The following is a 114,023-nucleotide window of genomic DNA, read 5'->3' as shown; positions in this document are numbered from 1 at the left end:
CAGGCAGCGTAACAGCAGGGATCTCCAGCAGCGGCTGGTCTGGCAGGGAAACAAGACAGGACTCTGCACCTCGTTTAATGACCACCTCGCTGACGCCTGCGGCGTGAGTGCGGGCAATTACCTCTTCAACCGGAGATTCTCCCCACAGCAGCGTTTCATCATCCAGCGTCAGGAAAGCGATATCGGTAGAAGCCAGCATCAGCCGGTATGCAGCCCTGGTCACTTCAACAGATGGCCATAAGCGTGGGCGATAGTTATTATCAAAAATAACTTTCCCGCCGTTCAGCCGACAGGTCGCGAGCAACGCCATCAGTTTTTCCCGGCTCTGTGGGCTGAGAATGGCCAGACTGATACCGCTGAGATAGAGATAATCATACTCCGCCAGCTGCTGGCAAATTGCCTCTGCCTGCTCACTTTCCAGCCAGAAACGTGCGGCGGCATCGTTACGCCAGTAGTAAAACGTACGTTCGCCCTGGGCATCGGTTTCAATCACATAGAGGCCGGGAAGCTTATTTTCCATTCGCTGAATAAGCGAGGTGCCAACCTTCTCCTGCTGCCATGCGGCGATCATCTCACTACTGAAGCTGTCTGTGCCGAGCGCGGTAACGTAATCCACGGCAAGCTGCGCCGGATCGACCTGACGGGCGATATATACCGCCGTGTTCAGGGTATCGCCCCCAAACCCCCGACTCAAATCATGCTCTTTTTGCGACAGTTCAATCATGCATTCGCCCAATACGGCGATTTTTTTCTGCGTCATAGGAGTCTGCTCCTCTCTCAAAGTTGACCCAGTTTCGCCGCCGTGACGGGTAGAGTCAATATTTTAAAACAGCGTTTTACTTTTAATGAGTTGCGGCAGCAGGCTGTTAACTCCCTCGACAGCGTTCTGTTTTTTTCGGAGGCAGAGAGAATAAACCGGTTGAGGCGGGCGATCCCCCGATAAAGTTATCAGAGCTGGTGCCGATATCTGTCAGGCGGGAGATCCGTTCTCTGGACGGTCTCATTATCAAAAGGATCAACTTAATGGTGCTGAACAAGATCAGCCACCGGCTTCCTCCTTCATATGTTGTTAAAAAACAACAGGAAGAGCGTCTGTATTGGCAGGAGTGCCAGCGCAGCTACAGGTTCCAGCCTATCTATCTGGTAACCGGAAGCCTGATGGCAATTGAGTTGCTTACTGCGGTGTTTCACCCTTCCGCCCCGGACCAGCCCTTATCGCCGGAGTGCTACTTTGCCGCGCTTGAGATCGACCACCGCCTGCAAATCCTGATCGAGCAGCTTGAGCTGCTGGCGCAATGGGAAGAGACATTTACCAAAACCGGAATAGTGGCCTCAGTCAATATTGACGGGCCGACAATGCTGGCTATCCAACACAAAGCTGCCATCCGGCATCTGATTGCCCGCTCTCCCTGGGTTCGCTTTGAACTGGTAGAGCATCATATTTTGCCGCAGGTAGAAATTGTTGCACAAATGCCAGAGCTTGGGCCGCTGTGGCTGGATGATTTCGGCTGCGGCATGGCTAACTTCTCTGCGCTGACCGAACTGAAATATGACTACATCAAAATGGCACGCGAGCTGTTTATCATGCTGAGAAAATCCGATGAAGGGCGCAATTTGTTTAACGTGCTGCTGGCGCTGATAAACCGTTATAGCAAAGGGGTCATTGTAGAGGGTGTGGAAACCCTGGAGGAGTGGAAGCAGGTACAGAATTCGACTGCTTTTGCCGCTCAGGGCTACTTTTTTGCCCGTCCCATGCCTTTTGACAGACTGGCGTCGTTGCCTCTGCAACTGAACTAATGTCCTATCCTGTTCTCTCGACTATCTTTACAGAAGGCCGAAGCGAGCAAGGAGAAAGGATATGTCGCGTGCGGGGAAAATAATTAGCTGGGTTGTCGGGATTTTTTTATTGCTGGTTATCGTAGTAGTGGTAATCATCGCTGCGTTTGACTGGAACCGCCTTAAACCTACCATTAATCAGAAAGTCTCGACGGAACTTAACCGTCCTTTCGCCATTCGTGGCGATTTAGGTATCTCCTGGGAACGCAATCGTGACGAATCAGGCTGGCGCAGTTGGGTGCCGTGGCCGCACGTACACGCGGAAGATATTCTGCTGGGCAATCCGCCTGATATTCCGGAAGTCACTATGGTTCATCTTCAGCGTGCGGATGCGACCCTGGCCCCGCTGGCGCTGATAAGCAAGGAAGTCTATATCCCGTGGATCAAGCTGACGCAGCCTGATGCCCGGTTGATTCAGACGGCGGATAAAAAGAACAACTGGACCTTCAATCTTGCCGGCAGCGACACGCCGGAGCAGAATCAGCCCCCTTCCGCCTGGACCTTCCGCCTCGACAACATCATGTTTGATCGGGCGCACATTGCTTATCGCGATGCGATAAACAAAGCTGATGTAAAGGTTACCGTGAATCCGCTGGGTAAACCGGTGCCCTATGTGCAGGTGGCAGGCAGCAAAGATGATAAAAACCAGCAGGGCGCCTCTGATTTTGTCTTTGGCTGGAAAGCGGCCGGGACTTATAACAATGAGAAGCTGACCGGTGACGGTAAAATCGGCGGTATGCTCTCGCTGCGCAGCAAAACTAATCCTTTCCCGCTGGAGGCGGACGTACGCAACGGCACCACGCGGGTACAGGTTGGCGGTACCTTGCAGGACCCGTTAAACCTTGGTGGGCTGAATATCCGCTTACGTTTCTCTGGCGATACGCTGGCCAACCTCTATGGTTTGACCGGCATTCTGCTGCCTGATACCCCTCCTTATGAAACGGATGGTTATCTGATTGCCCGTTTCCAGCAGAAAGGCGGCCCGGTATTCCGTTATCAGAACTTCAACGGCCATATCGGTGACAGTGATATTCACGGCTCCATGACTTATACCCAGAGCAAACCACGTCCTAAGCTTGAGGGTTCAGTAGAGTCAAAACAGTTGCGAATGGCCGACCTGGGGCCGTTGATTGGCGTGAAATCGGGTAAAGGAAGCGAAAAAACCGAGCAGGCGAAAAACCGGCGCGGTGAGGACGCCAGCCAGCCTGCTGACCGCGTGTTACCGCATGATAAGTTTGATACCAAAAGCTGGGACGTGATGGATGCTGACGTTAAATTCAGCGGCAAGCGTATCGAGCACAGTAACTCGCTCCCGCTTAGCGACCTTTACACTCATCTGGTACTGAAAAATGGCAATTTGCTGCTGGATCCGCTGCGTTTTGGCATTGCCGGAGGCAATCTGAACTCTACTATTCGCATGGAAGGAGATCGCACACCGATGCGCGCGCGCGCCGATCTGCATGCGCGTAATCTCAAGCTGAAGCAGCTCTTCCCGGATGTTGAAGCAATGCAAAGCAGCATGGGGCAGATGAACGGTGATGCCTCTTTGAGCGGGACAGGCAATTCGGTGGCGGACATTCTGGCGACCAGCAACGGCGACCTGAAAATGCTGATGAATGATGGCGTAATCAGCCGGAACCTGATGGAGATTGTCGGGCTGAACGTCGGTAACTACGTGGTAGGCAAGCTGTTTGGCGACGATCAGGTACGCATCAACTGTGCGGCGGCAGATCTTCAGGTCAACAATGGCCTGGCCTCAACCAAACTCTTTGTTTTCGACACGGAGAATGCGGTTATCAACATCAGCGGCACCACCAATTTCGCCAACGAACGCATGGATCTGTCGATTGATCCGGAGAGTAAGGGCATCCGCATCGTCACGCTGCGCTCGCCGCTCTATGTGCGTGGCACCTTCAAGAACCCGGATGCAGGCGTGAAGGCAGGCCCGCTGATTGCTCGTGGTGCGGCGGCGGTAGCGTTGGGCGCGGTAGTCGGCCCGGCGGCAGCGCTTCTGGCACTGATTTCCCCGAGCGATAACGAAGATAATCAGTGTACGAACGTGCTACAGCAGATGAAGAAAAAATAACCTGTGAGGGAACGGAATGGTTCCCTCGCCAAAACGGCGACCTTGTCGGGCCAAATCAGGATGGCAGAACGAAAAAAAACCGGCCGGAGCCGGTTTTTCTGCTTAACGAGGGTTAGTCGAAAAGGGATTCGTGACGGGTTTCCTTGCTGAGAAGCAGGGCAATCAGCGTCAGGCATGCCATCGCTGCCAGATAAACACCCACATAGAACAGACCATAGGTATGCGCTAACCAGGTAGCGATATAGGGAGCGACAGAAGCGCCCAGTATCGACGACAGGTTATAGGAGAACGAGGCGCCGGTGTAACGCACTTCCGTCGGGAACAGTTCCGGCAGCAGCGCACCCATCGGGCCAAACGTCAGTCCCATAATGCTCAGGCCGCACAGCAGGAACGCCATCACCAGCAGCTGATTGCCAGACCCTAACATGCTCGGGAAAATCAGCGAGAAGGCGATAATCATCAGCGTAATCACAATCATCGTCTTACGGCGACCAAAACGGTCCGCCAGCATACCGGCAATCGGCACCATCACGCCAAAACCAATCACCGCCAGCATCAGCATCCACAGCATGGTATTGCGTGGGAAGCCCAGCCCGCCAGGCGCTGGCGAAGTGCCGTATGACATGGAGTAAACGGTCATGATGTAGAACAGGGTATAGGTAGCCAGCATGATAAAGGTGCCGAGGATCGTCGCCTTCATATGCTTAGAGAGCAGCGTCCCGATTGGCATTTTGACCTGTTTCTTCTCTTTCTTCACTTTGGCAAAGACCGGGGATTCGTGCAGCGACACGCGAACATAAAGCCCAACCAGCACCAGTACGGCAGAAAGAATAAAGGGTACGCGCCAGCCCCACGCCATAAACTGCTGGTCTGTCAGCAGCCAGGAGAGCAGCAGAAAAGTGCCGTTAGCAAAGAAGAAGCCAATCGGCGCACCTAACTGGGGAAAGGAGCCGTAAAGCGCACGTTTTTTAGCCGGTGCGTTCTCCGTTGCCAGCAGCGCCGCGCCGCCCCACTCGCCACCCAGACCCAAACCCTGACCAAAGCGCGCCAGCGCCAGCAGCAGAGGCGCAAAGACGCCGATGGTTTCATAGCCCGGCAGCAGGCCGATCACCACCGTGGAGATACCCATAGTGAGTAATGAAGCGACCAGCGTGGCTTTACGTCCGACACGGTCACCAAAGTGGCCGAAGAGGGCAGAACCAATGGGGCGTGCAATAAAAGCAATGGCAAAGGTCGCCAGCGACTGTAGCGTGGCGACCGTGGCATCACCCTGTGGAAAGAAAATATGCGGGAAGACGATAACCGCAGCGGTAGCATAAATATAGAAATCGAAAAATTCGATAGCTGTACCAACCAACGAGGCAACCACCACTTTACTGCGTGAGTTAACGGGCGTGGCATCGTTTTCGGCGTCGGGAGATGGTGCGATGGAGGCTTGCATAGCAGTTTCTTATTTGTAAAACGTGAAAAAGAATCTTACGCACTGCTGTGACGGCATTCAATGGCGAAAACCGCGCTGGCGCGGGCCTGCGGCGAGGAAAAGAGGATCGTGCGTGACAGCGGATATTTGCTGGGGGATGGCAGGGTGAAACGTCACTTTTATGGCAATAACCACTAAGAAACGGGCAATAAAAAGTAGGGCCTCAGCGATAAATGCTGTCTTTTGCGTAAAATTTGCGCAGTAAACCAGATTTATGACTGAGTTTGCCGTCTGTGACCGCCGCCTTATCCCCAGACCTCGCCTGTTACAAAACGTGTCAGGTGACATACTGGCGGCTTATTTCAGGGTGGCATTAACGCGTTCAAGCATCCAGGGAAAGAAAGGGTTGGAGGACTGCCGCATCAGCGTATCCAGCGTGACCATCAGCACCGCACGTTCTCCGCGTGGCGTTAGCGAGCCGAAGCTTACCCCGAATTCACCTGGCTGCGTTGGCGTCCTGCCATAAAGAGAGTCGGTGAGCGGGAAGGGCAGCGCCACATGAGAGAGCGAATAGACGTCCGGAGGATAATTCAGCCCCAGCGGAGTGCTGCTGGTCTCGGTGCTGCCTGCGGGCGTACTGTTAGCGACTTCAATATTGCTCTTTGCCGGGGCATTAGTGACCAGCGTAGTGGCATAGCGGCGAGGCGGAGGCGGCAGCAGGTGTTCTGCCGCATGTCTGGCGCTGCTGCGCATTAACGGAGAGAGCTGCACCGACTGATTGATATCAAACAGCACCAGCTCGCTGCCGTTGTCAGGCAGCAGATTATATAATCCTCTGACTACGGCTGGCGTGCTGACCGTGGCATCCGCTACCGACTGAAAGGTCAGTACCGGCGGGAGTTTATCCAGCAGATGGCTGGCCCGATCGCGGTGCAGCTGGGTTTGCAAAGCGCTGGTCAGCAGCCAGGACTGACGAGCCGCTTTCACCGGGAAAGAGTTGTACTTGAAGGGGTTAAACTCCGGCAGGATGCTTAGCCATGCGGAACGCGCAAAGGCGGGGAAAACAGAGGGCAGGCCAGCCAGCCCGGCATAGCGGGCGTAGCTGCTGACGCCAATCATGGGTGAAATCAGGATTAACCGGCTGGGCGCCGCTAAGGTAGGCTCCTGGAGCGCGTCCAGGGCATATTTCATCGCCAGTGCGCCGCCGTTAGAGAACCCTACGATCTGCAACGGCGTGCCGTCAGGGGCACGTTTTCGGGCTTCCCGCACCGCCAGCCGGGTAGCCGCCATCCAATCTTCCCACTCCACGCTGGTGAGTGCAGCGGGCACGGTTCCATGCCCCGGCAGGCGTATGGCAACCGCCACGTAGCCATGCTGCCGGTAATCTTCCGCAAAATGGCGCAAACTGTAGGGTGAGTCGGTAAGACCATGCAGCAGCACCACCGCGCCGCGCGGTTTACCCTGCGGCATCATGATGTAAGAGCGGTTCCAGTCCGTGGCAAAATGGCCCGGATAGACGGGGCTGTGCTCTGCATAACGGTTATAAGTTTCTGGATCGGACTGCTGAAGCTTATCGCTGACGTTAAGCTTCATCTCCGCAAAGATTTTTTGCTCATTTTGCAGGTAGCCCGCCCAGTCGGTGCGATCCAGCTTGCTCTCACTCAGCTCTTCCGGCACCCAGGTGTGCCACAGCGCTAAATCCGGCCCGCGCTCGGTCAGCACCACGCGCAGCCCCAACAGCACCACCAGCGCCATTATTGCCACGAAAAGCGTGCGTTTCAGCCAGATTCTGGTTCGCTGTAGCATCCCTATCCTCTTCTTTATCGTTTTACCAGGGTTAACCTTACGAAATCAAACACAGCGTTCAGGTCTCAGACTTTTACAAAGCGCAGATAAATGAAACGGATAATAAAATATTCAACGGCGCCCAGCAGCAGGAACCACAGACAAAAGACCAGCGTATAGAGCTGGCCGATATCGCTGAGATGGAATATCGCCATCAGCCGGTAAGTGAGGCTGAGGCCAAACCAGGGCGCAGGCAGTAACAAGGCGGAGAGCATGCCCAGCATCAGGGTGCTCATCGGCATTAAAAAGGTCAGAAACGGGTTTTTCATCATTATTCCATTCTGGTCAGAAGCGGCCATTTTCCGGCAATCGGGCTTCAGGTTCAATCTGAAGTACCGGACCTGGCGTTTTTCAAAGCCATTGATGCGCTGAATAAGCATCCCTGATAAATATTTTTTCTGTCTCAGCTTAGATAAAACCCCCTCTTTTTGCCTGGAATTCCCCCAGTCCCGTCAGGGATGTCCCCTTTAACGTAGTAATTCTTTTAGGCTTTTTGGCGTTTTTTTTCGTACAGAATTAGCATTCGTTAAAAAGTATAGCCAAGGCTATACTCAAACCCCTGATTTTGTTGTCTTTTTTTTATGGGAAACGCGTGGTAGGATGCGTCACACTTTCACCCGCTGCCGCTTATTTTTACAGCGGGATCTGTTTTTATGATGCGTTGAGGGCCTTCGGGGGCCTCAAGCCGGTATAACCACAATGAACATGTACGCCACTCTTATTCTGGCCTTTGGCATGTCGATGGACGCGTTTGCGGCGGCTATTGGCAAAGGCGCCTGTCTGCACCGACCCACGGTGAAAGAGGCGCTGCGGACGGGATTAATCTTTGGTGTTATTGAGGCGCTTACTCCGCTGATTGGCTGGGGTGTCGGCATAGCCGCCAGCCGTTACGTGATGGCCTGGGATCACTGGGTTGCCTTTATTTTGCTGTTTGTGCTGGGCGCCCGCATGATCCGGGAAGGCTTCCGTAAAAAAGAGAACCTTGACGAAGCACCGCAAAGCCACAGCTTTATGCTGCTGGCCGCCACGGCGGTGGCAACCAGTCTGGATGCGATGGCAGTGGGTGTCGGTCTGGCTTTCTTGCAGGTCAATATTGTCGCTACCGCGCTGGCGATTGGCGCGTCAACCATGATTATGGCCACTACCGGTATATTACTGGGGCGCTTCCTTGGCCCGGTAATGGGCAAATGGGCCGAGATTTTCGGCGGCGTAGTGCTGATTACTATTGGCAGCAGCATCCTTATCGAGCATCTGGATCTTTTTGCCTGATTTTGCAGGAATTTCCTGATGCCTCCGGCGGGCAGCAGCCCGCCTCTTTGCCCTCTGTTTCACTTTTTCTTCTGCTGATAAAACTCATTTATGTGATCTGGTTCAAATTTATTTGCCTGGAAAAGGTGCGTATTGTATAATTTTTTTGCACTTTACTAATAAAATTTGAAGCAGAGAGATCGAAATGAAAAAATTACTTAAACGCGTGTTGCACAGCTATGTTGAAACCTTTAAACACGTGCCGCCGGGTGCCATGTATTAATGGTGCGGGCCAGAAACCCTCGATAGCCGCGGTCAGGGAAAGACCGGCGGTTATCACCTGCCACACCCAGCCTTAACACTTCCTGCTTTACCCGTCCTGAACCGGTCAACGGTGCTCCTCACTGTTCCGCGTACTGAAAGTTTTCTCTATTCCAGTTAAATCTCCTGACCCGCTGTGACAGCTGGCAATTTTGCAGATAAAGCATCGAAACCGGAATCGGTGAGGCGGCATCTCAGGAAGGATGATTTTCAGTTTGTTCTCTGCCAGTTCCTGCTTTATCCGGTAATGCGGCACCTGAATGATCCCCAGACCAGCCAGCTCCGCCATCAGCTTAAAGATGCCTGACTACGCGATTTATCACGGTACTAAAGCCGCCGTGGAAGCCGTTTCCCCTACCTTTGCCAGAGAGTTGCGCGGGCGTCAGATAACCGTCAATGCCGTTGCGTCGGGGCCGATCGCTACCGAGCTGTTTATGACAGGTAAAGCGAAGCGCTGATCCAGAATCTGGCCAACCTGAACCCGATGCAGCGCCTGGGTCAGCCGGATGATAATGCCGCCGTGGGGCTTTCCTGGCGGTAACCAGAGCGGCTGGATCAACGGTCAGGTTATCCGTGCCAACGGCAGGATGGTCTGATTTTTTCTTCACGTTGCTGCATTACGCCTTACACTCACTGTGTACACCGATTAAGGCCCTGTTCACGGGCCTGAATTTTCGATGGATTGAGCCTGGCTTACCGCCCACAACGTGCTGAAAAGAAGGTGTAATCAGATGGAATTTAAAGACTATTATGCGCTGCTGGAGGTTGAACCTACAGCCGATTTAAAAACGATTAAAACGGCTTACCGACGGCTGGCGCGAAAATATCATCCGGACGTCAGTACCGAGGCGGATGCCGAGCGCAAGTTTAAACAGATGGCGGAAGCTTACGAGGTGCTGAAAGACAGCGACCGTCGGGCCGAGTATGACCTGCTCCGCCAGCATCGCGACGATCCCCGTTTTTCCGGGCCGCCGCCCGGCGCTGGCGACGGCCACTGGCAGCATGAGCAGGGCAGCGCGAGCGACTATTCTGACTTCTTTGAGTCTGTCTTTGGCCGCCATGCCAGCGGGTTTCAGGGGCAAACGCGACGACATCCACCCAGACGCGGTCAGGATCTGGAGATGGAAGTGCCGCTGTTCCTTGAAGAGACGCTGGCAGGCGAAAGCCGCACCGTCTCCTTCACCGTACCGGTTCTGGATGCATCTGGCCGACAGATCGATGAAGTGAAAAAAACGCTGAAGGTAAAAATACCGGCAGGGGTCACAGATGGCGAGCGTATCCGCCTGAAAGGCCAGGGCGTGGCGGGCAGCCAGGGCGCAGCTAACGGCGATCTCTACCTGGTTATCCGGCTGGCGCCCCATCCGTTGTTCGAGGTTGACGGGCAAAACCTGCAAATTGTGGTGCCGGTGGCACCGTGGGAAGCCGCTCTGGGCGCAACCGTTCAGGTTCCTACCCTTACCGGAAAAATATCGCTGACCATCCCGCCCGGCAGCCAGAACGGGCAGCGGCTTCGCGTCAGGGGCAAGGGATTGTCCGGTAAAACCAGCAGCGGCGATCTCTATGCCATTCTTAAAGTGGTCATGCCCGCTAAAGCCGATGAACAGAGTGCCGCGCTGTGGCGTGAGCTGGCGGAAAAAGCCGCGTTTGATCCGCGCGCAGCATGGGAGTCCGCATCATGACTGAACACGTAAGGTATACCGTTATTGAGATCTGCCGGTCGGTAGATATTTCCCCGGAGGAGTTAACGGAAGTGGTGGGGTTGGGCGTTATCACGCCGACTGAGAGCGAGCCGCAGTGGGTTTTTGACTATTACGCTGTGCACCAGTTGCGGCGCGCAAGAAGGTTGCAGATTGAACTGGATCTGGAGTGGTCAGGCATCGCCCTGGCACTGACGCTGCTGGATAAAGTCGACAGGCTGGAAAAGGAAAACCTTCTGCTCAGGCGGCAGCTGGAGCGGCTGCTGCACAGCGGCTGAAAGCTTTCAAACGCTGAATTAACAGGCCGGTTGCTCACCGGCCTGAGAGGGGATGCTAACGCGCGTTACCGCGTTACTCATGGCCTGACAGCGAGCAGGTTTGCCCCAGTCCGGCAGGGCCGAATAAGCCCCTGCCGGGATGTTTATACCCTGCACAGGCTTATTAGTCCTGACTCTGATACTGATCCAGCGTGGCGTTCTGACACGCCTCAGGACTCTGGCGGGCCTGCGCTTTCTGCTGGTCATTCAGGTTCATCCAGGCCGCGACAACGGTTCTGGCTTCATCTTCATCGAACTCCGGTTTTTGCTGAGCGGAAGGCGACTGGCCCCGCGCGTTCAGCGCTTTGAGCTTAGTGATATAGCTCTCTGCTGAGTCGTTCGTTTTATCCTGCGTCACCACTGTACAGAGATTGGCGATATAGCCCACTGCGGGATCTTCAGCGTCATCTGCGGCCTGCGCGGCACCGGTTGCTGCCAGAATGGCGAGCAGCATCACTACTTTTTTCATACCTGCTCCTTATAAAAGGCAAAGTGACTTTTATCTTCCATCAGCCCGTTTCCATTTACAAATGCTTTCACTGGTAAGATCGTTGCGGTCGCGGTTTCCCCCAGCCTGGGCTAGTGCGCTTTGGGAATGCCAAACTGCGTCAGAGTGGGATCGACGTTATGGTCGAAGGTCTTCTGATCTTTATGCTTGTTCACCGCATCAATGATCGCCTTGATGCCAAAGCCTATTGCCAGCACGGCATCAATGGCCCAGCCCACAGGCCCGGCAGCGGCACCTAATGCGCCAGCGGCGGCCAGGCCAGCGGCTTCCCCTGCGACCATTCCCACCACGCGGCCCGCCACGGCACCCGCCATTCTGCCCAGGCCTGCGGAGGCGTCTTTCGCCAGTGCGTTAGCTACAGCATTATAACCAAGTTTGCCCAGCTCTGACGCGCCTTTCACGCCGTCGTAAATCGTTTTCGCTGCTGCTGCCTTGTCGCCAGATTTCAGCTGGTCTGAGAGTGAAATCATACCCGCCACGCCCAGCGCGCCCCCGCCCGCAACAACACTTTTCCCGCTGGTACTTAGCCCCGCGGCGCTGGTCTGCTTTTCCACGTTATCGCGCAGCTGTGAAAGCATCTCTTTACCGGTCATTTTTTGCAGATCGCTCTCTTTTGGCAGCGTCCCGGCCTCTTTCAAATCTTTGAGCACGCTCATGCCTTTGCCGGTCGTGGTCAGCGCTTTCAGCGTGGCTTCAGCGTAGCCATCCTGAGCGGCGGTAGTAACGCTTTCCGGAATAGCCGCTTCATAGGCGGCCTTCTGCCGGTCGACATCGCTTAGCACCTCTGTGGCATCGGTTTTTTTATTGTTCTTCAGCCCGCTTTCCACCGCCTTGCCCTGGGTAAAGCTCTCGTTATAAGAACGCTCGATCTCCTGCTTCAGCTCGGGTTGACTGTTCACTACCTCCTGCGTTGTGGGGACTTTTACCGCTTCCCCCTTCAGGTCGCCCTGCATCTTCAGCTCGGCATCCAGGTTACCAATAGCGCTGCTGTAATCGACAGGCTGCTTCTCTTCCTCTTTCTTACCTTTATTCGCCTTATCCGCTTTATCCCTGGCGGCCTGCATATCCTCTCCGAGCGCCTTACCGGACTTCAGATCTTCATAACGCTGGCTGACCGCCTGAGCAAGCGCGGGGTCGCTGTTGATGATGTTCTTTTCCTGCGCGGGCACGGCCTTGTTCAGGTAATCCTTTACACCCTGGTCTTGCTGTAACTGACCAATCTTCTCTTCCAGTGCCGCCGAGGTTTTATCTACTTTACGCAGCGAGCTGCCGCCGTTGACCTGCTCCAGCGTCTGTTGCAGCTTAACCATTACTGCTGCTTTCTGTGCGCCGCTGTAGTTTTGCGGATTATTGAACACATCCTCATTGAGCTGGCTGATATCGACACTGGCGACCGCATTTCGCGTGGCGGCATCGCTCATCATGCTGGAAAATTCCCCGCCGTTGGTGGGGGCCTGCTTTTTAATCCAGTCGTCGATGTTGCGCGTGCTGATTTTCTGATCGGGGTTGTGCAGTGCCAGGCTTTTGCCTTCAAACCCTCCCTGATCCAGCATTGTCATCAGACCCGGCTGAGAGAACGTTTTTGCCGACTGTGTGAGGGAAGAGGCCAGGCCAGGATTGTTTTCCTGTAACCCTTTCAGCGCGTCGGCGGTGATATATTTATCGACCTTGCCGTCCTGATTCAATGCTCCGGCCTTTGCCAGCGGTTCACTGGCCCGCAGCGAGGCCGCCGACATCACCATTTGCAGCGACTGGGGATCGGCGTTGGGATTTTCTTTTTTATAACTATCGACATCTTTGCTCGCCGCATCGCGGGCCTTTTCCATGTTTTTGGCAAAGGATTTGTAGTCGCCGTTGGTGGTTTTGCCGTCCGGCTTGCCGCCATGTTTGCCAACATCAATGGCCGTTTTCAGCGCCGGGTTAGCGTCAATAAACGCTCTGGCCTGTTCGCCCTCTGCGCCTCCTGCGGCGGCCATTTTCGCGGCTGCTATCGGCCGGTTCATCTCTTTCGCTGCCTGTTCCCGCTGCTCTGGCGGCAGGTTTGATACCAGCGAATCATATTTCTTCAGCTCTTCCGGAGAGGAGTAAGTGGAGTTATCCAGGAAGGCGGCATCACTGCCAGGTGAAACGGGCGTTGCCTCGCTCCCGCTGGCCTGAGTTTGTCCCGTATCCGCTACAGGTGAGGTTGCAGAAGTTTGCCCGACGTGACCACTCTCTGCGCTTTGCGGGACTTCTCCTGTTTCCGCCGCGCCCTGTATCTCAGCCGCTTTTTTCATCAGCCCGGCAAGCATCGAAGCCAGCTCCTTCAGCGCATCGTTCCTGGCGCCGGTGCAGGCTTTTTCTGCCTCTGCCAGGCTGGTCGCCTGTCCAAACTGGATAGTTCCTGCACCCTTTTTTAGCACCGGATTGGATTGGTTTTCCTGAGCTGGCGGGGCAGAAGGGGCTGGGCCGGTGGAATCAGCCAGACCGGTTCGTGAATGGAGAACGCGCATGATAACTCACCTGAAAGCGATTGCTGGGAACAGGTGAGTGGTCGGGAAGAGGGATTGGGTTCCTTTTTTTCTTACGGCCAGCCTCTGAACCACGCATTCAGCCGCATGAAACCTGGCTGCAATTTCGTCAGGCGGAGTCAATGCAGAAACATTTATCTCTGCTCCCCGGAAAAAGCGATCCTTAAATGCGGGGAAATAGTACCAATTTTAATAAGAGCACTGGGGGGATATAGCAAAAATGCAGGCTGGCAGAGGCAGAAGGGGAACTTAACGGCGAAAAGATCCTTTTTATGGCAGCGATCAATTAACGCAAAAGCTGAAAAAAGATCCGCGACCGGCGGTGCCGATCGCGGAAAGTTTAAGGGTACTTTTACTGGATCAAGCGTTTAACCCAGGCGATGATCTCCTGATCCTTACCCTGTTCAAACAGACACTGCCGGAAGCGCTCCCCGCCGACAGCTGTTTTCACCAGTTCAGGATCGAGGGCGCTCAATGTATCCAGGTAGTTCTCTTTTATCACCGCGCTTTTCACCTGATTCAGAATGCCCGCGTTACGAACCTGCGGCTCTTTGCGTTCGGCTGGATAGCCTTCACCTTTGCGCCCGGTGAACGCCTTTTCAAAGATATAGCGCACGTTAAGCTCTGCACCCCAGCCGAACCCTTTAGCAAAAGGCAGAGCGAGCGCGTTACCGTTATTGATTTGCGCAAACAGGAAGGCATCGGCCGGATCGACACAGTAGCCGCATACCACCCCAGGATGGATATTCAGTGAGAGTAATGCGCCCTGACCCGTGCCGCAGCCCGTTACCACAAAATCCACGGCTTTCGCATTCAGCAGCAGGCTCGCCATAATGCCCAGGTGAATATAGGTCAGGTGATGATCCCCTTCATCCTGCATTCCCACGTTAAAAACGGTATCTTTGTTTTCGGCTGCGACAGCCTTCAACTGGGCTAAAACCACGGCATTTTTTGCCGCCTGGCTGTTTTCCATCATCAGTGCAATATTCATATTTTCTCCGGTTTGCAGGCTTGTTGGTTAATAAAGGCGAAGGGCTAGCGCGCGAGCCAGCCACCATCCACCGCAAGGGTGTAGCCATTGACGTAATCAGAGGCGCTGGAGGCGAGAAACACCACCGGCCCCATCAGATCCTGCGGTTCTCCCCATCGCCCGGCAGGAATACGGGCAAGAATTTCATTACTGCGGCTCTGGTCGTCGCGCAGCTGTTGCGTATTGTTGGTAGCGATATAGCCGGGTGCCAGCGCATTAACGTTGATGCCATATCTGGCCCACTCATTGGCCAGTTCGCGGGTTAGCCCCATTACGGCGCTTTTCGACGCGGTGTAAGAGGGCACCCGCACGCCGCCCTGGAAAGAGAGCAGGGAGGCAATATTGATGATTTTGCCGCCGCGCCCCTGCTTAATGAACTGCTGCGCGACCAGCTGGGACAAAAAGAACAGCGTCTTGATGTTCACATTCATCACGTCGTCCCAGTCCTGCTCGCTGAAGTCCAGCGCCTCGTTGCGGCGGATAATGCCGGCATTGTTGACCAGAATATCTATCTGGCCCATCTCGCTCACTGCCTGCGCCAGCAGCGCGGGCAGCCGATCCTGTTGACCGAGATCCGCTTGTAAACTCAGAAAACGCCGTCCCAGGGCGTTGACCTCATTCGCGGTTTCTGTGGGTTCACTGCGGTTAATGGCCACAATGTCGCAGCCTGCCTGCGCCAGGCCTACGGCCATACTTTTCCCAAGTCCGGTATTGCAGCCGGTGACGATGGCCACCTTTCCGTGCAGAGAAAAATGATTCAGGATCATGCTGTTTTCCTTGTATTACAGATAGACATGCAGGTACTCCACCAGGCATAAAATCGCCATCGCCTGCCCGTAAGGCATCGACGTCAGCGGGATCTGGCGGTAATAGTTGAGGTCTTTACCCATGGCCGTCCCAAAAGAGACCTGGGTCAGTTCGCCGTCGGGATTAATCTGGGAGATCAGCCCCTTCAGCGCTTTTTCAGCTACGGCGACGTAGCGCTGATCGGCATAATGACAGCGCGCGGCTTTAAGCATGCCGAACGCGAAGCCCGCAGTAGCAGAGGCTTCAAGGTAAGAGTCAGGATCGTCCAGCAGCGTATGCCATAAGCCGCTTTCATGCTGGCATCGTTCCAGCGCCTCCAGCTGGCTGGCGAGTACCTGCTGGAGAAAACGGCGGGTGGCGTCCTTTTCCGGCAGGTTCAGCAGACTGAGGAACTCCGGGATCACGATGGTGAGCCAGCTGTTGCCGCGCGCCCAGCGGGCGTTAGCAAAGTTATGCCTGCCGTCAAACGTCCAGCCGTGGAACCATAATCCCGTCTGCCGATCCATTAAATGCTGCGTATGCACCAGGAACTGATATTTCGCCTCTTCAATATAGTCCGGGCGGTTCAGCAACTGGCCGATTTTTGCCAGCGGCAGCACGGTCATCATCAGCGTATCGTCCCACAGCTGCTGATGGTTCTCTTCTGCCAGCGTGATGTGCTGCATACCGCCGCACTCGGTGCGGGGCATTTTGTGCATAATCCAGTCGGCCCAGCTTTCAAGATAAGGCAGCCAGCGAGGGTCGCGGGTCTCTTCATAGCGATAAGCGAGCGTCAGAAACGGACAGACGGTATTCACGTTGCGGGTGGGGGAGCCTTCGCTGAACCGGTCGCTAAACCAGTTATCCACAATTGCCCGGAGCCGGTCATCGCCGGTATGGCGATAGTATTGATGAATACCATACAGACCGATGCCGTGCGTCCATTCCCACCCCGCCCATCCTTTGGTATCAATGACCCGACCATCATCCAGCCTCAGCAGAAATTCACCCGTGTCATCAGTAATGTTCACCAGGTTATCCACCAGCTTGTTGATCAGCTGATGTAGCTCCTTGCAGGAGATGAACCGCTCCGGCTGGCGTAGCAGGGCGCTCTGTTTTACGGGATAAACCAACATAAATATTCCTCTCAGATCATGGACGGGTTAACTGGCTGGTGACAGGGGATACCGCCGGGCTTGCCGGTAAAGGCTGCACGGCTGGCTTATTGCGATTGAGATAGCCAATGTTGTTGTTTCCCCACAGCGCTTCATAAGGCAGGCCGGCCAGCAGTTCCACGGTTGATCTGGCCTGAGGCGTGATATTTTCCGGAACAACATTGCCTGCCGCGCGCATCTTCTCAATCTCTTCCCGTAATGTCCGATGGGTGGCGAGGTTGAGCCTGAAGCGCAGGGAGATGAAAAAGCCGATGCAGAGCATTAACAGCGTGCCGCCGCAAAGTATGGTGAGAATGGCATGACTGACCGCCGGGTCTTGCGTACTGCTTCCGGTGACAAAGCCGGAGAGCTGCATCAGGATACCCACCAGCATCACCGCTCCCGCCTGCGAAGCTTTGCGGGTCAGCGTCATAATCCCGGCAAAAATACCCTCGCGGCGCTGCCCGGTGATTGCCTCATCCACATCGGAGATGTAGGTATAGATATTCCAGGGCACATAGTTGATGCCGCCGCGCCCCAGTCCGGCAAAAGCAGAGACCAGCAGCAGCAGAGAAAATATATCGCTTAATCCGCTGTAGAAGAGCAGGCCATAAGAGATTGTGCTGAGGCCAAACAGCACCACCACGATGCGATAAGAGGGGGCGGGACCAAACCGGATACAGAGCGGGATCATGCCGATCACCGCCACAAACTGCATGATCGCCATCGTACCCATCAGATTTGAGGCCAGGCTGGCGCTCTGCATCAGTACAAAGACCACGTAATAGGTGAAAACCGCGTTAAAAATATCCTGGGCGATATAGCCGCCGAGATACATGCCAAGATGTTGGCGAAATATCCGCACCCGTAATGTAGAGGTCAGTTCTATTTTCAGGCGGTTCAGGCTCTGTCTGAGCGTCAGCTTTTGCTGCTCTGCCTGAAGTGCGGCACTGGACTTCTTCTCTGGCGGACGTTCCCAGGTGTAGAACCACACCATCGTCAGCACGATGGCGCAAATCACCGAGAAAACCAGACTGGCATAGAAGAAGGAGATTGCATTGTCCTTGCCGAAATAGCTCAGCAGTATGCCCGGCAGAAAGGCGGCAAGGATCGCCGAGAGCTGAGCCAGAGCAATACGCGCGCCGGAGAATTTGGTTTTCTCTTTAAAATCGTCGGTCATTTCCGGTACCAGCGTTTCGTAGGGCACCAGAATAGAGGTATAGACCACCTCAAAGAGCAGGTAGGTCATCAGATAGTAAACGTAGGTCATATCGCCAACCCACATCAGACTGTAGGTAAAGACCAGCGGGATACCGGTGAGGATAAAGAACTTGCGGCGGCCGAAGCGTTTGCCCAGCCAGGTTGAACCGAAGCTATCGGTCAGGTAGCCCATCAGTGGGCTGACGACGGCGTCCAGCACGCGCGCCAGCGCAAAGATTGAGGTTGCTTTAATCGGACTCAGTCCGCAGAAGGTGGTATAGAAATAGAGCAGCCATGCAGAGGTCAGCGCCATGGTGCCAGCGCCGAGGAAATCACCTGACCCATAGGCTAAATAATTTAGCGTTCCTGGTTTACGTGTCATCATCGCATCCTTCCTGATTTACCTGTTTAGCGCCCGGCGATTGTCGGGGATGAGCTAAGGTAGAGCCAGGCAGAGGCAAAAACCTTTGCGATTTTGCCAACAGAGAGGAAGGAGTGTCACGTAAGTAAAGAAAGCCGGGACCGATCTCACCAATTTAATAAAATGGCGTTTCATTATTATTAAATTGGCTTCTCGTTTATCTTGTCCGACGCGACTGGTAGAGGGAAAAGTTACCTGCTTTAAAAACGTTTCTCAGGCTTGCATATAAAAACTGGAGCGGGCGGGGGCTTGCGGTTCGAGCAAACAGCACAGGCTGTGCCATAACAGCGAAATCCACCAAAAACTCAGGCTTGTCATACTTCTCTCCTGTGACACGATGCCCGAAAAGATAAATGTAATCTGGATAAGCAATTCCGCCAGCTTAAAGGGGATAAAGCGCTTTTTTTGTTAAAGTATGCGTCGCTACCCCATTTTGTCGTTTCTGCCTGCACCGCCCGGCTTTGCGCTTCTTTACCCACCCGGTTTACTGACACTCCTATTTATCCGCTATGGTTAAGCGTTGTTTACTTTGACTTTCCATCACGCTCTTGAGGATAACGTTTGTGCCAAAATTCATCTCTTGTCTGGTGTTCTCAGGCCTGGTCACGGTTTTTAACGCTTTTGCCGCTGACAGTACGCCAAAGTATGGCCCGCAGTTGCAGGGTTTTGATTTCCCCTATCCCATACAAAAGTTTGACTTCACCTCCCAACAGCAGCCGCTCACTATGGGTTACATCGATGTGAAACCCAGCGGCAGTGCCAATGGTCGTACGGTGGTGCTGATGCATGGAAAAAACTTCTGCGGTGTCACCTGGCAGGGGTCAATAGATGCCCTGAGCCACGCGGGCTACCGGGTGATTGCGCCGGATCAGATTGGATTTTGCACCTCCAGCAAACCTGAACATTATCAGTACAGTTTCCAGCAGTTAGCGCTCAACACTCAGAATCTGCTCAAGAAATTGCATATAGATAAAGTAACGCTGGTGGGCCATTCCACGGGAGGGATGCTGGCCACCCGCTTTGCACTGATGTACCCGCAAGAGGTGCAAAAACTGGTGTTGGTCAATCCTATCGGCCTGGAAGACTGGAAAGCCAAAGGGGTACCGTGGCGGAGCGTGGATGAGTGGTATCAGCGTGAGCTGAAGACATCCGCTGCCAGCATCAAAAAATATGAGCTGAATACCTACTATGTCGGCCGGTGGAAACCGGAATACGACCGCTGGGTCACCATGCTGGCTGGCCTGAACAACGGCCCCGGCCATAAGATCGTCGCCTGGAACTCTGCTTTGCTGTACGACATGATCTTTACTCAGCCGGTTTATTACGAGTTCAAAAACCTTCAGATGCCTGCCACGCTGATGATTGGCACGTCAGACACCACGGCCATCGGCAGCGATATCGCGCCGCCAGATGTTAAGGCGAAAATCGGGCATTACAACGAGCTGGGTAAACAGGTTGCCGCGCTGATCCCGCAGGCAACCCTGATTGAATTTCCGGGAATGGGCCATGCGCCACAGATGGAAGAACCGCAGAAGTTTAATCAGGCGCTGATTAAGGATCTCAGGCAGCCCTGATTAGCGGCACTGTGAGGTGCAGGCCTGTAGGCAGGCCTGCATCTTCGCGCCACAGCCGCTGTTGTCGTTGCGGTCGCACTGGCTGTTCTGCACATAGCACTGTTGCTGACAAAGGCTGACATCACATTTCGCTGCTATCGGCGTGGCGATGATATCCTGCTTAGGCGGCGCCAGAGGGAGCTGAGAAAGCTGGGAGCAGGCGGTTCCCGAAAACAGCAGAATTGTTAAGGCCAGGAGAGTGCTCTTTTTCATAAAAATGTCCCCAGAATAAATAGCGCCCTTTCGGCGGCTTTAGTCCGTTCTTCTCCATAATTGTAGTCTGTGGCTTTCAGACGTTTTAGCGTGGTGATCAGCGATTCAAGGGTAAAGGCCTGCTTCTCGCCCAGGATGGTCAGTATCGCACCCCCTATCTCATTACAGATCGCTTTTGCTTCCGCCATATCTTTATCGGTGGTGACGCTCTCTTCACGCATACTGCCTCCCACACGTTGGCCTGTTTATAAAATCATAGATACCCCCTCTGAAAAAGCGAACTCCCGTCTCATTAAGTGTGCGCCGGAAGCCACTCTCTCTGCATAGCGTGGCTATACTGAACCTGCCGGCGAAAGGGCATCCGGCAGATTCCTTACATCCATAATAACGCTTAGTTATCGTAAAGAGGGCACCATGACCGGGGACGAACAGAGCAGGATCACAACGTTAGCGCAGCTGGAACAGCTTTATGGCGACGTGGCACCTCCCTCGCTGATGAAAGTAGCTGACCATATTCACCCCGCCTACCGTCCTTTTATTGAATCCTCGCCGTTTGTGGCGCTGGCGACCTCCGGCGATGCCGATCTGGATGTTTCTCCGCGCGGCGACCCGGCTGGTTTTATTCAGATAGAAGACGAGAAAACCCTGCTGCTGCCCGACAGGCGTGGCAATAACCGTATCGACAGCCTGAAAAATATTCTAAGCGATCCCAGAGTGGCGCTGCTTTTTCTGATCCCTGGCATTGGTGAAACGCTACGGGTGAATGGCGAGGCAGAAATAAGCGTGGACCCTGCACTATTGGCGCGTTTCGCCGTAGAGGGAAACCAGCCCCGCACGGTGTTGCGGATCCACGTCCACAGCGTTTTCTTCCAGTGCAGCCGTGCCATTATCCGCTCCCGTCTCTGGGAGGCTGACGCGCAGCTTCAGCGTTCACAGCTGCCCAGCACCGGCAGCATTCTGAAGGCTGTTTCCCACTCTGCCGTCGATGGCGAAGCTTACGATCGGGCGCTGCCGGAACGCATTAAGAAGACCCTTTACTGACTCTGCTGAAGTTTCTGTTTTATACCCTGCTGTGATTCCACTTCCTTGCTGTGGTGGTTATTGATGGGTATAATGGTTGCTTGTTAACCAGCCAGGGAGGAGGCGTTGTCCAGCAGGGAACTGATGAAACTATTGCAGCAGAATGGATGGGTTTTAGACAGAGTGAAAGGAAGCCATCACATTTTTATTAAAGAGGGAAAGGATTACCATATCACTGTTCCCCATCCAGAAAAGAATGTTGCAAAGGGCACACTGCATGACATTCTCAAAAATATGTAATAAAAGTGGCGCGTTCTGCGCGCCCTTTCAGATATCAGAAATGAAGGTGAAATAAATGAAATTTCCGATCTATCTCCACAGAGCAGAAGGCGGCAGTTTCTCTGGCTTTGTACCGGATATCAAAGGCTGCTATTTTGCTGGTGACACAATTGACGAAGCGATTGCGGACGCCTTTAACGCCATTGATGCGCATCTGGAATTTCAGGCAGAAAAAGGCAGAGACCTGCCTGAAGCGCAGGATATTTCCGCACATCTGCAAAATAGTGCATGTGAGGGGGGTTATTGGGCTTACGTTGAGGTCGATTTATTGAAATATGAGGGTAAAGCGGTAAAGTTAAACATCACCCTGCCGCAAAATCTTTTACACAGAATAGATAGCTATGTTGAGCTGAACAGGGAATATGGTTCGCGGAGCGGTTTTATTGCAGCACTGGCGCGACGTGAGTTAGTGAAATCTGCCTGAAAACTGCCGTTCACTCTTTAATTATTGTAAAGCTCGCGTACTGCGAGTTTTACAACAACTTGCTTATCAAACCGATTATAACAATTTTAAATCAGCATTTTTGGGGAGAAAGAATGGCAAAGTTAACCAGAATAAATTATCCACAGCTTGGTGAAGTAAAAGCACCCTATGTTCACGCTGTTAAACATAATGATACGTTGTACGTTTCAGGCCTGACTGCATTTGGCACTGCGGCACAAAAACAGGGCATTGTTGAACAGGCCGAAGCGATTTTTTCGCAATTCAGGCTGATAGCGGCTGCCGAATCTCTATCGCTGGCTTCACTTATCAAGGTAACCATTTTTGTCACCTCACTTGATGAAGTCAATGCGCTGAGAACCGTGCTGTTTCAACACTTTGGCGATCGCTTACCTGCCAGCTCTCTGGTCCAGGTCAGCCAACTTTTTTCGCCCGACCTTATGATTGAGATTGAGGCAATCTTCGCGCTTAATGAGTGATGTCACTCCACTCTCTTTTAAAATCCTGCCAAAGCGGGTAACTGCTGTAAAAAGTCCGCAAAAATTATCACTTCGTTATTTAATCCCTTCCAGAGAACAAGACGCACAGCTAAGTTCAGAGCAACCTACTTAAGTCGGGATAATATGAAAAGCATGCCGATGAAGAGTGTGTAATGGAGATCTTACTGTCTCGCCCCTCACCCCTATAGCCTCAGGCTATACCCTGGCAACAAACAAGCATTATCCCGCGTCCGACAACGGTGAAATAGTCTTATCAGGCAAACCCTGCAACCCGATAAGAGATGACCTCATGCTGATCCCGCAACCCTATTTGTTATTCCTTGGCGATGTGACCGACCCGCTGGCCGCGAAAACCGCGCGGGGTATTCAGGTCTGGCGACCAGAGCAGTGCGTAGGGCAGATCCGTCTGCCAGGCTGTAGCGTTTCGCTGGGGCTGGAGGAGTTGACTATAGAGGCGGCCGTGGCGGCTGGCGCGAAAACGCTGGTACTTGGCACGGCTAACGCTGGCGGCTATCTGCCGGAGCACTGGCTGGATACCGTGCGCGGCGCGATTAAAGCGGGCATGAACGTTGCCAGCGGCCTGCATTATCGTCTGGTGGATAACCAAGAGCTGATGACGCTGGCGAAAGAGCAGGGCGTGGAGCTGTTCGACATCCGCCACATGCGCCCGAAACTGGAGGTGGGCAGCGGCAAAAAACGCAGCGGTAAGCGCGTGTTGACGGTCGGCACCGACTGCTCGGTGGGCAAAATGTACACCTCGCTGGCGCTGGAATCCGCCATGCGTGAAATCGGCCTGAAGGCTGACTTCCGTGCGACAGGCCAGACCGGGATTCTGGTAGCCGGTGAAGGCATTGCCATTGATGCCGTTATCGCTGACTTTATCGCCGGGGCAGCAGAAGCGCTCTCTCCGGCCGGTGAGGCCGATCACTGGGACATCGTGGAAGGCCAGGGTTCCCTGTTCCATCCCTCTTATGCTGGAGTCAGTATGGGGCTGATCCACGGCGCGCAGCCGCACTGGCTGGTGATGTGCCACGAAATGCATCGCCCGCATATGCGTCACCTGCCGCATCAGCCGATGGTCAGCCTGGCAGACTGCGTAGAGGCCAATCTGCGCGCCGCGCACGTCACCAGCGACAGCGTGCAGCTGGCTGGCTTTGCCATCAATACTTCCAACTTCCCCGAGCAGGAAGCCCGTGACTACTGCCAGCAGGTCAGCGAAGAATTTGGCGTACCGGCGACCGATCCGGTGCGTTTTGGCATTGCAGAGATCGCCGCGCTGCTGAAGGAGCGTGGCTGATTATGCGCCGCATGCAGGTTGAGGTAGTGGAGCTGCCGCTGGCCCGTCCGTTCGCCATTGCTCGCGGTACCCGCACGGCGGTGACCGTAGTACGGGTCACGCTGGAACAGCAGGGTTTTATCGGGCGTGGTGAATGCACGCCGACGGCGCACTATCACGAAAGCGCTGAAAGCGTGACCGCGCAGCTGGCGGCCGTACAGGAAGAAGTAGAGAACGGTTTAACGCTGTCGGCACTGCAAACCCGCCTGCTGCCGGGATCTGCCCGCAACGCGCTGGACTGCGCGCTGTGGCGGCTTGAGGCGGCGCTGAACAGGCAAACCTTGTGGCAACGGCTAAATGTTCAGCCGCCCGCCACGGTGATCACTGCGGAAACGCTGAGTCTGGAGAGCAGCGAAAGGATGGCTGCCGCAGCGGCAGATGCGGTTTCCCGCGGGGCTATCCTGCTGAAAATCAAGCTGAACCGCGAGCTGATTCTGGAAAAAGTGGCGGCGATCCGTGCCGCTGCGCCTGGCGTCACGCTGATTATTGATGCCAATGAAGCCTGGGGCGGGCTGGATCTCGGCAGCCTTTTTGCGGCGCTGACGCACTACAACATCGCGATGATCGAGCAGCCTTTGCCGGCGGGTAATGATGCTGATTTGCAGCGCTTTGACCATCTCATCCCGGTCTGTGCGGATGAGAGCTGCCACCACTCGGGGGATATCGCCGGACTGCGCAATCGCTATGAAATGATCAACATCAAGCTTGATAAATGCGGTGGCCTGACCGAAGCGCTGGCGATGGTGGAAGAGGCAAAGCGGCAGAAGCTGCGGCTGATGGTGGGCTGTATGCTCGGCTCATCGCTGGCAATGGAGGCCGCGCTGCCGGTGGCCATTGCTGCGGAACATGTTGATCTCGACGGGCCAATCTGGCTCGCGGCAGACAGCTCTCCCTATCTCTCTTACCACCAGGGCCGCATCTGGCTCTGAGCCAGGGCCACCGGAGTCACGATGACGGAACCCATGCAATCAGACCTTACCGCCACCGGATCCGGCACGCCTTCCCCTGTGCTGCGGGTGGAGGATCTCAGCGTCAGCTTTAGCGGGCGCTCCGGGAAAAATCTTGCCCTGAAAGGCGTCTCGTTCACCCTCAATAAGGGCGAAATCGTTGCGGTGGTGGGTGAAAGCGGCTCCGGTAAATCCGTCACCTCGCTGGCGGTAATGGGGCTGCTGGCACCCTCGGCTACCATTGAACGCGGTGCCATTCATTTCACTCCGCGCAGTGGGGCCAGCCATCCTCTGCTGACCATGAGCGTGGAGGAGCGCCGCAAGCTGCGCGGCCGCGATATGGCGATGATTTTTCAGGAGCCGATGACCTCCCTTAATCCGGTATTAAAGGTGGGCGATCAGCTCACGGAAGCGCTTAAGGATCATCAGCTGTGCGACAGCAAAACCGCAGATGTAAAAGCCCGCGAGCTGCTGCGCAAAGTACGCATTGCCGATGTCGATCGGGTGATGAAAAGCTATCCGCATTCGCTCTCCGGCGGGATGCGCCAGCGCGTGATGATAGCCCAGGCGCTGGCCTGCGATCCGCAACTGCTGATTGCCGACGAACCTACCACCGCCCTGGACGTCACCGTACAGGCGCGCATTCTGCAAATTCTCCGTGACCTGCAACAGCAAAGCGACATGGCCGTGCTGTTTATCACCCACGACATGGGGGTGGTGGCGGAAATTGCCGATCGCGTGGTGGTGATGTACCGCGGTGAAGTGGTGGAGCAGGGCAGCGTGGAGCAGATATTTGCTGCGCCAGAACACAGCTACACCAAAGCGCTGCTGGCAGCTGTGCCGCGGCTGGGCGATATGCAAGCGAGCCGCTGGCCGCAGCGCTTCCCGCTGCTGGGCGAGGAGCAGGATGAAGACCAGGGCGTGCAGATCACCGCACGCTACGAAGAGAAACCCCTGCTGGATGTGCGTGGGCTGAAGGTTTATTACCCGGTACGCAGCGGCCTGTTTTCAGCGCTCACCCACCGGGTGCATGCGGTAGAGCAGATCGATTTCAGCCTCTGGCCTGGCGAAACACTGGCAATAGTGGGCGAAAGCGGCTGTGGTAAATCCACTACCGGACGGGCGCTGCTGCGGCTGATCTCCAGCGAATCAGAAAGCATCCATTTTCGCGGCGAGGAGGTGAGCGCACTAAAGGAGGCGGCGTTTCATGCGCTGCGTCGGGAAATTCAGATGGTGTTTCAGGACCCCTACGCCTCGCTGAATCCCCGCCTTACGGTGGGTTTTACCATCGCAGAGCCGCTGCTGCTGCATGGCCTGGTGAAGTCGCTGGAGGAGGCCACGCCGCAGGTGCAGGCCTTGCTGAAAAGCGTCGGCCTGCTGCCGGAACATGCCCGTCGCTATCCGCATGAGTTCTCCGGCGGGCAGCGTCAGCGTATCGCTATCGCCCGCGCGATGGCGCTCCAGCCAAAAGTGATTATTGCCGATGAGGCCGTCTCCGCGCTGGATGTCTCGATTCAGGCTCAGGTGGTTAACCTGATGATGGATCTGCAAAAAGAGACCGGCGTGGCCTGGATATTTATCTCGCATGACATGGCGGTGGTGGAGCGCATTGCTAACCGCGTGGCGGTGATGTACCTGGGGCAGATTGTGGAAATCGGCCCGCGTCATGCGCTCTTTACTAACCCTCAACACCCCTATACCCGCCGTCTGCTGGCATCTGTGCCGGTAGCCGATCCTGCCCGCCGCAGCGTGCATGAGCTGGATGAGAGTGAAATCCCCTCACCGCTGCGTAAGGTTGGGGAAGAAGTAACAAAACTCCGTTACCGCCAGGTTGCCCCGCATCACTGGGTAGCCGAAGGGGAGATGCACCGTTAGCGAATATTTCAATTCCTCATCTGGAGAGAGATCATGAAGCCGTTTTTACGTCGTTCTGCCATCGCCCTTGGGCTGTCATTGTGCCTGGCGGGTATTGCTCAGGCTCAGGACCTGCGCATTTCCGCCTATGTTGATATCACGGGCCTGGATCCGCACGATACCTCCGACAACGCCAGTTATTCGGTGCAGGCGGGCATCTTTGAGCGCCTGTTTCAGTTCGACAGCAAAATGAAGCTGGTACCCTGGCTGGCTACGGATTACAGCAGCAATGAGGATGCCACTGAATTCACCCTGAATCTGCGTCAGGGCGTGACCTTCCAGGACGGTACGCCGTTTAATGCGGAAGCGGTAAAAGCTAACCTCGACAGGCTGGCAGATCAGACCAAAGGCCTGAAGCGTAACAGCCTCTATAAAATGATTAAAACGGTGACCGTGGTCTCGCCAACGCAGGTGAAAGTTGTGCTGAACCAGTCGTTTGGCGCCTTTATCAATACCCTGGCGCACCCTTCCGCCGTGATGTGGAGCCCCACTATTCTCAGGCAGTATCCGCAAGAGGCGCAGCTGCGTCTGCATCCGGTCGGCACCGGCCCGTTCAGATTTGTCAGCTGGCAGCCGGGCAAAGAGGTCAAACTCAGCAAGTTTGACGGCTACTGGCAAAAAGGCTGGCCGAAAGTAGATAACGTCTATATCTCGCCAGGCCCGGAAGACTCTACCCGCGTGGCGGCGCTGAAATCGGGTCAGGTAGATGCCATCTATCCTCTGCCTTCTGACCTGATCAACACCGTGCAGAGCGACAGCAAGCTGGCGGTAAAGCGCGATGAGAGTATCTATCTCTACTACATGGCGATTAACACTCAGCATAAATCGCTGGCCGACGTGCGTGTGCGCCAGGCAATTAACTACGCCATCAACCGCGATATCTGGCTGAAAGTGGCCTATGCGGGCATGGGGAAACCGGCCACCTCCGCTATCCCACCTGCGGTGCAGTTCTATGCCAGACAGAGCGATCCGGACTACAGCTATAACCCGGAGAAAGCCAAAGCGCTGCTGAAAGAGGCGGGTTTTGCCAACGGCCTGGACCTCAAGCTGTGGGTAACCAACGCCACTGCCAGCGTACGTGCAGCACAGTTCCTCAAGCAGCAGTTGGGCGCGGTGGGTATTCGCGTGACGGTCACGCCAATGGATTCCGGCGCGCGTAACGCCAAACTGTGGGGCGTGAAGGATCCAAAGCAGGCCGAATTCGATCTCTATTACGGCGGCTGGTCCACGTCAACCGGAGATGCTGACTGGGCGTTGCGCCCGCTGTTCGCTACCGAGTCCTGGGTGCCGACCTCCTATAACGTCTCCTACTACAGCAACCCGGAAGCGGATAAAGCTATCGCCGCCGCGCTGCAAACGGCCGATCCCGCTAAGCGCGCGGCGGCTTATGCGCAAGCGCAGAAAATCATCTGGAAAGATGCCCCCATTGCCTTCCTGGGTTCGCCGGATAACCTGGTCGGCAGGAAAAAGAACCTGACCGGCGTGTCGATGCTGGCAGATGGTTCGTTCCTGTTCAATCAGGCTGAGTTTAAATAATCCCCTGTGGCGGGAGCGCTCCCGCCTTTGCTGCCAGGCACCCGAATAAACCAGGAAATCGCCTATGTTTACTTATCTTGTCCGACGTTTGCTGGAAATGATCCCGGTGTTGCTGGTGGTCTCTCTGTTGGTGTTCGGTTTTATCAAATTACTGCCGGGCGACCCGGCACGCATTTACGCTGGCCCCGATGCGCCGGTTGAAGCGGTCGAGGCGGCAAGGCAGCACCTGGGGCTGAATGACCCGCTGCCGCAGCAGTATCTTCACTGGCTGGGTGGCGTGATGCAGGGCGATTTGGGCGTGACTTACCGTACCCAACAGCCGGTGACTGAAGCGATTGCCCAGGGCTTTATGCCAACGATGTGGCTGGCGCTGGCAGGCTTTGCCTGGTCGGTGCTGCTGGGGCTGATAATCGGTGTGGTTTCCGCCCTGAAACGGGGGAAGTGGCAGGACTGGACGCTGATGAGCCTGGCGGTGGGGGGCATCTCCATGCCGCCTTTCTGGCTGGGGCTGCTGCTGATCCAGTTTGTGGCGATGCCGTTTGGCCTGTTTTCAGTCAGCGGGTTCAGTCAGCCCAGCGATATCATTCTGCCCGCCCTGACGCTGGGGTCTTCCGTCGCGGCGGTGATGGCACGTTTTACCCGCTCGGCGTTTCTGGAAGTGGCTCAGGAAGATTATGTCCGCACCGCTAAGGCCAAAGGCCTGCGTAACCGTCTGGTGACGTGGAAGCATGTGATGCGCAACGCGCTGATCCCGGTGATCACTATGCTGGGGCTGCAATTCGGTTTCCTGCTGGGCGGATCGATCGTGGTGGAGAGCGTCTTTAGCTGGCCAGGGTTGGGCTGGCTGCTGATCGAGTCGATCAAATCTCAGGACCAGCCGGTGATCCAGGCGCTGGTGATGCTGTTCGTGTTTGAATTTATTGTTATTAACCTGCTGGTGGATCTGCTCTATGCGGTGGTTAACCCGGCTATTCGCCTGCGTCAGGAGCCTGCATGAAGCCTACGACTGAAGCGGCCATTGCCAGGAGCGTGCTGGAGAACAGCACGCTTCGCTCGCCGTGGCATGATTTTATCCAAAACCTGATGCGCAACCCGCTGGCGCTGGTCTCCGGCGGCTTTATTCTGCTGCTGGTCATTGTGGCGATCTTTGCCCCCTGGCTGGCACCCTGGGATCCGATGACACCTGACTGGATGGCGCTCTCCGCGCCGCCTTCTGCCGCACACTGGATGGGCACCGACGACCTTGGGCGTGATGTGCTGAGCCGCATAATCTATGGCGCCCGTATTTCGCTCTACGTCGGCGTGCTTTCTGTTACCGCGGGCATGGTGGTGGGCATCGTGCTTGGGCTGCTGGCGGGCTACTATGGCCGCTGGGTCGATATGCTGATTATGCGCGGTTCCGACGTTTTGTTTGCCTTCCCCGGCATGCTGCTGGCGATTGCGGTGGTTGCGATATTAGGGCCAGGGTTAAATAATGTCATTATCGCCGTGGCGGTGTTCAGCGTGCCGGTTTTTGCCCGTATTGTGCGCGCCTCCACGCTCTCGCTTAAACAGGCTGCCTATGTGGAAGCGGTACGCTGCGCCGGGGCGCCGGACCGGATCATTTTGATCCGCCATATCCTGCCGGGCACCCTCTCTAACGTCATCGTCTATTTCACCATGCGTATCGGCACCAGCATTCTTACCGCTGCCGGTCTGAGCTTTATCGGCCTGGGGCCGGAGCCGGACGTGCCGGAGTGGGGCAATATTCTGGCGATGAGCCGCAGTATGATGATGGCCGGAGAGTGGCACGTCAGCGTCTTTCCCGGCCTGGCCATTTTTGTCACGGTGCTGGCGTTTAACCTGCTGGGTGACGCGCTGCGCGATACCTTAGATCCCAAACTGAAAGGGTAAGAAGATGGATTATCGTCAGGCGGCGCTTGAGCTGTTACTGCAACGCTGGCGCGAGACGCGCCAGTTGGGCAATCCGCGCGGTAGCTGTGGCGCCACCGACAGCCTGAGCGACGTGCCGGGCGTGCGGGTCGGGCACTTCACGCTGGATGAGGGGGAACGCCAGACCGGCGTCACCGCTATTGTGCCGCCGGGCGATAACCTGTTTATGCAGCCGCTGCCCTGCGGCGCGGCAGTGCTGAACGGCTTTGCCAAACCGGTGGGGCTGGTGCAGCTGGAGGAGCTTGGCGTACTGCAAACGCCGATCCTGCTCAGCAATACGCTGGCTGTGGGGACGCTTTTCACCGCGCTGGTGCGTGAGGCGATTGCGCAGAATCCTGAACTGGGCCGTTCTTTGCCTACGGTTAATCCTCTGGTGCTGGAGTGCAACGACGGCTGGCTGAATGATATTCAGGCGCTGGCCGTCTCTGACCACATGGCGCAGCAGGCGCTGGCGACAGCCACAGCAGATTTTGCCCGCGGCAGCGTGGGCGCAGGGCGGGGTATGAGCTGTTTCAGTATGAAAGGAGGCATTGGCACCGCCTCACGGATCGTTCCGGCACTGAACGCCACGCTGGGGGTGTTGGTGCTGGCTAATTTTGGCGCGCTCACTGCCCTGACGCTGGATGGCGTGCGCGTAGGGGAGGCGATAGAGCCGCTGCTGCCGGAGCTGACGCCGCAGCGTGATGCAGGCTCCATCATCATCATTATGGCGACCGACGCGCCGCTGGATGCCCGACAGCTGAAACGCATTGCCAAACGTGCCGGTGCCGGGCTGGGCAGGCTGGGAAGCTACTGGGGCCATGGCTCTGGCGATATTGCCGTGGCTTTTTCCACCACCGCCGTCCCGCAGCCGCCAGAGGATGCGGCCCTCGAACCGCTGCTGATGGCCGCTGCCGATGCCACTGAGCATGCGGTGCTGGATGCGCTGCTCAGCGCGGAGGCGGTAACTGGTTTTCGCGGGCATCACCGTCCTGCTCTGAGCGAGCTTCTGGACCAGCTGGCGTCAGAAACGGGGCGTTTTCAGTAATACCGGCTGGCCCTGCCAGGCGGCCAAAAAACGCAATCCGCTCCTCCGTTTTCAGCGCTGTTCAGGCAGAGCTGGAAGGGAAGGCAACCTTGTTATCCTGTAGGGAATGCTGTGATGAAAATCTTTATTTCGGCTGATATTGAAGGCATCGCGGGCGTAATGCGTCCTGAACAGTGCAGCCCCGGCCATGCGGAATATCAGCTGGCGCGCGGCCTGATGGAGCAGGAGGTGAACGCCGCCATCGAGGGGGCATTTGCTGGCGGCGCAACAGAAGTGGTGGTGGCAGACAGCCACGCGCAGATGACTAACTTGCGGGCGGAGAATATCGACCCGCGGGCGCGCCTGGTCCAGGGAAAACCGCGCGGCCTGTCGATGGTGGAAGGGCTACAGCAGCAGGCTTATGACGGCATGATGTTTGTGGGCTACCACAGCGCCGCAGGCGAGTTTGGCGTACTGGCGCATACCATCAATGGCCGGGCGTTTTACCGGGTAAAGATCAACGGTGAAGTGATGGGCGAAAGTGATATTTACGCCGCCGCCGGCGCAGAACAGGATTCTCCGCTGTGGCTGGTAACCGGCGATGACGCGCTACAGCAGTGGATTGGCAACTATTATCCCTCGGTGGACTATGTGTGCGTGAAGCGCGCCATTTCACAAACCTGCGCCGAATCCCTCAGCCCGCAAGCCGCCCGTGAAGCTATCCGCCAGTCGGCAGAAAATGCGGTGAAACGCGCACGCAAAGTCACCACCACCCGCCTCCAGGCCCCTTACGCGCTGGAGCTGATGGTGGCAAAACCGGTGTTGGGCGATCTCTTCTGCCTGATCCCCGGCGTACAGCGGCAGGACGCGATAACGGTAAGCTACACCGCGCCCACCATGGCAACTCTGGTCAGCCTGTTAAGCGCCTTTTCTTATCTCGCTTCGACGCAGAACTGAGGATGACTAAACGCGGGTCTTAAGAAGGCTGTTCCAGGTAGCTTTCAGGCCTTCGTTTAACGCCGGTACTTCACCACCCGGCTGCGATTAAGCAGTAACTTCAGGCTGTCGCCCTCAACCTGTACCCCAAAGCGTTTCTGCCAGGGGCCATCCTGCGCGGTGGCTAACAGGCGGTCTTTGCCGAGTGAGACCAGCGTGGCGGTGATGGCAGCCGGGCCGATGCCCATGACCATATTTGCCCCGTCAATCACCAGTTCGCTGCGCATCTCCGCAACCGTCCAGCGCCCCTGAATGGCGGCCAGCGTGGCGCTTTCCGGCTCCACCCGAACAAATTTTCTGGGGGCCAGGCCAATTTCGCCGTGGATGGTGCCGCCTTGCTGTTGCAGCCGAACCGGGAAAGTACTGGAAAGAGAGATGGCCTCACCAGGTTGTTCGCCGCGAAAGAGGTTTTCAGTCGCGCCCAGCCAGGTGATGCTGCTGGCGCTGACCTCCAGCCAGTCGCTGCCCGCTTCAGCAACATACAGCCCCGGCGTCAGCGCGTGGCCGCGTTCCGGCAGAGCCTGATCCTGTAAGGCGGCCATCACTGCCAGCGCCATATCGAAACTCGCCACGTCCTCGCGGTTTGCCACTAAAGCCAGCCCCACTTTTTGCTGTGGGTCGAGCAGGAAATAGCTTTTATAGCCAGCATGCGAGCCGCCGTGGCCCACCAGCTTCACGCCGCCCACTGACGAATGCGCAATGCCCAGCCCATAGCCGGCCGGCCGGCCATCGGTGAGATAGCGGGTCGCTATCAGCCGGTTTAAAATCGTCTCTTCACCCAGCAGATATTGCAGCCATTTACAGAGGTCGGTCACGCTGCCGGTAACAGAGCCGGAAGCGGAAAGGTGCAGCCCGGCGCTGGCCAGCAGCCACTGGTTGTTCTGCTGCCAGTAACCGGGCACCAGCCCTGGCACCACATCAAACCAGGTCTCCGGCGCGGTAAAATGGGTTCCCAGAGGCTGATTGATCTGCTCGTCAAGCAGGTCTGCCAGCAGCACACCTTTGGCTTTCAGCGCCTCTTCCACCAGCCGGTAGCCGGTATTGGAATAGGAGACCTCGCTGCCTGGCGGATAGTTGAGATCGCCCATCTCCGCCAGCAAAGCCAGCAAGGCAGCGGCGCTGGTGGCGTTATACAGGGAAAGCCCAAGCAGAGAGAGCGTTTCACGCACGTCCGGCAGGCCGGAAGTCATATCCAGCGCGCGGCCTACGGTGACCTGGCCATTTTCGCCGGTCAGCTGTGGCAGATGCTCAACCAGCCGATCTTCCAGCCCGAGATGCTGGCTGGCTGCGCCCGTAACCAGCGAGGCGAAGATATGTTTGGTTACCGAGGCATAACGCACCACGGTATCGCCATCAAATGCGCGCTTCTGGGCCAGATCCGCCAGCCCGCCTGCGCTGATGCTGCGCAGGTTCTCAGCATCAAACAGCGCAATGGCTCCGCCTGGCGCGCCAGGTTTCCCCCAGCCTGCGGCAATGTCGTCGGCGACTTTTTGCGCCTGCTGCCAGTTCAGCGTCATGCCGGTTCCTCCAGCGTCATGCTTAAATCAAAGAGTTCCGCAGTGTGCGGATGTTGAATGCGACGGGCGCGAAGATCCTCAGCGCTAAGCTGCTCGACCATTTCGCCCTGCTGCATGACGCCAATCTGCGCGCAGAGGTGGGTGACCACGGCCAGGTTATGCGTCACCATAATGTAGGTGAGCTTGCGCTCCTCCCGCAAATCACTGAGCAAATTCAGGATCTCTGCCTGCACCGAGACATCCAGCGCGGAGGTGGGTTCATCCAGCAGCAGCACTTCCGGCTCCGCTATCAGCGCGCGGGCAATGGCCACGCGCTGGCGCTGGCCGCCTGAAAGCTGATGAGGAAAACGGAAGCGAACCCCCGCAGGCAGGCCCACCTCGGCCAGCGCCTGAGCAATGCGCTGCTCTGCACGGTCGAAGCGGTGGATCAGCAGCGGCTCATGCAAAATGCGGTCGATGGTCTGCCGCGGATGCAGCGAACCGTAAGGATCCTGAAACACCATCTGTACCTGGCGGAAGAAGCTGCGCCCACGGTGCGCAGAGAGCGCCATCCCGCCAAACTTTATCTCACCGCTCCAGGCACTATTCAGGCCCGCCAGCGCGCGAAGAATGGTGGACTTGCCGGAGCCGCTCTCTCCCACGATGCCAAAACTGGCGCCGTTAGCCACAGTAAAAGAGACGCCTTTCACCACTTGCTGGGTGCCAAAGGCGATGTGTAAATCAGCTACTTCAATCACAATGAAACCTCGCAGGGCGCTGCATTTCGCCGTAAAGCTGGTGGCCCGAGAGGCGTGAGCGTGCCGGTTGGGTTGGAAATATAGCCACTCATTCCTCTCTCCATGATGCTTCCCGCTGCATCACCGGCAGACGGTCACGCGGATGGCGAAGGGAAGGCAGGCAGGCCAGCAGGCCCTGGGTATAAGGGTGCTGTGCCTGCTGCAAGTCTCCGGCTTGCAGCATCTCGACAATACGTCCGCCATACATCACTGCCACGCGATCGCAGAAATGGGAAACCAGCGGCAGATCGTGGCTGATCAGGATCAGCCCCATGCCACGCTGCGAAACCAGATCGTCAATCAGGCGCAGGATCTCTGCCTGCACGGTGGCATCCAGCGCGCTGGTGGGTTCATCGGCTATCAGCAGTTCCGGATCAGGTGCCAGCATCATGGCGATCATCACGCGCTGCCCCATGCCGCCAGAAACTTCATGCGGATAGCGTTTTGCCACCAGTTCGGGGTCACGAATTTTAACCTGTGCCAGCAGTTCGATAGCCGCTTTCATCGCTTCACGCCTGCTGTCGCCCTTGTGCTCGCGCCAGGCTTCAGCAATCTGCTGACCAATAGTCATCACCGGGTTAAGTGAGTATTTCGGGTCTTGCAGAATAAAACCAACGCGCTTGCCGCGCACCTGACGCAGCTTCTTCTCGCTGGCGCCGCGCAGGTCAATCCCGTCAAAGCTCAGCCTGTCGGCGGTGACCTTCGCGCTGCCAGGCAGCAGCTGCATCAGGCTGCGGGCGGTCAGGGATTTCCCCGATCCGCTTTCGCCCACAATAGCGAACTTCTCTTTGCCCACGCTGAATGAAACGCCGCGTACCGCTTCAAAGGTCTCTGCACCGCTGGTGAAGCTGATGCGTAAATTCTCTATCTCTACCAGCATCTACTTCTCCTTAGGGTCCAGTACGTCGCGCAGACCGTCGCCGAGGAAGTTAAACGCCAGCGAGGTGAGAAAAATGGCGAGGCAGGGCATCAGCGGCACCCACCATTCGCTGAACAGAAAGCGGCGCGCCGTGGCGATCATGGTTCCCCATTCCGGCGATGGCGGCTGGGCGCCCATGCCAAGAAAGCCCAGGCTGGCGGCGGTAATAATGATGGAACTCATATCCAGCGTAACCCGCACAATCAGGCTCGGCACGCACAGCGGCATCACGTGACGCAGGATCACGCGCAGCGGTGAAGCGCCGCTCAGACGGCTGGCCGCAATGAAATCGCTGTGGCGAAACTGGAGCGTTTCGGCGCGCGCCAGACGGGCGTAGGGGGGCCAGGCGGTCAGCGCAATCGCCAGAATGGCGCTCTCCACGCCAGGCTTCAGCGCGGCCACAAAGGCCAGTGCCAGGATCAGCCGGGGAAAGGCCAGGAAGATATCGGTGAGGCGCATCAGCGCTTTATCCAGCAGACCGCCAGCATAACCTGCGATACAGCCAGTCAGCAGGCCAATCGGCGCGGTGATCAGCACCACGGCAATCACCATGCCCAGCGTGGTTCTGCCGCCGAAAAGAATACGCGTCCAGATATCGCGGCCCAGCTCATCGGTGCCCAGCCAGTGCTGAGCCGAAGGGCGGGCGAGGCGGTTAGCCAGGTCCTGAAAACCGGGATCGTAAGGGGTGAGCAGCGGGGCAGCGAGCGACAGCAGCAGCATCACCAGTACCACCACCAGCCCGCTCATTGCCAGCGGATGGCGCTTCAGCCCCAGCCAGAGACGATAGCGGCGTCCCCACACTGCCTGACGGCGGGTGGAGGGTGTCTCGTCGAGCAGCCAGGCTCTTGTCAGATTGGTCATTTTACGCGTGGGTCCCAAAGTCGGTAGAGAATATCGGCGCAGAGATTCAGCAGCACATAGACCGTGCCCACCAGCAGGGTGGCGCCCACCACCGGGTTCATATCCGCATTCATCAGTGAAGTGGTCAGATACTGCCCAAGGCCTGGCCAGGAGAAGACATTCTCCGTCACCACAGCCCCTTCCAGCAGCCCGGCGTAGGTCAGCGCCAGCACGGTCACTAACTGCACCGCAACGGTAGGAAAAGCGTGACGCCAGATAACCCTGCGTGAAGAGAGTCCTTTAGCTCGGGCAGTAATAACAAACTCCCCGCTCAGCGCATTCAGCATAAACGTGCGGGTCATGCGGGTGATGTAAGCCATGCTGAACCAGGCAAGGATTAACACGGGCTGCGCCATATGCGCCAGCGCATCCCATAAGGCGTCGTAATCTCCCGCCAGCAGAGAATCCACCGTCAGCAGCCCGGTTACCTGCGGCACCATATCCTGATAGATAATGTCCTGCCGACCGGGCCCCGGCGCGATGCCCAGCACGGCGTAGAACAGCAGCAGGCTCAGCAGCGCCAGCACAAAGACCGGCAAAGAGTGCCCCGCCAGACAGAGCACGCGGATGATCTGATCAATCCATTTCCCCTGGCGCACCGCGGCCCAGACACCGAGCGGAATGCCGACGATCGCCGCAATAATAATCGCTGCGGTAGCCAGCTCCAGCGTGGCAGGAAAAAAGCGGGCGATATCCTGGCTGACCGGGTTAGAGGTTAAAACAGAGCGGCCAAAGTCGCCGTGAACAATCTGCGTGAGATAGTGCCAGAACTGAATGTATAGGGGCTGATCCAGCCCCATCTCCTGACGGACGCGCTCTACCACGGCCTGGGGAGCATTGTCCCCCACCGCCGCCAGTACCGGGTCGGTCGGCATCACCCGACCGATAAAGAACGTTAACACCGACAGGCCAAACAGCGTCAGCAGCAGGCTTCCCAGCGTACTGACAATACGTTTTAACCACGACATCAGGCTTTTTTCACCTGTTCGTAGGGGTTGTCATTCAGCACGCTAATCCGCATACCCGTGACATTTTTAGTGCTGGCATAGGTCGTAACGGACTGGAACATCATAATAAAGGGGCTTTTTTCGCGGTGCTCTTGCTGAATATTTTCATACAGAGCAATGCGTTTTGCCGCATCCGTTTCATGCAGCGCGGCAACGGTCATTTTGTTAAACGCTTCATCAGACCAGCCGCAACGCCATGCCAGCGTGCGGTTACGGGCATTGGTACTGTTATCGGTGTTAACGCAGAACGCTTCGGTATTGGAGTTGGGATCAAAATAATCCGCCCCCCAGGAGGTCACAGCCAGCTGATGCTGTCGCGCACGCATTTTAGTCAGAACCTGACGGTTTTCAGAGGCGATCAGCGATGCCCTGATACCCACTTCGGCCAGCTGGGTCTGAAGAGCCTGAGCGATATCCGGGAAAGGCTGGGCAGAGTAGTGATCGAGCGTAATGTCGAATCCGTCGGCGTAACCCGCTTCCGCCAGCAACGCTTTTGCTTTCGCTACATCTTTTTTAAAGGGATTGTCATTCAGCGCTGCCGGGAAACCGGCTGGCAGGAAACTCTGATGCACTTTATGCGTCAGGGGAATGATATTTTTCTGGATGCTGTCGTAATCAATCGCCCACTTCAGCGCCTGCCAGACCTGCGGTTTGGCCAGATGTTCGTTGGTGGTATTACAGGACATCAGCGTCAGCGTGCCCACTTCCTGACCCACAACATGGAAATTGTTATCGCCCTGCAACGGTTTCAGCTGCTCTGTAGTCAGGTTACGGGCAATATCCACGTCGCCCTTTTGCAGCATCAGCAGCTGCGCCGACGGGTCGATAATATGTTTGGCAATCACGCGTTTAATGAGGGATTGAGATGGGTGATTCTCGTTTTTCTCCAGGATCACGCTTTCGCTGGCTTTCCAGGCGCGCAGCGTAAATGGCCCGCTGCCGGCGCTGTGCTGTTTGATCCAGGCGTTCCCCTGGTCGTCCCCTGCCTGATTTGCCAGTGCGGTTTTCTTCTGCACTATGCTGCCAACCGGGGCAGAGAGGCAGTAAAGCAGGAAAGTTTCGGCGGCGGGTTCGCTCAGGTTGAGTACCAGCGTATGGGCATCTTTCGCCACAATCTTCTGTTCGACATTCTCTTTGGTAAAACCGAACTGGTTGATGATAAAGGCCGGGCTTTTATCCAACTTCACTACGCGCTGTAAGGAGAACGCCGCATCTTCTGCCGTTAGCGGGCTGCCGTCAGAAAACTTCACGGAGGGGTCCAGATGGAAAGTGAAGATTTTGCTGTCGCTGCTGACTTCCCAGCTTTTTGCCAGCTCGCCCTTTACTTCATCAGGCTTCGCCGGGTTGGGCATCACCAGACGCTGGTAAAGGTTACCGCAGATTTCAGAACCGATAGCCTCAAAGCTTTCGGCGGGGTCGAGACTGGTCATGTTATCAAGCTGCATCGCCATCACCAGCATAGAGGGCGGCGTAGCGGCGAAGGCGCTGTTCAGTGAGAGGTAAGAAAGAAAAGGAACCGCACTGCATCCTGCAAGAAAACGTCTTCTGGTAACCATGATGTCTCCAAGATATTGAAATAAAAGAATAAACTAGCGATTTATTGTCTGTTTTGCCTTGACAGTAACCCAAAATGTCAGGTAGTACTGAAAGCCGAAGCTTGTCTGCTGCGCAAGCGGCCTGCCCTCTGCTGGTGCGCTCTGCGTCAGTATGAAGCAGCGGCATAATCCTGAACTTAGAGCGGAAATCCTCATGCAATCACTGCGTCCTGATGCTGTTTCCCTGCCCGTCTTCGACGGCCATAACGATCTCCTGATGCGCCTGTGGCTCTCCCACCAGGATGACCCGGCATCCGCTTTTCTGAACGGCCCTGCGGCAGGGCAGATGGATTTGCCAAGAGTGCGTCAGGGTGGCTTTGCCGGAGGACTGTTCGCGGCTTATGTGCCTTCGGCTGGATTTGCTGCAAGAAACGCGCCAGCTGTGAAAAAAAACCGCGGCGTGCTGGGCTGTAACGAAATTGAACCCACCCCTGGCAGGAAAGAGGCGCTGGAGATAACCCTGTCGATGATCGCCACGCTGCTGCGTATTGAACAGCAGTCCGCTGGCGCGGCGCGGATTTGCCGGACGGCGGCGGATATCCGCCACTGCATGCAGCAGGGTGCAATAGCGATGGTCATGCACATTGAAGGCGCAGAAGCGCTGGATGAAGATCTGGCGCTGCTGGAAGTGCTCTACGCGGCCGGTTTACGCACGCTTGGCCCGCTGTGGAGCCGGCCAAATATTTTCGGCGATGGTGTGCCTTTCCGCTTTCCCTCTTCCCCGGATATCGGCAACGGCCTGACGGAGGCTGGTTTGCGTCTGGTGCGCGCCTGTAATGCGAAGCGCATCATGGTCGATCTCTCACATATGGATGAGAAAGGCTTCTGGCAGACGGCAGAAATCAGCAACGCGCCGCTGGTGGCGAGCCATTCCAATGCCCATGCGTTATGTCCGCAGTCGCGCAACCTTACTGACCGTCAGCTTGCCGCTATCCGCGAAACCCACGGCTTTGTGGGCGTGAATTTTGGTACCAGCTTCCTGCGCAGCGATGGCAAAAAAGCGGCGGACGCCACGGTGCTGGATATCGTGCGCCATGTGGATTATCTCATTGAAAAAGTTGGCGAAGATAATGTCGGCTTTGGATCGGACTTTGACGGCACCACGCTGCCGCCCGATATGAAAGATGTGGCGGGTTTACCCCTGCTGGTTTCCGCGCTACGCGAGCGGGGCTACAGCCAGCCTCTGCTGGAAAAAGTGTGCTACGGCAACTGGATACGCGTACTGGAAGCCACCTGGGGTGAATAATCATGCGGCTGCGGCATATTGAAGTTTTTCAGGCGATTATCGATACCGGCAGCATCAGCGGGGCAGCCAGGCAACTCAACGTTTCCCAGCCCAACGTCAGCCGGGTGTTGGGTCATGCCGAGCAGCAGCTGGGCTTTACGCTGTTTGAGCGCCGCAGCCAGGGAATGATCCCGACGCTTGAGGCCCAGCGGCTGATACCGGAAATCCGCGAGCTTTACAGTCGGTTGCAGGCTATCAGCACCCTGACCGAGAGGCTGCGACGGGGAGAAGGGCAAAGAGTGCGGGTGGGTGCGGCTCACGCCTTCGGCCAGATGATTCTGGCACCGGCCATGGTGGAGTACCGGCGGCAGAATGGCCTGGTGAACGTCGATCTGGTGACGGAACACTTCAGCACGCTGTGCCAGAATTTACTGGAGGATCGGCTCGATTTCGCCCTGGTATTTGGTCAGCAGATACCGGCAGAGCTGGTGGCGGAGCCACTGTTTCACTCTTCAATGGTGGCGCTGTTGCCGCTGGGAATGGAGGCGAGTTCGCCCGTCACGCTGGAGTGGCTATGCCAGAATAATTTGCTGATGATGCAGAAAGAGGACCCGCTGGGCCATGTGCTGCACCGCGCCCTGCGTGACAAGGGGTTGCAGCCCGCCAGTTCGCTCTCGATTAAAACCTATTCGGTTATCGCGGATATGGTACTGGCGGGCGGCGGCGTAGGAATTGTCGATCTCTTCACCGGCAGGCGCTACGCCGGGCAGGTCAGAGTGGTTCCTGTAGCGCAGCCGTTGCCGTTTGAAGTGATGCTGATTGGCCGACGCGATCGGCCTCAGTCGCACTCCACGCTGCAACTGAAGCAGGTAATCCGCACCAGGCTCTGGGAGCTGGCGCGGCAATCCCATTACCTTCAGGAACAGCTGCCGCCAGACCTTTTGTAAATACAGCAGGCCTCTGGCGGCAAAGCATCTTAAAAATAGAGCGTGGCGTTGCTGATGCCGCAGGCTTTCGCGTAGCGGGCCAGCGTTTCCAGACTGGCAGAGGTGATATTTTTCTCCATACGGGAGATCGTCGGCGGTTTAATCCCCATCCGTTCAGCGACCTGCGCGCTGGTCAGGCCTGCATGAGCTTTCCACTCAACCAGCAGTTTCTGCAACCGCTCTTTTCTTTCTTCCGCTTCCCATGCCGCACGGTACTCGGGATCTTCCATTAATTCGTTATGAATCTGAGAAAGTGGTTTTGCTTTCATATTAAAAATCCTCCAGTCGCTTCCAGGCTAACGCTATTTCACTCAATGGGGTTCTGGCTGTCTTCTTGATAAAAATGCGTAAGACATAAATTTTACTGCCAGTGTGGTAAACCCACAATCCACGGGCAACATCATTACCCATTGTCCGAATTTCATACATTCCTTTGCCCAGCGGCTTTGAATGCGGCTCCCTGAGTGAACGCGGATTAGCTTCTAACCTCTGCAAGAGCCTGACCATTTTGGCTCTGATGTGGGCAGGCAATTGATGTAATTCCCCTTCGGCTTCTTCATGAAACTCAACCTCAAACATATTCTCCTCCTCCCTGGAAAAGTAAATGTTAGCCTTAACGCTAATATCGGTCAACTATTAACCGGTTTGTTGCGCCTCTTTCTGTAAGTTCTGTGGCAGTTAACAGTTTCGCTTGCCGTTGCTTTGCAACCCCTGTCACCGGTGGTTAAATCGGCTGTCGCTTATCAACATGCAGGAGGAGCTGTGCTGCCATCGCAAACCGTTGCCCGGACGATCCCTCGTAACTGGGTGGACCTTTACGAGACAATCTGGAAACCTGACTACTTCCCGAAATGGGCTTCCGGCCTCAGTCAATCTTCGCTGGTGCAGGAAAGTACCCACTGGAAAGCGAGCGGGCCGGATGGGGTGGTGAAAATCCGCTTTACCGCCCACAACCCCTTTGGCGTTATGGATCACTATGTGGATAGCGGTTATGGCAAAGAGGTGTATGTCCCGATGCGGGTGATGGCGAACCAGGAAGGGGCGCAGGTGCTGATTACCGTGTTTCGTCAGCCGCTGATGTCGGATGAAAAGTTCGCTAAAGATGTGGCGTGGGTGACGCGGGATCTGGAGACGCTGTACACACTTTTAACAAGCTGATTAAAGCTCTTTTGCCCGCATTGAAGCGGAAAGAGCGCTCTGCTCACTCATCGCCTTGTCTGAGGAAAGAGTGAGCAGTCTGGTTATTCAGGGGTTCCTGCCCGTTAAAAATGGATCACGCCTTTGATCAACTCACGGTTATTGATCACTTCAGACTCAAAACGATCTGCCAGATCCGCAAACGCAAACCGTTGATTCAGCATCATACCGGCCCTGATTTTTCCCGCCGCCATTAACTGCGCCACTTTCTCAAAATCCTGCTGGGTGGCGTTGCGGCTTCCCATCAGCGTGGTCTCTTTTTTATGGAACTCCGTATCGGGGATCTGAATGTCGCCTTTATGTAAGCCAACAAACACAATGCTGCCGCCGTGGGCGATAAGCGACACGGTGTTGTTCATCGCCGTTGGGTTGCCGGTGGCATCAATCACTTTACCCGGCAGACGACCCGAAAACTGCGCCCGCAGCTGCTGCTCAAAATCGCTGGCAGCGGCATCCAGTGCGGGCAATGCCAGGTTCTGCACGACATGCTCGCGCCGAAATGCGCTGGTATCGGCAACCACCACCCGCGCGCCTGCTGCGTCAGCAATAGCCGCCACGCCCAGCCCGATGGGGCCTGCGCCCACCACCAGCACGCTTTCGTCCGGCTCCAGGGCTGCGCGACGAACGGCATGGGCGCTGATAGCGAAGGGTTCAATCAGGGCGGCAGCTTCCGCATCGACGCCGGTAACGTCCAGCAGGTTACTTACCGGCACGCTCAGATAGTCGCAAAAACCCCCATCCTGATGCACGCCAATGACCGAGATTTTTTCACAGCAGTTAGTTTTACCGCTTTCGCACGCAGCACAGGCGCCGCAGGAGAGATAAGGGATTACCGAGACGCTCTGGCCCACGCGGAAGCGCTCCGCACCGGCACCCAGCGCAACCACTTCACCGCACAGCTCGTGACCGAGAACGCGGGGGTAGCTGAAAAAGGGCTGGTTGCCTGCCCAGGCGTGGATATCGGTGCCGCAAATACCGGCGGTCACAATTTTCAACAGGGCTTCACCGGCGGCAGGCTCTGGTTTGGCGCGCTGCTGATAAGCCATCTCTTTCGGCTGCTGGCACACCAGCGTGGTCATCATGGTCATGAGTTTTCTCCATTGTCTGGCCTGAGTTATGGAATAAAACCCCCTGTCTTTGCAGCGCGGCGAGGTGAATTTGTGACTGAACGCGCCTTTGTCGGGCCTGAATTGGTTTTTAATAAATAAAAATCAGGAGAAGCCATGAGCCGCACGCAAAATCTTCGCCATAACGTGGTGAACCAGATGCTGGAAGGCATCACCAGTAAACATATCCGCTCGCCGCTGCCGCCACAGGCCGCGCTGGCGGAGATGTTCAATGTCAGTCGCACCACCGTGCGTCACACGCTGGCGCATCTGCATGAGCGCGGCGTACTGGATAAGGTGGATGAACACTATGTGATTGTCCGTACACCGGGTCAGGAGGATGGTTTCGACGCCGTAAGCACCTCTCTGGATGAGCAGGCCCGCGAGTTTGAACAGGCTTTTTTTCAGATGATCAACCAGAAGACGCTGTGCGCCGGAGAGAGCTTTTCCGAGCTGCAACTGGCGCAACAGGTTGGCGTCAGCCCGGTAGTGGTGCGGGAATTTCTGCTGCGCTTCAGCCGCTACAATTTGATTGAGAGCGTGCGTCGCGGCCACTGGCTGATGAAAAAGTTCGATCGTCGCTATGCGGAAAAGCTTTTTGAACTGCGCGAGATGCTGGAAACGCACGCCCTGAACCGGTTTCTTAACCTGCCAGCCAGCGATGAACGCTGGATTAAAGCCCGTGATCTGCTCAGCCGCCATCGTGAGATGCGCGACACCATCGCCAGCAACTACCGGATGTTTGCGCAGCTGGATCGCGAAATGCATCAGCTGATCCTCTCTGCCGCAGATAATCCCTTTATCGACCAGTCGCTGGAGATTATCTCTGTGATTTTTCACTCGCATTATCAATGGGATGAAAGCGATTTAAAACAGCGGAATATCGTCGCGCTTGAGGAACATATGGCGATCCTCACCGCGATTATCAGCCGCAATGATGTGGAAGCCAGCTGTGAATTACATCGTCATCTCACCACCGCCAAGCAGTCGATGATCCGCTCTATCCGGCAATACAGTGACTGAGATCCCGCTTTTGCCGCCCCCTGGCGATAAAGAACCAATAAAAAACAGTAAAGCCTAATCTGAAGCACGGAACCGCAACATGATTGCCTTATGAAATTAACAAGGCATTTACTCTGAGCAGGATATCTTCACCGCCCAAAGCGGATTACAAGAACACCTGACCCTGGGGAATGCTTTATGGAAAACAGCCCGATTGTGACTGGCAGCGGCCGCGATATTGGCTCCGGCAAAGAGACTGTGGAGATTGTTCCGCAGCACGGCAAGCTGGTCCGCTCTGCCCGCATCAAGCGCGTGCAAACCACCGCGATGATCCTGCTGTTTCTGGCAGCCGTCATCAACTACCTTGACCGCAGTTCGCTCTCCGTCGCCAATATGACCATCCGCGGCGATATGGGGCTGAGCGCTACGGAGATTGGCCTGCTGCTGTCAGCCTTTTCTCTGGCTTACGGTATAGCGCAGCTGCCCTGCGGCACGCTGCTGGACCGTAAAGGCCCACGTATTATGCTGGGAATTGGTATGTTCGTCTGGTCATGCTTTCAGGCGCTCTCTGGGCTGGTGCATAACTTTACCCAGTTTATTCTGGTGCGCATTGGGCTGGGCATAGGCGAAGCGCCAATGAATCCGTGCGGCGTGAAGGTGATCAACGACTGGTTCAACATCAAAGAGCGTGGCATGCCGATGGGCTTCTTTAACGCCGCCTCGATGATTGGCCTGGCCATCAGCCCGCCGATTCTGGCTGCGATGATGCTCTCTCTGGGCTGGCGCGGCATGTTCGTTACCATCGGCTTGCTGGGCATTTTCCTCTCGGCAGGCTGGTATATGCTTTACCGCAACCGCGATAACAAGAGCCTGACGAAAGAAGAGATCAACTATCTGGAAGCGGGTAGCGTCAGCGCCCGCAAAGAGCCGATGACCATGAAAGAGTGGCGTGGTCTGTTTAAGAACCGCACCATGTGGGGAATGATGATCGGCTTCAGCGGCATTAACTATACCGCCTGGCTCTACCTGGCCTGGCTGCCGGGCTACTTGCAGACCACCTATCATCTGGATTTAAAGGCAACCGGCTGGCTGACAGCCATCCCGTTCCTGTTTGGTGCCGCAGGCATGCTGCTGAACGGCTATGTGGTGGATGCGCTGGTGCGTCGTGGAATGCAGCCGGTGAAAACCCGTAAAATCTGTATCGTGGCGGGTATGCTGTTCTCAGCTGCCTTTACTGCCGTGGTGGTACAGGCAACGACAACCTCTGTGGCGGTGCTGCTGATTGGCATGGCGCTGTTCTGTATTCACTTTGCGGGCACCTCCTGCTGGGGGCTGATCCATGTGAACGTCACCTCACGCATGACCGCCTCGGTGGGCAGTATCCAGAACTTCGCCAGCTTTGTCTTTGCCTCGTTTGCCCCGGTATTAACCGGCTTTATCCTCGATAAAACCGGCTCTTTCAGCCTGGCGCTGACGTTATGTGCCTGCGTCACCGTGCTTGGCGCGCTCTCCTATCTGTTTATCGTCCGCGATCCGATTGTGGATGCCGTGGAATAACAGCGGCGTCTCGGGCAGGCAGCCGATTGCTGCCTGCTTTACGCACAAAACGGAGCCAGCAACAGTTCTTTTTTCAGGTTGCCCAACAGCGCTATTCGCTGAGCTTTCCCTGTAAAAATGCCAGCAGAGCCTGAATAATTTCGCTTCGCTGACGGTGCTGTGGATAAACGGCGCTGAGCGGAAGGGAAGCAGGATGAAATGGCTCCAGCACGGTCACCAGTTCGCCACGCTCCAGCGCCCGACCCACAATAAAACGCGGCAGCAGAACCAGCCCCAGTCCCGCCTTCGCTGCATCCAGCAGCACCTCGCCGTTATTGCTCAGCATCGGCCCCTGTACGGCCATCACCTTGCCGCGACCCGCCACATTCAGCTCCCAGCCATATTGCCCCTCGCGGCCAAATCTCAGACAGGCGTGATGCAGTAAATCTTCCGGAAGCTGCGGGATGCCGACACGTTGCAGGTAGTCTGGGCTTGCGCAGATAACCCGGCTGAGATCGCCCAGATGACGCGCTATCAGCGTGGAGTCGGCCAGGCTACCGATGCGCATAGCCATATCAAACCCTTCACCAATCACATCCACATAGCGGTCGGCAAGCTCAACGTGAAAGCGGAGAGCCGGGTGCAGCGTCAAAAATTCAGCAATAAGCGGAGAGAGGGGATTCATGCCAAAGGACATCGGCAGACTCAGGCGAAAGGTGCCGTGCAGTTCAGGACGCTGTTCGGAAACGGCCTGCTCAGCTTCACGGATATCATCCATGATGCGCTGGGCATGCAGGGCAAAAACTTTGCCGGAATCAGTGACCGTGAGCTTACGCGTGTTGCGGATCAACAGCCGTGCCCCCAGGGAAGCCTCCAGGGCAGCCATTCTGCGGCTGACATATTGCTTGGAAAGCATCAGCAGATCGGCGGCGGCGGTGAAGCTTCCGGCGTGGATCACCGCCAGGTAAATTTTCAGGTCTTCGATCTGCATATTGTCCACCAAAACGTGACAGTCATTGCCTTTTCAGGCCATTGCTGGGCAATTGAGTTTACTTATATTCTCTCTCTACCGGAAGGGCAGACGCCCGCCGACCCCTTAAAAAACCTGGAAAGGAGAAATACCATGATTGAGCAAAGATTGTCAGAGCAACGCGGAGTGGGCGACCACGGCTGGTTACATTCTCACCATACTTTTTCGTTTGCCAATTACTGGGATCCTAAACAGGCCGGCTTCTCTGACCTGCTGGTGATAAATGACGACCGCGTTGCCAAATCCCGTGGTTTCGGCGCGCATCCGCACAGCAACATGGAAATTATCTCTTATGTGTTGCAGGGTGCACTGGCGCATAAAGATTCAATGGGTACCGGCTCTGTGATTGTACCGGGTGATGTGCAGCTGATGAGCGCAGGCAGCGGCGTCACGCACAGCGAGTTTAATAACTCCAGCACTGAAGGCGTGCATTTCCTGCAAATCTGGATTGTGCCTGCCGAAAAAAATACCCCGCCGGGCTATCAGCAGGTTTCCGTGCCGGAGAGTGAAAAGCGTGGCCAGTTCAGACTGATTGTGTCGCCAGAAGGTGAAGGTGAGGCGCTTAAAGTACGTCAGGACATGCGTATCTACGCGGGTCTCTTTGATGGCGATGAGCAGCAGACCGTTACGCTGGATGAAAATCGTTACGCCTATATTCACGTGGCTCGCGGTGCGGTAACGGTTAACGGCATAGCCTTCAAAGCCGGTGACGGCGCGCGGGTACGCAATGAGCAGGCGCTGACGTTCAGCAAGGGTGAAGAGGCGGAAGTGCTGCTGTTTGACCTGCGTCCGGTGGAAGTGAATCACCCTTCGCGTTAAGAGCGGGAAAAAGCGCTGATTGCTCAGCGCTTTTTGCTTTACTGGCGGGCCTGCAAAAATGCCAGCAAATCGGCATTCAGCGTTTCCTGATGGGTTACGGCAAAACCGTGAGGCGCATTATCATAAACTTTCAGTTCAGCACCCGCGATGCTGGCTGCGGCCAGCTTGCCGGTAGTTTCGAAAGGCACTATCTGGTCATTGCTGCCGTGGATCACCAGCGTAGGAACGTCAATTTTCGGCATATCAGCACGGAAATCCGTTTCTGAGAAAGCCGTAACGCAATCTAACGTGCCCTTTAGCGAAGCCAGCAGCGCAATATTCAACGTCTGCGTCAGCACGCCTTCAGAAATGCTCTGTCCCGCATTGATGCCATAGAACGGCGTATTAAATTCTTTAATAAACTGCGCGCGGTCGCTGCGCAAGCCCTGCCTGATACCCTCAAATACAGAGAGATCCACACCCTGTGGATAATCTTCGGCCTTGCCAAAAATAGGGGTCACAGCACCTAACAGCACCAGGCCCGCCACGCGGGAACTGCCATACTGGCTGATATAACGGGTCACATCGCCGCCGCCCATCGAGAAGCCGACCAGCGTGACCTCCTGCAAATCCAGGCTGGTGATCAGGTCGTTGATGTCGCTGGCGAAGGTGTCGTAATCATAGCCGGTCCACGGCTGCTCAGAGCGACCAAATCCCCGGCGGTCAAAGGCGATAGCCCGATAGCCACGCTCAGCAAGGAAGTTCATCTGGCTGTCCCACATATCGGCATCCAGTGGCCAGCCGTGGCTGAACAGCACCGGTTTGCCTGTGCCCCAGTCTTTATAATAGATCTGCGTACCGTCTGATGTTTTTAATGTGCTCATAATTTGACCTTGCCTTTAACAGTTAAAAAAAAGGAACCCATTTATAGCGGGGCGACCAGATAGCGTACTTCAGGCAGTGTTTCTCCCTGATGGAACTGATAAACCCGATTCTGAATTTTTTGATCGTTCATGGTGTAGCGGTCCTGCTGGCGTAAATGCTCCATCCAGGAACCAACGATAAAGGTTTCGACAAAGATACCGGGCTGCAAAATATCCTCATACACAGACCAGTTGATGGCACCTCCCCGCTTGCGCACTCGCCGCATATCCTGCATACAGAGGGTGAAGCCGTGGGCGTCATCCTCGCGAATAAGGTACTCACAGGTCACCATCACCGGCCCGCGATCGTGATGAATTTCCAGCGCGGGGACAGGCTGGTTACTGCTGCTGAGATCCAGGTTGAGGTCGGGATCGAGATCCAACCGCCAGCGGAACACGGTGGCACAGGCCAGCACCATTCCCAGCGCCGCCACGCCCAGCGAGACGGGAATGCCGTAATGAGAAGCAAGCTGCCCCCACACGGCGCTGCCAATGGTCATCGAACCAAAAAACACGGTCAGATAAACAGCCAGCGCGCGGGCTTTTACCCATTTTGCAGCGCTACGTTGCGCCCCCAGGTTCAGCGTGGAAAGCACCGCGATCCATGAGAAGCCGGTAAAGAACTCAAAGGCGTTCAGCAGCCAGAAGTGACGGACAAAAGCGAGTGCCAGCAGCGTGATGGCAAAAAGCAGGCTCGCCAGCACCATCAGCCTGTCGGGATTAAAGCGCTTGCGCAGACGGGGCAGCATAATGGCCCCGCAGATCGCTCCCACGCCAATACAGGCCAGCATAATGCCATAGCCGCCCGGCCCCAGGCCCAGCTCACGCCGGGCAACCAGCGGTAAAAGCGCCCAACCTGCGCTGCCAAACACAAAGAAGGCAACGGTACGCACCAGAACATTACGCAGCACCGGCGCCGCATGGACATAACGCAGCCCAGCCCGGACGGCAGAGAAAAAGTGCTCTGGCGGCAGGCGCTGTACTGCCGGTTCTGCTTTCCAGCGATAAAGCACCCAGGCAACGCCCAGCACTGAAACGGCATTCAGCAGGAAAACCAGCCAGGGGCCGGCAAAGATCATGATCAGCCCGCCCAGCGCCGGCCCGATGGCCCGACTGATATTAATACCCAGTGAATTCAGCGCGATAGCAGGCCCCAGCTCCGCCTTGCTGACCAGATCCGGCACTATCGCCTGAAAAGGCGGGGAGCTCATTGCCGCACCCGTGCTGAGCAGGAAAGCGGCAATCAGCAGAACCAGCGGCGTAACCTGCCCGGTAAAGGAGAGGAGGGCCAGGGCAGCAGCGGCGATAAATACCCAGATTTGTGAAAAAAGCAGGTACTTACGGCGGTCCACAATATCGGCCATCACCCCGGAGGGCAGAGCAAACAGAAACATCGGCAGGCTGCTGGCGGCCTGAACCATCGCCACCGAAAGCGGATCGGCGCTTAAGGTGAGCATGCTCCAGTTCACGCCAACATCGTTCATCCATGAACCGATGTTCGACACCACCGTCGCTATCCACAGCGTGCGGAAAACACGCTGTCGCAGCGGTTGCCAGGGCGAGGCTGCAACGTCCGGAATGGCCGCTTCTACCGCCACATCATGAAGATCGTTAACCTGCGCCAAAGCGAACCTCCCTGGTGCGATTCGCCCCGATACGCCATTTGCCAGGGCCGGTTATCGCCAGGGTGCCAAACAGGATCAGCAGCAGCCAGCCGAACTGGCCTTCGGCAATGCTCCAGTCAGGATGCACAAACAGCATCGCCACCAGCAGCACGCCGATGATCGGCAGACAGGCCAGGCGTGTGCCGAAGCCAGCGATAATAAAGAGTGGGCAGATAACTTCGGCAAAAATGGCCGGGACAAGGCTCATCCACGGGCCGAGGCCAAAGGGATCTTCGATATGCGTCAGTTCTTCGCTGAAATGAAACACCTTTGGCAGGCCGTGTACATAGAGCAACAGCAGGCTACCGGCCAGGCGCAGGAAGAACAGCCCCGCATCGATGCGGGGCGACTGAATCAGGTGATTTTTCATCATATCAGAACGCAAAGCAGCTACAGCCGAGCGCGCCCCAGAAGGCGTTATCTTCGGCAACCGGAACGTTAGCGCCACGGGCGATATCGTGCGAATGGCTGTGCACGCCACACGGCCCGCTGCAATGGTGAGCCTGCTGCATCATCCCCACGCGAGCGTTTGCCTGCGGCGGTGCGCTACGATAGTGTCCCGGCACCTTGACTACCGGCGACCAGTCGGGCAGCACTGGCAGCGATGGCGGAGCTTCGGCGCTAAAGGAGCCGGCGGCATAGACCACTTTGCCATCCACTACAGTCAGGACAGACTCAATTCCTTTGATCTCTTCTTCCGGCACGCTGAAGTAATCTTTGCTCAGCACCACCATATCTGCGAGCTGGCCCGCTTTAATCTGCCCTTTTTTGCCCTGTTCGCTGGAGAACCAGGCGCTTCCCTGGGTCCAGAGCATCAGCGCCGTTTCGCGATCGAGCCGTGCGTTAACGTCATACATCTGCATGCCGCCCACGGTCCGGCCAGAAACCAGCCAGTAAAGTGCGGTCCAGGGGTTATAGCTCGCGACTCGCGTGGCGTCAGTTCCCAGCCCTACCGGCACGCCGCTTTCCAGCATTTTCGCTACCGGTGGCGTATGCCGCGTGGCTTCAATACCGTAGCGCTCGGCAAAGTATTCACCCTGGAAGGCCATACGGTGCTGAACCGCAATGCCGCCGCCAAGCTCTTTGATGCGGTCAATATTGCGCTGCGTGACCGTTTCCGCATGGTCGAAGAACCAGTGCAGGCCGTTGAAGGGGATCTCACGGTTCACTTTTTCAAAGACATCCAGCATGCGGCTGATGGACTCATCGTAGGTGGCATGCAGGCGGAAAGGCCAGCGGTGCTCAACCAGATGGCGCACCACGCGCTCCAGCTCATCTTCCATACCGGGAGCCAGATCGGGACGGGGTTCCAGGAAATCTTCAAAGTCAGCAGCCGAGAAGACCAGCATCTCTCCGGCGCCGTTATGGCGGAAGTAATCGGTTCCCTGACCCGGCGAGAGCATATCCGTCCATTTTTCGAAATCTTCCAGTTCATGGCCGGGACGCTGGGTAAAGAGGTTATAGGCGATGCGTAAAGTCATCTGCTTCTTCTCATGCAGCTCCGCAATGACTTCATAATCTTCGGGGTAGTTCTGGAAGCCACCACCGGCGTCAATGGCGCTGGTCAGCCCCAGACGGTTCAGTTCGCGCATAAACTGGCGGGTGGAGTTGACCTGCAATTCCAGAGGCAGTTTCGGGCCTTTCGCCAGCGTGGAGTAGAGGATCATCGCATTCGGACGGGCAATCAGCATGCCGGTAGGGTTACCGTTACTGTCACGCTGGATCTCGCCACCCGGTGGGTTCGGCGTATCTTTGGTGTAGCCCACCACTCTGAGCGCGGCGCGGTTAAGCAGGGCGCGGTCATACAGATGCAGGATAAAGACCGGCGTATCTGGCGCGGCTTCGTTGATCTCGTCCAGCGTAGGCAAACGGCGCTCGGCAAACTGGAATTCGGTCCAGCCGCCAACCACTCTTACCCACTGTGGGTTGGGGGTGCGCAGCGCCTGCTCTTTCAACATTCTTAAGGCATCAGCCAGCGAAGGGACGCCTTCCCAGCGCAGTTCAAGATTGTAATTCAGGCCGCCGCGGATCAGATGGAGGTGGGAGTCGTTAAGGCCGGGAACGGCAGTATGTCCGTTGAGATTGATTAATTTGGTGCCTTCCTCGTGGTACTGCATCACTTCAGCAAGGCTGCCGACGGCGAGAAATTTACCGTCGTGGATGGCCGCGGCTTCCGCTACGGGGTTTTCGCGGTCAACCGTATGAAATTTACCGTTCGTGAAAATAAGATCCGCTTTACCGGGCGTGACCATAAAACCTCCTGAATGTTGATGAACGAAAAGGCTGAGGCCACGGAACGCGCCGTCACGTGAAACGTCAGGCCTGCTACAGGCGGAAGTATGGTGAGAGGAAGGGAGCAGCGTCTAGTTATACAAACGGATAGGTATACCAACGTATAGTTATACACAGAGATAATAGTTAGCCCTGAAAAACCCTCTTACAATTTGCTCAGACAGTGACGACAGGCCCCGGCCGTCAGGGGGCCGCTACACGCCTCTCCTGACCTGAACACTGTCACGCCAATCGGGAACAGCAACGCCCCGGACACTCAGTCACCTAAACCTTAATGGGCATTTTCATGACTAACTCCAAACTTGAAGTACTGACGCCTCATAACAGCCAGATGATTTTCATCGACCAGCAGCCTCAGATGGCGTTTGGCGTTCAGTCAATCGACCGCCAGGTTCTGAAAAACAACACCGTGGCACTGGCTAAAGCGGCGAAAGTTTTCAACATTCCTACCATCATCACAACCGTGGAAACCGAGAGCTTCTCAGGCCATACCTACCCAGAGCTGCTGGATGTTTTCCCGAATCTGGACATCCTGGAACGCACCTCAATGAACTCCTGGGATGACCAGAAGGTGCGCGATGCCCTGGCGGCAAACGGCAAGAAAAAAGTTGTGGTTTCAGGCCTTTGGACAGAAGTCTGCAACAACAGCTTCGCTCTGTGTGCCATGCTGGAAGGCGGTTACGAAATCTATATGGTGGCTGATGCGTCAGGCGGCACCACCAAAGAAGCGCATGATTACGCTATGCAGCGTATGATCCAGGCGGGCGTGATCCCGGTAACCTGGCAGCAGGTTATGCTGGAGTGGCAGCGTGACTGGGCGCACAAAGATACCTACAACGCAGTGATGGATATTGCCAAAGAGCACTCTGGTGCTTACGGCATCGGCGTGGATTATGCCTACACCATGGTGCACAAAGCGCCATCACGTCAGAAGAGCGAACACCGTACGCTGGCTCCGGTTCCGGCTCGCTAATTTCGCCAGGCGGGCTGGCATCAATATGCCGGCCCGCCCTGACTGATGACAGGAGAGTCACCATGAGTCCTTTACTGATATCTTTGGGGGCTGGCGTGCTGATCGGGCTGGTCTATGCGCTGCTTAATGTTCGCTCTCCGGCACCCCCTGCCGTAGCCCTTGTGGGCCTGCTGGGCATGATTATTGGCGGTCAGTTAAGTCTGCAATTTTCCCACAAAGAGGTTGCCGCACAGCACACCCTTTCTCTGAGCACAGAGAAGGCCCTCCCGACGGCTTCAGGTAAAAAGGCGGTCTGACATGCTGAAATCCTACGCCATTGCATTACTGACCGGCATTCTGGCTGGCGTCATTTACTCCCTGATTGAAGTGAACTCGCCGGCACCGCCCGTGATTGCTCTGCTGGGGCTGTTTGGTATGCTGGTTGGAGAACAACTCATCCCTTTACTGAAAAGAGTGATTAAACGTGAGCCGGTGACGCTCGCCTGGTTCCGCCATGAGTGCGTGCCAAAAATCAGCGGTACGCCACCGCCTTCCGGCGACAAGCCTTGATAAGGAAGCCCGCATAAGCCGGGGTAAGGATAACAGCATGAAGCCGCCCCAGTGCATTGTGATCGTTGATGATGAACGTTCGGTCCGCAGTGGACTGAGTAATCTGCTCCAGTCTGAAGGCTATGCAACCCAGGTTTTCGACTCTGCCGAGGCATTACTGGCTGAGGATCGCCTGCTGGCGGAGGCGGCCTTTTTTATCATTGATATCAACCTGAAAGGCATAAGTGGTTTCGAGCTTTTTATTGAGCTTACCCGCCGGAAGGAGAACCCGCAGGTGATCCTGATTTCCGGCCAGGGGGATGAAAGCATGCTCTGGTACGCCATCAGCCTGGGCGCGCTGGCTTTTTTACGCAAGCCCATTGATATCGATACCTTGTTCGGACATATTCATAACGAATTCAGCTCAAGAGATACGCCACCATGAGCACAACGCCTCTGGCTCTTCGGGGATCTGAAAGTGATGAGTTCACCTTACCGGCAGAGTTTATCGTAACGCCGCTGGTGCAGGCAGGCCATGCGGAATGGCTGTTTTGCCGGAATCCCTCAGGCGGCGAGAGCTGGATGCTGGCGACGGCGACCCGTGAAGAGCGGGTGGTTCAGGCCACGCAATTGCTGAAAAATGAGTTCCTGCTGCGCGAGAACCTCAGTGCAAAATGGGCAATTAAGCCGGTTGCTCATACCCTTTATCAGGGAAAATACGCGCTGGTTTATCCCACTTTCTCTTACCGGACGCTGGCCGACTTCCTGAGCCTGGGGCCGCAGTCTCTTTATGACTTCCTTAACAGCGCGGTGATGATCTGTTCAGCGCTGAGCCAGATGCACCAACAGGGTATTGTGCATGGTGATATCAAACCCTCGAATTTTTTCCTCCATGAAGAGGGCACGTTTCGGCTGGGGGGTTTTGGTCTGGCCTGGCTGCAAACCGGGGCGCTGCTACCGACGCGCCTGCCTACAACAGGCGGAACGCTGGCCTATATGTCGCCAGAGCACACCTCGCGCACGGCGCATCAGGTCACCAGCCAGAGCGATCTCTACAGCCTGGGTATCGTGTTATATGAGCTGCTGACCGGCAAACTGCCGTTCGGCACACCGGAAGGGAGCCATGCAGAGTGGGTTCACCATCACATCGCTTCACAAGCGCCTTCTCCGCAATTGCTGCGTGCTGAAGTACCGGTTGCTCTCTCTTCGCTGATTTTACGGCTGCTGGCGAAATCGCCCGATAAACGTTACCAGACGGCAGAAGGGGTGCTGGCCGATCTTCGCCGCTGCCTTTCCACGCTGACTCCGCAGGGCGAGATCGGGACATTTACCCTGGGCCTACAGGATACCCGGCAAAACGGCTTTGGCTCAGAGAAGCTCTATACCGATCATCCCCAGGCAGCAGAGATCTTGCAGGCTTTTGATAAGGTCAGCAGCAGTGGAACGCACAGTCTGGTTATCATCAGCGGTGCGCCGGGCAGTGGAAAGTCAGCGCTGATCGCCTCTGCATTAAAAAAGCTGCAACAGAAAAATGTCCTTCTGACGATGGTGAAGGCCGATCGCCACTCTCCCGTCTTACCCTACGGCATTCTTATCGCGGCTTTCCGCTCGCTGGTGCTCAATTTGCTTGGGCTGGCGGCTACGGATGTGGCGCGCTGGCGTACCCACTTTACCCGTCTTTTAGGTGATTACGCCGGGCTGGCGGTACATTTCATCCCGGAGCTTGGTATCCTGCTGAACAGGAAGGCTCGCCTGCCGACTGACGCCAACTCGCTGGACGCCAGGGATCGGTTCAACAATATGGCCAGCAGTATGATTAAGGCGCTGGCCAATCCGGGCAGGCCTCTGGTTATTCTTATTGACGATCTGCACTGGGCCGATCAGGCCAGCTTGCCGCTGCTCCAGCATCTCCTGAGCCTGGATGAAGCTATTCCGCTGATGGTGGTGGTGGCGCACCGGGATCGGACCTCGCTACCTTGCCCGTTAATTGCTGCGCATCTCACCCGCTTGCGGACATCGGTCTCCCGAAGTGTGGATATCTCTCCAGACCCGCTTTCGGTAAAAAAGATCGCTGGCTGGCTGGCCGGTCTCTTCCATGTTCGTCCCGTGCTGGCAAACGATCTGGCCCAGGTGATCCGTGAAAAGACCGGCGGCAATCCGCTGTTTACCGGTGAATTTGTACGACAGGCCGTGGAGGATCGCCTGATCGGCCAGCCCCACACATCCGGGAAGTGGCACTACGATCTGGAGGCGATAAAAGCCTGTCAGTACACGGAAAATGTGGCCAGCAGAGTGCTGCAACAGCTGGAAACCATTCCGGTTAACACCCGAAAGCTGCTGGGGCATGTAGCCTGCCTGGGCGGGTCGGGTGAACTCCTGTTATCTGCAACCGTGCTGAACCTGTCGGTAGAGAAGCTGAAAACCGATCTTTCCCCTGCCGTGGCCGCGCAACTCATCACGCTGACGGCGCACACTTTCGCCTTTACCCATGACCGCGTGCAGGAAGCGGTCCTGAACCTGCTCCAGAGCGCGGAGAAAGATGCCCTGCATTTTCGTGCAGCTAACCGGCTGGTGGCGCTGGCCGAGGGCGAGGCGAGTACCGACTCGCTTTTCAGGGCGATCTACCATATCGCCTGCGTGCAAAATAGCGCCCTGATCCGCCCGGAAGCAGCCAGATATCGCGCGCTGATCCTGCTGGCTACGCGGCAGGCAAAAAATACCGGCGATTACGTCTCTGCGCTGCGCTTTTTACAAACGGCCCATCTTCTCGGCGAGAAGATGGCACCTGAAGAGCACTTTACCTTTCTGCTTGAGGAGGCCGAGTGTGAATTTTTGCTGGGAAACCTGTCCACAGCGCTTGGGCTGTGTGAAAGAGTGCTGCATGCACCGGGTAAACTCACGGATAAGGCGGTAGCCGCCTGTCTGCTGGCGGAAATTCATATGCGTCAGTCTGATAATCAGCTTGCGCTGGAAACGGCAATCGCCTGGCTGGCGGTGTTTGGCATTCATCTTAACCGCTTTCCGGATAAAGAAGAGTGCGATGTGGCCAGAATCAAACTGAAAGAACAGGTGGGGAAAAATCCCTATACCCGCTTCAGATCGCTACCGTTGATGGCCAGCAGGGAAACCGAAGCGGTGATGAACCTGATGGCCAGCGCCAGCATGTTTGCCACCTTTGTCAGTCCTCGACTGCACTTTATGATTATCTGCAAAATGCTGCACCTGACCATGGATCAGGGCATCACTGGCGCTTCCACCTTTGCGCTCTCCTGGTACGGTGTGCTGTGTGGCGATCACTATGATGAATACAGCCGCGGTTTTGCCAGCACGCTGCTGGCAAGGGAGCTGGTTTATCAGCACGATTTCACCAGCTTCAAGGCCCGGACGCTGCTGCCGCTGGACCAGGTTAGCATCTGGACCATGCCGGTGACCTATACCATTGAGTGCGCCAAAGCCACGTTTGATGCCGCCGTAGCCAATGGCGACCGCACCTCCGCCTGCCTGGCTTTGCGGCATCTGGTGATGAATTATCTGACGCGGGGCGATCATCTTGAAGGGGTGCAGACCTCGATCGATCGGGGACTGGCGTTTGTTCGCAAAGCTCAGTATCACGACGTGGAGGTGATTTTGCAGATGCAGCGGGACTATGTCTGTTTCCTGCGTAATCCCACCGAACTGCCGTTTTCTGGAAAAGGGTTCAGCGCGACTGCTTTGCAGCATTACGCTCCGGAAACCGCCGCAGCGCCCATCATCCTGATGCAGTTCTGGTACTGGGTCTATAAAGGGATGGCCTGTTTTTTTGCCGGGGAATATCGCTGTGCCAGCCATTGTTTTGAGCAGGCCGCTCCGCTGACGGAAAATATTCCGGGCCATATCCACAAGCTGGATTTTCACTTCTACAGCGCGCTGGCCTGCACCCTGACCCTGACGCCGGAGAGTTGGAACGCCGCCACGCGGCAAAAAGTCAGCCGCCATTATGACAAAATCCTCACCTGGTCGGTGGAGAATGCCAAAACCTTTGCCGACAAAGCGGCGCTGGTTCAGGCGGAAATTGAGCGTCTGGAGGGAAATGTGGCGCGTGCCGCTGAGCAGTACGAAGTGGCGATAGCGCTGTCACGCGAAGGGCAATTTACCCATATCAACGCGCTGGCGCACGAGCTGGCTGCCAGCTTCGCCTCCTCATGCGGCCTCTCTGTTGCCGCAGACGCCTATATGAAAGGGGCGATGGCCGGCTGGGAGCGGTGGGGGGCAAAAGCAAAAGTTCGCCAGCTCGAACTGCGCCACCCGGCGCTGGTCGCCCCTGCCGCCCATTCACCGTTCACTACTGTCTCCTTTGACCAGAGTGCCGCCATCGGTGATTTGCAAAGCGTGGTAACTGCCGTGCGCGCCCTGACGGAGGAGATTAACCTGGACCGGCTGATCAATATCCTGATGATGATGCTGCTGGAAAGAGCCGGGGCGCAGCATTGTCTGCTGATACGGTTAATTGACGGGACGGTGCCGGAAATTGAAGCGAGAGCAGAAACCACGGCAGAGGGTATTCGGGTAAGAATGGTGAAAGAGACGCCTGTTGCCACAGACCTGCCGCTCTCGGTGCTTACCGCCGTTATCCGCACGGGGCAGGAAATCCGTACCGTTAAGCCTGAAATTTTCAGCCCCTTCAGTCAGGACCCCTACCTGGTTGCTTCCGGCGCGGCGGTGATGTGCGTACCGATGTTCAGGCAGGCGCAGATGGTAGGCGTGCTCTATCTGGAAAATCGTTTGATGCCTGACGTCTTCACCGCAGAGCATTCCCGAATTGTATCCATGCTGGGCGCGCAGGCGGCAGTGTCGCTGGAAACCGTCAGGCTTTACGCTGAACTGCTGGAGGAGAACAAGCAGCGCAGGCACGTAGAGAAACAGCTGCGCGCCAGCCAGACTTCGCTGATGCTGGGCGAAAAAATCAGTCATACCGGCACCTGGCACTGGCATCTGGAAAAGGACCTGATGCTGGTCTCTGATGAGTACCGGCATATTCTGGGGCTGCCTGAGGATCTGACGGCGTTTTCCATGGCTGAGTTCCTGACGCGGGTGCATCCTGACGATCATCCCTGTATCCATGCGCTGGTGGAGGAGAGCGTGCGTAAAGGCGTCAGCATGCAGGCTGAGTTCAGGGTTCTGCGACCGGATGGAGAGTGCCGCTATATCAAGGGAATAGGGGATCCTGTGGAAAGCTGGCCGGAGGCTGAAGAATATTTTGGCACTATCGCCGATATCACCGAGCAGCGCCGTTCTGAAGATGCGGCGCGGCTGGCCCAGGCGGATCTTGCTCGCGTGTCACGGGCCACCACCGTGGGGCAGCTGACAGCCTCAATAGCTCATGAAATTAATCAGCCGCTGATGTCGATAGTGGCCAATGCCGGGGCGAGCCTGCGCTGGCTGAAAAAAGATCCCGTGCATCTGGATAAAGCGTGCAGCAGCCTGGATGAAATACTCAGCGAAGGAAAACGCGCCGGAGAAATTATCCGTGGACTACAGGCGTTGACCCGCAAGCACGATCCTGTATTTACCCGCGCTAACCTGCATTTGATTGCCCGCGATATTCTGTCGCTCTCCCGCATGGAGCTGGAGAGAAGAGGGATTTCGCTGGAGCTTAATCTGACCGCCACGCATCCAGAGATATTCTGCGACCGGGTTCAGATCCAGCAGGTGCTGCTTAATCTTGTGGTGAACGCCATTGATGCCATGAGCGAGAACGCAGAGCGCTGCCGTATTCTGACTTTTGCCTCTTCCAACCCCACGCCGGAAACGCTGCTGTTTGAAGTGCGTGACACCGGTACAGGCCTTAATGAAGAGGTGCAGCATCGGCTGTTTGACTCCTTCTATACCACCAAGAAAGAGGGCATGGGAATGGGGCTGACCATCTGTAGTGAGATCATCAAAAAACATGCCGGTGAGCTGAAAGCGAAAAACAGGCCTGGCCTGGGGAGCGTTTTCTGGTTCACGCTTCCTGCCGAACCGCTGGCGGAGTGAGTGGTTGTATCAGCGTCGTCTGACGCTGACTGCCTTGATCCGCTCAGCGCGACCGGGAAATAAGGAGGTTCAGCCTGTCGGCAATTCTGACCAGGTCGGAGAGCGAGCGAACTTTCATCTTCTCCATCACCCTGCGCTTATGCACTTTGGCGGTAATCTCACTGATGCCCATCTCTGCGGCAATTTGTTTATTGAGCAGCCCGCCGATCGCCAGCAGCATCACCTCACTCTCTCTGGGCGTCAGCGTCTGATGACGGGTGGTCATCTCCAGTTTATCGGAGGAGACCTCAAGGTTCTTTTCAGAGAGCTGGATAGCTTCAGAAACTGCCTGTAACACTCTTTCAGGCTCTGCGGGCTTGGTGAGAAACTCGTAAGCCCCCGCCTTCATCGCCTTAACCGTAACCGGAATCGAGCCGAATCCGGTTAAAAATATTGTGGGAATGGCATACCCGCGCGTAGCCAGCGCCTGCGTCACGTCAAAACCATCTGCGCCCGGCATATTAATGTCGAGTATCAGGCAGCAGGGCTGCTGGTAAGCAGGATGGGCAAGAAAACATTGGGGAGATGAGAAGGGTACAACGGCATAATTTTCTGAACTCAGCAGGTTGCTGAGTGCGGCGATTACGGATTCGTCATCATCCACTACATACACAATGTGATTCATAATGGGTCTCATCTCCAGCCTGCCGTCAGCGCGCTGCATTTGCACGGGTGTAAGCGATTACATTTCACGGTGCAGAGCGGGTTAACAGGAGCAGGGTCTGACAGGGATAACCGATATTATCATAATAATTATCATTAGCAGCAACTATCCCAACAATCAAAAACAAATCGCTAACTCATTGAGTGTTAATGTTTCATCCCGGTCATTTTTATACAATTTTTACAGCCCACCCCCGCATTTTTACATCAACTTTGCAGCGGACCCGCAACAATAACGCCATCTGAAAGCGCCCCGGAGGTGTGTTGTGAGTATCGCCCTGCTAACCGGCATTGTGCTGGTGTTCCTGTTGCTGATCTACCTGGTTTATGCCCTGATAAATGCGGAGGGCTTCTGATGGCCGCCAGCGCATTTCTTCTGATCGCCACCTATCTGGCACTGTTAATGCTCCTGGCTCGTCCGCTGGGTGCCGGGCTGGTCCGCCTGATTGAAGACCAGCCTTTACCCGGATTTGCCCGCTTTGAGCGCCTTCTCTGGCAGGCCAGCGGCGTGGAGACTCAGCCAATGGCGTGGCAGCGCTATCTGCTGGCGATCCTGCTGTTCAACCTCGTCGGCTTTGTGCTGCTGATGAGCCTGTTGATGGCTCAGGGCAGCCTGCCTTTCAATCCACAGCAGCTCCCCGGCCTGAAGTGGGATCTGGCGCTGAATACCGCTATCAGCTTTGTCACCAACACCAACTGGCAGGCCTATGCCGGTGAGAGCACGCTCAGCTATCTCAGTCAGATGGCGGGGCTGACGGTGCAAAACTTCCTCTCTGCCGCCACCGGAATTGCCGTGGCGTTTGCGCTGATCCGGGGCTTTGCTAATCGCTCCCTGGGAACGCTGGGCAACGCCTGGCGCGATCTTACCCGTATTACGCTCTACGTCCTGCTGCCGCTCTCTCTGGTGATTGCCCTGTTTTTTGTCAGCCAGGGAAGCTTACAAAACCTCAACGGCTACCTTGATCTGACCACGCTGGAAGGGGCCAGGCAGACGCTGCCGATGGGGCCGGTGGCCTCTCAGGAAGCGATCAAGATGCTGGGCACCAACGGCGGCGGCTTCTTTAACGTTAACTCGGCGCATCCGTTTGAAAACCCCACTGCCCTGAGCAATTTTGTGCAGATGCTGGCGATCTTTTTGATCCCGGCGGCGCTCTGCTTCGCTTTTGGCGACGTGGTGAAAGATCGTCGTCAGGGCCACGCGCTGCTCTGGGCGATGTCGATCATGTTCGTGATGGCGGTCACGGTGGTGATGTGGGCGGAAGTAAACGGCAACCCGCACTTCCTCACGCTGGGTGCAGAGAGCGCCAGCAATATGGAGGGCAAGGAGACCCGCTTCGGTATCCTCAATTCAAGCCTGTTTGCCGTGATCACCACGGCGGCCTCGTGCGGGGCCGTCAATGCGATGCATGACTCCTTCACCGCGCTGGGCGGCATGGTGCCGATGTGGCTGATGCAGATTGGTGAAGTGGTGTTTGGCGGCGTGGGTGCCGGCCTGTACGGCATGTTGCTGTTTGTGTTGCTGGCGGTGTTTATTGCCGGGTTGATGATCGGTCGCACCCCGGAATATCTCGGCAAGAAAATCGACGTCCGGGAGATGAAGATGACCGCGCTGGCAATCCTGGTCACGCCCACGCTGGTGCTGCTGGGGAGTGCGCTGGCGATGATGACCGGCGCAGGAGGCAGCGCGATGGCGAATCCGGGCATACATGGCTTCAGTGAGGTGCTCTATGCGGTGTCGTCAGCCGCCAACAACAACGGCAGCGCCTTTGCGGGCCTGAGTGCTAACACGCCGTTCTGGAACCTGCTGCTGGCCTTCTGCATGCTGGTGGGTCGCTTCGGCATCATTCTTCCGGTGCTGGCAATTGCTGGTTCGCTGGCGCAGAAAAACGTGCAGCCAGCAGGCAACGGCACGCTGCCGACGCATGGCGCGCTGTTTATCGCCCTGCTGATCGGCACCGTGCTGCTGGTGGGCGCACTGACGTTTATCCCTGCACTGGCTCTGGGGCCGGTTGCGGAACATTTGCAGATGGTCGGTCATTAATCGCCGGAGAGAAGAATCATGAGTCGTAATCAACAGGCGCTGTTTGACGGTGCGCTGATGCGTGTCGCCCTGAGTGACGCCCTGAAAAAAATGAGTCCCCGCGTGCAGTTCCGTAACCCGGTGATGTTTGTGGTATGGCTCGGCAGTGTGCTGACCACGCTGCTGGCGCTGGCGATGCTGGCAGGAAAAACGCCGGGTAACGCCATGTTTACCGGAGCGATTTCGCTCTGGCTGTGGTTCACCGTGCTGTTTGCCAATTTTGCCGAAGCGCTGGCAGAAGGACGCAGCAAGGCGCAGGCCAACAGCCTGAAAGGCATCCAGAAAACCAGCTATGCCAAAAAGATGAGCACGCCGAAATATGGTTCTGCGCATCAACAGGTGGCGGCAGATTCCCTGCGCAAGGGCGATGTGGTGCTGGTGGAAGCGGGGGACATCATTCCCTGCGATGGGGAAGTGCTGGAGGGCGGCGCCTCGGTGGACGAAAGTGCCATCACCGGCGAGTCTGCGCCGGTTATCCGTGAGTCTGGCGGCGACTTCGCTTCGGTCACTGGCGGCACGCGCATCCTTTCGGACTGGCTGGTGGTGCAGTGCAGCGTAAACCCTGGCGAAACGTTTCTCGACCGGATGATTGCGATGGTGGAAGGCGCAACCCGCCGCAAAACGCCTAATGAAATCGCGCTGACTATCCTGCTGGTGGCGCTGACCATTGTCTTTCTGCTGGCGACCGCAACCCTCTATCCCTTTACGGTATGGGGCGGTAACCCGGTGAGCATCACCGTGCTGGTGGCGCTGCTGGTCTGCCTGATCCCGACCACCATTGGCGGCCTGCTGTCCGCCATTGGCGTGGCGGGGATGAGCCGCATGCTGGCGGCTAACGTGATTGCCACCAGCGGGCGTGCCGTGGAAGCGGCAGGGGATGTGGATGTGCTGATGCTCGACAAAACCGGCACCATCACCCTTGGGAACCGGCAGGCCACACAGTTTATGCCTGCGCCGGGCGTGACGGAAGAGCAGCTGGCTGATGCTGCCCAGCTCGCCTCGCTGGCGGATGAAACGCCGGAAGGGCGCAGTATTGTGGTGCTGGCTAAACAGAAATTTAACCTGCGCGAGCGCGATCTCAACAGCATGGGGGCGACCTTTATCCCCTTCTCGGCGCAAACGCGGATGAGCGGCGTCAACGTGCAGAACCGGATGGTGCGTAAAGGGGCGGTGGATGCGGTTCGTCGTCATACAGAGAGCAGCGGCGGCGAATTTCCTTCTGCGGTCAATAAACTGGTGGAAGAGGTGGCTCGTGGCGGGGGAACGCCGCTGGTGGTCAGTGAAGGGGCAAAAGTGCTGGGCGTGGTGGCGCTGAAAGATATCGTTAAGGGCGGCATCAAAGAGCGCTTTGCCGAGCTGCGCAAAATGGGGATCAAAACCATCATGATCACCGGCGACAATCCGCTCACCGCTGCCGCCATCGCTGCCGAGGCAGGGGTGGATGACTTCCTTTCAGAAGCGACACCGGAAGCGAAGCTGGCGCTGATCCGCCAGTACCAGGCTGAGGGCCGACTGGTGGCGATGACCGGAGACGGCACAAATGATGCGCCAGCGCTGGCGCAGGCTGATGTAGCCGTAGCGATGAATTCCGGCACTCAGGCGGCCAAAGAGGCGGGAAATATGGTGGATCTCGATTCAAACCCGACCAAACTGCTGGAAGTTGTGCATATCGGTAAGCAGATGCTGATGACCCGTGGCTCGCTGACTACTTTCAGCATCGCCAACGACGTCGCCAAATATTTTGCCATCATTCCGGCGGCATTTGCCGTGACTTATCCGCAGCTTAACGCCCTGAACATTATGAAGTTGCACTCGCCAGATTCCGCCATTCTCTCGGCGGTTATCTTTAACGCTTTGGTGATTGTGTTTCTGATCCCGCTGGCGCTACGCGGCGTCAGCTATCGTCCGCTGAGTGCCGCCGCGCTACTGCGTCGCAACCTGTGGATTTACGGTGTTGGTGGTCTGCTGGTGCCGTTTGTCGGCATTAAGTTAATCGATATGTTGCTGACCGTGACCGGTTGGTTTTAAGGAGTAGTATCATGAGTCAATTGCGCCCTGCGGTGATTTTACTGCTGTTACTAACGCTCATCACCGGACTGCTTTATCCTTTACTCACCACGCTGCTGGCGCAGTGGTGGTTTCCCGTACAGGCGAACGGTTCTTTGCTGCAAAATGCAGGTAAAGTGCAGGGATCGGCGCTGATTGGACAGAATTTTACCGCCCCTGACTATTTTTGGGGGCGTCCTTCCGCTACCGCCGCCACACCCTATAATCCGGCGGCTTCATCAGGAAGTAACCTGGCTGGCAGCAATCCGGCGCTGGATGAGGCCGTTAAGCAGCGGATAGCCGCCTTACGCCAGGCTAATCCGCAGGCAGACGCGGCGGTGCCGGTCGATCTGGTGACCGCTTCCGGCAGCGGGCTTGACCCGCAAATCTCGCCTGAAGCCGCTTACTGGCAGGCTCCTCGCGTTGCGGCTGCCAGAAAGATGCCTGCCGAAGAGGTGAAGCGACTGATAGAAGAGAACACCTTTGTGCCGTTCCCCGGATTTATTGGCGAGCCAGCCGTGAACGTGCTGAAACTGAACCTGGCGCTGGATGCAGTGCAGTAGCTGATAACAGGAAGTGCTCATGAATGATGAACTGCCGCGCCCCGATCCGGACGCGCTGCTGCTGCAAGCCAGGGAAAGTGGCCGTGGCAAGCTGAAAATTTATTTTGGCGCCTGTGCCGGAGTAGGTAAAACCTGGGCGATGCTCCAGGAGGCGCGTCGGCTGCGTATGCAGGGGCTGGAGGTGCTGGTAGGCGTGGTAGAGACGCATGGCCGCGAGGAGACGGCTGCGCTGCTGGAAGGGTTAACCATACTGCCGCGCCGGGCGACGGGGCAGAACCGCCATCCGGAATTCGATCTGGATGGCGCCCTGGCCCGCCACCCGGCGGTGATCCTGATGGATGAGCTGGCGCACAGCAACGCGCCAGGTTCCCGGCACCCTAAACGCTGGCAGGATATTGACGAACTGCTGGATGCCGGTATGGACGTGATGACCACCATCAACGTGCAGCATCTGGAGAGCCTGAACGACGTGGTTGGCGGCGTCACCGGCATCCGCGTACGGGAAACCGTGCCGGACCCCTTTTTTGATGCGGCCGATGAAGTGGTGCTGGTGGATTTGCCCGCCGACGACCTGCGCCAGCGGCTGAAGGAGGGCAAGGTCTACATTGGCGACCGGGCCGAGCGCGCCATTGAGAATTTCTTCCGCAAGGGCAACCTGTTTGCGCTGCGTGAGCTGGCGCTGCGCCGTACCGCAGATCGCGTTGACGATCAGATGCGGGCCTGGCGAGACAGCCAGGGGCGGGAGAAAGTCTGGCACACGCGCGACGCAATCCTGCTCTGCATTGGCGATAACAGCGGCAGCGAAAAGCTGGTGCGAACGGCTGCCCGCCTCGCCGCCCGACTCGACTGCGTCTGGCATGCGGTGTATGTGGAAACGCCGCGACTGCACCGCCTTTCTGAAGCCAAACGCCGGGGAATTTTGCGCACTCTGCAACTGGCGCAGGATCTTGGGGCAGAGACCGCCACGCTCTCCGACCCGGATGAGGCGAACGCCGTGGTGCGCTATGCCAGGGAAAATAACCTTGGCAAGATCCTGCTCGGCCACCGGCCTGTGCGGCCCTGGCGGCGGCACAGCTTTGCCGAACGGCTGGGTAAACTTGGGCCGGAACTGGATCGGGTGATTGTGGCGCTGGACGATCTTCCTTCTCCTTCCACCACCACGCTCTCTGATGCGCGTCCGTTAAATGAGAAGTGGCGTCTTCCCTTGCGGGGATCGCTTGCTGCACTCCTTTCCTGTGCGCTGGTGACGTTGGCGGGGCGCTGGCTGCTGCCCGGCGTTGACTCCGTTAACCTGGTGATGGTCTACCTGCTGGCCGTGGTAGTGGTGGCGCTGCGCTATGGCCGCTGGCCTTCCGTGGTGGCGACCCTGCTGAATATTGTCGCGTTTGACCTGGTGTTTGTGATGCCTACCGGCACCATTGCGGTCTCTGATGTGCAGTATCTGGTGACGTTTGGCGTGATGCTGGCGGTGGGCGTGATTGTCGGTAATCTTACCGCTGGCGTGCGCTATCAGGCCAGAGTGGCGCGGCACCGTGAACAGCGCGCCCGCCGCCTGTATGAAATGGCGAAAACCCTGAGCCGCGCGCTCAGCCAGCAGGATATTGCTCAGGCCCTGCCGAACGGCCTCGGATTGCAGGCGAGGAGCGAGCTGTTATTGCCGGATGAAAAAGGGGAGCTGGTGGCGGTGGGTGAGTCGCGTCTCAGTACGGTGCCGGACAGAGCGATTGCCCGCTGGAGCTTTGATAAAGGGCAGCCTGCGGGGGCGGGAACCGATACGCTGCCGGGCGTGCCCTGGCAGATCCTGCCGCTGAAAAGCGGCAACCAGACGCTGGGGCTGCTGGTGCTGGAACCGCTCAACCTGCGGCAACTGATGATCCCGGAGCAGCAGCGGCTGGTTGAAACCTTTACGGTGCTGATTGCCAATGCGCTGGAGCGTATCGCTCTCAGCCAGCGTGAAGCGGTGGCTCGCCTGGCTGCCGAGCGTGAACAGCTGCGAAACGCGCTGCTTTCTGCCCTCTCGCACGATCTGCGAACGCCGCTGACGGTGTTGTTCGGTCAGGCGGAAATCCTCACCTTAGATCTGGCCAGTGAAGGCTCGCCCCATGCTGTACAGGCCAGCGCCATGCGGGAGCAGACGCTGAACACCATCCGGCTGGTCAACAATCTGCTGGATATGGCGCGGCTACAGTCAGGCGGGTTCAGCCTGCGTGCCGAATGGATGGCGATTGATGAGCTGATAGGCAGCACCCTGAAAATGATGGCCCCTTCGCTGGGCGCCAGGGAAATTAACCTGTCGCTACCGGATGAGATGCTGCTGATTTACGTCGATGGGCCACTGATGGAAAGGGTGCTGACCAACCTGCTGGAAAACGCGCTGAAATATGCCGGGCCAGAGGCGCAGATTGGCATCCGTGTGGCTTTCTCCCCGGCAGCCTGGCTGACGCTGGAAGTGTGGGACAGCGGGCCGGGCATTCCCCGTGGGCTGGAAACGCAGATTTTTGAGAAGTTTTTACGGGGAGAAAAAGAGTCGGCCATACCTGGCGTGGGGCTTGGTCTGGCCATTTGTCAGGCTGTTGTAACGCTGCACCAGGGCAAGATCCGTGCAGAGAATCGTCCTGAAGGCGGTGCCAGTTTCGTGATTACGCTGCCGATGCAAACACCGCCGGTCATTGAAGAGTATCAGTAGCCCTGGCACGGGCAGGCTGACTCTGAATCGACAGCGTGAAGCGGGCAGGCTAAATATCAAGCGACAGGGTGAAACAGGGTAGGAGAGTGCAGGCGATATCAGGCCGGATGCCGGGTATGGCTGGCTGGAGAAGCCAGGGACAAAAACAAAAAAGGCCGCCCTTGGGCAGCCTCTTCTGGCACTTCCTTATGCAACCATCCTTATTTGTACAGTTCAGCGGTCATGTACACGCCGTTGTCTGCACGTGCGCTGGTGATTTTATAAGAATCAGCGCCGGATGCTTTAGCCTGTGCCGCGATTTGCGCTTCTGCGCTGTCAAGGGTAGAGCCTTGTGCAGAGATGCTCTGGGCAGCGAAGCTACCGAAAGAGACCAGTGACAGGGCAGCAAGAGCGGCAACAGACAATGTTTTGATAGTTTTCATGGTTAAAATCCTTCTTTATGGTTTGCTTGTGAAGAGTGTGTCTCTTCGATGGCAGTGATAATAACCCATGAAACTATTAGCAACTTAACAATAAATGCGATCCAGATCACACTTTTTTTCAGGCTGAGAGGCAGCTGCTGATAAATTTCGCCGCCGAACGCGCGCCCTGTGCGGATATCGTATGGCCTGTGGAGGGGTCAAACTGCGTACTGACGGTCACGCCAGCTGCCGCCAGCGCCTTCGCCGCCGTTTCGCTTTCGCTGAAGGGGATCACGCTGTCCGCCATGCCATGGATAAGGATCACCGGTGTGGATGTCGCCGGGTGATAAGGCGTTGGCGAGGCCAGCCTGCCAGAGAAAGCAACCAGTCCGGCCACCGGCCAGCGTCCGGAGATGACCGCATCCAGGCCCATAATCGACCCTTGCGAAAAGCCCACCAGCACGACTTTATGCAGCTGCTCCTGCATCTGATGCTCTGCAAGGATGGCGTTGAGCTGCTGGTCAAAGGCTTCTCGTGCCGCCTCCACGCGCGCCGGACGATTATCAGGCGTAACGCCAGCCAGGCTGAACCACTGGTAGCCCGGCCCGTGGTCAAACCGGTAAGGGGCGTTGGGGCTGAAGAACGCCACATCGGGCAGGTCGCTGGCCCAGTGAGCGCCGAGACCGGCCAGATCCTCGCCGTTGCTGCCAACGCCATGCAGTAAAATAACCAATCCTTGTGCCATATAAGCCTCATTTCAGGGGAAGAGTCCGTCACCGGCTGCTGTTATCATCATAAGGCTACACGGTTTTTGCGGATTATTACCCCGAGCCTGTCATAAATTGCTCAGTCAGGAATAAATCAGAGCCGTTTCCCGCTGCCGGCATCAAACAGATGTATTTTCTCACTGTTGACAGCCAGTGACAGCGGCTGCTCCGGCCGGACATCAACGCGACCCGTAAACTGGACATGCAGTGGGTAGCCCTGCCAGTCAACGTGCAGCAGGCTCGATTCACCGGTGATTTCCACCAGCCGGACACGGGCCTCCGGCAGCGGCGGTGCCATAACAGGTGCCGATGCAGAAGCAGGATCTGCAACATGAGCAGCGGCTAACAGAAAATCCTGCGCCCTGATCCCTACCAGTACCGGTCGGGTACCCTGCTGAGCCGCCGCTTGATGCCAGTGGGCAGGCAGCGCAAACCACAGTCCGTTGCACCGAACGCCAGGCACGCCTGCACGGCTTTCAGGCAGCCCTTCCAGCAGGTTCATCGGCGGAGAACCAATAAAACGGGCGACAAAGGTATCGACCGGACGATCGTAGATCTCCAGCGGTTTGCCCTGCTGAACGATCACGCCGTCACGCATCACCACAATCTGGTCGGCCAGCGTCATCGCTTCGACCTGGTCGTGGGTGACATAGACCATGGTGGTCTTAAACCGCTGATGCAGCGCTTTGATCTCTGCCCGCAGCTCCATACGCAGCTGGGCATCCAGGTTTGACAGCGGTTCGTCAAACAGAAAAACCTGGGGGTTACGAACCATGGCGCGGCCCATCGCCACCCGCTGACGTTGCCCACCGGAGAGCGCGCGCGGGAAGCGGTTCAGCAGTTTACTGATGCCGAGGATCTCCGCCACGCGGGAAATTTTGCTCTCCTGCTCTTCACGTTTAACCCGCTTCACTTTCATATGAAAACCCAGATTCTCCGCCACGGTGAGGTGGGGATAAAGCGCATAGCTCTGGAACACCATGGCGATATCACGATCCGCAGGATCGAGATCGTTAATCTGTTTGTTATCCAGCAGGATCGATCCCGCCGAGAGGGTATCTAACCCCGCCAGCAGGCGCAGCAGCGTAGATTTCCCACAGCCGGAGGGGCCAACCAGCACGGTAAAGCTGCCGTCGGGAATGGTGAGATCCAGCGGGTGGAGCACCGTTTGTTTAGCGTAACGCTTAGCGACCTTAACCAGTTCAACACGAGCCATAATTCAGTAATTCCCCAAAAAGTGGTGAAGGGCCGTCAGCCTTTACTGCCGCCACTGGCCAGCCCGCTGACAAGGCTTTTTTGCAGCCAGATGGCGATAAACAGCGGCGGTACCGAAGCCAGAATGCCGACGGCGGCAATCAGGCCATCATCGGTCGCACGTCCGGCGGTAAACCCGGCAATGGTCACCGGAAGCGTCTGGGCGCTGATATTGCTGGTGAACAGCAGCGCATAAAAGAACTCATCCCATGCCAGTAGCCAGCCAAACAGCGCCGAAGCCCCCAGCACCGGTTTTGCCAGCGGCAGGGTGATCCGCAGCAGCACCTGCCAGAAACGCAACCCATCCAGCCTTGCGGCCTGCTCGATATCACGCGGGAGCGCATCAAACTGATTTTTCAGCATCCAGGTAAGGAAGGGCAAAATCAGCGAGCAGTAAACCAGCACCAGGCCGAGATGGGTATTCAGCAAACTGAGCTGTTGCAGCACAAAGTAGAGCGGCAGCACAAAGGCTACCGGCGGCACCATATAGATCGCCAGGCTGCCGAACAGCCAGCCGTCGCGGCCAGGATAGCGTGAAAAGCTGAAGGCGGCCGGAATAGCTAACAGCAGGGAGATCAGCGTGGCGCCGCAGGCTACCAGTACGCTGTTACCCAGCGCGTGCAGGAACAGGACGCCCGGCTGGCCCGGTTCCAGCGAGACCAGCGCGGCGTAACGGCTGAAGTCCCACTGACGCGGCAGCCACTCCAGCGGGATGCGGGTCAGGTCGTTATTTGAGCTGACGCTCATCAGAAACAGCCAGAACATCGGCCCCAGAATGCTGGCCGCCACCAGTAACGCGGCCAGATAACGTAGAATAATCCTGATATTACGCTTCATTAATTACGCTCCGGCGTCGCTGGCGATAGAGCATTGCCATATAGAGAGCAATCAGCACGCTGCACATCAGGGTCATCAGAATGGCGTAGGCGGCACCGCTGCCCGCGCGCAGATAGCTGAAGGATTCCTGATAGACAAAGAAGCTGAGCGTTTTGGTACTGTCCACCGGGCCGCCGCGCGTCATCACATAGATGATGTCGAAAATTTTGAAGGCATCGATGGTACGCAGCACCAGCGCCACGCTAAGCGGGCCGACAATGGCAGGAAAGGTAATTGCCCGAAATCGTCTGAAAGCAGAAGCGCCATCCAGCCGCGCGGCTTCAAACAGATCGTCCGGAATGGACTGCATCGCCGCCAGCGTTAAAAGCGTCACCAGCGGATAGTTTTTCCACACGTCGGCCAGCATCACCGCATTCAGCGCAGAGTCAGGCGACCCCAGCCAGCTGCGGTAGCCGTCAATCATCCCCCACTGCGTCAGCAGCGCGTTGATGCTGCCGTAATCAGGGTTGAAGTTGAGCCGCCACATCATGGCGTTAACGATGGTCGGCAGCGCCCAGGGCAAAATCACCAGCACGCGCAGCACGCTGCGACCGTAAAATTTCTGATTCAGCAGCAGCGCGACCAGCACCCCAATAATTCCCTCCAGCAGCACAGAGGCGACGGTGAAATAGAGCGTACGCCAGAGTGAAGCGAGGAAATCGGGATCGGTCAGGGCATAGAGATAATTCTCTATCCCCACATAATTCACCTCGCCGCCGTTGCCGATCAGCGCGGCATCGGTAAAGCTGAGCCAGATAGTACGCAGCAGGGGCCAGGCGGTCAGCAGCCCCATCACGATCAGCATGGGTGCCAGCAGCACCCATGCCTGACGTTGCTCACGTTGTGACAAACTGAGCATCGTTATTCCTTAGTGCAGACGTTGTGCGCTTTTGGTTACCGCTTGCATACCCGCTTCCGGCGTTACCTGACCCTGCAAGACCTGCTGAAGCTGTTGTTGCAGGGTGTTGGAGAGACGGGAGTAGTCGGCAGTAATCGGGCGCATCAGCATCACGTCCAGCGCTGGCTTCGCGGCCGCGATCAGCGGTTCCTGGCCTTTTTGCACGGCCGGGTCATCATAGGAAGATTTCCAGATCGGCAGGCTCAGACGGGCATATTTGTTCTGCACCGGCTGCGAGGTGAGATAGCGGATATACTCCCAGGACTCACTGGGATGGCTGCTGGCCTGCGTCACGCCCAACCCCATAGAGCCATTCATCGCCGCGACTGCGCCCGGCTTCTCGGAAGGTGCCGGGACAATGCCGACGTCACCGGCCACTTTGCTCTGTTTGGGATCGTTAGCCATGTTGTACATGTAGGTCCAGTTCAGGGCAAAGGCGGCATCGCCGTTAGAGAAGACCTTGCGCACATCCTCTTCCAGGTATTCACGGGAATTGGGATTGGTCACGCCTTTATCCAGTGTGGCTTTCATATAATTGACCGCTTTCACCGATCCGGCATCGCTGAAGTTCAGCTTGCCGTTTTGCCAGAACTGGCCGCCAAAGGCAGAGACCAGCGTGGTGTAGTCACATACCAGTGCTTCAGCCTGTGACCAGCTCCAGACCAGCGGATACTTCACAATGCCTTTCTCTTTCAGGATCTGCGACTGCTCCATCACCTGTTGCCAGGTTTCAGGCGGTTTGCTGATCCCTGCTTTGCTCAGCATCGCTTTGTTGTAGTAAAGGTATTTGGTGTCGAGGATCCACGGCATCCCCCACTGTTTGTTATTCCAGCTTACGGTGCTCCAGGCACCCTCAAAGACTTTGGCTTTTTCCTCCGGCGTAATGTTGCTGCTGATATCTTTCAGCATGTTGAATTTGCCAAATTCAGCAGGCCACATGTCGTCAAACAGCACCACATCGTAGCCGTTGCTGCCCGCACCACGCGCCGCGATGATTTTGTCATGCAGCGCTTCGTAGGGAACAAACTCCAGGTTGATGCTGACGTCGGGATGGGCTTTTTCAAAGTCACTGGTCATGGCGCGCACGTCGGTTTCGCTGTAGGCGGCCTGAGACATAAAGAGAGCGTTAATTTCTGTTTTTGCAGAAGCGATCCCGGAGGCGCTGAGAGCCAGCAGGGGAAGTAAATAACTGGTGATACGGGGGGTGAATCGACTCGTCATAAAAACTCTCCAATACGGTAAAGGAAAAGCGATGGGTCGTTATTTTTCACGTTCGGTAAAATGCCTGGCTCTCTGCACATCAGAAAGACCAGGACTTTATTACAGCCACTTTCTTATTTTATTCTTACGGTTAGCGGGTTTCCCTGACTGTTGGCCGATTCGCCGCTCCCGACGCGCCCGCCACGCGTCGGAAGAGAGTTAATGTTGTTATGGCTACGAGGCTTGCCTTAGCGTGGGCAGGATTGCCGCACCCAATGCGCCCGCCGCATCACCCAGAGAAGCGTAAGAAATATGCCGGTTGACGGCATAGCCATCCGCGCGATGAAGCGCCTGGTCAAGACCTGCCTGATAAAGAGGAAGCAGCAGAGCCGCACTTCCGCTTAACAGGGTGATATCGGGGCCGTAAAGCGTCAGCAGAGTATTTAAACCGCGCCCTACCGTCTGGCCATATTTATGCAGAATGGCAGCAACCCGTGCGTTCTCAGCGCTTAGCTCGGTTAATACCAGCACCGTGCGGGCATCCCAGGCCAGGTCAGGGATCTCCGCCAGCAGCGCCCGCTGTAACCAACTGCGCGAGGCCAGCATTTCCCAGCATCCCTGGAGGCCGCAGTAGCACATGACCGGGTCGCCAGAGACCGGAATATGTCCCGCTTCAGGGTGTCTGCCGTCGAAACTGCGCAGCGGCTCGCCTTTATCCAGCAGCGCGACGCCAATGCCGGTGCCCAGCGTGACCATCATCATGCGCTGGCTGCCACGGCCCGCGCCCAGATGGTATTCACCCAGCGCGGCCACTACCGCATCGTTATCAATGGCTACCGGAATTGCCAGCAGCTCGCGCAGTTGGGCCACCAGCGGGTAAAAGGAGAAACAGGCCAGCGTATCGTTGTTTTCAATGATTTCGGTCTGATTATTGACCGGGCCGCTGGCGCCGATGCCGACGCTTGCCAGCGACGATCCTGCTGGCAGCAGGGCACACACCTTGTCTGCCAGCGCTTTGGCGCGCAGCCCCTGGGGCTGCGTGGCAAACCAGGCTGTTGGGATCGTTTCTGACACCACTTCCTTTTCACCCTCCAGCAACACAATGCGGGTGCCGGTGCCACCCATATCAATACCAGCGCGAAGAGGAAGCCTGTTTGTTGTCATATTTTTACCGTGATCTTTTTGCCGTAGAGGAATTCCCCTGGCACCATGCCATTACCTCTGGCCAGCGTAACGGTAAGATGCTGAACCCAGAGCATAGCGCAGAGCAGGCGGGTCAGCGGAGTGTCCCCTGGCGCTTCCCACCGCTGGCTGTTGGCGTAAGCCTGTGGCCCTACGGTAACCACTTCCGTGCCATTCTTCTCTAAGTCGGCTGCCAGCGTTTGCAGCGTGGCATCGCCGCCATCGCCGAACAGCAGGGCCAGCATACCTTCCCCAGAGGTTTCCATCGGGCCATGACGGAATTCGCCACCAACAAAGCCTTCCGCACTCACTTTCGACGCTTCTTTGATGATCAGCGCACCCGTTAAGGCTGTCGCGGCATCCGCGCCCATGCCAATCAGCGCCACACGAGGTTTTGCATGGCTGAATAAACGGTCGGTAACGATTTGCACCGGCGAACGATTCTGAATAATTTCCGCCACTTTCGGTAGCACCGCACGGACATCCTCTAAAAGCGGTTGTTCGTCGCGCCCGGTCAGGGCGTAAAGCGTGCGGTAGCTGGCAACCAGGGTATTGAGATAACTTTTGGCGCTGACAGTAGCCTCTTCGCCACTTTTTAACTCCACCACAATGTCTGCTTTTTTAGCCAGCACGCTCTGGGGATCGTTAGTTACGCCAATCAGCGTTTTAGCTGCCGGCAGGGTTTCCAGCACCGCCACCACTTCACCGCTCATACCGGACTGAGAAGTGATCCATAAAAGCGTCCCCGGCGTGATCAGGTCAGGCATATCAAGTAAGCGGCCCGCATCTGTACGCCATACCGGGAACCCTGAGGCGATCAGCTCCCGCTCGATGGGGATCAGCGCGTAATCGGACGATCCCATTCCCGTCAGTACGATACGATCGTACTGACCGAGATCCAGCGAGCGCAGTTCGCCCGGCAGGGCGTAGTTAAGCTGGTCTGTCAGGGCATTAACCTGCTGCCCCAGCTCTTTTTCATAGTCGCTAACGTACAGTGCCGACATAGGCCTCTTCTCTTAGAAATGAATAATCCTGATGACTTTAAACATATCTGCACGAATTCGTGCGGTCAAGCTGCTAATTTGTGCAATTTGATTAATTTTACCGCGTGTGACAGGGTTCTCAGGTGACAGATTGCACGTTGTAAGCCAATATATGCATGAAAGTGTGCAAAAGAGAAAAAAGGAGCAGGGATGACAGCGGCACAACGCAGAGCACAGATTGTTGAAATGATTGCCGAACGTGGCTACCTGAATGCGGGCGAGCTTTCAGAAATTTTTGGCGTGGACAGCTCAACCATACGCCGGGATCTCTCCCTGCTGCAAAAAACCGGCAAGGTAATGCGCACGCACGGCGGATTATTACCGGTTGAATCAGAAAACGGTCGGGATACCCCCTTCAACGAGCGGCTGCTGATGAACGCCACGGCGAAAACGGCCATTGCCCGGTATGCTGCCAGCCTGGTGCAGGATGGACAATCGCTGATCCTCGATAACGGTTCTTCAGTCTATGCGCTGGCACTGGCGCTCAGAGAGAAGAAAAACCTGACGGTCGTGACCAACGATATTTATACGGCGATGGCGCTTGGTAGCCATCCCGGCATTACCGTGCATGTGGCTGGCGGACTGATGCTGGAGAGCGTCTATACGCTGGTAGGGCAGGAGACGGTGGATAAAATCAACAGCATCCACGTTGACTGGGCGTTTCTCGGCTCTGAAGGCGTGCATTTTGACAGCGGCATCACCAACATCAATACGATTGAAATTCCGGTTAAGCAGGCGATGATCCGTGCGGCGGAGAACACCGTAGTGCTGGCCGACAGTTCCAAAATTGGCTATCGCGCGCTGGCGCCTGTCTGTGCGTTAAGCGATGTCAGCCAGATTATCACCGAAGCGTCGCCCACCCTGAAACAGCGGGCAAAGTACGGCTCCCGCCTGGTGGTGGTGCCGATGGAAGAGGCGTGACTTTTCCCAGGCGTGGCGCCTGTTAAAAGGCACTCAGTGCCGCAAATTACCCCGGATATGCACTAAAATCAGTTCTTTTAGCCGTAAAAGTGAGCCTGTAATGCTGTTTCGCCGCTTTGAGAAACTGATCGATATTTTCCAGGAGGCGCCCAGCGCCACGCCGCCCGACAGCGTCTGGGCCTTCTACCTTTACTACCTTCGCCAGGTGTGGCAAAGCTTTGCCATGCTGCTGGTGGTGGGGCTGATTGGCTCGTTAATTGAGGTGGCGCTGTTTCGCTATCTCAGCACCATCATCGATATGGTTAACAGCACGCCCGCTGCCACCTTTTTCAGCGATCATTCCACTGAATTAATCTGGATGGTGGTGGTGGCGCTGGTGCTGAGGCCGATCTTTATCGGCCTGCACGATCTGCTGGTCCACCAGACCATCAACCCCGGCATGACCAGTATGATCCGCTGGCAAAATCACAATTACGTGCTGCGCCAGAGCCTGAACTTCTTCCAGAATGATTTCGCCGGACGCATCGCCCAGCGCATTATGCAAACCGGTAACGCTCTGCGGGATTCTGCGGTGCAGGCGGTAGATGCCCTCTGGCACGTGCTGATTTATGCGATCACCGCGCTGGTACTGTTTGCGGAAGCGGACTGGCGGCTGATGGTGCCGCTGCTGATCTGGATTGCTGGCTATATCCTCAGCCTGCGTTATTTTGTGCCGCGCGTAAAATCCCGGTCGGTGGCTTCCAGCGATGCCCGCTCAAAACTCATGGGCACCATTGTGGATGGTTACACCAATATCACCACCCTCAAACTGTTTGCACACAGCGATCTGGAACGCGCATACGCCCGTGAAGCCATTGGTGACCAGACCGAGAAAACCCGCCAGCAGGGCAGGATGGTAACCAATATGGACGTGGTGGTTACCACGCTGAATGGTCTGCTGATTGTCAGCACTACCGGCCTGGCATTATGGCTCTGGACACACTCATTAATCAGCGTGGGGGCGATTGCCCTGGCTACCGGACTGGTGATCCGTATCGTCAATATGTCCGGCTGGATCATGTGGGTGGTTAACGGCATTTTCGAGAACATCGGTATGGTGCAGGATGGCTTGCAGACAATAGCTCAGCCCGTCAGCGTCACGGATAAACCCAAAGCGCCAGCGCTTAAGGTACACAGTGGTGAGATCCGTTACGACCACGTTAATTTTAACTACGGTGGCGATCGTCGGGTAATTGATGACCTGCAACTCACCATTCGGCCAGGCGAGAAAATTGGTCTGATTGGCCCTTCAGGGGCAGGGAAGTCCACGCTGGTCAACCTGCTGCTGCGTTTATACGACCTGGACGGCGGGCGAATCGTGATTGACGGACAGGACATTTCGCGGGTCAGCCAGGAAAGCCTGCGCGCGCAGATTGGCATGATTACTCAGGATACTTCTCTGCTGCATCGCTCCATCCGCGACAACCTGCTCTATGGTCGCCCTCACGCCACAGAAGCGCAGCTTGAACGCGCTATTCATCAGGCCAAAGCTGACGAGTTTATTCCTTTGCTTTCAGATCCGCAGGGCCGTTACGGGCTGGATGCACACGTGGGTGAGCGCGGGGTTAAACTTTCCGGCGGGCAGCGTCAGCGCATCGCCATCGCCAGGGTGCTGCTGAAAGATGCGCCGATCCTGATTATGGATGAAGCCACGTCGGCGCTGGACTCCGAAGTGGAAGCGGCTATTCAGGAGAGTCTGGAAACGCTAATGGGCGGTAAAACGGTTATCGCCATCGCGCACCGTCTGTCGACCATTGCCAAAATGGACCGCCTGGTGGTACTGGAAAAAGGCCGCATTGCCGAGATGGGCAGCCACCGCGAACTGCTGGAGAAAGGGGGATTATATGCCCGTCTCTGGGCGCACCAGACCGGCGGCTTTGTGGGCGAGGATTAATCAGAATGGCCATGCTGATGCAGGGCCATTGCTGGCGACAAGGGGCTTTACCTCAGCGCTACGAATAGTTTTGTCTGCGCGGCTCTCACGCGCAGCCGCTTACTCTGCCCGATATTTTCAGTTCACTTCCGTCTGGCGACGATAAGGTAAGGCTTCACGTGCCTCTTCTGCCCAGGCCCTGACTCCGGCACGTTCCTGTTGCAGAAAATCCGCTACGGCTTCATGCAGCCCCTGATGGCGGAGGTAGTGCCAGGATTCGGTGATCACCGGTTCAAAGCCGCGGATCAACTTATGCTCCCCTTGCGCTCCGGCATCAAACCGCTGGAGGCCCTGCGAAATGGCATAATCCATACCCTGGTAAAAACAGGTTTCAAAATGCAGGCGATTAAATTCTTCCAGACAGCCCCAGTAGCGGCCATACAGCGTGGTCCCGTCGAGCAGGCTGAAAGCCATTGCTGCTGCCAGCCCGTTTTGCGTGGCGAAAACAACCCGAATGGCCTGCGGCATTCTCTCTGCCAGCAGACTGAAAAAGGCCCGTGTCAGATAGGGCCGCTGGCCGCGCACCGCGTAGGTGTTTGCATAGCAGGCATAGACAAAGTCCCAGTGGGATTCGCTGAGCTGGCTACCCGTCAGCCACTCAAACTCAAACCCCTGGCTGGCAACCAGCTCCCGCTCTTTGCGGATCTGCTTGCGCTTGCGCGACATCAGCGTGTCCAGGAAGTCCTGAAAATCGCGGTAGCCGGGATTGTGCCAGTGGTACTGACAGCCAAGCCGGGGAAGCCACTGCGCCTTTTCTGCCAGCAGCTCGCGCGTTTGCCTGTTGCCGAAATTGATATGCGCGCTGTGCAACTGACGCTGGCGCAAAAAGTCGGGTATGGCTTCCAGCAGCTGGCGGCCCGCTTCGGCCTCTCCCAGCAGCCTGGCGCCGGTAACCGGACTGAAGGGCACGGCAGCAAGCCACTTAGGGTAGTAAGGTAAACCGGCGCGCTCGCAGGCCTCTGCCCAGGCGTGATCGAAAACGTATTCCCCTCTGGAGTGCGATTTGCGGTAGCCGGGCAGCGCCGCCCGCACTTCCCCCTTTTCTCTCCACAGCAGATGTTCAGGCTGCCAGCCGCTGCCTTTGCCCAGACAGCCGCTCTCTTCCAGAGTGCTGAGAAAGGCATGGCTGATAAACGGCTGGTCGTCTGGCGTCAGGGCATCCCACTGACTGGCGGGAAAATCGGCCAGCTGCGTCAGAAGGGTAAGAGACATAAAAGCACTCCGTGGAGATTGTACGTACGGGAGTCCGTACCGGAAGCCCTAAGGTGAAGGTTTTCAGCGCGAAGATCAACGGCTGATAACGCCATCGCACGCGGCGCTAAACCCGTGCGATGGCAGGACGCTTAGCGTACGCCATCCGTCAGCGTATAACGCTGACTCTCCTCTGGCGTTTCACCGCCTACGCGGACAATTGGCCCCATAATAAACAGGAAGCAGATCGCCGCGACGATGCAATGCGCGCCAACAAAGATCAGCCCCACGCTGTAGCTACCGGTAAGCGCAACCAGATAACCAAACATAACAGGCGTGACGATGCCGGCAATGTTGCCCACGCAGTTAAAGATAGCGCCCGCCAGGCCAACGGCCTCCTTCGGCGCGGTATCACTGATGATCGCCCAGGTGCCCGCACCCGCCGCAATGCCTTTGCCATAGAAAGCAAAAGACATAATGGCAATCACCCAGAAATTGCTGTTGGCACCGGCAGCAGCTATCAGCGTGGCGGCCATCAGCATACCGACGATATAGGGCGTTTTACGCGCCCAGGAGACCGACCAGCCGGTGCGGATCAGGTAGTCGGAGATAATGCCGCCCGAAATCCCTCCCGCAAAACCAAACAGCGCAGGTGCAATGGTGGCAAAGCCGGCATGAAGAATATCCATCCCCCGCGCCTGCACCAGATAGATAGGGAACCAGGTAATAAAGAAATAGCTCAGCGCGATAGTGCAATATTGCCCGATATAAGCGCACCAGAGCATCCGGTTGGTGAGTAACTTAAGGAAGGTTGCCCGTGAAACCCGGTTTTTATCTTTTCTCGCCTCGGTGGAATCGATATCAATCAGCCCACCGCCCTCAACAATATAGTTCAGCTCCTGTGGAGAGACGCGAGGGTGCAGACGTGGCTCTTTCATATACCAGAGCCAGGCAAAGAGGGCGGCCAGACCGATGGCGCCCAGCACAAAAAAGGGCCAGGGCCAGCCGAACTCAGAAACCAGCCAGCCGGAAAGCGGAGAGAAAATGGCAACGGCAAAATATTGTGAAGAGGCGAAAAGGGAGGAGGCGCGGCCCCGCTCAGCTTTGGGAAACCACATAATGGCCACGCGGGCATTTGCCGGGAAGCTGGGTGCTTCAATCAGCCCCAGGGCAAAGCGCAGGCTGAACATGATAATTAAGGCACTGGTGAGGCCATTGGCAAATTCCCCCACAAAGCCCATCGCCAGCGTGGAGAGGGACCATAACACCAGGGTGACGCCATACACCTTTTTAGTGCCGAAGCGGTCCAGAAATAAGCCGCCGGGGATCTGTCCAATCACATAGGCCCAGCTAAAGGCGGAGAGCACAAACCCCAACTGAATGGGCGAGAGGCCGAATTCATCTTTAATCGCCCCGCCCGCTATCGACAGAATAGATCTGTCCGCATAGGCAATAACCGACAGGAATAATATCAACATTAATATCCAGACGCGGACATGCGACCCATTTTTAACCGTCATAGTGATGACCCTTTTATTTATTATCGCCGGGGCAGATGAAGTGATTCAGGCCTTAGCATTAGCCGGTTATTCAGGCGGGCAGGAGAGTGTAGGGTGCCTCTGCTAATGCGTGTTCAGTCAACTATAGGAGTGCCCTGGCGGGCTGGTCATTGGGCTTATGTCGAAATAAGCGCGGAAATTCAGGGTATAAATCAGCCAGAGTCACAGCCTGGCATGAGGCGGTTCACATTCCTGCAACTGTCGGGATGGCGCGCAAAAAGGCTTTGCAGGAATGTGCTCTCTGTCGAGGATTCTCTTACCAGACTTATCTATGGCAGGCGCTGATCCGCTCAGGGATCCATCATGCTGGGGCCGGTCTCTTTAAGGAAATTATAAAACCAGGTTTTAGCGGTGATATCGCCAATTTCGGTGTGCGCATAGACAAAAACCTCTTGGTTGGGTACCTGAAACGGCAGCTCAAGCAGGCGACCATTGCCGCGGCGCAGGTAGATTTTGGCGGCCAGCGAGGGAAGGGTAACCAGCAGTTCACTGGAGGCGATAAGTTCGCCTAACGCCGCAAAATGGGGGACTTCCAGCGCGATGTCCCGCTCCAGACCATACTCTTTCAGCCGATCTTCCACGCTGTGATGACCGCTGGTGGCAGCGACAATGATGTGCTGCTCCTGCATATATTCATCCAGCGAGAGGGTTGCGCCAATCCGGGGATGGTTGCTGTTCAGCAGGCAGACGTAGCGCTCGTATAAAATCAGCTCACGCTGCGCGGAAGAGACGGTCTCATTACGGTTGCAGATAGCGGCATCAATCTTGCCGGTCAGCAGCCAGTCGTTGAGTCTCAGCGTATCTACCGCAATTACCTCCAGCTGGATCGAGGGCGCGACGGCGCGCAGCGCAGCAACCAGCCTGGGCAATATCAACAGCTCGCCTAAATCTGAAAGCGCCAGGCGGAATTTATGCCGTGAGGTCGCAGGGATAAAGGTTTGCGTGTCGGCCACGGCTTTTTCAATGCCGGTCAGCGATTTTTTAAAGACTTTATAGAGCTGGACGGCCGTTGGCGTAGGTTCCATACCGGTACGGCTGCGCTTGAAAAGCTCATCATTGGTAGCATTTCTCAGGCGGGATAACGCATAGCTGGCGGAAGGCTGGGTAATAAACAGCCGTTCCGCGGCACCGCTTACGCTGCGTGTTTCATAGATAGCCGTAAAGACGCGAACAAGGTTAAGATCCATCATAATAATGGCCTATAGAGGTTATCTATTAAGGGAGATTTAAAATATCTATTTGAACTATTTTATTCTTCTTTATAACATTCGCACCATCTTCTTTTGATATGTTGCAGTATTTTTTGCATATCTCTAGTTTTTCCAATAAAAAACATAAACTTATAAAATTCATCGCGCATGTGGCGACGGCTTCGTGCAGGCTGTTGTCAGGGGAGAAGAGAAGTGAAAGGCGAAATCGTAGAGGTTATTATCGACTGGATTGAACAACATCTGGACGATGGATTAAATATTGAAGCGGTAGCGGCACGTTCAGGTTACTCAAAATGGCACCTGCAACGCGCTTTCAAAGAGAAGAAAGGCATGACGCTTGGCACCTTTATCCGTTGCCGCAGGCTGGATGAAGCGGCAAAAAGCCTGGTCAGCTCCCATAAAACCATTATGACCATTTCGATGGATCTCGGTTTTTCCTCTCAGCAATGTTTTCAGCGCGTCTTTAAAAAGCATTTTAACGTTACGCCAAGAGATTACCGCAACCAGCATCGTGAATGGCACTGATCCAGGCCAACCCTTTTCCTTTATAAATTGATATATCCATGAAAAAACAGACATTGTTGCTTATTACTCTGGTGATGAGCAGCCCGGTTTTTGCCGCTACCGCTGCGCTGCATGCGCCCGTTAAGATTATCCCGTGCGATCCTGGCAGCTGCTTTACTGAAACCGGATCGGGCTATGACCTGACTCAGGGGGTAGCCGGTTACGATCGTCAGGTTCAGCGGGTCATGAAGCAGGTTAATGAAGTCGGATCGGCTAACGCTGTGAATTTATCGGCACGGAGCCGCTAACGTAAAATCTCTTAAATTCAGGCCGGCCCTGCTGGCGTATTGCCATACTTCCTAAGTTATACTGTCGTTCGTGTTGAATTGCTTACGGAAAGCTATGGAACGTTTTGCTGAAAATCTCATTTATGCTTCTCGCTGGCTGCTGGCACCCATCTATATCGGGCTTTCTTTAGGGCTGCTGGCGCTGGCGATTAAGTTCTTCCAGGAAGTTTTTCACCTGCTGCCTGACGTGCTGGCCATGGCGGAGAACGATCTGGTACTGGTTTTACTGTCGATGATCGACCTGACGCTGGTGGGTGGGCTGTTGGTGATGGTGATGCTCTCTGGCTACGAGAACTTTGTCTCAAAGCTCGATATTGACGACCATAAAGAAAAGCTCAGCTGGCTGGGCAAAATGGACTCCGGCTCGCTGAAAAATAAAGTGGCCGCCTCAATTGTCGCTATCTCTTCCATCCACCTGCTTCGGGTGTTTATGGATGCTAAAAATATCCCTGATAATAAACTGATGTGGTATGTGATCATTCACCTGACGTTTGTGCTCTCCGCCTTTGTTATGGGCTATCTCGACAGCCTGTCACGCAAAGATAAAGCCAACAGCCACTGATCCCTCTCTGCCCGGCTGACACGGGCAGAGGACTTATTTTTTCGGTCAGATCACATTTTTGCTTGCATCCGACCGGCCAGATCGCATAAAAAGCGGTGAAGAGCCGTTACCTCATGCCGATATAAACAGAGATTCCCGATAACACTCCTTTTCCATCCGGTGAAATGGCGATTGTCGCTTTTTTGCTGGCACCTTCATTGCATGAGTTTTTCACAGAACGTAATGGGTCTCTGTTTATTGAGGACGGATATGCCAGATGATTAGTCGTCGTCGGTTGATACTGGGCACCGGCGCCACTTTACTTGCCATGACCACCGGAAAACTGTTTGCCAGAGAAGACATTATTCCGCTCTGGCAGGAGGACCCACCGGGCGGCGGTGGACCGAGCGGAAACCTGCGGGTTTCTGCCAATGGCTCATGGTCGAATATTGTCAGCCCGGCAATCCAGCGTTTCCAGCCGGAAAACCCTAACGGGTCGGCCGTGCTGATTGCGGCGGGTGGCGGCTATCGCTGGATTGGCATGGGCGGCGAAGCCTGGCCCGTCGCGCGCTGGCTGAACGCCCGTGGTTATACGGCCTATGTCCTCAGCTATCGTCTGCCGCACGAGAAGTGGCATGCCGCAAGTCTGGCGCCGCTACAGGACGCGCAGCGTGCTATCCGTCTGGTTCGCTCAATGGAAAGAAAGGTGCATCTGCTGGGCTTCTCGGCGGGTGGTCACCTCTTTGGTATGGCGGCTGCCCGTCCAGATTTTGTGACTTATGAACCTCAGGATGCGCTGGATCAGGTGGTTCCTGTGGCTGACAGCGTCGGGCTAATCTATCCCGTGATCACGCTGGAGGCTCCCTATACACATACCATGACGCACCAGCAGCTGGTCGGGAAAAATGCCTCTGCGAATCAGGAGGCGAACTGGTCAGTAGAAAATTACGTGACCCGGCACTTCCCGCCAACGTTTCTTGCTCAGGCGGAAGACGATCCGATTTCCAATCCTCACAACACAGTGATCATGCATGATACCTGCCGCAGAATGGGCGTGCCGGTGGAGCAGATCAACATCACCCGTGGCGGACATGGCTTCGGGTTAGGCAAAGCGGGCACGCCAGCCGCCCTGTGGGATGAAGCCTACGCCATCTGGCTGGATGCCCGCAGATAACGCCGCAACGCGCCTCTTTCCCCCGCCATAGTCAGGAATTTTTGATAACTTGTTAAAGGTTTTTTATCAAGTTATGCCACTGATCCTGCTCGCTATTTGCCGTTTCCACTCTGTCAAAAATTTCTCAACAAGTTGCCAAATTCTTTCCGCTATCAGCCCGGTATGGCCTGCCGTATTGTGAGTTCCAACAGCACAACGCAACGACATTACGTCACCCACACTACGCTTTGAGAGGATTTTAAAATGTCTACACTCGACCTGCTTGACCCACAGAACTCCACGCTGATTTTCATCGACCATCAGCCGCAGATGTCTTTCGGCGTAGCCAACATCGACCGCCAGCAGCTTAAAAATAACACCGTGGCCCTGGCCAAAGCGGGCAAAGTTTTTAACGTGCCGGTGATTTACACCTCGGTAGAAACAGAGAGTTTCAGCGGTTTTATCTGGCCCGAACTGCTGGCGGTGCACCCTCAGGTGAAGCCGATTGAACGCACCTCCATGAACTCATGGGAAGACGCGGCTTTTGTTGAAGCAGTAAAAGCGACCGGCCGCAAAAAGCTGATTATCTCTGCACTCTGGACGGAAGTTTGTCTGACCTTCCCGGCGCTGATGGCGCTGAAAGAGGGCTTTGAAGTCTATGTGGTAACGGATACTTCCGGCGGCACCAGCGTGGATGCGCATGAGCGTTCTGTTGACCGCATGGTACAGGCTGGTGCAGTGCCGGTGACCTGGCAGCAGGTCTTGCTGGAGTACCAGCGTGACTGGTCGCGTAAAGAGACCTACGATGCGGTGATGGATCTGGTGCGCGAACACAGCGGTGCCTACGGCATGGGTGTGGATTATGCCTACACCATGGTGCATAACGCGCCCGCCCGTCTGAAATAGGGCCAGAGCAGGCCGTCTGACGTTTGGCGGCCAGGCTCATATTGCGGAAAGGCATCACTCTCTGCTGCCCATCCTGGCGCGGCCAGTGAGGGATAAAACGGGGGAACCTGCCCTTGTCGGGAGAGATAGCGGGTTCGCTGCGTTAGTCGGTGCAGTAAACGCTGCTCAGCCCGTCAAAATGTTGCAGATTCTCCCGCCACCACAGGGCAGCATTGCCGGTGGCGTTTTCATTCCACGCCAGGTAAGCCCTGTCGCGTCGCGTTTCACTCTCCAGCCTGCGTTCCACCAGCATACCGCTGGCGAGGTGGGGTTCAGCCAGGTAGCGAGGCAGATAGCCGCATCCCAGTCCGGCGAGCTGGGCCTGCACCTTTGCACCGAAATCATGCACGCTGAGGATCTTCTGCTCATCCAGCACGCGTAAATCCGTCCCGGCTGTGTGTCGGGAAGTATCGCGCACCACGACCGCACGGTACTGACGAACCTGATCGCGCAGTAACGGCTCGGGCAGCTTTGCCAGGGGGTGCTCAGGCGCAACGGCAAAGAGATATTCCAGCCAGCCAATCGGCACGCAGTCGATACCGCTGCGGGTAGCTGGTTCCTGCACGGCACCAAACACGATATCCGCATCGCCATAGCTCAGCGCTTCCCAGCAGCCTGCCAGCACGTCCTGGCGAAACAGCAGCTGCGTATGCTGGTGCTCCTGATAAAAGCGATCCACCAGCGGCGTCAGCAGCGCAAACGGCACCGAGGCGTCCACGCTTATCGTGAGTTTGCTCTCCCAGCCGCTTTCCACATACTGTGCCTGCTGCTCAAGCTCACTGACCGCGCGTAATAACACCCGCCCTTTTTCCAGCATCAGTCGCCCTGTGGGCGTGAAGGTGGCCCGGTGACCAGAGCGATCTAACAGTTTGATATTGAGATCGCTCTCCATCTTCTGCACGGTATAGCTCAGGGCAGAAGCGGTTTTAAACAGCCTGGCGGCGGCAGCGGCGAAGGTGCCATGGCGATCGAGGGCATCCAGAATCAGCAGCGCTTCAAGGTTCAGTCTCATGGCCTTTATCAATCCCAAAATTTGTTGAACAACAACCCAAAATCTTTCCGTTATCAACCACCGGTGCTATTTCGTATTGTTTCCCTACGCAACGCAACCCCTAAATGGCCGGCGCGAAGGAATTCAGCCCTCTTCCCTGGCCCGGCGGATTTCAGTGAAGGAGATAACGGTGGATTACCCTCATCAACCCGAGCATGTCACCCTGGTGATCACGCACAGCGTGCTGGCAGATAAACAGCAAGAGTATGAGCGCTGGCTGGAGGCTATTATGCCGGAAGCCGCGCTCTCCCTCGGCCATCTTGGGGTGAACGTGCTTCGTCCGGTACATGGCGAAATGACCTATACGGTGCTGATCCGTTTCGATAACCTGGTGAATCTTTATCACTGGATAAAATCGGATCGGCGCAAAGCCAGGATAGCAGAGCTGGCCCCGCTGCTCAGCGCTCAGGAGCATATTGAACTGCGTCCCGGTGCGGCATTCTGGTTTACGCCGACGAGCGCTGCTCATCCTGCTCCGGCGCGGTGGAAGCAGTTTCTGGTAACGCTGGCGGTGATTTACCCTTCCACCAACCTGGTTCCCTGGTTCTGGGGGCTGCTCCTGCCTGCCGCGAAAGGAACGCACTGGGGTCATCTTCTTAACGATGCTTCAGTGGTGGCTTTGGTGGTCTTTTTGTGGATGCCGACAGTGACGCGTCTGCTTAAAAACTGGCTCAGCCCTCAACGGTAATATATCGCCACGGGCTGGCCCCGGATCTGCTCAATAGTGACTTCAGTATCGAAAATATCGCCGAGCACCGCAGAGGTCATGATCGCCTGCGGCGTGCCGCGATAAAGGATCCGGCCCTGTTTCATCGCAATAATATGGTCTGAATAGGCCGAGGCAAAATTGATATCGTGGATCACCAGAACGATGGTTTTCTTCAGCTCATCCACAGCACGTCTGAGCTGTTTCATCATCGCCACGCTGTGCCGGATATCCAGATTATTTAACGGCTCATCCAGCAGCACATATTGGGTATTCTGACAGAGCACCATCGCGACATACGCCCGCTGCCGCTGTCCACCAGAGAGTTCATCAAGATAGCGTGCCTTCAGCGGCATCAGATCCAGAAAGAGTAAGGCGGCGTCAATATGCTCACGATCCTCTTGCGTCAGCCGTCCCTGCGACCAGGGATAGCGTCCAAAGCTCACCAGGTCATACAGGGTCAGACGGCCGGTAAAATGATTCTCCTGGCGAAGAACAGAGAGCACCTTTGCCAGCTGCCTGCCTGAGGTGCGCTGCACATCCAGACCCTTTACCGAAACGCTACCCGCCTCCGGCAGAAGCAAACGGCTCATCACTGCCAGCAGCGTTGATTTCCCTGCGCCATTTGCGCCAATAATTGAAGTCAGCCCGCCCTCCGGCAGAGATTCACTGATAGTGTCCAGCACCGTAGTTTGCTGATATTTTTTTACGACACCGTTTATTTCGATCACTTGGTTGTCTTCCTGATCAACAGATAAAGGAACAGCGCGCCGCCAGCGAACTCAATGACCACAGAGAGCGTGCCCGCCCTGTTCAGCAGACGCTCCAGCACCAGCTGACCGCCGACAAGCGTGATGATACCTGTCAGGATCACGCCAGGCAGAAGATACTGGTGACGGTGCGAACCGATAATCTGGTAACTGAGGTTTGCCACCAGCAGCCCCAGAAACGTCAGCGGCCCCACCAGCACGGTGGAGACTGCCACCAGCAGGGAAACCAGCAGCAGCACGGTCATCACCTTTTGCTGATAAGCCACGCCAAGATTAACAGCCGCCTCCCGACCCAGCGCCAGCACATCCAGCAGATGCCGCATACGCCAGATAACCACGGCGGCCAGCAGCACAATTACCGCAGAGAGAGCAATAATTTCCGGCGCGGCGCGGGTAAAGGTGGCAAACACCCGCCCCTGCAACACCGCAAATTCACCCGGTGCCAGCAGACGTTGCATCAGGCCAGAGAGGCTGCGGAACAGCGTGCCAAACACCAGGCCCACCAGCAAAACCTTATGTAAATCAACACCTCTTCCAGCCAGCAGCCAGCGGTAGAGCATCACTGAAAACAGCAGCAGCAGCGACGTTTCACAAAGAAATTTACCAACGGTTCCCAGCACCCTGAAGCCATCCGCATCGATAAAAAAGATCAGTGCGGTCTGAATCAGGATAAACAGCGCTTCCAGGCCCATAATGGAGGGCGTCAGGATGCGATTACTGGTGATGGTCTGGAACAACAGCGTGCCGGTGCCAGCCGCGAAGGCTACCAGCAGCATGGTGGCCAGAATCAGGCCACGGTGAACAAGGATATAGCGCAGATTGCCGTGCAGATTCACCGTCATAAACAGCACTATCGCCGCAAGCGCCAGGGCGCCAAGCAGCAGCAGACGTTGTTGGGGAGAAGGCTTCCTGGTTGCGGGCAACGGCGCGGATAAAGAGGTATCAGCCTGCATGTTGCGGCCTCATTGTCAGCAGCCAGAGAAACACCAGCGCCCCGATCACGCCAAGAATGACGCTGACCGGCATCTCGAACGGCCAGACAATCAGCCGCCCGACGATGTCGCACAGCACCACCAGCCCGCCGCCGCATAAGGCGACCCAGGGCAGGGTTCTGCGCAGGTTATCGCCCATCGCCAGGCTGATAATATTGGGCACAATCAGCCCGATGAACGGCAGCACGCCAATCACCACCACCACTACGCCGCTGATGACAGAAACAATCGCCATGCCGGTCAGCAAAATAGAGTGATAGTTCAGGCCAACGTTGACGGAAAACTCCCGTCCCATTCCTGCCACGGTGAACCTGTCGGCAATCAGCATCGCGACCAGGGTCAGTGCGCCAACCAGCCAGAGAAGTTCATAACGCCCCTGAAGCACGCCGGAGAAATCACCCGACTCCCAGCCACCCAGCGATTGCAGAAGGTCAGACTCCATCGCCAGGAAGGTGGTTACCGAACTGAAAATGGCACCAAGCATGATGCCGGTCAGCGGCACCATCAGCGGGGTTTTGATACGCATCCGTTGCAGCAGCGTCATAAACAACGCCGTTCCGCCCATGGCAAACAGCACCGCAATCACCATTTTTGTCAGCACGGAGGCGGCGGGATCCACGATCATCACCAGCAGCAGGCCCAGACTGGCCGACTGCGTAGTGCCCGCTATTGAGGGTTCCACAAAGCGGTTCTGCGTCAGCATCTGCATAATCAGCCCCGCCACGCTCATCGCGCTGCCTGCCAGCAGCAGCGCCAGCGTGCGGGGTACGCGGCTGAGCAGAAAGATGTCGCGCATATCTTCATCGTGCCAGATCCCGCTCCAGCTCATCGGGCCTGCGCCCACCAACAGGCTCCAGGCCATCAGGCCCAGCAGGGCTGCCAGCCCGGCCACAAAAGTCAGGTTTTTCATCTGTGGAAAAGGCCTTGCGTTAATCCAGCGCGGTACTGATAGTCTCCATCAGCTGGCTGTAGCTTTGCAGACCGCCAGCGATATAGAGCGAAGCAGAGTCAAGGTAGACAATATGCTGATGCTGCCATGCGTTGGTTTTGCGGATCAGCGGGTTATCCAGCACCTGCTGTGCAGACTGCCCCTCTTTGCGGCCAATGGCGTTATCGCGATCCAGCACAAAAAGCCATTCAGGATTGGTTTGCAGGATAAACTCCGGGGAGACGACGTTACCGTGGCGGCCGGTTTGCCTGAAGCTGGTAGCAGGCGCAAACCCTAAAGCGTCATAGATAAAGCCAAAGCGGGAACCGGGCGTATAGGCCGACATTTTCCCGCCGTTGATCATAATAACCATGGCAGTGCCCGCCTGCGCAGACTTCGCTTTGATAGCGGCAATCTTCGCATCAAAGTCTGCCAGCAGCGTTTTTGCCTGCTCCTGCTTACCAAAAATGGCAGCCAGCTGCTCTGTGCGTTGCGTCAGGCTGGCAACAAAATGCTGCGGGTCCGTATCAAGCGCGATGGTGGGCGCGATTTCGCTAAGCTTGTCATACGCATCGCGGGCGCGGCCGCCGGCGATAATCAGATCCGGTCTGGCGTTCACCAGCGCCTCATAATCAGGTTCAAACAGGGTGCCTGCATTCAGGTACTCGTCGCCCTGATATTTCGCCAGAAAGGGGGGAAGGTGGGCGCTGTTTTTGGGGACGCCCGCTACCGGGATCTTCAGCGCATCGGCATTATCCAGCGTTGCCGGGTTAAGAATAATGACCTTTTTCGGGTTGAGCGGCACCTGCGTTGTCCCTTGTGCATGCTCCACTGTTATCGTTTCTGTTTTTTCAGCCGCTAAAGCGGGCTGAAAAGATCCCATCGCTAATCCTGTTACCACCAGTAATGATGCCAGCGCTGAACGAATTTTCATTTTCTCTCCTGAAAGTGAAAGGGGGTCAATTATTGAATGCTAATGATTCGTATTTCAATTCGTGTCAATAATACGCGAACGAAGCGGGGAATAAACAGGGTTTTTGTATAGGATTGTCAGGGCACTGGGCTGTAACAGGCGGAAGAGTATGCAGCACGGCCCCTGCGATTTACCCCACAGCCTGTAAAATTTTCTCTCCACAGCCAATGAAAAAGCGAGATCCGTCTGTGGAAAAAGCGCATAAAAAAAGCCAGCATTCGCTGGCTTTTTCTTTTGGTGCTTAGCGCCTTAGCGCATGGTAACGAACTCTTCAGAACCGGTCGGATGAATAGCGACGGTGTTGTCGAAGTCTTTCTTGGTTGCGCCCATCTTCAGCGCCACGGCGAAGCCCTGTAGCATCTCATCCATGCCGTAACCGATACCGTGAATACCGACAATTTTTTCATCTTTGCCCACGCAAACCAGCTTCATACGGCACGGCTGGCGGTGCTGGGTAACCGCGGTGTACATGGCGGTGAAAGCGGATTTATAGACTTTCACTTCGTCATCACCATATTTTGCACGCGCTTCCGGCTCGCTCAGACCCACGGTGCCGATTGGCGGGTGGCTGAAGACCACCGTTGGCACGTTGCTGTAATCCAGATGCTCTTCCGGCTTGTTGTTAAACAGACGCTCAGAGAGACGACGCCCTGCGGCAACGGCTACCGGCGTCAGCTCAACCGCACCGGTATTGTCGCCCACGGCATAGATGCCCGGAACGCTGGTGTTCTGGTATTTATCGACGCTGATGTAACCTTTTTCGTTCAGCTTCACGCCGGTGACATCCAGGTTCAGGTTATCAGTCATTGGCTCACGACCAATGGCCCAGACCAGGCAGTCAACCGTCTGATCCTTGCCGTTGGCCAGTTTCAGCGTCAGGCTGCCGTCACCATTTTTGATCACCGCCTCAGGAACAGAGTCAGTGTGCAGCTCCGGCCCTTCAGCGTTCATCACTTCCACCAGCGTTTCAACAATCAGCGGATCGAAAGTACGCAGCGGCGCATGCTTGCGCACAAACAGGTGCGTTTCTGAACCCAGCGCGTTAACCACGCCTGCGATTTCAACCGCGATATAGCCAGCGCCCACAACAGCGGTACGTTTTGGCAGGGCATCCAGCTCAAAGAAGCCGTCAGAATCGATACCGTATTCCGCACCGGGGATTGACGGATGGCTTGGACGGCCGCCGGTGGCGATCAGGATATGGTCGGCAGTGATTTTTTCGCCGTTCACTTCTACGGTATGCGCATCCACAAAGCGTGCGTAACCTTTGATTACGTCAACATTGTTTTTACCCAGTACGTTATCGTATGAGGTATGAATACGATCGATATAGGCGGTGCGGTTTTTCACCAGCGTGCCCCAGTTGAAGCTGTTGACGGTGGTATCGAAACCATAGTCAGGGCCATACTGGTGAATAGCTTCAGCGATTTGCGCCGCGTGCCACATCACTTTCTTCGGAACGCAGCCGACGTTCACGCAGGTACCGCCAAGATCTTTCGCTTCGATCAACGCACATTTCTGTCCGTACATAGCCGCACGGTTAATAGAGGCGATGCCGCCGCTGCCGCCGCCAATGGCAAGATAGTCATAATGTCTGGTCATCGGGAATTCCAAAGTTAGTGAAATGAATTGGCAGTAGTGTAACGCCACTCGGTTAAATGCCGCAAAGTTTGCATCTATGATTGTAATAGGGCGGGGGCAACGAAAAGCGCAATAATCCTGATTTACTGCGATCCCCCTCACTTTTTTAACGGCTACAAGGGCTGAGAGAAACCGGATGGAACTGCTATTTTTAGGAACCGGCGCGGGTACGCCCAGCCGCCAGCGCAACGTCACCAGCATTGCGCTGAATCTGCATGGCGTGCGCAGCAGATGCTGGCTGTTTGACTGCGGAGAAGGGACACAGCATCAGATGATGCGCTCCAGTGTGAAGAGCGGCAAAATCGAAAAGATTTTTATTACTCATCTGCACGGGGACCACATCTTTGGTCTGCCGGGGCTGCTGACCAGCCGATCGATGAACGGCATCAGCGATACCATGACAATATACGGGCCAAAAGGTATCAGGTCTTTTGTCGAAACCACCCTGAGCCTGAGCGGCTCCTGGCTCACCTTTCCACTGGAGATTGTGGAGATAGAGGCGGGGGAAGTGTTCAATGACGAGCATTTTCGCGTCACGGCTTATCCGCTGACGCATCCGGTAGAGTGCTACGGCTTTCGTATCGAAGAACATGATAAGCCCGGCGCGCTGGATGCCGAAAGGCTTCTTGCCGACGGAATAAAGCCCGGCGCGCTGTTTCAGCAGCTCAAACTGGGTAAAACGGTGACGATGGAAGATGGACGGGTGGTGGAGGGAAAAGCCTATCTTGGCCCCGCCACCAAAGGCGTGACGCTGGCCATCTTCGGCGATACCAGCCCTACGCCTGCGGCCAGCGAACTGGCCGCAGGGGCGGATGTGATGGTGCATGAAGCCACGCTGGAAGCGGCGATGGAGGAGAAAGCCAACGGGCGAGGGCACTCTTCTACCGTACAGGCAGCGATGGCCGCAAAACAGGCGGGGGCAAAAAGGCTGATTGTCACGCATCTCAGTTCGCGTTATCTGCGGGAGGATTCGGAAAGATTGCTGGCAGAATGTCGGGAGATTTTCCCGAATACCGAGATGGCACATGATTTCTCGGTATTCAGGCTGTAGCAGAGTGGGGATGGCGCTGTATTTCTCCAGCGCTTAATCAGGCACCCTTCTGCTGTTTAATGCAGCAAGGATGCGGCCGATTATTCCGGCACAATCCAGCTGACTTTGGTGTGGCCGGTTCCTGCGGGAACCAGATGCTTCAGCAGCCATGGCAGCACGTTGTTCATCTGCTGCTCCAGCTTCCACGGCGGGTTGATCACAATCATGCCTGAGGCGGTCATGCCGAAGCGGTCGCTGTCCGGGCGGACGCCCAGCTCGATCTGCAAAATGCGACGGATGCCGGAAGCTTCAAGCTCTTTGGTAATGCGCTTGATCTGCTGACGCAGGACCACCGGATACCACAGCGCAAACACGCCGGTGCCGAAACGTTTGTACCCTTCCAGCAGCCCGGTTACCACGGCCTGATAATCCGATTTCAGCTCGTAGGGGGGATCGATCAGAACCAGACCACGGCGCGACGGCGGCGGCAATTTCGATTTCAGCTGCTGGAAGCCGTCCGCTTTCTCGGTGCGGGCGCGTTCATCCTTCTGGAACTCATTGCGCAACATCGGGTAGTCGCTGGGATGCAGTTCCGTCAGGTTCAGCTTGTCATAAGGGCGCAGCAGGTGACGCGCAATCAGCGGCGAACCAGGGTAATAACGCAGCTTGCCGTTCGGGTTCAGCGCCTTGATGCAGGAGATATAGCTCTCCAGCTCTTCTGGCAGGTCATCCTGTTGCCAGATGCGGGCGATCCCTTCCAGATATTCACCTGTCCGCTCGGCGTGCTCGCCGCTCAGCTGATAGCGCCCGGCCCCGGCATGGGTATCCAGATAGAGGTAGGGTTTATCCTTCTCATTAAGCGCAGTGATGATCAGGCTCTGAACGGTATGCTTGAGAACGTCGGCATGGTTGCCGGCATGAAAACTGTGGCGGTAACTGAGCATTATTAAATATCCTGTTGAATATAATAAGGTTTTAATTGATGGTAAATCAATTTTTTACAATTATTACCTCACGGATTACCCACAGAACGACGCACAGCAACGGATGCAGGAAAAAGCATGAGAATCTTTTGGAGCAGGGGATTATATCAGGGATAGTTGCCAGATGGGCCGAAAGCATGTGAACAAATCAACGCTTTTAGCCGTTTATGCCCGCCGCTACCTTGAGATAAAATGGTCTTTTCGGCTTCCTGCCTTCACAAATGCCAGCCTTCGGTATTTGAAGCCAATGTGGGTAAACAAATTGGGCAAGTTTGCAGGCCGCGCGGTGCCGGTAGTGGGCTGGATTCTTCTCGCCCATGACGTTGCGACTATCGCTTATAAAACCATCTGCCATTATAACAAAATAGCCAGAGGGAACGATAAAATAGGGTGACCGACGAAGAGGTATTAAGCTTTTTCCGCAGGGAGCTTTCGCTGATGACCACGCTGGCAATGAAACCGATCCCCATTGAGCTGGACACGCCATTGCAGGGATACGCGGCGGCTGATGAGCTGGGTGATGCAATAGAAAAATATGATGAGGTGTTTGGGGTTGATGTGTCAGAGTTGGATATGGCTCACTACTCCCCCTGGAAGCTCAAATGGTTTACTGAAAAGCCGCTACCGCAGACTAAGAAACCTCTCACTGTTCGGATGTTTGCAGAATCGGCTCGCGCTGGCCACTGGCTTTATGATTAAGGGGCTTACGCCCCTGTTACTTGTTCAGGTCAACCTACAGCATGTTCATTCCATATCATGTGTTTGCCACCCCAACCCACGCTAACCATTATCGCAAGCCCCGGATCTGCTAATGCTCTTACCCTGGCTGGTGTTGCCAGACCGGATAGGTGAAGAACAGCAGATGCAGCAGATTAAAGGCGAAATGCACCAGCGTGGAGACCCACACTCTGCCGCTCCAGAGCCAGGCCAGGCCGTAGATAAGGCCGGTCAGCGTGGCAAAGAACACCAGCAGCGGCCCGCCAGCAAGATGCGCCAGACCAAATATGACCGCTGCAATCAACAAGCCCCAGAGATTGCCGAGCTTCTGGCTGACGCGCTGCTGAAGATAGCCGCGAAACAGCGCTTCCTCTGCAAATGAGACAAAGAACAGGTTTGCCAGCATAAAAGCGCCAAGCCATTCAGGCTGATGCAGCTCCACACGCAGGCCGCCTGCCAGCGTGGCAACCAGCAGCAGAAGCGGCATAGAGAGTATCAGCACCAGCCACCACAGCCGGTTTTTTGGCCCCACAGCCGGACGTTTCAACAGCGTGGGCAGGCAGGCCAGCAACACAAAGGGGATCAGGGCCTTATCGAAATTGTAGTAAAAGCTGAAAGGAGCACTTTCCGGCCCGGCTTTAATCGCGCTGATAATCTTCAGGTTATTAAAGCCCGGAATGAAATGCAGCATCAGCGCCACGGCGCAGAGCAGCAGCAGCGCTTCGCCAGCGAGAGCCGTGGTGCCCCGCTCTTTTATTTTCGTTTGCCAGAGCGCGACAGCCCCAATACCAACCAGGGCGGCGATGGCCTGCCACTGGAGCGTTTCATCAATCGCCGCCAGAACCAGCGCTATGGCCAGCAACCCCAGCGAAGCCCGTCGGTGGAAAGAAAGCAGTAGCAGTGAGGCAGCAAGGAGATACCACATAACAACACTCCGTTTGAGTAAGCAAAAAAACCGGCAAAATTATGCGGTGACGGACCAGGGCAGGCAACTGCGAACCGGTGAAATCAACCAGAGAGTGGGTGAGCCGTGACTGAGATCAATAACGCGTTAAGGAGGGCAGTAACAAACCTCTGCTGCCGTTCGGCATGCGCCCTTACCGACACCTTTCGTCACCTTTCCCCGCCTGCCCACCATTGATTTTCACTACACTTAGCCTCATGTTAACTTTATCGCGCGCTAAACAGCGCCTCAGACAAGTCATCATAACAAGGACTGCGCAATGACCAATCCGTTACTTACTTCTTTTACGCTTCCGCCGTTTTCTGCGATCAAACCCGAACACGTGGTTCCCGCAGTGACTCAGGCACTGGCCGATTGCCGTGCTGCGGTGGAAAAAGCGGTCGCTCAGGGCGCGCCCTATACCTGGGATAATCTGGTTCAGCCGCTGGCGGAAGTGGACGATCGCTTAGGCCGCCTTTTCTCCCCGGTCAGCCATCTGAATTCAGTGAAAAACAGCCCGGAACTGCGCGAAGCCTATGAGCAGACGCTGCCGCTGCTTTCCGAGTACAGCACCTGGGTGGGTCAGCACGAGGGCCTCTATCAGGCTTATCGCAATCTGAAAGAGACCAGCTACGCCGGACTGAGCGCGCCGCAGAAAAAGGCCGTTGATAATGCCCTGCGTGACTTTGAACTCTCCGGTATTGGTTTGAGCAAAGAAAAACAGAAGCGCTATGGCGAAATTGCTGCACGCCTCTCGGAACTGGGTTCGAAATACAGCAATAACGTGCTGGATGCCACCATGGGCTGGAGCAAGCTGATCGCTGATGAAAGTGAACTCTCCGGTATGCCGGAAAGCGCACTGGGTGCGGCGAAGGCGCAGGCAGAAGCTAAAGAGCAGGAGGGGTGGCTGCTGACGCTGGATATCCCAAGCTATCTGCCGGTGATGACCTACTGCGACAACCAGGCGCTGCGCGAAGAGATGTACCGCGCCTACGCCACGCGAGCCTCCGATCAGGGGCCAAATGCGGGCAAATGGGATAACAGCGAAGTGATGGCGGAAGAGCTGGCGCTGCGCCACGAGCTGGCTCAGCTGCTGGGCTTCGACTCCTACGCGCATAAATCCCTGGCGACGAAAATGGCCGAAAATCCTGCCCAGGTAACTGACTTCCTGACCGATCTGGCAAAACGCGCCCGGCCGCAGGCAGAGAAAGAGCTGGAGCAGCTGCGTGCCTTCGCGAAAAAAGAGTACGGAATGGATGAGCTGAATCCATGGGATCTGACCTGGTTAGGCGAAAAGCAGAAGCAGCACCTGTACGCCATCAGCGACGAGCAGCTTCGTCCTTACTTCCCGGAAGAGCGTGCCGTTAACGGCCTGTTTGAAGTGGTTAAGCGCATTTATGGCATCACTGCCAAAGAGCGCAAGGATGTGGACGTTTACCATCCTGACGTGCGTTTCTTCGACCTGTTTGATGAGAGCGGCGAGCTGCGCGGCAGCTTCTATCTCGATCTCTACGCGCGTGAAAACAAGCGTGGCGGGGCATGGATGGACGACTGCGTAGGCCAGATGCGCCTTGCCGACGGTTCCCTGCAAAAGCCGGTGGCTTACCTGACCTGCAATTTCAACCGTCCGCTGAAGGGCAAACCTGCGCTGTTTACCCACGATGAGGTGACCACGCTGTTCCATGAGTTTGGCCATGGCCTGCACCATATGCTGACGCGTATTGAAACGCCGGGCGTAGCGGGCATCAGCGGGGTGCCGTGGGATGCGGTCGAATTGCCAAGCCAGTTTATGGAAAACTGGTGCTGGGAACCGGAAGCGCTGGCGTTTATCTCCGGCCATTATGAGACCGGCGAGCCGCTGCCACAGGAGCTGCTGGACAAAATGCTGGCGGCAAAAAACTATCAGGCGGCGTTGTTTATCCTGCGTCAGCTGGAGTTTGGCCTGTTTGACTTCCGTCTGCATGCCGAGTTTGACCCGGCCAAAGGCGCGCAAATTCTTGAGATGCTGAAAGAGATCAAACAGCTGGTAGCCGTGGTGCCATCACCGTCCTGGGGCCGCTTCCCACACGCTTTCAGCCATATCTTTGCCGGTGGCTATGCTGCGGGTTACTACAGCTATCTGTGGGCAGACGTGCTGGCGGCTGACGCTTACTCGCGCTTTGAAGAGGAAGGTATTTTCAACCGCGAAACGGGTCAGTCCTTCCTGGATAACATCCTGACGCGGGGAGGTTCCGAAGAGCCGATGGAGCTGTTCAGGCGCTTCCGTGGCCGCGAGCCGCAGCTGGATGCCATGCTCAAACATTACGGTATTCAGGAATAGCGTGCAGTGAAGATCTGTTTAGTGGATGAATCGGGCGCCGGAGACGGCGCCTTATCTGTTTTAGCCGCCCGCTGGCAGCTGGAGCATGATGCAGATGCGCCGATGGCGCTGGTTATGACGGCTACACACCTTGAGCTGCGCAAGCTTGATGAGCCTAAACTTGGCGGAATTTTTGTGGATTTCGTGGAGGGCGCAATGGCCCATCGACGTCGTTTTGGCGGTGGGCGCGGCGAGGCGGTGGCAAAAGCGGTGGGCATTAAAAGCGGCTATCTGCCCTCCGTGATCGATGCCACGGCGGGGCTGGGGCGCGATGCCTTTGTGCTGGCCTCTGTAGGCTGCCATGTGCAGATGCTGGAGCGTCATCCTGTGGTGGCAGCTCTGCTGGATGACGGCTTACAGCGCGGCTACCAGAATGCGGAAATTGGCGGCTGGCTACGGCAACGTCTGACGCTTATCCACGCTTCAAGCCTTGAGGCACTGAGCGAAATCGCCGACAAGCCCGACGTGGTCTATCTCGACCCGATGTATCCTCACAAGCAGAAAAGCGCGCTGGTAAAGAAAGAGATGCGGGTATTTCAGACGCTGGTGGGGGCGGATGAGGATGCGGATGGCTTGCTGGCCCCGGCGAGGCGGCTGGCGAAGAAAAGGGTGGTTGTAAAGCGCCCTGATTATGCGCCTCCGCTGGCAGGCGTGGTGACACAGGCTGCCGTAGTGACCAAAAGTCACCGCTTTGATATCTACCCACCGCTGCCTGGCGACTCTGTGGAGCCAGCGTCATCTCATCAGAGTGACGCTTAACGCAAGCGTTACGGGGTGAAGCGAACGATCTTCCGCGCCGACAGAACAGCGCCAGCGAGAAGCGTTTTACAGCACCACATCTGAAAAAAGGGCGGAGATTATTCCGCCCTTTTCTGTTTATTCGTCTTCTTCATCGCGCAGCGGCACAATCAGCATATCAATGTGCACGGTATTGATCAGCTGGCGAGCCGATGACATCAGCTTGCTCCAGAAGTCCTGATGGTGACCACACACCACCAAATCCACATCATATTTTTTGATCGCATCGACCAGCACCTGGCCCAGATCGCCGCTGCCGCTCAGGGTTTCAGAAATGGGGTAGCCCGCGCTATTCGAAAGGTCGGTCAGCGCGGTATGGGTCTCTTCAGAGATACGTTTTTGCATATCCCCTAAGTTGACGTCAATCAATCCGGTATAGAGATCGGAATAGTTCACATCAACGTGGATCAGTGACACTTTGGCATCGTAAGGGCGTGCCATGGACACCGCTTTGGCGACCAGCAGCTGGCTTTCCGGAGAAAGGTCGACTGCGATCAGAATGTGTTTGTAAGACATAACGATACTCCTTTCATTCGTTGCGGAGGGATATCCGCCGAAAAAACTCTCTTTTTGCATCATAACACATTGAAATCCGTTGCTAATGTTTAATGCATTGAGCCGCGCCTGATGAGGAGAAAGAGATCGGCGACGTTATTATTTTCACCTCTATTATAACCCCAATTGTTAACAGCAGAACGGCCAGGCCGCGCCGTTTGCGAGCGGGATCATACTGAATTTTTCTCTCTTTCTGACGGTTACGTAAAACATCGCTGGAAAAAATTTAAGCAGATCTCCTACACTGATATTAACGACCTGTTATGCGCTAATAGCAGTCGCTTTTCTGTTACAACTAAAATCAGTCTGGTTTAATGAGGTGATTGGCTACTCATCGCAGGGCTTGTCCGGCGTACCCCGTTGCATAAGCTCTTTGATGGCTGTCGGGAGGGGATCATGATCAGCACCATCGCGCTTTTCTGGGCTCTTTGTGTGGTATGTGTGGTGAATATGGCGCGCTACTTTTCCTCTTTGCGTGCGTTGTTAGTGGTGCTTCGTGGGTGCGATCCTTTACTCTATCAATATGTGGATGGCGCGGGCTTCTTTACCTCACACGGTCAGCCTGGTAAACAGGTCCGGCTGGTGCGGTACATCTGGTCACAGCGCTATCGCGACCATCACGATGATGAGTTTATTCGTCGCTGCGAGCGGGTACGGGGGCAGTTTATCCTGACCAGCGCGTTATGTGGGCTGGTGGTAATTAGCCTGGTTGGGCTGCTGATCTGGCACTGAGCCAGCAAACGAAAGAAACAAAAAAGGGCGGGGATATCCCCGCCCTTTTGCTGTGCCAGGAGGGCACTTAAGCGATAAATTTCAACGCAATCCAGTAAAGCGAACCTGACAGCAGGATGGAAACAGGCAGCGTGAATATCCAGGCAAGCAGGATATTTTTGATGGTTTTGCTCTGTACGCCGCCGCCATCAACCAGCATGGTGCCGGCAACGGAAGAGGAGAGGACGTGAGTGGTTGAAACCGGCATTCCGGTATAACTCGCCACGCCGATAGAGACCGCCGCCGTTAACTGCGCGGACATCCCCTGAGCATAGGTCATGCCTTTCTTACCGATCTTCTCACCGATAGTGGTCGCCACACGACGCCAGCCCACCATGGTGCCCAGCGACAGCGCCAGAGCTACGGCTACGATAATCCAGACCGGAGCATATTCAATCGTGCCCAGCAGGTCGCCTTTCAGCTTGCTGAGGAAACGCTGATCGTCACTGGTGACGCCCGGCAGTTTCGACGCTTTTTCTGACGTGTCAGAGATGCACATCAACAGGCGACGAAGCTGCGCCCGCTGGTCCACCGTCAGCTTGTCGTAGCTTTGCAGGTTGTTCAGCAGGCCCTGGGCTTGCTGAATAGCTGGCAGAGCGCGGGCGGCATCACAGTGGAACTCTTTCGGGCCGCTTGGTACCTCTTCCGGCGTTGGCACCACAGGCGGCGCCATCTGCACGATATGGGTCAGTGAATCAGCGTGCTGCTGATAGTACTGCTCCAGATGGTTTACCGCGTCACGGGTGCGGGTGATGTCGTAGCCGGTGGAGTTCATGTTGACCACGAATCCCGCTGGCGCCACGCCAATCAATACCAGCATAATCAGGCCAATGCCTTTCTGACCATCATTGGCACCGTGCGAGTAGCTCACGCCGATGGCGGAGACAATCAGGGCAATCCGGGTCCAGAACGGCGGCTTCTTCTTGCCGTCGATCTTTTCACGTTCCGCAGGCGTCATATGAATACGACGGCGCTTTTTGCTCCCACTCCAGTAACGGCGCAGGATAAATACCATGCCGCCAGCCAGCACCAGGCCAACAATGGGTGAAATCACCAGCGACATAAAGATGCCGATCATTTTGGGGATGTTTAATGCATCTACTACCGAGGTGCCGGTAATCAGTGCGTTAGTCAGGCCAATACCGATGATGGCCCCGATAAGGGTATGAGAGCTGGAGGCCGGCAGACCAAAGTACCAGGTGCCGAGGTTCCAGATAATCGCCGCAAGCAGCATAGAGAAGACCATGGCAAGGCCATGAGCTGAACCTACGTTAAGCAGCAGATCGGTGGGCAGCAGGTGAACAATGGCATAGGCCACGCTCAGTCCGCCCAGCAGGACGCCAAAGAAGTTGAACACCCCAGCCATCACCACCGCCACTTGCGATCGCATTGCCCGGGTATAGATCACAGTAGCGACTGCGTTGGCCGTATCATGGAAGCCGTTAATGGCCTCGTAGAACAGCACAAAGAGCAGCGCGAGCACCAGTAACAAGCCAGTATGAAAATCGAGACCAGCGAACAGATGTAACATAAGCGTTAAGCCATTTTGGGGGACATGAACGCGGCGCATTATCAGCGAGAATACGCGGCTGGGGAAAGGAAAATATAGACTTTTTTTGACAATAATGTGTCAGCCTGATGAAAAAGGCCTCTGCTTTCACTTAAATATCATCCAGTTGCAAAATGTTTCAGCAATGACATTTTTGTTACTCTGGCATCACCCGGCCCTTGTCATTACAATCAGCGTTTTTAAAGCCCGGAGCGAGTTGTGGAAAAGTTTGACGTTATCATCATTGGCGCTGGCGCGGCTGGCCTGTTCTGCGCGGCGCAGGCGGGGCAGCGGGGCAAGCGAGTGCTGCTGCTGGATAACGGCAAAAAAGCGGGCCGTAAAATTGTGATGTCCGGCGGCGGCCGCTGTAATTTTACCAACCTCTATACCGAACCGGCGGCTTATCTTTCGCACAATCCCCATTTCTGTAAGTCGGCGCTGGCGCGTTATACCCAGTGGGACTTTATTGACCTGGTGAACCGCCACGGCATCGCCTGGCATGAAAAGACGCTGGGCCAGCTCTTTTGTGATGACTCTGCCCAGCAGATTGTTGACCTGCTGCTGAAAGAGTGCGAAGTGGGCAACGTCACCCTGCGGTTGCGCAGCGAAGTGCTGAGCGTGGCGCGCGACGAGGCGGGGTATACGCTGGAGCTGAACGGCAGCACGGTGCAGGCGGAAAAACTGGTGGTGGCCACCGGCGGACTCTCTATGCCCGCTCTGGGCGCCTCGCCTTTTGGTTATAAAATTGCAGAGCAGTTTGGCCTTAAGGTGTTTCCTACCCGCGCCGGGCTGGTGCCTTTCACGCTGCACAAGCCGCTGCTGGAGCAGCTGCAAACCCTCTCTGGCGTTGCCGTGCCTGCAACAATCGGTGCTGAAGATGGCACCCTGTTTAAAGAAGCGCTGCTGTTTACCCATCGCGGGTTATCAGGGCCGGCAGTTCTGCAATTATCCAGCTACTGGCAGCCCGGCGAGTTCGTGACTATTAACCTTTCCCCGGAGCGCGAACTCGGCGGCTTTATTGATGAAGAGCGTGAAGCCCACCCGAATCAGAGCCTGAAAAATACGCTGGCAAAAATATTGCCGCGCCGTCTGGTGGAATGCCTTCAGCTACTGGGGAGCGTGCCGGAATGTACGCTGAAGCAGCTCAACCGGCGTCAGCAGGGCGAACTGGTTGACTCGCTGCACCAGTGGCGGGTACAGCCTAACGGCACCGAAGGCTACCGTACGGCGGAAGTGACGCTGGGCGGCGTAGATACCACCATGCTCTCCTCCAGGACTATGGAGGCGCGCGATGTGCCCGGCTTATATTTCATTGGTGAAGTGGTGGATGTGACTGGCTGGCTGGGGGGCTATAACTTCCAGTGGGCCTGGGCTTCTGCCTGGGCTTGCGCTCAGGCCTTGTAGAAAAGCGGTTAAGCGCCCGGATTTAGGGGGCTTTGTAACAGTGAAGGTTGCGCGCCTGAGCAGGGCTGCCTCAGGCGCAGTAAATTCACACGCCCATAATCTCTCTTAACTCTTGTTGCGCGCCCGGAGCCACCGCCAGCACTTTGGCGCCTTTAGTCAGCCGCTCTCCTTCTGTATCAAAAGGCAAATACCAGCCACCCGCCTCTTTCACCAGACAGTATCCGGCCAGACAATCCCACGCGTGCATATAAGGTTCAAAATAGCCTACAACCCGACCCGCAGCGACCCAGGCCAGCATTAACGCGCCGGAGCCGATACGGATAAAGTTCCCGCCTTTGGTCAGCAGCGCCGCCAGCAGCTCACCCACAGCCTGCGGTGAAACGTAACTGTTGGCCCCGAAGCCCACCACATGGTTTTGCAGGGTGCGCGCAGGGTCAACCTGCAATTTACGCCCGTTTAAAGTGGCTCCTTTGCCTGAGGCCGCAACGTAACATTCATCGTAGCAGGGAGCATAAATCACCCCGATAACCGGCTCGCCCTCAAAAAGCACCGCTATCGATACGCACCAGCTCGGCATGCCGTTGAGATAGGGACTGGTGCCGTCAATGGGGTCCACAACCCACGTATAGCCTGACGTGCCGGATTGCAGGCCCGACTCCTCCCCCAGAAAGCCATCATCTGCCCAGGCCTGGCGAATACGCTGGTCAATCATCTCCTCTACTTCACGGTCGGCCTGCGAAACCACATCCTGAGCATCTTTTTTGGTTTCCACAATCAGGCTGTCGCGCTGATTAAACCAGCTTAACGCCAGTTGGCCTGCGGCACGCGCCGTTTCTTCTGCCAGTGCAAGGCGCGCCAGTAGCGCGTGATCTTCTGTTCCGGTCATACTTTTCTCCAGAGTAGCGAGCGTTAAGAGGCGATTAATGCCAGTCCCTGCGGTTTGAAATCCACATTAACATGGGCAGCCAGCGGTAATATCAGCTCCATCTGGCTGTCAATAATAAACAGTGCGCCAAGCGACGTACTGACTTCATATTCGATATGGTCACCCAGCCAGGTTGCATGCACGATCTGCCCTGCCAGCGCACCTTCGCCGCCTGAGTTGAGGGTAATATATTGGGGTCGTATGGAAAGCTGGGCTTTACCCGGTTTCGCGCCGCTGCTGCGTACCCGATAGCGCTGTTTGCCCACGCTTACCAGGGCGAACTCACCGTCTGTGGTATCAACCTCACAAGGCAGAATATTCGCCTCTCCCATAAAGTCGGCAATAAATACCGAGTTTGGCGAGTGGTAGAGGGTATCTGGCGCGCCCTGCTGTGCAATCTGTCCCTCCTTCATCACGATAATTTTATCGGAGACCGCCAGCGCCTCTTCCTGGTCATGGGTGACGTAGACGGCGGTAAAGCCCAGCCGCTGTTGCAGGTCGCGAATATCGGTGCGTACGCGACGGCGCAAACGCTCATCCAGGTTTGAAAGTGGCTCATCCAGCAACAATACCTGCGGTTCCAGCACCAGCGCACGCGCCACGGCTATACGCTGTTGCTGCCCGCCGGAAAGCTCTGACGGCAGCCGGTTTCCCTGCTGTTCCAGACCAACCAGCTTTAGCCCCTCTCTGGCGCGATCCTGCGCTTCCCGCTTACGCAGCCCGCCCGACTGTAGTCCGTACATGACATTTTCCAGGGCCGACATATGAGGGAACAGCGCATAAGACTGGAATACCATCGCCACGTCGCGCTCGTTGGCGGGGAGTTGAGTCACCTCTTTACCGCCGATCAGGATGCGGCCTGATGTGGGATGCTCCAGCCCGGCCAGCAAGCGCAGGGTGGTGGTTTTACCGCAGCCTGAAGGGCCAAGAAGGGTCACCAGCGTGCCCGCCTCCACGGTTAATGAAAGATCGGGGATAGCGTCAAACCCGGCGAAGCGTTTGGACACCTGCTCAAACACCACTGTTCCTGCTGTAACGATGCTCATATGGCGTTCTCCTGAATGAACGGTTTCCGGGAAAGAGGGGCAACAGTGGCCGGGATAAGGGCGGCGGTGCGACGTAAGCGCCGCTCGCCAACCAGCAGCTGGAAGAGGGCGATGATCGCCAGCATCACCACAATCAAAACAGATGAGTAAGCAATCGCTACGCCGTACTCGCCGTTTTCAACCAGCCCGACAATGTAAGAGGTGGCCATGTTGTACTGGGCGCTAACCAAAAAGATCACGGCGCTGATAGAGGTAATGGCACGAACAAAGGCATAGACCAGCGCCGCACTGATGGCGGGTTTCAGCAGCGGCAGAATGACTCGGGTCAGCGTGCGGAAGCTGTTTGCACCCAGCGTCAGCGAGGCTTCATCAAGGCTTTTATCCAGCTGGCTCATCGCGGCAATTCCCCCGCGAACGCCCACCGGCATGTTGCGGAAAACAAAACAGGCGACAAGGATCAGCGCCGTGCCGGTGATCTCCAGCGGCGGCAGGTTATAAGCCATCACGTAGCTGACGCCAATGACCGTGCCGGGGATAGCAAAACTCAGCATCAGCATGAACTCAAAGGTCTGACGACCGGCAAAGTTTTGCCTTACGATAAGCCACGCGGTGAGTAAGCCAACCACAGCAGTGAGCGGGGCGGCAATCAGCGCAATTTCCAGCGTGGTCCAGAAGGAGTTCCAGGCCACGCCGCTCCAGAGCAGGTGCCCATCCTGTAGAGTAACGCGGAAGGCGCGGATATAGTGATCCAGCGTCAGGCTGTTATCCAGCCCCCATGACTGCACAAATCCGCCTACCATGATCATGCCGTAGACCACCAGCGTAAAGAGGCCCCAGGGGATAACCATCCCGTAAATGCCAGCCCGCAGGGGTTTTGGCAGCGTAGTGTGACGGCCGCCATCACCTTTTCCGGTCACGGTGGCAAAACTTTTACCCGAGAGCCAGAGTCGCTGGATAATAAAGGCGCATAGCGTAAAGCCCAGCAGGATCATCGCCAGTACCGCCGCGCGGCTGGGATCGTTTTGCGCGCCCACAACGGAGAAGAAAATTTCCGTTGAGAGGACGCCGTGGCTGCCGCCCAGCACCATAGGGTTGCCGAAATCAGCCATGCTTTCGATAAAACTGATTAAAAAGGCGTTGGCCAGGCCCGGCGCCATCAGCGGCAGTGAAACGCGGGAAAAAGTACGCCAGCGGTTGGCTCGCAGAGTTTGTGAAGCCTCCTCCAGCGACGGGCTTACCCCTTCAACCACGCCGATCAGCACCATAAAGGCCACCGGCGTGAAGGAGAGCACCTGAGCGATCCAGATGCCGGTCATACCATACAGCCAGCGACCCGGTTCGATGCCAAACAGCGCTGCCAGCTGTGCAGTCACCACGCCCGAGCGGCCGAACAGCAGAATCAAAGCCAGCCCAATCACAAAAGGCGGGGTGATAATGGGAAGAATGGTCAGCAGCCGCAGCGCTTTTTTGTAGGGCAGGGCGGTGCGCGTAGCGGCCAGGGCAAACGCCAGCCCAAGCAGCGTGGAGCCTGTCGCCGTCATCAGCGCCAGCGCCAGCGTACGCCAGGCTGTGCCGCAGTTACCGCCCGCAAAGCAGGCAAGGCTCCAGATTGAGGGATCCCGCATATTGTTGATCAGGCCATCCGGCTTGAAGCTGCCGTCAACATCCTGAACAGAGACGATAAACAGACTTATCACCGGGTAGAGCACAAAGGTGGTGACCAGGGCGACCAGTAAAACTATTGCGGCAACCACAAAGGCATCACCGCGCAACGCGCCGCGCTCTGCCAGCGCAAAAGAGAACAGCAGCAGAAAAACGGTAAGCATCAGCAGCGCACCTGCGCCCATCGCGGGCTGGCCTTGCGTCAGCGTTCCGAACAGACCTTCCAGCCACTGCCAGTTCCAGCCGCTATAGCCGATGGCATGCCCTTCCAGCACCATAAACAGCACGCCGGCGCCGCTGATAACAAGCAGCAACCCGCTGCGCCTGCCGCTCCGTTGCATAAGCCCGCAGAGTGCCGCCAGAGCCAGCAGAGCAACAATGACGCCCAGCCACGGATGGGAATAGAGTGTTAGCTGCCAGAGAGCAGGCGCGGAGGCTTCATCACGCCACAGGGTGAGGAGCCAGCTAAAATCAAAGAAGCCGTTTTCAAGGCTGTACCACGGCAGTAGCGTGAGTGCCACTGCCCCCAGAGCCAGCGCGATGACTAATCGCCGGTTGTTTGCATTCATCTATCACCTCGACCTGGTTCAGGCAGGCGGACATCAGGCGCAGGCCACCGCAGTTGCGTTAAATGGGCAGAATTACTCTGCGCTGGAGCCAATCTCTTTATCCCAACGGCCAAGCAGCGCTTTGCGTTTGGCGGAATCCCCGTAGGTTTTGAAGTCATAATCGATAAGTTTGATCTTCTCGAAGCGTGGCGCGTACTCTGAGATTTCCGCTTTGGTGTTCGAGGGAAGCTGGAAAGATTTGGCTTCTTTCATATGCGACTGCGCTTCTGCTGAAAGCGCCCAGTCATACCAGACTTTGGCGCTGGGCAGATTACGTGCGCCTTTCACGATCGACATTGAGCCAATCTCATAGCCGGTACCTTCACAAGGTGCGACGGTTTTTATGGGGAAACCCTCAACTTCCATCGCTACCGCATCATGCATAAACACGATGCCGACGGTGGTTTCGCCACGCGCTGCCGCTTTCACCGGCGCAGAGCCAGATTTGGTATATTGCGAAATATTGGCGTTCAGCTTTTTCAGATAAGCAAAGGCCTGATCTTCCCCCATGATCTGTACCAGCGTAGCCAGAGTGTTGTAGGCGGTACCGGAGGAGTTTGGATTGGCTATCTGGATCTCACCCTTGAATCCCGGATCCAGCAGATCCTTCCAGCATGCGGGAGCTTTAAGCTTTTTCTCTGCCAGCAGTTTGCTGTTATATCCCCAACCCAGTGCGCCTGCGTAAATACCTACCGTGCGGTAACCGGAGATTTCAGCCTGCTTTTGCGCCCAGTCATGCTGCTGAGTGAGCAACGGTGATTTGTAGACCTGGGTTAATCCCTCTTCGGCCGCCTGCATGTGGGGATCGCCCGTTCCCGCCCACCAGATATCGGTACGGGGGTTGCGCGCCTCACTGCGAAGGCGGGCATAGGCTTCTCCTGCGGAGAGTCGCACCATGCTGACTTTTATATCAGGATGCGTCTGGCTGAAAACGCGGGTCATCTGCTCACAGACCACCACGTCTGCCGAACAGATCATATTGAGATTGCCGGCAGCGCTGGCCGCAAACGGCGAGAGCGAGCAGCAGAGCGTGAGGACAGGGGTCAGCAAGGTATAACGCATGGTGTTCTCCTTGGGGTTGAGGTGATGCTTCACTGGCATCTTTTTTTGCACAGCTGTGCAGATTAGTAAGGGACAAAAAATAGCCTGTCAATCCAGCTCTGCTGCAATTGGCGGTTGTCGTCACAAAAATGCAACATTACGGGATGATTTTATTTTGCACAGCTGTGCAATTCAGGGCACACTGGGGCCGTTGATGACAAATTGGTGGGAATAAGCCTGATGCAGGAGAAAACAGTGGTCAGTGCACAGGATGTTGCTCTGCGGGCTGGCGTATCACGGTCTGCGGTATCCCGCGTATTTACGCCGGGTGCCAGCGTCTCTGAACCCATGCGCGCCCGCGTACTGAAAGCGGCAGAAGAGCTGGGCTATCATGTGAATCATCTGGCCCGCAGCCTGGTAAGAAACCGCAGCGGCATCGTCTGTTTGATTGTTTCAGAAGTGGCCACGCCCTATCGCGCTACTCTTGTCAGCTGGCTGACTCAGCTTTTGCAGGAGGCGGGGAAAGTGGCGATGATTATCAATACCGATCGCTCCGACAGCCGCGTTTCGGCAGCCCTGCAACAGGCGATTAATTTTCGTGCCGATGCGTCGATTATTCTCTCCGGCATGCCCGATCGTACCATCACCCGTCTCTGTTACCAGCATGGACAACATCTGGTACTGATCAACCGCGACGAGACGCTGCCTGGGTCACTAAGCATCAACCTTGACTCTACGCAGGCTGCCGAAACTGCGTTAATGGCTTTCCAGCGCGCGGGATGCCGCCACCTTGCTTTCGCGAATTCGCTGGCAGGGACGCCCAGCCTGATAAAACGAGAGGCCGATTTTCTGGCCGCCGCCGCCCGCGCCGGGATAGCGGTCACGGTTGAACGCTTTGGCAGTACTTCCTATGAGAGCGGTCAGATCCTTGCGCATCGCCTGCTGACGCGGCAGCAGCGTCCCGATGCAATCTACTGTGTCACCGACCTGGTAGCCTGTGGGGTGATGGATGAAGCGCGGCATCGTTTTGGCCTGCGCATTCCGGAAGATCTTTGCGTGGTAGGCTATGACAATATTCCGCAAAGTGGCTGGTCATCTTATAACCTGACGACCTTTACCCAGCCTATCGAACAGTTTGCCCGCGAGGCTGTTCGCTGGCTGATTGAACAGGATAACCACTCTGATGAACTGCGACCGCGCACCGGACAGCTTAACCACAGCCTGATCTATGAGGCAAATGTGGTGTGGCGCGGCTCGGTGCGCAGCGGCTGATAAAAGCGTCTTGCAGGCAAATAGCTGCAAGACGCCGTGCTCTGTTACTGAGTGGCCGGCATGCCTTCAGCTTCAGGTGCGGCTTCCTCCGTTTCCGCAAGGTAGGGGTTTTTAACCACCAGATTTGGCAGCGCCATCTCAACACCTATCTGCTGGAGACGCTCAATAATCTGAATATTAATCTCCTGCTGAATATCCATATATTTGTTGTAGTCTGCCGTGTTGACGATATGTACCACTTCATAGTTCAGTCTGTCGGTGCCAAAGCCCAGCAGATGAGCGCGGTCGAACTTTGTTTCGCCCGCTTCTGTAATAATCTCACCGACAATTTTACCGATCTTGCGCAGTTTTTCCGGCGGCGTATTCAGCGCCACGCCAAAGGTAAACACGATGCGTCGGGTCTGCATGCGCTTGTAATTGTGCAGCGTCTGCTGAAGCAGGATGGCATTACCACAGACAATCTGTTCACCGCTCAGACTCCGGATGCGGGTGGTTTTCAGCCCGATATGCTCAATAGTACCGGCCACATCATTAAAGACCACAAAGTCACCGATCTCGAACGGCTTATCAAAGCCAATTGAGAGCGAGGCAAACACGTCGCTAAGAATGGTCTGCACAGCAAGTGCAATCGCGATACCGCCGACGCCCAGGCTGGCTACCAGCGCAGTGATATCGACCCCAGCGTTAGCCAGGATTGACAGCAGCATCACGGCCCAGACCACGGTACGCAGAAGCAGGCCTGTGATCACCAGCGTAACCGGATTTTTTATCATGCCGGGCTGAGTCATCAGCAGACGGAGCCAGGAGACTACTCCCTGATCCAGCCAGAGCGCCATCTGCACCGCCAGTACCAGGAACCAGGCGTGGCTGATGGTGTTATAGAGGTTATCCGGCAGGTTAACGAAGCGCAGGCTGAATAAAAAAGCGGAGATAAAAATCAGCGATTTGCTGGTTCTTTTCAGCATATCCGTAAGGATGATGCGGCCTTTATGGGCCGCGGCGTGTTTCTCTCCCCAGTTGTTGATCGCTTTCTGAATGAAAGAGAGCAGCCGATTGATCACCCAGTACATGACCAGCGTCACCACAACCACAGTGGCGGTTCCTATCCAGAACGAGGGGGTCATTATCAGGTTGAAAAAACCGAAGCGTGACAGAAATTGCATGTTCTCTCCTTGGGTCAGAAAAAATTCCAAAAGGAAAGGATAGACAAGCTGCCAGGGTGCGTCGAACTTGCCGGGCGTCCCCGTCCGGATGAGAGGGCTGGTTTAAAGCCTCGCTACAGGGCCAGAAGCGATTGTCTCTGTGCTCCTGAACGGATGCCGTTGGGGTCTGAAATAAAAAAAGGCCCGCATCCAGGCGGGCCTTTGACGTTAATTACGGCAACTATTCGTTAATATTGGGATGCTGATTGATCAGATGTTTACGCTTCTCTTCCAGCTCTGCTATCTGCTCACTGATATCGTCAATTTTGCTTTCGATATTATCGTGATGCTCTTGCAGGATCTCTTTGGCTTCATGAATATCTGAAGCGGCAGGAGTCGCGCCACGCAGAGGCATATTCGCGGTTTCCTTCATCATGATACCGGTGACCAGACCCACAACCGCAACCACCATCAGGTAGTAAGCAGGCATGTAGAGGTTAGCGGTATATTCAACCAGCCAGGCCGCCAGCGTTGGCGTTAACCCTGCGACTAAAATCGAAATATTGAAGGCGCTTGCCAGTGCGCTGTAACGGATATGCGTGGGAAACATCGCGGGCAGCGAGGAGGCCATTACGCCGGTAAAGCAGTTCAGAACCACAGCCAGGATCAGCAGCCCGGCAAAAATCAGCCCCATCACGTTACTGTTGATCAGCATGAAGCAGGGAATTGCCAGGATCAGCAGCGCCACGCTTCCGATAATCACAAACGGACGACGGCCAAACTTGTCACTCATCAAGCCCATCACTGGCTGGACGAACAGCATACCAATCATAATCGCGATAATGATTAACACGCCGTGATCTTCAGAATAGTGAAGATTGTGCGACAGATAGCTTGGCATGTACGTCAACAGCATGTAGTAGGTCACGTTGGTCGAGAGCACCAGACCGATACACGCCAGTAAACTTTTCCAGTGTTTGGTCGCGATCTCTTTGAAAGAGACTTTTGGCCCCTCGGCCAGACCTTCGCGATCGCCTTTTTCAAGTTTATCCACATGCTGCTGGAACGCAGGCGTCTCTTCCAGCGCGTTACGCAGATAAATACCAACCAGACCGAGCGGCAGCGCGACAAAGAAGGGAACACGCCAGCCCCATTCAAGGAATCTGGCCTCCCCAATCACTGCGGAAATCAGCACCACCAGACCTGCACCGGTCACAAAGCCGACGATGGAGCCGAAATCCAGCCAGCTGCCCATAAAGCCGCGTTTGCGGTCCGGGGAATATTCCGCCACAAAGATAGAAGCCCCGGTATATTCGCCACCCACCGAGAAACCCTGCGCCATTTTACACAGCAGCAGCAGGACAGGCGCCCAGATACCAATGGAGGCATAAGAGGGTATCAGGCCAATACAGAAAGTACTGACGGACATAATCACAATAGTGATGGAGAGGATTTTCTGACGACCATACTTGTCACCCAGCGCCCCGAAGAACAGGCCGCCCAGCGGACGAATAAGGAAAGGAACAGAGAAGGTTGCCAGTGCGGCAATCATCTGTAGGCCGGGATCGGCTCCCGGAAAGAACACCTGACCCAATGCATAGGCCACAAAGCCATAAACCCCAAAGTCAAACCACTCCATGGCGTTGCCCAACGACGCTGCGGTAATGGCTTTGCGTAACCTGGCATCATCAATGATCGTTACGTCTTTTAAGCCTATTGGCTTAACACGCTTCCTACGTAGCTTCATATAAAACACCCTGTAATTGTCTGTTTCCCAATTAAATTTTGTCCGTTTTGCCAGAGCGATGCCGGAAGTTCATGGCAAAATGGTACAAATAGTGTAGGGCTATATGCCCTACAGGCAGCGATTTGTGGGGGGTATTTGCCTCCCACAACAAATATCTGTCTGCTATCAGTATATCGTTTCTTCCGGCATGAACATAATTTCTGCCTGCA

At 56.1% G+C, this 114,023-nt stretch carries 105 protein-coding genes and 1 pseudogene (1 of these 106 cut by a window edge); 52 read left to right on the top strand and 54 right to left on the bottom strand.

Annotation, left to right across the window (positions count from 1 at the left end; genetic code table 11):
* Nucleotides 1–760 carry the 5' portion of a 2-dehydro-3-deoxygluconokinase gene (gene kdgK, locus AAH450_RS15780; protein ID WP_342911050.1) on the bottom strand. It extends 173 nt beyond the left edge of the window, so only the first 760 of its 933 coding nucleotides appear in the window; the start codon lies at nucleotides 758–760; the stop codon falls past the left edge of the window.
* A 263-nt stretch (nucleotides 761–1,023) separates the two neighbouring features.
* Between kdgK and pdeH the strand changes: the two genes are divergently transcribed.
* Both pdeH and AAH450_RS15770 read left to right on the top strand, forming a co-directional pair.
* Nucleotides 1,024–1,797: a cyclic-guanylate-specific phosphodiesterase gene (gene pdeH / locus AAH450_RS15775; RefSeq protein ID WP_342911049.1), complete on the top strand. Its 774-nt coding sequence runs from the start codon at nucleotides 1,024–1,026 to the stop codon at nucleotides 1,795–1,797.
* Nucleotides 1,798–1,858: 61 nt separating this feature from the next.
* Nucleotides 1,859–3,922: an AsmA family protein gene (locus tag AAH450_RS15770; RefSeq protein ID WP_342911048.1), complete on the top strand. Its 2,064-nt coding sequence runs from the start codon at nucleotides 1,859–1,861 to the stop codon at nucleotides 3,920–3,922.
* A 112-nt stretch (nucleotides 3,923–4,034) separates the two neighbouring features.
* On the opposite strand, the gene AAH450_RS15765 is transcribed toward AAH450_RS15770, so the two are convergent.
* From AAH450_RS15765 to AAH450_RS15755, 3 genes are all read right to left on the bottom strand, one after another.
* Complete coding sequence (locus AAH450_RS15765; protein ID WP_342911047.1) at nucleotides 4,035–5,363, bottom strand: MFS transporter; 1,329 nt, start codon at nucleotides 5,361–5,363, stop codon at nucleotides 4,035–4,037.
* A 336-nt stretch (nucleotides 5,364–5,699) separates the two neighbouring features.
* Nucleotides 5,700–7,148: an alpha/beta hydrolase gene (locus AAH450_RS15760; protein ID WP_342911046.1), complete on the bottom strand. Its 1,449-nt coding sequence runs from the start codon at nucleotides 7,146–7,148 to the stop codon at nucleotides 5,700–5,702.
* Between the two features lie 65 nt (nucleotides 7,149–7,213).
* Nucleotides 7,214–7,456, bottom strand: a complete 243-nt coding sequence (locus AAH450_RS15755; protein WP_342911255.1) for a DUF1158 family protein — start codon at nucleotides 7,454–7,456, stop codon at nucleotides 7,214–7,216.
* 430 nt (nucleotides 7,457–7,886) lie between these two features.
* Here AAH450_RS15755 and mntP point away from each other — a divergent pair, with 430 nt between their 5' ends.
* From mntP to AAH450_RS15735, 5 genes are all read left to right on the top strand, one after another.
* Nucleotides 7,887–8,456: a manganese efflux pump MntP gene (mntP, locus tag AAH450_RS15750; protein WP_342911045.1), complete on the top strand. Its 570-nt coding sequence runs from the start codon at nucleotides 7,887–7,889 to the stop codon at nucleotides 8,454–8,456.
* A gap of 184 nt (nucleotides 8,457–8,640) precedes the next feature.
* Nucleotides 8,641–8,718, top strand: coding sequence for a stress response protein AzuC (azuC, locus tag AAH450_RS21160; RefSeq protein WP_463322740.1), 78 nt, complete (start codon nucleotides 8,641–8,643; stop codon nucleotides 8,716–8,718).
* A gap of 298 nt (nucleotides 8,719–9,016) precedes the next feature.
* Complete coding sequence (locus AAH450_RS15745) at nucleotides 9,017–9,214, top strand: SDR family oxidoreductase (protein WP_342911044.1); 198 nt, start codon at nucleotides 9,017–9,019, stop codon at nucleotides 9,212–9,214.
* Nucleotides 9,215–9,487: 273 nt separating this feature from the next.
* Complete coding sequence (gene cbpA, locus AAH450_RS15740; protein ID WP_342911043.1) at nucleotides 9,488–10,435, top strand: curved DNA-binding protein; 948 nt, start codon at nucleotides 9,488–9,490, stop codon at nucleotides 10,433–10,435.
* Nucleotides 10,432–10,731: a chaperone modulator CbpM gene (locus AAH450_RS15735; protein ID WP_318789171.1), complete on the top strand. Its 300-nt coding sequence runs from the start codon at nucleotides 10,432–10,434 to the stop codon at nucleotides 10,729–10,731. Before cbpA ends, AAH450_RS15735 begins: the two co-directional genes overlap by 4 nt.
* A gap of 163 nt (nucleotides 10,732–10,894) precedes the next feature.
* Here the strand turns inward: AAH450_RS15735 and AAH450_RS15730 are convergent, their stop codons facing one another.
* The 6 genes from AAH450_RS15730 to AAH450_RS15705 form a co-directional block, all read right to left on the bottom strand.
* The gene (locus tag AAH450_RS15730) at nucleotides 10,895–11,239 is read right to left on the bottom strand and encodes a hypothetical protein (RefSeq protein ID WP_342911042.1); all 345 of its coding nucleotides are present in this window, start codon (nucleotides 11,237–11,239) and stop codon (nucleotides 10,895–10,897) included.
* Nucleotides 11,240–11,349: 110 nt separating this feature from the next.
* Complete coding sequence (locus AAH450_RS15725; protein ID WP_342911041.1) at nucleotides 11,350–13,770, bottom strand: type III effector HrpK domain-containing protein; 2,421 nt, start codon at nucleotides 13,768–13,770, stop codon at nucleotides 11,350–11,352.
* Between the two features lie 370 nt (nucleotides 13,771–14,140).
* Nucleotides 14,141–14,779, bottom strand: coding sequence for an RpiB/LacA/LacB family sugar-phosphate isomerase (locus AAH450_RS15720; RefSeq protein ID WP_342911040.1), 639 nt, complete (start codon nucleotides 14,777–14,779; stop codon nucleotides 14,141–14,143).
* Between the two features lie 44 nt (nucleotides 14,780–14,823).
* Nucleotides 14,824–15,585, bottom strand: a complete 762-nt coding sequence (gene kduD / locus AAH450_RS15715; protein ID WP_342911039.1) for a 2-dehydro-3-deoxy-D-gluconate 5-dehydrogenase KduD — start codon at nucleotides 15,583–15,585, stop codon at nucleotides 14,824–14,826.
* A gap of 15 nt (nucleotides 15,586–15,600) precedes the next feature.
* Nucleotides 15,601–16,740: a beta-galactosidase BglB gene (gene bglB, locus AAH450_RS15710; protein ID WP_342911038.1), complete on the bottom strand. Its 1,140-nt coding sequence runs from the start codon at nucleotides 16,738–16,740 to the stop codon at nucleotides 15,601–15,603.
* Between the two features lie 16 nt (nucleotides 16,741–16,756).
* The gene (locus AAH450_RS15705; RefSeq protein WP_342911037.1) at nucleotides 16,757–18,343 is read right to left on the bottom strand and encodes an MFS transporter; all 1,587 of its coding nucleotides are present in this window, start codon (nucleotides 18,341–18,343) and stop codon (nucleotides 16,757–16,759) included.
* Nucleotides 18,344–18,942: 599 nt separating this feature from the next.
* Between AAH450_RS15705 and AAH450_RS15700 the strand changes: the two genes are divergently transcribed.
* Complete coding sequence (locus AAH450_RS15700; protein WP_342911036.1) at nucleotides 18,943–19,953, top strand: alpha/beta fold hydrolase; 1,011 nt, start codon at nucleotides 18,943–18,945, stop codon at nucleotides 19,951–19,953.
* On the opposite strand, the gene AAH450_RS15695 is transcribed toward AAH450_RS15700, so the two are convergent.
* On the bottom strand, nucleotides 19,954–20,205 hold the full coding sequence (locus AAH450_RS15695; RefSeq protein WP_342911035.1) for a hypothetical protein: 252 nt from the start codon (nucleotides 20,203–20,205) through the stop codon (nucleotides 19,954–19,956).
* Entirely contained in the window at nucleotides 20,202–20,426 is a 225-nt protein-coding gene (locus tag AAH450_RS15690) for a hypothetical protein (protein WP_342911034.1), read from the bottom strand. Before AAH450_RS15690 ends, AAH450_RS15695 begins: the two co-directional genes overlap by 4 nt.
* A 193-nt stretch (nucleotides 20,427–20,619) precedes the next feature.
* Between AAH450_RS15690 and AAH450_RS15685 the strand changes: the two genes are divergently transcribed.
* The 12 genes from AAH450_RS15685 (at nucleotide 20,620) to AAH450_RS15630 (ending at nucleotide 32,134) form a co-directional block, all read left to right on the top strand.
* Nucleotides 20,620–21,246 (top strand): pyridoxamine 5'-phosphate oxidase family protein, encoded by a 627-nt coding sequence (locus AAH450_RS15685; protein ID WP_342911033.1) that lies wholly within the window; start codon nucleotides 20,620–20,622, stop codon nucleotides 21,244–21,246.
* Between the two features lie 123 nt (nucleotides 21,247–21,369).
* Nucleotides 21,370–21,525, top strand: a complete 156-nt coding sequence (locus AAH450_RS15680) for a type II toxin-antitoxin system HicA family toxin (protein ID WP_463322735.1) — start codon at nucleotides 21,370–21,372, stop codon at nucleotides 21,523–21,525.
* Nucleotides 21,526–21,580: 55 nt separating this feature from the next.
* Nucleotides 21,581–21,988 (top strand): type II toxin-antitoxin system HicB family antitoxin, encoded by a 408-nt coding sequence (locus AAH450_RS15675; protein WP_342911031.1) that lies wholly within the window; start codon nucleotides 21,581–21,583, stop codon nucleotides 21,986–21,988.
* 113 nt (nucleotides 21,989–22,101) lie between these two features.
* Complete coding sequence (locus AAH450_RS15670) at nucleotides 22,102–22,485, top strand: RidA family protein (protein ID WP_342911030.1); 384 nt, start codon at nucleotides 22,102–22,104, stop codon at nucleotides 22,483–22,485.
* Nucleotides 22,486–22,795: 310 nt separating this feature from the next.
* On the top strand, nucleotides 22,796–23,803 hold the full coding sequence (gene dgcN, locus AAH450_RS15665) for an N-acetyltransferase DgcN (RefSeq protein WP_342911029.1): 1,008 nt from the start codon (nucleotides 22,796–22,798) through the stop codon (nucleotides 23,801–23,803).
* Between the two features lie 2 nt (nucleotides 23,804–23,805).
* Nucleotides 23,806–24,771, top strand: coding sequence for an N-acetyl-D-Glu racemase DgcA (dgcA, locus tag AAH450_RS15660; protein ID WP_342911028.1), 966 nt, complete (start codon nucleotides 23,806–23,808; stop codon nucleotides 24,769–24,771).
* A 21-nt stretch (nucleotides 24,772–24,792) separates the two neighbouring features.
* Nucleotides 24,793–26,664, top strand: coding sequence for an ABC transporter ATP-binding protein (locus tag AAH450_RS15655; protein ID WP_342911027.1), 1,872 nt, complete (start codon nucleotides 24,793–24,795; stop codon nucleotides 26,662–26,664).
* Nucleotides 26,665–26,697: 33 nt separating this feature from the next.
* On the top strand, nucleotides 26,698–28,239 hold the full coding sequence (locus AAH450_RS15650) for a glutathione ABC transporter substrate-binding protein (protein WP_342911026.1): 1,542 nt from the start codon (nucleotides 26,698–26,700) through the stop codon (nucleotides 28,237–28,239).
* 64 nt (nucleotides 28,240–28,303) lie between these two features.
* The gene (locus AAH450_RS15645; protein WP_342911025.1) at nucleotides 28,304–29,236 is read left to right on the top strand and encodes an ABC transporter permease; all 933 of its coding nucleotides are present in this window, start codon (nucleotides 28,304–28,306) and stop codon (nucleotides 29,234–29,236) included.
* Nucleotides 29,233–30,132, top strand: coding sequence for an ABC transporter permease subunit (locus tag AAH450_RS15640; protein ID WP_342911024.1), 900 nt, complete (start codon nucleotides 29,233–29,235; stop codon nucleotides 30,130–30,132). Before AAH450_RS15645 ends, AAH450_RS15640 begins: the two co-directional genes overlap by 4 nt.
* 4 nt (nucleotides 30,133–30,136) lie before the next feature.
* Nucleotides 30,137–31,198 (top strand): DmpA family aminopeptidase, encoded by a 1,062-nt coding sequence (locus tag AAH450_RS15635; protein ID WP_342911023.1) that lies wholly within the window; start codon nucleotides 30,137–30,139, stop codon nucleotides 31,196–31,198.
* 114 nt (nucleotides 31,199–31,312) lie between these two features.
* Nucleotides 31,313–32,134, top strand: coding sequence for a M55 family metallopeptidase (locus tag AAH450_RS15630; RefSeq protein ID WP_342911022.1), 822 nt, complete (start codon nucleotides 31,313–31,315; stop codon nucleotides 32,132–32,134).
* Between the two features lie 56 nt (nucleotides 32,135–32,190).
* Here the strand turns inward: AAH450_RS15630 and AAH450_RS15625 are convergent, their stop codons facing one another.
* From AAH450_RS15625 to AAH450_RS15600, 6 genes are all read right to left on the bottom strand, one after another.
* Nucleotides 32,191–33,690, bottom strand: coding sequence for a serine hydrolase domain-containing protein (locus AAH450_RS15625; protein ID WP_342911021.1), 1,500 nt, complete (start codon nucleotides 33,688–33,690; stop codon nucleotides 32,191–32,193).
* Nucleotides 33,687–34,427 carry an ABC transporter ATP-binding protein gene (locus AAH450_RS15620; protein WP_342911020.1) on the bottom strand — a complete coding sequence of 247 codons (741 nt, stop codon included), beginning with the start codon at nucleotides 34,425–34,427 and terminating at the stop codon, nucleotides 33,687–33,689. The genes AAH450_RS15625 and AAH450_RS15620 overlap by 4 nt, the downstream gene beginning before the upstream one ends.
* Nucleotides 34,428–34,515: 88 nt before the next feature.
* Complete coding sequence (locus tag AAH450_RS15615) at nucleotides 34,516–35,346, bottom strand: ABC transporter ATP-binding protein (RefSeq protein WP_342911019.1); 831 nt, start codon at nucleotides 35,344–35,346, stop codon at nucleotides 34,516–34,518.
* Complete coding sequence (locus tag AAH450_RS15610) at nucleotides 35,347–36,246, bottom strand: ABC transporter permease (protein ID WP_342911018.1); 900 nt, start codon at nucleotides 36,244–36,246, stop codon at nucleotides 35,347–35,349.
* Nucleotides 36,243–37,253, bottom strand: a complete 1,011-nt coding sequence (locus tag AAH450_RS15605; protein WP_318789195.1) for an ABC transporter permease — start codon at nucleotides 37,251–37,253, stop codon at nucleotides 36,243–36,245. The genes AAH450_RS15610 and AAH450_RS15605 overlap by 4 nt, the downstream gene beginning before the upstream one ends.
* The gene (locus AAH450_RS15600) at nucleotides 37,253–38,848 is read right to left on the bottom strand and encodes an ABC transporter substrate-binding protein (RefSeq protein WP_342911017.1); all 1,596 of its coding nucleotides are present in this window, start codon (nucleotides 38,846–38,848) and stop codon (nucleotides 37,253–37,255) included. The genes AAH450_RS15605 and AAH450_RS15600 overlap by 1 nt, the downstream gene beginning before the upstream one ends.
* A 193-nt stretch (nucleotides 38,849–39,041) precedes the next feature.
* Between AAH450_RS15600 and AAH450_RS15595 the strand changes: the two genes are divergently transcribed.
* Both AAH450_RS15595 and AAH450_RS15590 read left to right on the top strand, forming a co-directional pair.
* Complete coding sequence (locus AAH450_RS15595) at nucleotides 39,042–40,133, top strand: dipeptidase (protein ID WP_342911016.1); 1,092 nt, start codon at nucleotides 39,042–39,044, stop codon at nucleotides 40,131–40,133.
* A 2-nt stretch (nucleotides 40,134–40,135) separates the two neighbouring features.
* Nucleotides 40,136–41,059 (top strand): LysR family transcriptional regulator, encoded by a 924-nt coding sequence (locus tag AAH450_RS15590; protein ID WP_342911015.1) that lies wholly within the window; start codon nucleotides 40,136–40,138, stop codon nucleotides 41,057–41,059.
* A gap of 29 nt (nucleotides 41,060–41,088) precedes the next feature.
* Here AAH450_RS15590 and AAH450_RS15585 read toward each other — a convergent pair whose 3' ends face one another.
* A complete protein-coding gene (locus tag AAH450_RS15585; protein WP_318789199.1) occupies nucleotides 41,089–41,367 on the bottom strand; it encodes a helix-turn-helix domain-containing protein in 279 nt (92 codons plus the stop codon).
* Nucleotide 41,368: 1 nt separating this feature from the next.
* Entirely contained in the window at nucleotides 41,369–41,677 is a 309-nt protein-coding gene (locus AAH450_RS15580; protein WP_342911014.1) for a type II toxin-antitoxin system RelE/ParE family toxin, read from the bottom strand.
* A 183-nt stretch (nucleotides 41,678–41,860) separates the two neighbouring features.
* Here AAH450_RS15580 and AAH450_RS15575 point away from each other — a divergent pair, with 183 nt between their 5' ends.
* Complete coding sequence (locus AAH450_RS15575; RefSeq protein WP_342911013.1) at nucleotides 41,861–42,256, top strand: polyketide cyclase; 396 nt, start codon at nucleotides 41,861–41,863, stop codon at nucleotides 42,254–42,256.
* Between the two features lie 104 nt (nucleotides 42,257–42,360).
* Here AAH450_RS15575 and AAH450_RS15570 read toward each other — a convergent pair whose 3' ends face one another.
* Nucleotides 42,361–43,383, bottom strand: a complete 1,023-nt coding sequence (locus AAH450_RS15570; protein WP_342911012.1) for a zinc-binding alcohol dehydrogenase family protein — start codon at nucleotides 43,381–43,383, stop codon at nucleotides 42,361–42,363.
* 135 nt (nucleotides 43,384–43,518) lie between these two features.
* Here AAH450_RS15570 and AAH450_RS15565 point away from each other — a divergent pair, with 135 nt between their 5' ends.
* The gene (locus tag AAH450_RS15565; protein ID WP_342911011.1) at nucleotides 43,519–44,424 is read left to right on the top strand and encodes a GntR family transcriptional regulator; all 906 of its coding nucleotides are present in this window, start codon (nucleotides 43,519–43,521) and stop codon (nucleotides 44,422–44,424) included.
* 177 nt (nucleotides 44,425–44,601) lie between these two features.
* On the top strand, nucleotides 44,602–45,960 hold the full coding sequence (locus AAH450_RS15560; RefSeq protein WP_342911010.1) for an MFS transporter: 1,359 nt from the start codon (nucleotides 44,602–44,604) through the stop codon (nucleotides 45,958–45,960).
* Between the two features lie 91 nt (nucleotides 45,961–46,051).
* Here the strand turns inward: AAH450_RS15560 and AAH450_RS15555 are convergent, their stop codons facing one another.
* Nucleotides 46,052–46,930, bottom strand: a complete 879-nt coding sequence (locus AAH450_RS15555) for a LysR family transcriptional regulator (protein WP_342911009.1) — start codon at nucleotides 46,928–46,930, stop codon at nucleotides 46,052–46,054.
* Between the two features lie 132 nt (nucleotides 46,931–47,062).
* Between AAH450_RS15555 and AAH450_RS15550 the strand changes: the two genes are divergently transcribed.
* Nucleotides 47,063–47,788: a pirin family protein gene (locus tag AAH450_RS15550; RefSeq protein WP_342911008.1), complete on the top strand. Its 726-nt coding sequence runs from the start codon at nucleotides 47,063–47,065 to the stop codon at nucleotides 47,786–47,788.
* A gap of 38 nt (nucleotides 47,789–47,826) precedes the next feature.
* Here AAH450_RS15550 and AAH450_RS15545 read toward each other — a convergent pair whose 3' ends face one another.
* Genes AAH450_RS15545 through AAH450_RS15530 form a run of 4 tightly spaced genes read right to left on the bottom strand, consistent with a single transcriptional unit; the run spans nucleotide 47,827 to nucleotide 52,606 of the window.
* Complete coding sequence (locus AAH450_RS15545; RefSeq protein ID WP_342911007.1) at nucleotides 47,827–48,651, bottom strand: alpha/beta fold hydrolase; 825 nt, start codon at nucleotides 48,649–48,651, stop codon at nucleotides 47,827–47,829.
* Between the two features lie 41 nt (nucleotides 48,652–48,692).
* Nucleotides 48,693–50,315, bottom strand: coding sequence for an MFS transporter (locus AAH450_RS15540; RefSeq protein WP_342911006.1), 1,623 nt, complete (start codon nucleotides 50,313–50,315; stop codon nucleotides 48,693–48,695).
* Nucleotides 50,302–50,724 (bottom strand): DoxX family protein, encoded by a 423-nt coding sequence (locus AAH450_RS15535; RefSeq protein WP_342911254.1) that lies wholly within the window; start codon nucleotides 50,722–50,724, stop codon nucleotides 50,302–50,304. The genes AAH450_RS15540 and AAH450_RS15535 overlap by 14 nt, the downstream gene beginning before the upstream one ends.
* A gap of 4 nt (nucleotides 50,725–50,728) precedes the next feature.
* Nucleotides 50,729–52,606: an amidohydrolase gene (locus AAH450_RS15530; protein WP_342911005.1), complete on the bottom strand. Its 1,878-nt coding sequence runs from the start codon at nucleotides 52,604–52,606 to the stop codon at nucleotides 50,729–50,731.
* A gap of 326 nt (nucleotides 52,607–52,932) precedes the next feature.
* Between AAH450_RS15530 and AAH450_RS15525 the strand changes: the two genes are divergently transcribed.
* The 5 genes from AAH450_RS15525 (at nucleotide 52,933) to AAH450_RS15505 (ending at nucleotide 60,159) form a co-directional block, all read left to right on the top strand.
* Entirely contained in the window at nucleotides 52,933–53,619 is a 687-nt protein-coding gene (locus tag AAH450_RS15525) for a hydrolase (RefSeq protein WP_342911004.1), read from the top strand.
* A gap of 62 nt (nucleotides 53,620–53,681) precedes the next feature.
* Nucleotides 53,682–53,915 (top strand): DUF1427 family protein, encoded by a 234-nt coding sequence (locus AAH450_RS15520; protein ID WP_342911003.1) that lies wholly within the window; start codon nucleotides 53,682–53,684, stop codon nucleotides 53,913–53,915.
* Between the two features lies 1 nt (nucleotide 53,916).
* Nucleotides 53,917–54,168 carry a XapX domain-containing protein gene (locus AAH450_RS15515; protein ID WP_318789211.1) on the top strand — a complete coding sequence of 84 codons (252 nt, stop codon included), beginning with the start codon at nucleotides 53,917–53,919 and terminating at the stop codon, nucleotides 54,166–54,168.
* 37 nt (nucleotides 54,169–54,205) lie between these two features.
* Nucleotides 54,206–54,592 (top strand): response regulator transcription factor, encoded by a 387-nt coding sequence (locus AAH450_RS15510; RefSeq protein WP_342911002.1) that lies wholly within the window; start codon nucleotides 54,206–54,208, stop codon nucleotides 54,590–54,592.
* Nucleotides 54,589–60,159 carry an AAA family ATPase gene (locus AAH450_RS15505; protein ID WP_342911001.1) on the top strand — a complete coding sequence of 1,857 codons (5,571 nt, stop codon included), beginning with the start codon at nucleotides 54,589–54,591 and terminating at the stop codon, nucleotides 60,157–60,159. Before AAH450_RS15510 ends, AAH450_RS15505 begins: the two co-directional genes overlap by 4 nt.
* A 43-nt stretch (nucleotides 60,160–60,202) precedes the next feature.
* Here the strand turns inward: AAH450_RS15505 and AAH450_RS15500 are convergent, their stop codons facing one another.
* A complete protein-coding gene (locus AAH450_RS15500) occupies nucleotides 60,203–60,823 on the bottom strand; it encodes a response regulator transcription factor (protein ID WP_342911000.1) in 621 nt (206 codons plus the stop codon).
* A gap of 304 nt (nucleotides 60,824–61,127) precedes the next feature.
* On the opposite strand from AAH450_RS15500, the gene kdpF reads away from it, so the two are divergent.
* From kdpF to kdpD, 5 genes are read left to right on the top strand one after another with little or no spacing between them, the layout of a single operon-like run.
* Nucleotides 61,128–61,217 (top strand): K(+)-transporting ATPase subunit F, encoded by a 90-nt coding sequence (gene kdpF, locus AAH450_RS15495; RefSeq protein WP_342910999.1) that lies wholly within the window; start codon nucleotides 61,128–61,130, stop codon nucleotides 61,215–61,217.
* The gene (kdpA, locus tag AAH450_RS15490; RefSeq protein WP_342910998.1) at nucleotides 61,217–62,902 is read left to right on the top strand and encodes a potassium-transporting ATPase subunit KdpA; all 1,686 of its coding nucleotides are present in this window, start codon (nucleotides 61,217–61,219) and stop codon (nucleotides 62,900–62,902) included. Before kdpF ends, kdpA begins: the two co-directional genes overlap by 1 nt.
* Before the next feature lie 18 nt (nucleotides 62,903–62,920).
* The gene (gene kdpB, locus AAH450_RS15485) at nucleotides 62,921–64,969 is read left to right on the top strand and encodes a potassium-transporting ATPase subunit KdpB (protein WP_342910997.1); all 2,049 of its coding nucleotides are present in this window, start codon (nucleotides 62,921–62,923) and stop codon (nucleotides 64,967–64,969) included.
* 11 nt (nucleotides 64,970–64,980) lie between these two features.
* The gene (kdpC, locus tag AAH450_RS15480) at nucleotides 64,981–65,550 is read left to right on the top strand and encodes a potassium-transporting ATPase subunit KdpC (RefSeq protein ID WP_342910996.1); all 570 of its coding nucleotides are present in this window, start codon (nucleotides 64,981–64,983) and stop codon (nucleotides 65,548–65,550) included.
* 19 nt (nucleotides 65,551–65,569) lie between these two features.
* The gene (kdpD, locus tag AAH450_RS15475; protein ID WP_342910995.1) at nucleotides 65,570–68,236 is read left to right on the top strand and encodes a two-component system sensor histidine kinase KdpD; all 2,667 of its coding nucleotides are present in this window, start codon (nucleotides 65,570–65,572) and stop codon (nucleotides 68,234–68,236) included.
* A 200-nt stretch (nucleotides 68,237–68,436) separates the two neighbouring features.
* On the opposite strand, the gene AAH450_RS15470 is transcribed toward kdpD, so the two are convergent.
* The 8 genes from AAH450_RS15470 to AAH450_RS15435 all read right to left on the bottom strand — a co-directional run bounded on the left by AAH450_RS15470 (nucleotide 68,437) and on the right by AAH450_RS15435 (nucleotide 75,818).
* Complete coding sequence (locus tag AAH450_RS15470) at nucleotides 68,437–68,658, bottom strand: YdgH/BhsA/McbA-like domain containing protein (RefSeq protein ID WP_318789220.1); 222 nt, start codon at nucleotides 68,656–68,658, stop codon at nucleotides 68,437–68,439.
* A gap of 118 nt (nucleotides 68,659–68,776) precedes the next feature.
* Nucleotides 68,777–69,382, bottom strand: coding sequence for an alpha/beta hydrolase (locus AAH450_RS15465; RefSeq protein ID WP_342910994.1), 606 nt, complete (start codon nucleotides 69,380–69,382; stop codon nucleotides 68,777–68,779).
* A 116-nt stretch (nucleotides 69,383–69,498) separates the two neighbouring features.
* Nucleotides 69,499–70,620: an ABC transporter ATP-binding protein gene (locus AAH450_RS15460; RefSeq protein ID WP_342910993.1), complete on the bottom strand. Its 1,122-nt coding sequence runs from the start codon at nucleotides 70,618–70,620 to the stop codon at nucleotides 69,499–69,501.
* Nucleotides 70,621–70,655: 35 nt separating this feature from the next.
* Nucleotides 70,656–71,495, bottom strand: coding sequence for a carbohydrate ABC transporter permease (locus tag AAH450_RS15455; protein ID WP_342910992.1), 840 nt, complete (start codon nucleotides 71,493–71,495; stop codon nucleotides 70,656–70,658).
* Nucleotides 71,485–72,393, bottom strand: a complete 909-nt coding sequence (locus AAH450_RS15450; protein WP_342910991.1) for a carbohydrate ABC transporter permease — start codon at nucleotides 72,391–72,393, stop codon at nucleotides 71,485–71,487. The genes AAH450_RS15455 and AAH450_RS15450 overlap by 11 nt, the downstream gene beginning before the upstream one ends.
* Before the next feature lie 9 nt (nucleotides 72,394–72,402).
* Entirely contained in the window at nucleotides 72,403–73,653 is a 1,251-nt protein-coding gene (locus AAH450_RS15445) for an extracellular solute-binding protein (RefSeq protein ID WP_342910990.1), read from the bottom strand.
* 213 nt (nucleotides 73,654–73,866) lie between these two features.
* Entirely contained in the window at nucleotides 73,867–74,796 is a 930-nt protein-coding gene (locus tag AAH450_RS15440; RefSeq protein WP_342910989.1) for an ROK family protein, read from the bottom strand.
* The gene (locus AAH450_RS15435) at nucleotides 74,793–75,818 is read right to left on the bottom strand and encodes an SIS domain-containing protein (RefSeq protein WP_342910988.1); all 1,026 of its coding nucleotides are present in this window, start codon (nucleotides 75,816–75,818) and stop codon (nucleotides 74,793–74,795) included. The genes AAH450_RS15440 and AAH450_RS15435 overlap by 4 nt, the downstream gene beginning before the upstream one ends.
* A gap of 189 nt (nucleotides 75,819–76,007) precedes the next feature.
* Here AAH450_RS15435 and AAH450_RS15430 point away from each other — a divergent pair, with 189 nt between their 5' ends.
* Nucleotides 76,008–76,778: a DeoR/GlpR family DNA-binding transcription regulator gene (locus AAH450_RS15430; protein WP_342910987.1), complete on the top strand. Its 771-nt coding sequence runs from the start codon at nucleotides 76,008–76,010 to the stop codon at nucleotides 76,776–76,778.
* Between the two features lie 100 nt (nucleotides 76,779–76,878).
* Nucleotides 76,879–78,711, top strand: a complete 1,833-nt coding sequence (locus tag AAH450_RS15425; RefSeq protein WP_342910986.1) for an ABC transporter ATP-binding protein — start codon at nucleotides 76,879–76,881, stop codon at nucleotides 78,709–78,711.
* Between the two features lie 117 nt (nucleotides 78,712–78,828).
* On the opposite strand, the gene AAH450_RS15420 is transcribed toward AAH450_RS15425, so the two are convergent.
* From AAH450_RS15420 to AAH450_RS15410, 3 genes are all read right to left on the bottom strand, one after another.
* A complete protein-coding gene (locus AAH450_RS15420; RefSeq protein WP_342910985.1) occupies nucleotides 78,829–79,962 on the bottom strand; it encodes a GNAT family N-acetyltransferase in 1,134 nt (377 codons plus the stop codon).
* A gap of 131 nt (nucleotides 79,963–80,093) precedes the next feature.
* Complete coding sequence (locus AAH450_RS15415; protein WP_342910984.1) at nucleotides 80,094–81,461, bottom strand: MFS transporter; 1,368 nt, start codon at nucleotides 81,459–81,461, stop codon at nucleotides 80,094–80,096.
* A gap of 329 nt (nucleotides 81,462–81,790) precedes the next feature.
* Entirely contained in the window at nucleotides 81,791–82,690 is a 900-nt protein-coding gene (locus AAH450_RS15410; protein WP_342910983.1) for a LysR family transcriptional regulator, read from the bottom strand.
* Nucleotides 82,691–82,903: 213 nt separating this feature from the next.
* Between AAH450_RS15410 and AAH450_RS15405 the strand changes: the two genes are divergently transcribed.
* The 5 genes from AAH450_RS15405 (at nucleotide 82,904) to AAH450_RS15385 (ending at nucleotide 86,162) form a co-directional block, all read left to right on the top strand.
* Entirely contained in the window at nucleotides 82,904–83,236 is a 333-nt protein-coding gene (locus AAH450_RS15405; protein WP_318789235.1) for a helix-turn-helix domain-containing protein, read from the top strand.
* Between the two features lie 38 nt (nucleotides 83,237–83,274).
* Nucleotides 83,275–83,523, top strand: a complete 249-nt coding sequence (locus tag AAH450_RS15400) for a hypothetical protein (RefSeq protein WP_342910982.1) — start codon at nucleotides 83,275–83,277, stop codon at nucleotides 83,521–83,523.
* 94 nt (nucleotides 83,524–83,617) lie between these two features.
* Nucleotides 83,618–84,124, top strand: a complete 507-nt coding sequence (locus AAH450_RS15395) for a TIGR00645 family protein (RefSeq protein WP_342910981.1) — start codon at nucleotides 83,618–83,620, stop codon at nucleotides 84,122–84,124.
* Nucleotides 84,125–84,380: 256 nt separating this feature from the next.
* Nucleotides 84,381–85,277: an alpha/beta hydrolase gene (locus tag AAH450_RS15390; RefSeq protein ID WP_342910980.1), complete on the top strand. Its 897-nt coding sequence runs from the start codon at nucleotides 84,381–84,383 to the stop codon at nucleotides 85,275–85,277.
* 243 nt (nucleotides 85,278–85,520) lie between these two features.
* Nucleotides 85,521–86,162 carry a hydrolase gene (locus tag AAH450_RS15385; protein WP_342910979.1) on the top strand — a complete coding sequence of 214 codons (642 nt, stop codon included), beginning with the start codon at nucleotides 85,521–85,523 and terminating at the stop codon, nucleotides 86,160–86,162.
* Nucleotides 86,163–86,304: 142 nt separating this feature from the next.
* On the opposite strand, the gene AAH450_RS15380 is transcribed toward AAH450_RS15385, so the two are convergent.
* Nucleotides 86,305–87,213, bottom strand: coding sequence for a LysR family transcriptional regulator (locus tag AAH450_RS15380; RefSeq protein ID WP_342910978.1), 909 nt, complete (start codon nucleotides 87,211–87,213; stop codon nucleotides 86,305–86,307).
* A gap of 169 nt (nucleotides 87,214–87,382) precedes the next feature.
* Here AAH450_RS15380 and AAH450_RS15375 point away from each other — a divergent pair, with 169 nt between their 5' ends.
* A complete protein-coding gene (locus AAH450_RS15375; RefSeq protein WP_342910977.1) occupies nucleotides 87,383–87,940 on the top strand; it encodes a putative antibiotic biosynthesis monooxygenase in 558 nt (185 codons plus the stop codon).
* Here the strand turns inward: AAH450_RS15375 and AAH450_RS15370 are convergent.
* The 5 genes from AAH450_RS15370 to gorA form a co-directional block, all read right to left on the bottom strand.
* Nucleotides 87,931–88,689: an iron ABC transporter ATP-binding protein gene (locus AAH450_RS15370; RefSeq protein WP_342910976.1), complete on the bottom strand. Its 759-nt coding sequence runs from the start codon at nucleotides 88,687–88,689 to the stop codon at nucleotides 87,931–87,933. The two genes, AAH450_RS15375 and AAH450_RS15370, sit on opposite strands and share 10 nt — an antisense overlap.
* Nucleotides 88,686–89,681: an iron chelate uptake ABC transporter family permease subunit gene (locus AAH450_RS15365; RefSeq protein WP_342910975.1), complete on the bottom strand. Its 996-nt coding sequence runs from the start codon at nucleotides 89,679–89,681 to the stop codon at nucleotides 88,686–88,688. Before AAH450_RS15365 ends, AAH450_RS15370 begins: the two co-directional genes overlap by 4 nt.
* The gene (locus AAH450_RS15360; protein WP_342910974.1) at nucleotides 89,671–90,630 is read right to left on the bottom strand and encodes an ABC transporter permease; all 960 of its coding nucleotides are present in this window, start codon (nucleotides 90,628–90,630) and stop codon (nucleotides 89,671–89,673) included. Before AAH450_RS15360 ends, AAH450_RS15365 begins: the two co-directional genes overlap by 11 nt.
* A gap of 19 nt (nucleotides 90,631–90,649) precedes the next feature.
* Nucleotides 90,650–91,582, bottom strand: a complete 933-nt coding sequence (locus AAH450_RS15355) for a siderophore ABC transporter substrate-binding protein (protein ID WP_342910973.1) — start codon at nucleotides 91,580–91,582, stop codon at nucleotides 90,650–90,652.
* Nucleotides 91,583–91,870: 288 nt separating this feature from the next.
* Nucleotides 91,871–93,223: a glutathione-disulfide reductase gene (gene gorA / locus AAH450_RS15350; RefSeq protein ID WP_342910972.1), complete on the bottom strand. Its 1,353-nt coding sequence runs from the start codon at nucleotides 93,221–93,223 to the stop codon at nucleotides 91,871–91,873.
* Between the two features lie 175 nt (nucleotides 93,224–93,398).
* On the opposite strand from gorA, the gene rnz reads away from it, so the two are divergent.
* Nucleotides 93,399–94,313, top strand: coding sequence for a ribonuclease Z (gene rnz / locus AAH450_RS15345; RefSeq protein ID WP_342910971.1), 915 nt, complete (start codon nucleotides 93,399–93,401; stop codon nucleotides 94,311–94,313).
* Nucleotides 94,314–94,393: 80 nt separating this feature from the next.
* Here the strand turns inward: rnz and AAH450_RS15340 are convergent, their stop codons facing one another.
* Nucleotides 94,394–95,236, bottom strand: coding sequence for a 23S rRNA (adenine(2030)-N(6))-methyltransferase RlmJ (locus tag AAH450_RS15340; protein WP_318789248.1), 843 nt, complete (start codon nucleotides 95,234–95,236; stop codon nucleotides 94,394–94,396).
* Between the two features lie 202 nt (nucleotides 95,237–95,438).
* Here AAH450_RS15340 and AAH450_RS21155 point away from each other — a divergent pair.
* A pseudogene (locus tag AAH450_RS21155) lies at nucleotides 95,439–95,669 on the top strand (STM2901 family protein); the annotation flags it as partial.
* The gene (locus tag AAH450_RS15335; protein WP_342910970.1) at nucleotides 95,666–95,974 is read left to right on the top strand and encodes a DUF1493 family protein; all 309 of its coding nucleotides are present in this window, start codon (nucleotides 95,666–95,668) and stop codon (nucleotides 95,972–95,974) included. The pseudogene AAH450_RS21155 and the gene AAH450_RS15335, both read left to right, overlap by 4 nt.
* Nucleotides 95,975–96,092: 118 nt before the next feature.
* Here AAH450_RS15335 and AAH450_RS15330 read toward each other — a convergent pair whose 3' ends face one another.
* Nucleotides 96,093–96,917: a CPBP family intramembrane glutamic endopeptidase gene (locus AAH450_RS15330; RefSeq protein ID WP_342910969.1), complete on the bottom strand. Its 825-nt coding sequence runs from the start codon at nucleotides 96,915–96,917 to the stop codon at nucleotides 96,093–96,095.
* Nucleotides 96,918–97,215: 298 nt separating this feature from the next.
* Between AAH450_RS15330 and prlC the strand changes: the two genes are divergently transcribed.
* Both prlC and rsmJ read left to right on the top strand, forming a co-directional pair.
* A complete protein-coding gene (prlC, locus tag AAH450_RS15325; RefSeq protein ID WP_342910968.1) occupies nucleotides 97,216–99,255 on the top strand; it encodes an oligopeptidase A in 2,040 nt (679 codons plus the stop codon).
* Nucleotides 99,256–99,261: 6 nt separating this feature from the next.
* Entirely contained in the window at nucleotides 99,262–100,053 is a 792-nt protein-coding gene (rsmJ, locus tag AAH450_RS15320; protein ID WP_342910967.1) for a 16S rRNA (guanine(1516)-N(2))-methyltransferase RsmJ, read from the top strand.
* Between the two features lie 117 nt (nucleotides 100,054–100,170).
* On the opposite strand, the gene uspA is transcribed toward rsmJ, so the two are convergent.
* Nucleotides 100,171–100,608, bottom strand: coding sequence for a universal stress protein UspA (gene uspA, locus AAH450_RS15315; protein ID WP_342910966.1), 438 nt, complete (start codon nucleotides 100,606–100,608; stop codon nucleotides 100,171–100,173).
* 435 nt (nucleotides 100,609–101,043) lie between these two features.
* Between uspA and uspB the strand changes: the two genes are divergently transcribed.
* Nucleotides 101,044–101,379, top strand: a complete 336-nt coding sequence (gene uspB / locus AAH450_RS15310) for a universal stress protein UspB (protein ID WP_306209734.1) — start codon at nucleotides 101,044–101,046, stop codon at nucleotides 101,377–101,379.
* Between the two features lie 67 nt (nucleotides 101,380–101,446).
* Here the strand turns inward: uspB and pitA are convergent, their stop codons facing one another.
* On the bottom strand, nucleotides 101,447–102,949 hold the full coding sequence (gene pitA, locus AAH450_RS15305; protein ID WP_342910965.1) for an inorganic phosphate transporter PitA: 1,503 nt from the start codon (nucleotides 102,947–102,949) through the stop codon (nucleotides 101,447–101,449).
* A 237-nt stretch (nucleotides 102,950–103,186) separates the two neighbouring features.
* Here pitA and AAH450_RS15300 point away from each other — a divergent pair, with 237 nt between their 5' ends.
* A complete protein-coding gene (locus tag AAH450_RS15300; protein WP_342910964.1) occupies nucleotides 103,187–104,371 on the top strand; it encodes a BaiN/RdsA family NAD(P)/FAD-dependent oxidoreductase in 1,185 nt (394 codons plus the stop codon).
* An 85-nt stretch (nucleotides 104,372–104,456) separates the two neighbouring features.
* Here the strand turns inward: AAH450_RS15300 and AAH450_RS15295 are convergent, their stop codons facing one another.
* The 4 genes from AAH450_RS15295 to AAH450_RS15280 form a co-directional block, all read right to left on the bottom strand.
* Nucleotides 104,457–105,257: an inositol monophosphatase family protein gene (locus AAH450_RS15295; protein WP_342910963.1), complete on the bottom strand. Its 801-nt coding sequence runs from the start codon at nucleotides 105,255–105,257 to the stop codon at nucleotides 104,457–104,459.
* 23 nt (nucleotides 105,258–105,280) lie between these two features.
* Nucleotides 105,281–106,342: an ABC transporter ATP-binding protein gene (locus tag AAH450_RS15290; RefSeq protein WP_342910962.1), complete on the bottom strand. Its 1,062-nt coding sequence runs from the start codon at nucleotides 106,340–106,342 to the stop codon at nucleotides 105,281–105,283.
* Nucleotides 106,339–108,573 (bottom strand): ABC transporter permease, encoded by a 2,235-nt coding sequence (locus AAH450_RS15285; protein WP_342910961.1) that lies wholly within the window; start codon nucleotides 108,571–108,573, stop codon nucleotides 106,339–106,341. The genes AAH450_RS15290 and AAH450_RS15285 overlap by 4 nt, the downstream gene beginning before the upstream one ends.
* A 72-nt stretch (nucleotides 108,574–108,645) precedes the next feature.
* Nucleotides 108,646–109,674, bottom strand: coding sequence for an ABC transporter substrate-binding protein (locus AAH450_RS15280; RefSeq protein WP_342910960.1), 1,029 nt, complete (start codon nucleotides 109,672–109,674; stop codon nucleotides 108,646–108,648).
* Nucleotides 109,675–109,893: 219 nt separating this feature from the next.
* Between AAH450_RS15280 and AAH450_RS15275 the strand changes: the two genes are divergently transcribed.
* Nucleotides 109,894–110,925, top strand: coding sequence for a LacI family DNA-binding transcriptional regulator (locus AAH450_RS15275; protein ID WP_463322734.1), 1,032 nt, complete (start codon nucleotides 109,894–109,896; stop codon nucleotides 110,923–110,925).
* Nucleotides 110,926–110,969: 44 nt separating this feature from the next.
* Here the strand turns inward: AAH450_RS15275 and AAH450_RS15270 are convergent, their stop codons facing one another.
* Together AAH450_RS15270 and proP are read right to left on the bottom strand one after the other, a co-directional pair.
* A complete protein-coding gene (locus tag AAH450_RS15270) occupies nucleotides 110,970–112,088 on the bottom strand; it encodes a mechanosensitive ion channel family protein (RefSeq protein ID WP_342910959.1) in 1,119 nt (372 codons plus the stop codon).
* A gap of 220 nt (nucleotides 112,089–112,308) precedes the next feature.
* Nucleotides 112,309–113,814, bottom strand: a complete 1,506-nt coding sequence (proP, locus tag AAH450_RS15265; protein ID WP_342910958.1) for a glycine betaine/L-proline transporter ProP — start codon at nucleotides 113,812–113,814, stop codon at nucleotides 112,309–112,311.
* Nucleotides 113,815–114,023 lie beyond the last annotated feature (209 nt).

It is taken from the genome of Erwinia magellanica (assembly GCF_039023495.1).
Lineage (GTDB): Bacteria > Pseudomonadota > Gammaproteobacteria > Enterobacterales > Enterobacteriaceae > Erwinia.
The sequence above is the reverse complement of the archived record's forward strand: the minus strand, read 5'-3'. Positions and strand labels throughout refer to the sequence as shown.

Excerpts from the sequence above, each read along its gene's own strand:
- azuC (WP_463322740.1), top strand. The coding sequence starts at position 8,641 with ATGAAAAAATTACTTAAACGCGTGTTGCACAGCTATGTTGAAACCTTT.
- AAH450_RS15390 (WP_342910980.1), top strand. The coding sequence starts at position 84,381 with ATGATTAGTCGTCGTCGGTTGATACTGGGCACCGGCGCCACTTTACTT.
- AAH450_RS15635 (WP_342911023.1), top strand. The coding sequence starts at position 30,137 with ATGGATTATCGTCAGGCGGCGCTTGAGCTGTTACTGCAACGCTGGCGC.
- AAH450_RS15530 (WP_342911005.1), bottom strand. The coding sequence starts at position 52,606 with ATGGTCACGCCCGGTAAAGCGGATCTTATTTTCACGAACGGTAAATTT.
- dgcN (WP_342911029.1), top strand. The coding sequence starts at position 22,796 with ATGCTGATCCCGCAACCCTATTTGTTATTCCTTGGCGATGTGACCGAC.
- prlC (WP_342910968.1), top strand. The coding sequence starts at position 97,216 with ATGACCAATCCGTTACTTACTTCTTTTACGCTTCCGCCGTTTTCTGCG.
- bglB (WP_342911038.1), bottom strand. The coding sequence starts at position 16,740 with ATGTTGGTTTATCCCGTAAAACAGAGCGCCCTGCTACGCCAGCCGGAG.
- AAH450_RS15535 (WP_342911254.1), bottom strand. The coding sequence starts at position 50,724 with ATGAAAAATCACCTGATTCAGTCGCCCCGCATCGATGCGGGGCTGTTC.
- AAH450_RS15720 (WP_342911040.1), bottom strand. The coding sequence starts at position 14,779 with ATGAATATTGCACTGATGATGGAAAACAGCCAGGCGGCAAAAAATGCC.
- kdpB (WP_342910997.1), top strand. The coding sequence starts at position 62,921 with ATGAGTCGTAATCAACAGGCGCTGTTTGACGGTGCGCTGATGCGTGTC.
- kdpD (WP_342910995.1), top strand. The coding sequence starts at position 65,570 with ATGAATGATGAACTGCCGCGCCCCGATCCGGACGCGCTGCTGCTGCAA.
- AAH450_RS15585 (WP_318789199.1), bottom strand. The coding sequence starts at position 41,367 with ATGAAAGCAAAACCACTTTCTCAGATTCATAACGAATTAATGGAAGAT.
- AAH450_RS15570 (WP_342911012.1), bottom strand. The coding sequence starts at position 43,383 with ATGACCATGATGACCACGCTGGTGTGCCAGCAGCCGAAAGAGATGGCT.
- AAH450_RS15385 (WP_342910979.1), top strand. The coding sequence starts at position 85,521 with ATGTCTACACTCGACCTGCTTGACCCACAGAACTCCACGCTGATTTTC.
- AAH450_RS15290 (WP_342910962.1), bottom strand. The coding sequence starts at position 106,342 with ATGAGCATCGTTACAGCAGGAACAGTGGTGTTTGAGCAGGTGTCCAAA.
- gorA (WP_342910972.1), bottom strand. The coding sequence starts at position 93,223 with ATGACCAGACATTATGACTATCTTGCCATTGGCGGCGGCAGCGGCGGC.
- AAH450_RS15450 (WP_342910991.1), bottom strand. The coding sequence starts at position 72,393 with ATGCTCAGTTTGTCACAACGTGAGCAACGTCAGGCATGGGTGCTGCTG.
- AAH450_RS15730 (WP_342911042.1), bottom strand. The coding sequence starts at position 11,239 with ATGAAAAAAGTAGTGATGCTGCTCGCCATTCTGGCAGCAACCGGTGCC.
- mntP (WP_342911045.1), top strand. The coding sequence starts at position 7,887 with ATGAACATGTACGCCACTCTTATTCTGGCCTTTGGCATGTCGATGGAC.
- pitA (WP_342910965.1), bottom strand. The coding sequence starts at position 102,949 with ATGTTACATCTGTTCGCTGGTCTCGATTTTCATACTGGCTTGTTACTG.
- AAH450_RS15610 (WP_342911018.1), bottom strand. The coding sequence starts at position 36,246 with ATGACCAATCTGACAAGAGCCTGGCTGCTCGACGAGACACCCTCCACC.
- AAH450_RS15465 (WP_342910994.1), bottom strand. The coding sequence starts at position 69,382 with ATGGCACAAGGATTGGTTATTTTACTGCATGGCGTTGGCAGCAACGGC.
- AAH450_RS15545 (WP_342911007.1), bottom strand. The coding sequence starts at position 48,651 with ATGAGCACATTAAAAACATCAGACGGTACGCAGATCTATTATAAAGAC.
- AAH450_RS15705 (WP_342911037.1), bottom strand. The coding sequence starts at position 18,343 with ATGATGACACGTAAACCAGGAACGCTAAATTATTTAGCCTATGGGTCA.
- AAH450_RS15615 (WP_342911019.1), bottom strand. The coding sequence starts at position 35,346 with ATGCTGGTAGAGATAGAGAATTTACGCATCAGCTTCACCAGCGGTGCA.
- AAH450_RS15760 (WP_342911046.1), bottom strand. The coding sequence starts at position 7,148 with ATGCTACAGCGAACCAGAATCTGGCTGAAACGCACGCTTTTCGTGGCA.
- uspA (WP_342910966.1), bottom strand. The coding sequence starts at position 100,608 with ATGTCTTACAAACACATTCTGATCGCAGTCGACCTTTCTCCGGAAAGC.
- AAH450_RS15470 (WP_318789220.1), bottom strand. The coding sequence starts at position 68,658 with ATGAAAACTATCAAAACATTGTCTGTTGCCGCTCTTGCTGCCCTGTCA.
- AAH450_RS15455 (WP_342910992.1), bottom strand. The coding sequence starts at position 71,495 with ATGAAGCGTAATATCAGGATTATTCTACGTTATCTGGCCGCGTTACTG.
- AAH450_RS15395 (WP_342910981.1), top strand. The coding sequence starts at position 83,618 with ATGGAACGTTTTGCTGAAAATCTCATTTATGCTTCTCGCTGGCTGCTG.
- AAH450_RS15625 (WP_342911021.1), bottom strand. The coding sequence starts at position 33,690 with ATGACGCTGAACTGGCAGCAGGCGCAAAAAGTCGCCGACGACATTGCC.
- AAH450_RS15460 (WP_342910993.1), bottom strand. The coding sequence starts at position 70,620 with ATGGCTCGTGTTGAACTGGTTAAGGTCGCTAAGCGTTACGCTAAACAA.
- AAH450_RS15755 (WP_342911255.1), bottom strand. The coding sequence starts at position 7,456 with ATGAAAAACCCGTTTCTGACCTTTTTAATGCCGATGAGCACCCTGATG.
- AAH450_RS15410 (WP_342910983.1), bottom strand. The coding sequence starts at position 82,690 with ATGATGGATCTTAACCTTGTTCGCGTCTTTACGGCTATCTATGAAACA.
- AAH450_RS15595 (WP_342911016.1), top strand. The coding sequence starts at position 39,042 with ATGCAATCACTGCGTCCTGATGCTGTTTCCCTGCCCGTCTTCGACGGC.
- AAH450_RS15640 (WP_342911024.1), top strand. The coding sequence starts at position 29,233 with ATGAAGCCTACGACTGAAGCGGCCATTGCCAGGAGCGTGCTGGAGAAC.
- AAH450_RS15770 (WP_342911048.1), top strand. The coding sequence starts at position 1,859 with ATGTCGCGTGCGGGGAAAATAATTAGCTGGGTTGTCGGGATTTTTTTA.
- AAH450_RS15670 (WP_342911030.1), top strand. The coding sequence starts at position 22,102 with ATGGCAAAGTTAACCAGAATAAATTATCCACAGCTTGGTGAAGTAAAA.
- uspB (WP_306209734.1), top strand. The coding sequence starts at position 101,044 with ATGATCAGCACCATCGCGCTTTTCTGGGCTCTTTGTGTGGTATGTGTG.
- kduD (WP_342911039.1), bottom strand. The coding sequence starts at position 15,585 with ATGATCCTGAATCATTTTTCTCTGCACGGAAAGGTGGCCATCGTCACC.
- AAH450_RS15725 (WP_342911041.1), bottom strand. The coding sequence starts at position 13,770 with ATGCGCGTTCTCCATTCACGAACCGGTCTGGCTGATTCCACCGGCCCA.
- AAH450_RS15560 (WP_342911010.1), top strand. The coding sequence starts at position 44,602 with ATGGAAAACAGCCCGATTGTGACTGGCAGCGGCCGCGATATTGGCTCC.
- AAH450_RS15580 (WP_342911014.1), bottom strand. The coding sequence starts at position 41,677 with ATGTTTGAGGTTGAGTTTCATGAAGAAGCCGAAGGGGAATTACATCAA.
- AAH450_RS15425 (WP_342910986.1), top strand. The coding sequence starts at position 76,879 with ATGCTGTTTCGCCGCTTTGAGAAACTGATCGATATTTTCCAGGAGGCG.
- proP (WP_342910958.1), bottom strand. The coding sequence starts at position 113,814 with ATGAAGCTACGTAGGAAGCGTGTTAAGCCAATAGGCTTAAAAGACGTA.
- AAH450_RS15685 (WP_342911033.1), top strand. The coding sequence starts at position 20,620 with ATGACCGGGGACGAACAGAGCAGGATCACAACGTTAGCGCAGCTGGAA.
- AAH450_RS15285 (WP_342910961.1), bottom strand. The coding sequence starts at position 108,573 with ATGAATGCAAACAACCGGCGATTAGTCATCGCGCTGGCTCTGGGGGCA.
- pdeH (WP_342911049.1), top strand. The coding sequence starts at position 1,024 with ATGGTGCTGAACAAGATCAGCCACCGGCTTCCTCCTTCATATGTTGTT.
- AAH450_RS15590 (WP_342911015.1), top strand. The coding sequence starts at position 40,136 with ATGCGGCTGCGGCATATTGAAGTTTTTCAGGCGATTATCGATACCGGC.
- AAH450_RS15340 (WP_318789248.1), bottom strand. The coding sequence starts at position 95,236 with ATGCTCAGTTACCGCCACAGTTTTCATGCCGGCAACCATGCCGACGTT.
- AAH450_RS15365 (WP_342910975.1), bottom strand. The coding sequence starts at position 89,681 with ATGCAGGCTGATACCTCTTTATCCGCGCCGTTGCCCGCAACCAGGAAG.
- AAH450_RS15765 (WP_342911047.1), bottom strand. The coding sequence starts at position 5,363 with ATGCAAGCCTCCATCGCACCATCTCCCGACGCCGAAAACGATGCCACG.
- AAH450_RS15650 (WP_342911026.1), top strand. The coding sequence starts at position 26,698 with ATGAAGCCGTTTTTACGTCGTTCTGCCATCGCCCTTGGGCTGTCATTG.
- AAH450_RS15550 (WP_342911008.1), top strand. The coding sequence starts at position 47,063 with ATGATTGAGCAAAGATTGTCAGAGCAACGCGGAGTGGGCGACCACGGC.
- AAH450_RS15440 (WP_342910989.1), bottom strand. The coding sequence starts at position 74,796 with ATGACAACAAACAGGCTTCCTCTTCGCGCTGGTATTGATATGGGTGGC.
- cbpA (WP_342911043.1), top strand. The coding sequence starts at position 9,488 with ATGGAATTTAAAGACTATTATGCGCTGCTGGAGGTTGAACCTACAGCC.
- AAH450_RS15435 (WP_342910988.1), bottom strand. The coding sequence starts at position 75,818 with ATGTCGGCACTGTACGTTAGCGACTATGAAAAAGAGCTGGGGCAGCAG.
- AAH450_RS15355 (WP_342910973.1), bottom strand. The coding sequence starts at position 91,582 with ATGAAAATTCGTTCAGCGCTGGCATCATTACTGGTGGTAACAGGATTA.
- AAH450_RS15630 (WP_342911022.1), top strand. The coding sequence starts at position 31,313 with ATGAAAATCTTTATTTCGGCTGATATTGAAGGCATCGCGGGCGTAATG.
- AAH450_RS15505 (WP_342911001.1), top strand. The coding sequence starts at position 54,589 with ATGAGCACAACGCCTCTGGCTCTTCGGGGATCTGAAAGTGATGAGTTC.
- AAH450_RS15510 (WP_342911002.1), top strand. The coding sequence starts at position 54,206 with ATGAAGCCGCCCCAGTGCATTGTGATCGTTGATGATGAACGTTCGGTC.
- AAH450_RS15415 (WP_342910984.1), bottom strand. The coding sequence starts at position 81,461 with ATGACGGTTAAAAATGGGTCGCATGTCCGCGTCTGGATATTAATGTTG.
- AAH450_RS15280 (WP_342910960.1), bottom strand. The coding sequence starts at position 109,674 with ATGCGTTATACCTTGCTGACCCCTGTCCTCACGCTCTGCTGCTCGCTC.
- AAH450_RS15600 (WP_342911017.1), bottom strand. The coding sequence starts at position 38,848 with ATGGTTACCAGAAGACGTTTTCTTGCAGGATGCAGTGCGGTTCCTTTT.
- AAH450_RS15675 (WP_342911031.1), top strand. The coding sequence starts at position 21,581 with ATGAAATTTCCGATCTATCTCCACAGAGCAGAAGGCGGCAGTTTCTCT.
- AAH450_RS15735 (WP_318789171.1), top strand. The coding sequence starts at position 10,432 with ATGACTGAACACGTAAGGTATACCGTTATTGAGATCTGCCGGTCGGTA.
- AAH450_RS15565 (WP_342911011.1), top strand. The coding sequence starts at position 43,519 with ATGAGCCGCACGCAAAATCTTCGCCATAACGTGGTGAACCAGATGCTG.
- AAH450_RS15695 (WP_342911035.1), bottom strand. The coding sequence starts at position 20,205 with ATGAAAAAGAGCACTCTCCTGGCCTTAACAATTCTGCTGTTTTCGGGA.
- AAH450_RS15420 (WP_342910985.1), bottom strand. The coding sequence starts at position 79,962 with ATGTCTCTTACCCTTCTGACGCAGCTGGCCGATTTTCCCGCCAGTCAG.
- AAH450_RS15360 (WP_342910974.1), bottom strand. The coding sequence starts at position 90,630 with ATGAAAAACCTGACTTTTGTGGCCGGGCTGGCAGCCCTGCTGGGCCTG.
- kdpC (WP_342910996.1), top strand. The coding sequence starts at position 64,981 with ATGAGTCAATTGCGCCCTGCGGTGATTTTACTGCTGTTACTAACGCTC.
- AAH450_RS15645 (WP_342911025.1), top strand. The coding sequence starts at position 28,304 with ATGTTTACTTATCTTGTCCGACGTTTGCTGGAAATGATCCCGGTGTTG.
- AAH450_RS15605 (WP_318789195.1), bottom strand. The coding sequence starts at position 37,253 with ATGTCGTGGTTAAAACGTATTGTCAGTACGCTGGGAAGCCTGCTGCTG.
- AAH450_RS15515 (WP_318789211.1), top strand. The coding sequence starts at position 53,917 with ATGCTGAAATCCTACGCCATTGCATTACTGACCGGCATTCTGGCTGGC.
- AAH450_RS15520 (WP_342911003.1), top strand. The coding sequence starts at position 53,682 with ATGAGTCCTTTACTGATATCTTTGGGGGCTGGCGTGCTGATCGGGCTG.
- AAH450_RS15445 (WP_342910990.1), bottom strand. The coding sequence starts at position 73,653 with ATGACGAGTCGATTCACCCCCCGTATCACCAGTTATTTACTTCCCCTG.
- AAH450_RS15380 (WP_342910978.1), bottom strand. The coding sequence starts at position 87,213 with ATGAGACTGAACCTTGAAGCGCTGCTGATTCTGGATGCCCTCGATCGC.
- AAH450_RS15745 (WP_342911044.1), top strand. The coding sequence starts at position 9,017 with ATGATCCCCAGACCAGCCAGCTCCGCCATCAGCTTAAAGATGCCTGAC.
- AAH450_RS15275 (WP_463322734.1), top strand. The coding sequence starts at position 109,894 with ATGCAGGAGAAAACAGTGGTCAGTGCACAGGATGTTGCTCTGCGGGCT.
- AAH450_RS15655 (WP_342911027.1), top strand. The coding sequence starts at position 24,793 with ATGACGGAACCCATGCAATCAGACCTTACCGCCACCGGATCCGGCACG.
- AAH450_RS15690 (WP_342911034.1), bottom strand. The coding sequence starts at position 20,426 with ATGCGTGAAGAGAGCGTCACCACCGATAAAGATATGGCGGAAGCAAAA.
- AAH450_RS15525 (WP_342911004.1), top strand. The coding sequence starts at position 52,933 with ATGACTAACTCCAAACTTGAAGTACTGACGCCTCATAACAGCCAGATG.
- AAH450_RS15500 (WP_342911000.1), bottom strand. The coding sequence starts at position 60,823 with ATGAATCACATTGTGTATGTAGTGGATGATGACGAATCCGTAATCGCC.
- AAH450_RS15295 (WP_342910963.1), bottom strand. The coding sequence starts at position 105,257 with ATGACCGGAACAGAAGATCACGCGCTACTGGCGCGCCTTGCACTGGCA.
- AAH450_RS15430 (WP_342910987.1), top strand. The coding sequence starts at position 76,008 with ATGACAGCGGCACAACGCAGAGCACAGATTGTTGAAATGATTGCCGAA.
- dgcA (WP_342911028.1), top strand. The coding sequence starts at position 23,806 with ATGCGCCGCATGCAGGTTGAGGTAGTGGAGCTGCCGCTGGCCCGTCCG.
- AAH450_RS15555 (WP_342911009.1), bottom strand. The coding sequence starts at position 46,930 with ATGCAGATCGAAGACCTGAAAATTTACCTGGCGGTGATCCACGCCGGA.
- kdpA (WP_342910998.1), top strand. The coding sequence starts at position 61,217 with ATGGCCGCCAGCGCATTTCTTCTGATCGCCACCTATCTGGCACTGTTA.
- rnz (WP_342910971.1), top strand. The coding sequence starts at position 93,399 with ATGGAACTGCTATTTTTAGGAACCGGCGCGGGTACGCCCAGCCGCCAG.
- AAH450_RS15330 (WP_342910969.1), bottom strand. The coding sequence starts at position 96,917 with ATGTGGTATCTCCTTGCTGCCTCACTGCTACTGCTTTCTTTCCACCGA.
- AAH450_RS15400 (WP_342910982.1), top strand. The coding sequence starts at position 83,275 with ATGAAAAAACAGACATTGTTGCTTATTACTCTGGTGATGAGCAGCCCG.
- AAH450_RS15270 (WP_342910959.1), bottom strand. The coding sequence starts at position 112,088 with ATGCAATTTCTGTCACGCTTCGGTTTTTTCAACCTGATAATGACCCCC.
- AAH450_RS15680 (WP_463322735.1), top strand. The coding sequence starts at position 21,370 with ATGAAACTATTGCAGCAGAATGGATGGGTTTTAGACAGAGTGAAAGGA.